The organism is Zobellella iuensis, assembly GCF_016746085.1.
Taxonomy (GTDB): Bacteria; Pseudomonadota; Gammaproteobacteria; order Enterobacterales; family Aeromonadaceae; genus Oceanimonas; species Oceanimonas iuensis.
The window spans coordinates 1-112,812 of the sequence record NZ_JAERTZ010000036.1 but is presented as its reverse complement, the minus strand read 5'-3'; the positions used below and the strand labels follow the sequence as shown (position 1 = coordinate 112,812).

The following is a 112,812-nucleotide window of genomic DNA, read 5'->3' as shown; positions in this document are numbered from 1 at the left end:
ACCCACCCGGTGCTGTTCCGCCGGCTGGAAGCCGCCAAGGCCGCCAACCCGCACCAGCAGTGGGTAGTGATAGATCCCCGCGCCACCGCCACCGCTCAGCAGGCGGATTTGCACCTGGCCATCACCCCGGGCTCGGATCTGATGCTGTTCAACGGCCTGGCCCGCCGCATCCTGGACAGCGACCGCCTGGATCGCCACTTCGTGGAGCGGCACGTCGCCGGTTTCGACGAGCTGCAGCGCCAGCTGTCGGCGCCCGAATACCGCCCCGAGCGGGTGGCCGAGGCCACCGGCCTGGCCATCGCCCAGCTCGAGCGCTTTTACCAGCTGTTCCTGGACCACCCCCAGACCCTGACCCTGTTCTGCATGGGCATCAACCAGTCGCTGCAGGGCACCCTCAACGCCGGCGCCATCATCAACTGCCACCTGCTCACCGGCCGCATCGGCAAGCCGGGCGCCGCCCCCTTCTCGCTCACCGGCCAGCCCAACGCCATGGGCGGACGCGAAGTGGGCGGCCTGGCCAACCAGCTGGCGGCCCACATGGACTTCGCCCCGGCCAACCGGGACAAGGTCGCCCGTTTCTGGAACACCGACCGCCTGGCCCAGGCTCCCGGCCACAAGGCCATGGACATGATAGCGGCGATAGAACGCGGCGAGATCAAGGCCCTGTGGGTGATGGGTACCAACCCGGCGGTATCGCTGCCGGACAGCGACCGGGCCCGCCGCGCCCTGGCCAGCTGTGAGCTGCTGATCGTCTCCGACATCAGCCCCAATACCGACACCGCCAAACTGGCCCAGGTGCTGCTGCCTGCCGCCGGCTGGGGCGAGAAGGACGGCACCGTGACCAACTCGGCGCGCATCCTCTCCCGCCAGCGTCCCTTCAAGCCGGCCCCCGGCGCCGCCCGGCCGGACTGGTGGGCCCTGTGCCAGGTGGCCAGGAGCATGGGCTTCGAGCAGGCCTTTGCCTTCGACTCGGCCGCCGATATCTTCCGCGAGCACGCCGCCCTCACCGGTTTCGAAAACGGCGGCGAGCGACTGTTCGATATCTCCGCCCTGAGCGAACTGAGCGACGCCGAGTACGATGCCATGACCCCGCGCAGCTGGCCCCTGGCCGGCCAGGATGGCGGCCCGGCCCGGCTGTTCGCCGATGGCCGTTTCGCCACCCCCGACGGCAAGGCGCGGCTGCGCTCGGCCGAGCCGTCCGCCGCCGTCGAGCCGGCCGGGCTGCTGCTCAATACCGGCCGGCTGCGGGATCAGTGGCACACCATGAGCCGCACCGGCCACGTGGCCCGGCTGATGGCGGCGGCCACCGAGCCCCAGGCCCAGCTCCACCCGGACACCCTGGCCGCGCTCGGCCTGGAACGGGCCGAGCTTATCGAACTGCACAACGAATACGGCCGCACCCTGGTCCGGCCGGTGGCCGACGACGGCATGGCGCCCGGCCAGGTATTCGTGCCCATGCACTGGAGCGAGGAATTCAGCGCCGGCGGCCGTATCAACGATCTGGTCGAGGCCCGTGGTTGCTCGCTCTCCGGCCAGCCCGCGTTCAAACAGAACCGGGTACAGGCCAGCCCCGTCGAACTCCAGTGGCAGGCCAGCTGGATAGCGACCGAGGTGCCGGCCCTGCTGCCGGCATGGTGGAGCCGCCGCCCCCTGGCCCAGGGCGAGTGCTGGAGCCTGGCCGGCACCGACACCTCCGCCGAGCAGTTCAGGGCCAGCCTGACCGCCGAAGGCAGCTGGCTGGACTGGCCCCTGCCCCAGGGCAGGCTGCTGGTGGCGCTGGAACAGGGCAAGATCGCCGGCCTGTTGCTGCTGGGGCTGTCGCCCTGGCATATCAACCCGGATCCGCTGGCGGCCCTGATCGGCACCGCCCTGCAGCCCAGCCTGCTGCTCGGCCAGCTGAGCCAGGCCCTGGCCGGCAACAGCAAGCTGGTGTGCAGCTGCTGGAGCGTGAGCGAGGACCAGATCCGTCGCGCCATAGCGCAAAATGACATCACCGAGCTGCCCCAGTTGCAACAGCTGCTCAAGTGCGGCACCCGCTGCGGCTCCTGCGTACCGGAGCTGAAACAGATCCTGGCGGTGTGCCACCCCCAACTTCAGGGAGAAAACATCTGACCGGGCACAGGCCCGGCTCCCCGTACCGATGTTCTCGTTATCTCGGGCCCGTCCCGAGCCGTTTCCTCCAGACTGTGCCATTTGGCTGGCTCCCCTGTTCGCATGGGAGCTTTTTTTTATCAATAAATTAATATATGGCGCGCTTTTTGAATCTCCAATGGAAGGTCCGGCCGACTCCCGCCTTCTCCAGGAGAATCGAACATGAAAATCACTCCCCCCGCCCGCCTCGCTCCCCGTTGGTGCCTGCCCGCGGCCCTGCTCGCCCTGGTGCTGTGGCAAGGGCTGGCCAGCCTGCCGCCCCATCTCCCCGGTCCCCTGCAACTGGGCGGGCAACTGGTGCAACTGCTGAAGGAGCACAAAGCCGAGCAGGACAGGGAGCGCACCTTCTACCAGGCCGAGCTGCAGCAACGGCTGGAGCAGGATGCAGACGCCGATCCCCTGCCCCTGCTCCCCGCCTTCGAGCGTACGCCCACCTTCTTCGATCAGCTCCTGCTCAGCCTGCAGCGGGTGCTGGCCGGTTTCGCCCTGACAGCCCTGCTGGCGGTGCCTGCCGGCCTGCTGCTGGTACGGGGTCATCGCCGGATCGGGGCCAGGCCGGGAATGTTGCTGTCCTGGCTGTTGCCGCTTCCCCCGGTACTGGCCGCCCTGCTGCTGAGTCCCCTGCCCGGCGGCACCAGCATGCTGCTGGGCTGCATACTGCTGGGCTGCCTGGCGCCGGCCCTGTATGGCGTGGCCAGGGCCGCACGGGGCCGGGCCAGCGCCGGCAACCTGGCCCAGGCCCTGCTCCAGGGCTTGCGCCTGCCCCTGGCCCTGGCCTGGCTGGTACTGCTCCTGGCCGAAATGGCGCTCCAGTCCCAGGGGCTGGGCCACTTTATTCTGACCGAGCTGGGCCAGGACGACCAGGATGCCCGGGCGAGGGCCCTGCTGGGCCTGGGCGGCGCCCTCCTGGCCGCGCTGCTGCTGGATCGGCTGCTGCTGGGCCTGGGCCAGGTGGCTCCCCGCCCTTAGTGCAGCATTTGCACCAGCTTGAGGCCAACGCCTTGTCATGGTGCAAGGCCAGCGCCCAGCCGGGCGCAAGGCGCTGATTTATCCCACAATTCAAAGTGGCACCGCTTTTGCTTAATCCTGTGCAGCACCACCCCGTCGGGGCGGAAACAGGATAACAGCCTCCGCGGCAAAGGAGAGAAGCAATGAGCCAAAGCATGAATGTCACCCTGGTCGGCGCCGGCCCCGGCGATCCCGAGCTGCTCACCCTCAAGGCCCTGCGCGCCATCGAGCAGGCCGAAGTGGTGGTGTACGACAGCCTGGTCAGCCCCGACATACTGGCGCTGATCCCGGCCGGCGTGAAACGCATCGAGATGGGCAAGCGCTGCGGCAAGGCCAGCGCCCGCCAGGAAGACATCTGTGCCGTGCTGGTGCGGCTGGCCAGAACAGGTAAGCGGGTGGTCAGGCTGAAAGGCGGCGATCCCTTCATCTTCGGCCGCGGCGGCGAAGAGGCGCTTTACCTCCGCCAGCACGGCATCCCCTTCAGCGTGGTGCCCGGCATCACCGCCGCCCTGGGCTGCGCCGCCTCCGGCCTGATCCCGCTCACCCATCGGGGCCTGTCCCGCGCCGTGACCCTGGTCACCGGCCACCTGCAGCAGGGTGGCGAGTTCCGGGGCTGGTCCGCCCTGGCCCAGGCCGGCCAGACCCTGGTGTTCTATATGGGGCTGGAGCAGGCCGCCGAGATCCAGCCCCGGCTGCTGGCCGAAGGCTGTCCGGCCCGGCTTCCTGTGGCACTGATTGAATCCGGAACCACCACCGCCCAGCAGATCACCACTACCGAACTGGGCCGGCTGACCGCCACCGCCGCCACCCTGAAACCGAGCGGCCCGGTGCTGATGATCATCGGGGAAGTGGTGGCACTGCGGGCCGAACTCACCGCCACCCTGGACTCCCTCGCCGTCGCCTGATCATCCGCCGCCGGGCCTCCGGGCCCGGCCGGCTGACAAGGCTGCGGGTTAGGCTGTTGGCCACTCCCGCTCCCGTCCTCCCGCAGGCGGGAGCCCATCCCCCACTGCACCTGGCTCCCTCCCCATCCTGCCCCGGCCCTGTGTGGGCCTGGCTTTCCATGGCCCCCAACGACCTGTCCGCCCTTCCCCCGCTCCGGCTGCCGCCGGATGAAAAAACGCTTGCACTCTGTTTTTGATAACCCTAAAGTGGTACCTCTAGCGAGTTATTCCTGTTTTATCTGCATCATCATGGTGAAGCCACTGCTCCCTAAACGGGCAGGGCTTTTTCGTGCCTGTTACAAAAACCCTTACTAATCAAACAAGTAAAATTTGGCACGCATCTTGATATTCCCTGTTTAAGCGCAAGTCGCACAACTAAACGGGGCCGCACCAAGGCCACCACAAACCATCAACCCGCAAGCAAGTCCTGGGTGGCTTAAGGATAGCAATGATGAAACAGAAACTGATTGTCATCGGCAACGGCATGGTAGGTCATCACCTGCTGCAACAGCTGGTAGACCAGAACGGCGTGGAGCAATACGACATCACGGTGTTCGGCGCCGAGAAGCATGCCGCCTACGACCGGGTGCACCTTTCCGAAGTGTTCGACGGCAAGGAGCCGGAAGCCCTGCTGATGGCCACCCCCGACTGGTACAGTGCAAGCGGTCTCGAACTGCGCCTGAACGAGGCGGTCACCGCCATCGACCGGGACGCCAGGACCCTGACCACCGCCGCCGGCGCCGTGCTCACCTACGACCGCCTGGTGCTGGCCACCGGCTCCACCCCCTTCGTGCCGCCCATCCCCGGCCGGGAGCGGGACAAGTGTTTCGTCTACCGTACCCTGGAAGATCTGGCCGACATCAAGGCCGCCTGCCAGGGCGCCAAGACCGGCGTGGTGATCGGCGGCGGCCTGCTCGGCCTGGAAGCCGCCAACGCCCTGCGCCTGCTCGGCCTGGAAACCCATGTGGTGGAATTCGCCCCCCGGCTGATGCCGGTGCAGCTGGACCCCCAGGGCGGCACCCTGCTCAGGGAGAAGATCGAGCGTCTGGGGCTGCAGGTGCACACCCAGAAGGCCACCCAGCACATCATCGACGGCGAAAACGCCACCCACCGCCTCGAATTCACCGATGGCGGCATGCTCGAAGCCGACGTGCTGGTGTTCAGCGCCGGCATCCGTCCCCAGGACGCCCTCGGCCGTGAAGCCGGCCTCACCCTGGGCGAGCGCGGCGGCATCTGCATCAACGATCTGTGCCAGACCTCGGATCCGGACATCTACGCCATCGGCGAATGCGCCCTGTGGGAAGGCAAGCTGTTCGGCCTGGTGGCCCCCGGTTACCAGATGGCCCGCGCCGTGGCCGCCCAGCTGCTGGGCAAGGACGGCGCCTTCAAGGGCGCCGACATGAGCACCAAGCTCAAGCTGCTGGGCGTGGACGTGGGCGCCATCGGCGATGCCCACGGCCAGACCCCCGGCAGCCAGGAAGTGCTGCTGCTGGATCGCAGCAAGGATCTGTACAAGAAACTGGTGCTGAACGAAGCCGGTGATCGCCTGCTGGGCGCCGTGCTGGTGGGCGATAACGGCGACTACGACACCCTGCTGCAGACCTACCTCAACGACATGCCGCTGCCGGATCACCCCCTGGCCCTGCTGGTGCCGGAAGACGCCGCCGGCGGTGCGCCCAAGGCGGCCCTGCCGGCCACCGCCACCGTCTGTTCCTGCCACAACGTGAGCAAGGGCGCCATCATAGAGGCGGTGCAGGGCGGCGCCTGCGACGTGGCGGCGATCAAGGCCTGCACCAAGGCCGGCACCGGTTGCGGCGGCTGCGCCGGCCTGCTCACCCAGGTGGTCAACCAGGCGCTGGAAGATCAGGGCATCACCGCCGACAAGAGCCTGTGCGAGCACTTCGCCTACAGCCGCCAGGAGCTGTTCCACCTGGTCAAGGTGGGCCAGATCAAGAGCTTCGACGAACTGCTGGCCAAGCACGGCACCGGCCTGGGCTGCGACAGTTGCAAGCCGGCGGCGGCCTCCATCTTCGCCTCCCTGTGGAACGAACACGTACTGGCGCCCAAGCACCAGCCACTGCAGGACACCAACGACACCTTCCTCGCCAACATGCAGAAGAACGGCACCTATTCGGTGGTGCCCCGGGTGCCGGGCGGCGAGATCACCCCGGAGCAACTGATCGTACTGGGCCAGGTGGCCAAGCGCTACGACCTCTACACCAAGGTCACCGGCGGCCAGCGCATCGACCTGTTCGGCGCCCGCCTCGAGCAGTTGCCGCTGATCTGGCAGGAACTGATCGACGCCGGCTTCGAGACCGGCCACGCCTACGGCAAGTCGCTGCGCACCGTCAAGTCCTGCGTCGGCTCCACCTGGTGTCGCTACGGGGTGCAGGACTCCCTGGATCTGGCGGTGGCCCTGGAGCACCGCTACAAGGGCCTGCGTTCGCCCCACAAGCTGAAGTTTGCGGTGTCCGGCTGCACCCGTGAGTGCGCCGAGGCCCAGGGCAAGGATGTGGGCGTGATCGCCACCGAGAAGGGCTGGAACCTGTACTTCGCCGGCAACGGCGGCATGCGCCCGCGCCACGCCGACCTGTTCGCCACCGATCTGGATACCGACACCCTGATCCGCTACATCGACCGGCTGCTGATGTTCTACGTGGCCACCGCCGACAAGCTGCAACGCACCTCGGTGTGGATGGAAAACCTGGAAGGCGGCCTGGACTACCTGCGCGAAGTCATCATCGATGACTCCTTAGGTCTGGCCGACGAACTGGAAGGGCGTATGGCCCACGTGATCGACACCTACGAATGCGAGTGGAAAGCCACTCTGGAAGATCCGGAAAAACTCAAGCGCTTCAAGAGCTTCGTCAATAGCGACGAGGCCGACGACAGCATCGTCTTCGAGCGCAAGCGCGGCCAGATCCGCCCGGTAGAACTGATTGAAATCAAGGAGGTATCATGAGTCTTGTTCGCCTTTGCCACGTCAACGACATTCCCGAGCACAGCGGTGTGGCCGCATTGGTGGAGGGCCGGCAACTGGCCCTGTTCAACCTGCCCGGGCTCGGTTTCTTCGCCCTCGACAACTGGGATCCCATGGGCAAGGCCCAGGTACTGGCCCGGGGCATAGTGGGCGACATCAAGGGCGAGCCCTGCGTGGCCTCACCCCTGTACAAGCACCATTATTCGTTGAAAGACGGCCGCTGCCTGGAGCAGGAGGACGTCAAGGTCAAGGTCTGGCCCCTGGTCGCCAAGGACGATCAGCTGTGGCTTGAGCAGTAATCCCTGACGGGATAAGGACGCGGGGTTGGGCCACCGGGACTGAGGGGAGCCGCAACCCGCCCCGCTTCCACCTTTATCATCAAACGGGGCCGAATGGCCCCGTTTTTACTGGCAGCTGTTTACGAGCTTGACGAAACTTGTCGGTGGAGTGGCCCCTTTGGCCGACCTCACCGACATGTTATCCGTCAGCGGGTGCGGATGGCCTGGATGATGGCGGTGGTGGAGCAGCCGTCCTCGAAGTTGAGCACCTTCACCTCGCCGCCGTTGGCGGTCACTTCCTCGAAGCCGGCAATCTGCTCGGGCTGGTAGTCGCCGCCCTTGACCAGGATGTCGGGCAGCACCTCGGCGATCAGCCGGCGCGGGGTGTCCTCACTGAAGGGCACCACCCAGTCCACCGCGCCCAGGCCGGCCAGCACCGCCATGCGCCGGTCCACCGAGTTCACCGGCCGGCCCTCGCCCTTGAGGGCGCGCACCGAGGCGTCGGTGTTCACCGCCACGATCAGCCGATCACCCAGCTTGCGGGCGTTGTTGAGGTAGGACACATGGCCGGCGTGGAGGATGTCGAAGCAGCCGTTGGTCATCACCACTTTTTCGCCCCGGCGGCGGGCGGCGTCCACCACGTACTTGAGCTGCTGCTCGGTGACCACCCCCATGCCCGACTCGGGACCGCCGTAGAGCACGTTGGCCAGCTCGATGGCGGAGACGGTGGAGGTCCCCAGTTTGCCGACCACTATGCCGGCGGCCACGTTGGCCAGGGCGCAGGCTTCGTCCAACGGCAGGCCGGCGGCCAGGGCCGAGGCCAGGGTGGCGATGACGGTGTCGCCGGCGCCGGTGACGTCGTACACCTCATGGGCCTGGGCCGGCAGGTGCAGTTCGTCCTCGCCCGGGCGGATCAGGGTCATGCCGTGCTCGGAGCGGGTCACCAGCAGGGCCTTGAACTCGAACCTTTCCACCAGCTCCAGGCCGCGGGCCACCAGCTCCCGCTCGTCCTTCACCTTGCCCACCACCGCCTCGAACTCGCTCATGTTGGGGGTGAGCAGGGTAGCGCCCCGGTATTTCTCGAAATCCGAACCCTTGGGGTCCACCAGCACCGGCACCCCGGCCTGGTTGGCGACGTGGATAAGCTGCTGCACCTGGGCCAGGGCGCCCTTGGCGTAGTCGGACAGCACCAGCACCCCGGCCTCGGCCAGGGCGGCCCGGGTCTTCTCGGTGAGGGGGGCGGCGTCCTCGGCCGCGAAGCCTTCCTCGAAGTCCAGCCGCAGCAGCTGCTGGTTGCGGCTCATCACCCTGAGCTTGGTGATGGTGGGGTGGCTTTGGTGACGCACGAAGTCGCACACCACCCCCACGCCCTTCATCTTGTCCTGCAGGGAATTGGCCGCCTCGTCGTCGCCGGTCAGGCCCAGCAGCCGGGCGCCGGCGCCCAGGGCGGCGGCGTTCAGGGCCACGTTGGCGGCGCCGCCGGGGCGTTCCTCGTTGTGCTCGACCTTGACCACAGGCACCGGAGCCTCGGGTGAAATGCGTCCGGTGGGGCCGGACCAGTAGCGGTCCAGCATCACATCCCCGACCACCAGTACCCTGGCGCTATCGAATTCCGGCAACTTGATCTTCATAGGTTCCGACCCTTGTGAACATGGGAAAGGGAAATATTATCACAGCCATCACCGATCGCACCCGTCGGCCGCCCTTTGGTGGTTATTACCGCCAGAGTTATTTAGAATTCAGCCATTCGACGACGATGGCGACTCCCTGATGCAAGACTCCCGGCTTCCTCCCTTCCGCGCGGCGCTACTGCACCCGCGCTACACCTTCCACTGGCTGGGCCTCGGCCTGCTGTGGCTGCTGGTCACCCTGCTGCCCTGGCGCATCCAGATGGCCCTGGGCCGCGGGCTGGGCCGGCTGTCGATGAAAGTGTTGAAGTCCCGGGTCCGGGTAGCCAGGCGCAACCTGGAGCTGGCCCTGCCGGAGCTGACCCTGGCCGAGCGCGAATACCTGCTCGAGGGCAACTTCGAGAGCGTGGGCTGCGCCCTGTTCGAAACCGGCATGGCCTGGTTCTGGCCCGACTGGCGCATGCGTGCCCTCACCCGCATGGAGGGCATGGAGCAGGTGGACGCCGCCGCAGCCCAGGGCCAGGGCATGCTGCTGCTGTCGGCCCACTTTCTCACCCTCGAGCTCAACGCCCGCCAGTTCGGCCTGTACCGGCCCGGGGTGGGCGTGTACCGGCCCAACACCAACCCGGTGCTGGAATACGCCCAGGTGCACGGCCGCTGCCGCTCCAACAAGTACCTGGTGGACCGGCTCGACATCAAGGGCATGCTCAAGGCGCTGCGGGCCGGCGATGCGCTCTGGTATGCGCCGGATCACGACTACGGCCGCCATGCCAGCGTGTTCGTGCCCTTCTTCGCGGTGGCCCAGGCCGCCACCATCACCGGCACCGCCACCCTGGCTCGGGTGAAAAATACCGTCACCCTGCCCTGCTTCACCCTGCGGGAGAGAGACGGCTACCGGCTGCTCGTCCAGCCGCCCCTGGCCGGTTTCCCCACCGGCGACGACGAAGCGGACGCCATCGCCGGCAACAAGGCGATCGAGGCCGCCATCCGCCAAGCGCCGGAGCAGTACATGTGGCTGCACCGGCGCTTCAAGACCACCCCGGAAGGGGTGCCTTACCGCTACTGAAGCGGGAAGCGATAGGCCGGAAGCCGGAAGCAGCCCGAGTGGTTTACGCTTCCGGCTTCTGTCTTCCAGCTTCTAGCTTCTAGCTTCTAGCTATCTTTAAGCCATTTGTTCCAGCTCTCCACCACCCAGCCGCGCTCCCGGGTGAGCTCGCTGTCCGGCACCCGGCCGGGCTGGTCGGACAGGCTCAGCCGGTGGCCCCGGTCGCGGATGGCGCAGTAGGCGGTTTTCAGCCGGCCGGCCTCCTCCTCTTCCAGCAGCCCCACTTCCACCGCCGCCTCCAGGATGCGGATATTGTCGGACCAGCGGGTCAGGGCCGGATGCTCATGGGCATGGGCCAGCACCAGGTACTGGGTGAGGAATTCGATATCGGCCAGGCCGCCCACCGACTGCTTGAGGTGGAACTCGCCGGGCCCGGCCTTGATCAGGTGGGCGCGCATCTTCTCGCGCATCTGCACCACCTCCAGCGCCAGCTCGCCGCGCTCCCGGGCCTTGCCCAGCACCTCCCGCCGGATGTCGTTGAAGGCCTCGAACAGCTCGGGGTCGCCCACTATGATGCGGCTGCGCACCAGGGCCTGGTGCTCCCAGGTCCAGGCTTCGTGGTGCAGGTAGGCCCGGTAGGCGTCGAGCGGGCTCACCATCAGGCCGGAGGCGCCACTCGGGCGCAGCCGCATGTCCACCTCGTAGAGCACGCCGCTGGGGGTGCGGGTGCTGAACAGGTGGATGACGCGCTGGGCCAGGCGCAGGTAGAACTGGCGGCAGTCCAGGGGTTTGTCGCCGTTGGTCTGGCCCTTGAGCCCGGCCTCCTGCACGAACACCAGGTCCAGATCCGAACTGTAGGCCAGCTCGATGCCGCCCAGCTTGCCGTAGGCCACCACCCCGAAGCCCTTGCGGCCGCTGTCCGCCAGTTGCTCGGGCACGCCGTGGCGAGCGCTCATCTGGGCCCAGGCCTGGTTGACCACCTCTTCCACCACGGCTTCCGCCAGCCAGGTGAGGTGATCGCTCACCTTCATCAGCGGCAGGGCGCCGGCGATGTCGGCGGCGGCGATGCGCAGCAGATGGATCTGCTTGAACTGGCGCAGGGCCTCCATCTGCTGCTCCACGTCCTCGTCCGGCACCCGCAGCAGGAACTGGCGCAGCTCGCCCCGGTAGGCGTCGAGGGGGATGGGGTTGTACAGCAGTTGGGGCACCAGCAGCTCGTCCAGCAGTATGGGGTAGCGCGCCAGCTGCTCGGCCACCAGGGAGCTGGCTTCGCACAGGCGGATCAGCTGGGTCAGGGCGCCGGCGTTTTCCACCAGCAGCTGCAGGTAGGCGGTGCGGGTGGCGATCTGCAGCAGCAGCTGCTGCAGCCGGGCGAACAGGATGCCGGGCAGCTCCGCCTGGCTGACCTTGTCGAGCAGCACCGGCATCAGCTTCTCCAGCGCCTGGCGCCCCTGGGGGCCCATGGCCCGGCGCGGGCATTCCTCCTTGAAGGCATTGAGGGCCAGGGCCAGGCGGCCGGCCTTGTCCTCGGCCATGCCCTGCTCCTGCAGCAGCCGGACCAGCTCTTCCTCTTCCCAGTCGGTCTGCCAGATATCGAACCAGATCTGGGCCGCCCCCTCCTCTTCCGCCTCGGTGCTGTCACCTATCAGCAATTCGAACTGACGGTGCACCAGGGCCATGGCCCCGTGCAGCGCCCGGTAGAAGGCATCCCAGTCCGGGTAGCCCGTCAGCCAGGCCAGGCGGGTGCAGTTGAGCTCGTCTTGCGGCAGGGTCTGGGTCTGCTGATCGGCGAAGGCCTGCAGGAAGTTTTCGACCTTGCGCAGGAAGCGGTAGCTTTGGTGCAGCTCCTCGGTCACCTCGGGGCTGAGCGCCCCCGCCTCCCGCGCCGCCGCCAGGGCCTGGGGCAGGTGGCGCACCTGCAGCGCCGGCTCCCGGCCGCCGCGGATCAGCTGGAACACCTGGGCGATGAATTCCACCTCGCGGATGCCGCCGGCGCCCAGCTTGATATTGTCCTTGAGTCCCTTGCGCCGCACCTCGGCGGCGATCATCGCCTTCATCTGGCGCAGGGAGTCGATCACCCCGAAGTCGATGTAGCGACGGAACACGAAGGGCTTGAGCATGGCCTTGAGCTCGGCGCTGTATTCGCCCTCATCGTTGAGGATGCGCGCCTTGACCATGGCGTAGCGCTCCCAGGTGCGGCCGTGGTGCTGGTAGTAGTCTTCCATGGCGGTAAAGCTCACCGCCAGGGGACCGGACTCGCCGAAGGGCCGCAACCGCATGTCCACCCGGTAGACCTGGCCGTCCACCGTGGTCTGGTGCAGGGCGTTGACCAGCTTCTGCCCCAGGCGGATAAAGAACTGCTGGTTGGCCAGCTCCCGCCGCCCGCCCCGGGTCACCCCGTTGTGGGGAAAGGTGAAGATAAGGTCGATGTCGGAGGAGAAGTTGAGCTCCCGCCCACCCAGCTTGCCCATGCCCAGGATCAGCATGGGCACCGGCTTGCCCTCGGCATCGCAGGGGGTGCCCAGCTCGGCGCACTGGCGCCGGTAGAGCCAGCGGTAGGCCTCCACGATCAGCGCATCGGCCAGGGCCGAGATATGCTCGAAGCTTTCCTCCACCTCGGCCCCCAGCAGCATTTCCCGCCAGGCGATCAGCAGCAGCTCGCGCCGGCGAAAACGGCGCAGGACGCGCAGCAGACCGGGCTCGTCGTGCACGGCCGCCAGTTGGGCGGCCAGCGCCGGCCGGTAGCCGCCGGCCCGGTCGCCGTTGTGCAAATCCTTTTCGTCGTCCAGCTCCTGTGCCAGCTCCGGCTGCTGGCACAGGCTGTCGGCGGCGAAATCGCTGCAGCCGAACAGCGCCTTCAGCCGCTCCTGGCGGGCCCGGTCAAGCGCCGGCAGCAAGGCGGCGGCGCGTTGTTCAAAGCGGGCCCAGTGTTTGTCGGCCTGGGCCCCGAGCAGGGCGGGCATCTCTCCCATCTACTTTTCCTTGTTGGCGGATTCTGGCACCAGACTACCATTGTTGCCGTCCCTGAACAGAGAGCCGGCGCAGATTGTCGCGCCGGTCGGCGGCGCCAAAGAGCGGGCTTGCACTGAAGGCGACGGCTGATTAGTCTGTAGCGGACTTATTATGTCAGGACCTGTTGATGGATCTCTCAGTTATCGGCCGGCATCTCGAAGGGCTCGGCGACCAGTCGAGCACCGGCTTCGGTTTTCAGTGCTTCCCCATCCCCGGCGAGGTGGAGGTGCTCAAGGTAACGGTGGAGGGGCGCGAAGAACTGCCCCTGTTCATCTCCGTTTCCGACGATCAGATTTTGTGCATCAGCTACCTGTGGGACGAAAGCCAGGTCGCGCCGGCCCGGCGCCAGGCCATGCTGGAGGCCATGCTCGACATGAACATCCCCATGCCGCTGTCGGCCTTTGCCCGGCTCGACGACTGGTACGTGGTGTTCGGCGCCCTGTCGCTCAACGCCGATCTGGCCGATATCGAGCATGAACTGGCGGTGCTGAGCGACAACTGCCTGGAAGTGATCGAGGACATGGCGGAGTTTCTGTTATGAGGGCGGGTCTATGAGCGTATTGGGTCAGGTTCTGCGCAGCCTGCAGGACCCGCAAGACGGCAGCCTGGATCCGGACAGGGTCTGCGTCCAGCTGGTGCGCGCCTGCCGCCACGCCGAACAGCACATGCAGGGGCTGGAACGCCAGTGCCGGCAACTGAAAACCGATATCGACCGGCTCACCGGCCAGGGGGCGCCGCTGTCACAACGGCTGGCCGGGCTGGAACAAGCCACCCTGGCGGCCCTGGTCCGGGGCGAGGGGCAGGAAGCCCGGCGACTCGCCACCGAGGTGGCCGCCGCCGAGGACGAGCAGGACGCCGGCCGGCTCAGGCTCGAGCGCCTGCGCCGGCGGCTGCGCTACTACCAGGATCGCTGGCTCGGTGCCGAGCGCCATTACCACGATCTGTGCCGCCAGCTGGCCATGGCCAAGACTACCGCCTGCGTGCGCAAGACCATGGCCACCATTCGTCGCCATCCGGCGGTGACCCTGGTCAACGCCAAACAGGCCCTGGCCGATATCCGGGCCCGGGAGCAACGCCAGGATCAGGCCCCCGAGCCCGACGAGCCCCCGGCCGCCCTGTGCCCCCACAGCGTCGAGCAGGTGCTGGCCCGGCTGCAACAACAACTGGGGGGCCGCCCGTGAGCCAGCGCAAAATCCCGGAAAAATGGCAGAGCTCGGTGCGCGCCGCCAAGGCGGTGCAGGTGGCCTTCGACATGGACGAGGCGCTGCAGTACCAGATCCGGCGTGAGGCGCTGGACAACGGCCTTAGCCCCTCGGATCAAATTCGCCATATCCTGACCCTGCCCACCGCCGCCAAGCCCAAGCGCCCCCGGCTGACGGTCTCGCTCAGCCCCGAAGATTACGTTCACCTGGCCGAGCGTTACGGCCTGAGCCCCGAGCAACAGCTGGAAATCAAACACAGGGTGATGGACGAGCTGCTGGCCTACAGCCGCCAGCAGCTCGATGAAGGCTAGGCCTCAGCGCCAATAGGGTTCCAGCTGCAGGGCCTGCCCCCGGGACTGCTCCAGGGCCTCCAGCAGGAAACCCCGCTTGCGCCCCAGCCAGTCGTCCAGCTCCTCGCGATCTTCCGCCGTCAGCCGTTCGCGCACGTCCTCCAGCGGCGACAGCATGTCCAGATCCTCGATACCGCGCAGTATGTCGAGCCAGGGCATGCGAAAGGCCAGGCGCTCCTCTTCCGGATAAAGGCCGCTGAAGCACAGCCCCACCAGCAGGTTGCGCCTGAGCTTGCCCTTCTGCTGGATGTATTGCTCGCCGCCGAGCACGGACTCGCCCAGGGTACTCTGGCGCAGGGTCCGCCAGCTGTCTTCAAGCAGCTCCCGGGCCAAGCCATTGATCGGCGCGGCCAGCAGGCTGCCCTGGCTCGGCTCCAGCCCGGCCCGCCAGTCCTGGCGATAAAGCCAGTGGGTGAGCCGGAGCAGCAGCCGGCCGTAGCGGGGCCCGTAGAACAGCTCCCGCAGTTGCTGCTCGTCGGGCAGTTGCGCCTGTTGTTCCGCCAGTTCCGCCAGCAGCGCTTTCTGGCAATCCAGCCGGCGCAGGTAATGGCCCCTGTCGGCGGTGAGATGGGCCAGCATCTGGGCCCTGTCCAGCCAGGACAGTTGCTGCTGCAGCCACAGCAGATCGTCTATCCAGCCGCTGTTGACCCGGTGCGACACCCGTTCGCCGAACATCAGCAGGGTCTGGTGCACCAGGGCGGCGCCCTCGCGCAGCTGCACCAGCCAGTCGATGCCGGGCGCGCTCATCCAGCCGTCTTCATGGTGCTGCCAGTGGCGCAACCCCTGATGGAGCAAGGCCATCATCACCTGTTCACAAGACTCCTGCGGCTGCAGCGGCAAGGGCTCCAGCACGCGCAAGCGAGGCATGGGACTCAGACCAGCCAGCCGATAACCGCGCTGGGCCTTGGATACCGCCCCCAACCGCAGGCCACCCTGCCTGACCAGGGTTTCGGCCAGCTCGAACAGCCGGGAAGCATCGCCCTTGACCAGTTCCAGCTCCAGTTCGCAGATGGGCTCGCGCCGCTCGCCCGCCTGCACATGGCCCTCGTCCAGGGCCAGTTCGATTTCGGAGCCATCACAGGCCAGCAACCAGCGCCGGCGCATGAAGTCGGTACAGAACAGGGGTTGCAGCGCCTGCTGCAACGACTCAGGGTCAACCCCGGAAGGCCAGATGCGGGCGGGAAACAGAGATAAATCCGGCTGGTTCAGCGATAATGCCACATTATATTCCGGCCGCTGATGCAGCCCGCCGACCTGGCTGCCCGCCAGCTTGATGGTCTGCTCCAGGGTGCCGTCTTGGCTGCGGATGCGCAGTCCGGCATCCATCCGGCGCAAAGCCAGATCGGCGGTGTCGTAGTAGGTGTTGGCCAGGTGCCGCCGATCGTGCTTGCGGATTTGGTAAGATTGCAACAGCTCGGGCAGGGCGTCGGTGATATCGCGTGAGACGAGAAACTTGATCTCGATTTCTGTGTCCATAAGGGTGTCCGGAAAACCAACCTTCTGATTTAAAAGTAAAAGCAGAATCCACCATCAGAATAACATGACAGTTTTATGAAAAATGCTGTTTTCTTGCCTTTGTAGTTAAGTTACCATTCGCGCCACATTGATGTATCGAGTGTTTTTTCACCGACACAGGGTTGGCTATGCCAGTAAATACTATTTTGGGACTCTTTGCCAAGTCCCCGATCAAACCCCTGCAGAAGCATGTGATGAAAGTCCATGAAGCTGCGCAGCAATTGGTTCCCTTCTTCGACGCCATGTGGGAGCAGGACTGGGAAAAGGCCGAACAGATCCAGGGCCATATTTCCCAGCTGGAACGGGAAGCCGATGCCCTCAAGCGGGAAATCCGCCTCAAACTCCCCCGCGGCCTCTTTATGCCGGTCGCCCGCACCGACATGCTGGAGCTGTTGACCCAGCAGGACAAGATTGCCAACAAGGCGAAAGACATCTCCGGCCGCATCGTGGGCCGCCAGATGGAAATTCCGCTGCAACTGAAAACGTCTTTTATGGCCTACCTAGGTCGGTGTATCGACGCCACCGCCCAGGCCGCCAAGGCCATAGACGAGCTCGACGAACTGCTGGAAACCGGCTTCAAGGGCCGGGAGATGGACCTGGTTACCGACATGATCCACCAACTGGATCTGATCGAGGACGATACCGACGTGATGCAGGCCAAGCTGCGCAAGCAGTTGCAAGCCATCGAAGACGGTTACAACCCCATCGATGTCATCTTCCTGTACAAGATCCTTGAGTGGGTCGGTGACCTGGCAGATCAGGCCGAACGGGTGGGTGCCCGTCTCGAGCTGATGCTGTCCCGTTCCTGAGCGAATCAACAAGGTATATAAATGGATATCATCGCTAACTACGGCACCACGCTGATCCTGGTGGCGGCCGTCTTCGGCTTCTTCATGGCCTGGGGCATAGGTGCCAACGACGTGGCCAATGCCATGGGTACCTCGGTGGGTACCCGCTCGCTGACCATCAAACAGGCGATCATCATCGCCATGATCTTCGAATTTGCCGGCGCCTACCTGGCCGGCGGCGAGGTCACCTCCACCATCCGCAGCGGTATCATCGACTCCGACGCCTTCGTCGACACTCCCGACCAGCTGGTGTTCGGTATGATAGCCTCGCTGCTGGCCGCCGGCACCTGGCTGCTGCTGGCCTCCTACTTCGGCTGGCCGGTGTCCACCACCCACTCCATCATCGGCGCCATCGTCGGCTTCGCACTGGTTTCCCTCGGTTCCGAGGCGGTGTACTGGGGTAAACTCGGCGGCGTGGTCGGCTCCTGGATCGTCACCCCGGCCCTGTCCGGCCTGCTTGCCTACTTTACCTTTATGAGCGTGCAGCGGTTGATCTTCAACGCCGACAGCCCGCTGGCGGCGGCCAAGAAGTATGTGCCCGTCTATATCTTCCTCACCATCATGGTGATCTGCCTGGTGACCCTGAAGAAGGGCCTGAGCCACGTGGGCCTGGATATGAGCAACATCCAGAGCTGGGGCCTGTCGGTGGCGGTGTCGCTGCTCGGGGCCCTGATCTGCGCTGCCTATATCCGTCGCCAGCAGTACAATCCCCTAGACGACAAGGACATGCATTTCTCCAACGTAGAGAAGGTGTTCGGCATCCTGATGGTGGTCACCGCCTGCGCCATGGCCTTCGCCCACGGCTCCAACGACGTGGCCAACGCCATAGGCCCGCTGTCGGCCGTGGTGAGCGTGGTGGAAAGCGCCGGCCAAATCGCGGCCCGCTCCACCATCGCCTGGTGGATACTGCCGCTCGGCGGCATCGGCATCGTCATCGGCCTGGCCTCCCTCGGCCACAAGGTGATGGCGACCGTGGGCACCGGCATCACCCACCTGACGCCGAGCCGCGGCTTCGCCGCCCAGCTGGCCACCGCTGCGACAGTGGTGATCGCATCCGGCACCGGCCTGCCCATCTCCACCACCCAGACCCTGGTGGGCGCGGTGATGGGGGTCGGCCTGGCCCGGGGTATCGCCGCCCTCAACCTTAACGTATTGCGTAATATAGTGGTGTCCTGGATAGTGACCCTGCCCGCCGGCGCCATCCTGGCCATCGTCTTCTTCTACATCATCCAGTGGATGTTCACCTGAACCAGGGGGGCCGCAGGCCCCCTTGTTCTTGTTCTTGCCTGCATCGCCGATTACCATGACATCATCGTTGAGAGTGAAGGAACCCCAGGTGAGATCAAAATTCCTGTTGGCACTGCTGTGCAGCCTGCCCTGGCTCGGCCATGCCGAAGCCGCAACCCGTTATATTTCCGACAACGTCTACGCCTTTCTGCATAGCGGACCCGGCAACCAGTACCGTATCCTCGGCTCCATCAATGCCGGCGAGCCGGTGGAGTACCTGAGCCGCAACGCCGACAGCAAGTACGTGCAGATCCGCGACGGCGAAGGCCGTACCGGCTGGGTCGACGGCCAGTATATACAGACCGGGGAAAGCTTCCGCTCCCGGCTGCCCGCCCTGGAGCAGGAGTTGGCAACCACCAAACAGCAACTGGCCAGCGCCGATGAACGTCACCGCCAGGATGTGATCGATAAGACCAGCCGACTGCAGCAGCAGGAGCAGGAGCTGAGCGAATTGCACAGCCAGCTTGCCGCGTTGCGCCAGACCGGTGACCAGCTGGCGGCGGACAATCGCCGGCTGAGCAGCCTGATGGACGACAGAGAGCACCAGATGCGGCTGGACTGGCTGCTGCGGGGCGGCCTGGTGGCCGGCGTCGGCGCCCTGATCGGCTTCCTGTTGCCGCTGATCCCCCTGCGCCGCAAGCGCAAGCAGGGTCGCTGGATGAACTGATGCCATCCGCCCCATTCCCGCAAGCGCCCTGGTGGCGCTTTTTTGTTGCTCCTTTCCCCCTGCCGCCCGTGCTCGGCTATCTTTAACAGGCAAACAGGGCGGACAATCGTAGCTATTGCGCCTCTCGGCACGCCCACTGTTACCGGCCCGCCGCCACGGCTCCCCAACCTCAGGAAGTGTCGTTATGTTTACTGCTGCCACCGTCTTCGCCCCCGGTTACACCCCCCGCGACCTGCCGGCCCTGCGCCAGGACATTACCCGAAATTATGTAATCGATGAGAACAGCTACCTGGCCAGCCTGCTGGAGCAGGTGCCGGCCGACGGCCAGACCCTGGCCCGCATCACCGAGCAGGCCCGTCGCCTGGTAACCCAGGTGCGGGCGGAAAGCGACGGCGGCGACGGCATCGACGCCTTCCTGCAGCAGTACAGCCTGGACACCCAGGAGGGCGTTATCCTGATGTGCCTGGCCGAGGCGCTGCTGCGCATCCCCGACAGCCATACCGCCGACGAACTGATCAAGGACAAGTTGTCCGGTGCCGATTGGGCCAAACACTTCCGCCAGAGCGACTCCACCCTGGTCAACGCCTCCACCTGGGGCCTGATGCTGACCGGCAAGATAGTGCGCATGGACAAAAAGCTGGACGGCAACCCGGCCAATGTGCTGGGCCGCATGATCAACCGCCTGGGCGAGCCGGTGGTACGCTCCGCCATGTACGCGGCCATGAAGATCATGGGCAAGCAGTTCGTGCTGGGGCGGGACATCAAGGAGGCGCTCAAGACCAGCCGCAAGTCCCGCGAGCTCGGCTACAGCCATTCCTACGACATGCTGGGCGAGGCGGCCATGACCGCCGCCGACGCCGACAAGTACCGCGCCGACTACGCCAAGGCCATCGCCGCCGTCGGTGCCGAGCAGCTCAACAACCCGGCGGTGCCGCGCCCCTCCGTCTCCATCAAGCTGTCCGCCCTGCATCCCCGCTACGAGGAAGCCAACCGGGCGCGGGTGCTGAGCGAGCTCCATGCCACCGTGCTGGGGTTGCTGGCAGAGGCGCGCCGGCTGAACGTGTTCATCACCATAGATGCGGAGGAGATGGATCGGCTGGAGCTGTCGCTCGATCTGTTCGAATCCCTGTACCGTTCCGAGGTCAACCAGGGCTGGGGCGGGCTCGGCCTGGTGGTGCAGGCCTATTCCAAGCGGGCCCTGCCGGTGCTGTGCTGGCTGACCGCCCTGGCCCGGGAGCAGGGCGACGAGATCCCGGTGCGGCTGGTGAAGGGCGCCTACTGGGACAGCGAGATCAAGCACTGCCAGCAGGCCGGCATCGACGGCTACCCGGTCTATACCCGCAAGGCCGGCACCGATGTGTCGTACCTCGCCTGTGCCCGCTACCTGCTGAGCGAGGCGACCCGGGGCGCCATCTATCCCCAGTTCGCCACCCACAATGCCCACACAGTGGTGTCGGTGCTGGCCATGGCGGGGGAGCGCCGCTTCGAGTTCCAGCGCCTGCACGGCATGGGCGAGGAGCTGTACAACAGGGTGCTGAAGGAGAACCCCGGCCTGGTGTGCCGCATCTACGCCCCGGTGGGGGCCCACAAGGATCTGCTGCCCTACCTGGTGCGCCGGCTGCTGGAAAACGGCGCCAACACCTCCTTCGTGCACAAGCTGGTGGATCCCAACACCCCCGTCGACAGCCTGATCACCCATCCGCTGGCGAGCCTGGCTGACTGTTCCACCCTGGCCAACGACAAAATCCCGCTGCCGCTGGCCATCTTCCCGGACAGGGTCAACTCCCGGGGCCTGAACCTGAATATCGAAGCTCTGCGCACCCCCTTCTTCGATGAACTGGCCAGGCTGGCCGACAAGCAGTGGCAGGCCGGCCCGGTGGTCGGCGGCAAGACCCTGACCCAGGGCACCGCCAGCGCCGTGCTGAGCCCCCAGGATCAGGGCCGGCAGCTGGGGCAGGTGTGGTTCGCCGATCAGGCGACGGTAGCGCAGGCGGTGGGCCGGGCCCAGGCCGCCTTCAAGGGCTGGCGCGACACCCCGGTGGAGCAACGCGCCCGGGCGCTGGAACAGCTGGCCGAGCTGCTGGAGGCGCACAGCGCCGAGTTCGTCTCGCTCTGTACCCGGGAGGCGGGCAAGCTGTTGCAGGACGGCATCGACGAGGTGCGCGAGGCGGTGGACTTCTGCCGCTACTACGCCGTTGAAGCCCGCCGCCTGATGGCCGAGCCCACCCGCCTGCCCGGCTACACCGGCGAGCTGAACCTGCTCCATGCCCAGGGCCGGGGACCCTTCGTCTGCATCAGCCCCTGGAACTTCCCGCTGGCCATCTTCCTCGGCCAGGTGGCGGCGGCCCTGGTCACCGGCAATACGGTGCTGGCCAAGCCGGCGGAGCAGACCTCGCTGGTGGCCCACCTGGCGGTGAAGCTGGCGCACCAGGCCGGCATTCCCGCCGAGGTGCTGCAGTTGCTGCCCGGCGACGGCGCCAGCGTGGGCGCGGCCCTCACCCAGGATCCGCGCATCGCCGGGGTCTGCTTCACCGGCTCCACCGACACCGCCCAGCTGATCAACCTGACCCTGGCCAAACGCCAGGGCGCCATAGTGCCGCTCATCGCCGAAACCGGCGGCCAGAACGCCATGATAGTGGACTCCACCGCCCTGCCCGAGCAGGTGGTGCGCGACGTGCTGCGCGCCGCCTTCCAGAGCGCCGGCCAGCGCTGCTCCGCCCTGCGGGTACTCTACCTGCAGGAAGACATCGCCGAGCGGGTGCTGGAGATCCTCAAGGGCGCCATGAAGGAGCTGAGCGTGGCCGATCCGGCACTCTGGTCCACCGACGTGGGCCCGGTGATCGACCAGGGCGCCAGGGCCGGGCTGGAAGCACACCTGGCGCGGATGCAGGCCGAAGGCAAGCGGATCATCGCCGAGGCCCCCATGGGCAAGGGCTGCGACCAGGGCTTCTATGTGCGGCCCACGGCGCTGGAAATCGGCAGCATCAAGGAGCTGGAAAAGGAGCAGTTCGGCCCCATACTGCATGTGGTGCGGTTCAAGGCGAAGGACATCGACAAGGTGATCGCTGACATCAACGGCACCGGCTACGGCCTGACCCTGGGCATCCACAGCCGCAACGAGTCCTTCGCCGACCAGGTGGCCAGGTCCGTGGATGCGGGCAACGTCTATATCAACCGGGATCAGATCGGCGCCATGGTGGGCGTGCAGCCCTTCGGCGGCCAGGGCCTGTCCGGCACCGGCCCCAAGGCCGGCGGCCCCCACTACCTGAGCCGCTTTATCACCGAGAAGACCATCACCAACAACACCACCGCCATCGGCGGCAACGCCACCCTGCTGTCCCTGGGGGAAGGCTGAGGCCGGAAGCCGGAAGCCGGAAGCCGGAAGCCGGAAGCCGGAAGCCGGAAGCCGGAAGCCGGAAGCCGGAAGCCGGAGATAATAACAAAAGCAAACTGCTGGCAAACCTTCGGATTTACCTATACGGGCAGCACCCATGCCAAAACAGGCGGACAAAGGGAACGGCTCCGCCGACCGTCACATGCCAGGGGGCGCGAAGCGCCTTGCACCGGAGGTATTGCCGCGACCGAGTTGCCAGTGGCAAGTCGCAGCGCGGCGATACCGACGGTTTCCGCGACATTCGGCATGTGCGAGCCTACATGGATGTACTTGCGGCGTGTCGGCGGAGCTGGCCCTTTGGCCGACTTATGTGGTCATGACAACGGCTTTGACTCCAGGCCGAAAGGCGCCTCGGCGCCTTTGGTTTAGGGTATCAGGGCGCCAGCCGCAGGGTGCCGCTCAGGCGGATTCGTTCGAAGTCGCTGACCAGCACCTCCACCGTCACCGACCAATCCCCTGGCGCCGGCAACAGCAGCTCCTCCAGCAACCAGTGCCCCGGCGCCAGTGGCAGCGCCTGACGGCGGAACGGTGCTATATCCGCCTGCGCATGGGATAACAACAGGGCGAGCTCCCGGGCCTCCCGCACCCGCCCCTGGGCATCCTGCAGCAGTATGTCGGCCCGTACCGGTCCGGCCTTGCCCGGAGACAGGGTCAGCACCGCCTGCAGCCCGGCGTCGGCCACGACCGCCTGTACCTGCCCCGGCGGCAACAGCGTCCTGGGCGGCGGGGTAAAACGCCAGGCCGCCACCAGCCCCAGCACCACCAGCAGCAGCCCCAGCTCAAGCCGGATCAGCCGCCGCAGGGCCAGGTGAGCGGCGGCCTCTCCCCGCTGCACCCGGGCGGTCAGGCGCCAGCGATTCCAGGCGGCCAGCACCAGCACCAGGGCCACCAGCGCCAGCTTCAGCAGCAGAATACGGCTGTAGCCGGGCCAGGTCAGGGCGCGCCAGTGTCCCAGCTGTATCACCCCCAGGACGCCGCCGGACAACACCAGGCCGGCCAGCATCCAGGGCGCCCAGCGGGAGAACAGTCCCAGCACCCGCCGGGCGTCCGCGCCCGGCCTGGCCAGGGCAGCAAAGAGCGGCGGCAGGGCGCCCAGCCACAGCATCACCATCAGCACATGCAGCCCCAGCGCCGGGCGGCTTAGCCAGCGGGGCTCGGCCGAGGCGGCATGGCCGCTGACCGTAAACGCCAGCCCGAGCAGGAGCACGACCGCAGCCGACAGCAGCCAGGCCAGCGGGTAGGAATAACGCCGCAGCCACAGGGTGCCGCCGGCACCGGCCAGGGCCAGCAGAGCCAATCCGACGCTGTGGCCATAACTGGTGGCCATGGCGGCCTGCCAGCCGGGCGAGGCCAGCAGCCCGGACATGGGCAGGCCCAGGGCATCCACCCCCTGCAGGCCGAGCGACAGCGGCAGGGCCCCGGCCCCCAGCCAGAGCGCGGCAATGACCGGGCGCGAGGGCCCGGTGCCGAGCCAGAGGGAGGCGCAGGCACCGCCGACGCCCAATATCAGCCCCAGATAGACCGCCACCCGGGCGCTCCAGATGGCGAGATAATGGCTGCCGGCCGCCGGCGGCATCACCTCCGTTTCGGTTTGCACACCGACGGCAAACGCCAGCGCCCCCGCTATGGGATGGCCGTCGGCGGACACCACCCGCCAACTGAGCAGCCAGTTACCCGGGGCCAGGGCAGCCGGCACCTCGATCCGCAGCTGCTGCGCGGATTGCACGCCTTCCAGCCGCTGCGGCTCGCCATCCGGCCCGATCAGGGTCAACACCAGCGGGCTAACCCTTTCATTAAACTGCAATACCAGCCAGGCTGGTGATTCGTTAAGTAAACTGCCCTCCGCCGGCACGCTGTGCAACAGCACGGCGTGGGCACGGGCGCCACCGCTGCCAAGCAGGATCAGCAGCAGCCCCAGCCAGGGCAGAACGACACGCGATTTCACCGACATGGGTATCCCCGCAAGCAGATAACAACAGGGGCGGCCATGCCGCCCCCGGGAGTTCAGGCCAATAGCCGGCTCCGGTTAATGATGGTGGCCCGCTTTCAGGGTCAGGCCGGGCGCCGGCTCATCACTCCCCTCGTCACCCGCGGTGTCTATCCAGCGGGCCACCCCATTGGCACATTCCTGCACCGTGGGGAAATAGAAGCGGCTGTCGGCAGGCAGGCTGTCGGCGAAGCGCCCGCGAAACACGAACTCGTCGTAGAAGTCATCGGGCAGGTTGCCACCGGACCAGATGATTTCGGTCACCCCCCGGGTCACGGCCGTGCCGTGATTATCATAGGCCTGGGCATAGTCACCGGTGACGGTTTCCAGCGTCCAGCCCGCCTTGGGCATGGGCTTGACCCCATAAAACCCCTCCGGGATCCTGACCCTCAGGGTATGGGTGGCTTCCTCCTCGCAACCGTGGGGCACCCGCAGCACCGCCTTGTAGCTGGCTCCCGGCTGGGCCGTGGGCTGCTCCAGGGTCACATGGGCAGAAGCGGCCGGCAGCCACAGGCAGGACAGGGCCGCCGCCAGGGCGGTGTTTCTTGCGATAATGGTCATGGTTTTTCCTCGATATCAATACAGACGGTAGACAGGCACGCGCGCCGGGCGCGCTCACATCAGGCGAAGGCGAGGAAAGCGGGAGGGGCGCGGGAAGCGAGACCGGGCCAGCGCGGTGGCGCCCGGGCAGGAGGAGTGTAGCCGCCGGGCAGCCCGACAAAGAAGGCCTGCCTGGCGGGCAAGTCAAGGCCATGTCCGGGTTCGCCCGAATAGAGCATTTGGGTCCAGCAGGGGCACTGATCGCAGTGCTCCGCCATGGGGTGCGGAGGGGCATCGTCCGAGACCGGCTCGCCCTGCCACTCGGCCAGGGACACCCACTTCAGGGTACCGCCGCTGCAGATAAGCACCCGCTCGTCGGCGCTCCCCGCCCTAGCCCAGGCCGGGGCCGCAAAGGCCGGCAGCAGGGCGCCCGCCAGCAGGCTCAGCAGCAAAAGTGGCAAGATAGGAAGTGACATCCTTTTCATCACTGGGGACAATAGCCTCGACACATCCTGTAAAAGTTCTTTTGAATCCCTTTGGGGACGACGATTGATATTAAGGCAAGGGGAAAAAAGTGCAAACATATCTGGTGGGGGGCGCGGTCAGGGATGCCTTGCTGGGCCTGGAGGTCAGCGAGCGTGACTATATGGTGGTGGGCGCCACCCCGGAGCACCTGCTCCGCCTCGGTTACACCCAGGTGGGCAGGGACTTCCCGGTATTTCTACATCCGCACAGCAAAGAGGAATATGCCCTGGCCCGCACCGAGCGTAAGGCGGGCAGCGGTTATACCGGCTTTATCTGCGACTTCGGCCCCGAGGTCACCCTGGAGGAGGATCTGCGCCGCCGGGATCTCACCATCAACGCCATCGCCCAGGACCAGCAGGGCCGGTTGCACGACCCCTACGGCGGCCGCACCGATATCGAGCACCGGGTGCTGCGCCATGTGTCCGCGGCCTTCGCCGAAGATCCGTTGCGGGTGTTGCGGGTGGCCCGTTTCGCCGCCCGCTTCCACGACCTCGGCTTTACCCTGGCCGACGAAACCCAGGCCTTGATGCGAGAGATGGCCGCCAGCGGCGAGCTCAACGCCCTGACGCCAGAGCGGGTCTGGAAGGAAACGGAAAAGGCCCTGGCCACCGCCAACCCCCAGGTCTATTTCGAGGTGCTGCGCCAGGCCGGTGCCCTGGGCCCGCTCTTTCCCGAACTGGAGGCCCTGTTCGGGGTGCCGGGCCCGGAACAATGGCATCCGGAGATCGACACCGGCATTCATACCCTGATGGTGCTCAAGCGGGCGGCGGAGCTGGGCGGAAACCTGCCCTGCCGCTTTGCCGCCCTCTGCCATGACTTCGGCAAGGCGCTGACGCCCCGGGAAAAATGGCCCAGCCATCATCACCATGGCGAACTGGGAGTCACGCCGATAGAAGCCTTGTGCGCCCGTTTCAAGGTGCCCACCGAGCATAAAGAACTGGCCATACTCATGAGCCGCTGGCATATCCTGTTCCACCGGCTGGCTGAGCCGGGTCCCGAGCAGGCCACCACCATTCTGGAGCTGTTCAACCGTACCGACGCCTGGCGCAAGCCGGAGCGGTTCGCCCAGCTGCTGATCTGTGCCCAGGCTGACCTGCAGGGCCGCGAGGGGTTCGAGCACAGGCCCTATCCCCAGCGGGAACGGCTATGGCAATGGCTGGAGGAACTCAGGCAGATCACCGCCGCCCCCTTCGTCATCCAGGGGTTGAAGGGGCCCGACATCGGCGAGGCCATCGCCGCCGCCCGGTTACAGCAGTTGGAACAGTGGCTGGCTCACCCCTGAGCCGCCATCACCCACAACAGCACCGCTCCCAGGCCCAGCCGGTAGAGCACGAAAGGCAGCACCCCGATGCGATTGAGCAGGGCCAGGAAGACATGGATGCAGGCCAGAGCGCTGGCAAAAGAGGCCAGCACGCCCACCCCCACCGCGGACCAGGACATCATCGCCTGGCTGCCGATCAGGTCGGACGCCTGATGGCTGCCGGCCAGGAAGATAATGGGGATGGACATCAGGAAGGAAAAGCGGGCCGCCGCCTGCCGGGTGAGGCCCAGCATCAGACCGGCGGTCAGGGTGATGCCGCTGCGAGAAGTCCCCGGGATCAACGCCAGGGCCTGGGCACAGCCCAGCATCAGGGCCCCGCGCCAGCCGGCCTGGTATTCGTTTTTCTGCAGCCTGGCCATATGGTCGGCCCACCACAGCAACAAACCGAAGACGATGGTCGCCAGTGCAATCACCCAGCCGGAGCGCAGGTGATCTCCTATCCAGTCGCCGAACAGCAACCCCACCACACAGGCAGGAATGGTCGCCAGGATAATGCACCAGGCCAGCCGCGATTCGGCATTGTGCCCACCGCCACGGATGGACTTCAGCCAGGCCGCCGCCAGGGCGCGAACTTCCTTGCGAAAGTAATAGATCACCGCCAGCAAGCTGCCCAGGTGCACGGCCACATCGAACGCCATGCCCTGGTCGCGCCAGCCCAATAACACCGACGGTAAAATCAGGTGGGCCGAGCTGGAAATGGGAAGAAATTCGGTAAAGCCCTGGATCAGGGCGAGCAGTACAGCCTGCACTTCCATGATGCTATTCCTGTGTTCGGATACGTCGGCAGACTACCAATAGCGAATGACGCTTTAATGACGGCTCAGCTTACACCATTGGCACGGGCAAAGCGCTCGATTTCCACGCCCACGCCGGCGGCATTGGGCACGGCGCCCGGCTTGGTGAGCCGCACCCGCACCGACTTGACCGGAAACTCGGCCAAAATCAGCTGGGCAATATGCTCTGCCATGGTTTCGACCAGCTCCACATGGTTTTGTTCAGCATAGGCACAGACTTTTCTGGACAGCGCCGCATAATCCAGCGCCTGCCCGATATCATCCCCCAGGGCCGCCGGCTTGGTGTCGTAGCCCATCTCCAGGTCGAAGCGGATTTTTTGCCGAATGCCTTTTTCCCACTCATAAACGCCTATGGTGGTAAGCACTTCCAGGCCTTGCACAAACACTTTATCCATCATCTCTATCTTCTGTTAAGCTGTGGCTATCTTCGGCGGCCGGGCCGCGCTGGTCCGGTTTTAAGGGCGCAATAATAACGGATTGAACCCGGGGTATAAACCGCGATATGACGGCCCTCACCTTGTTTATGATCATACTGGCTTACCTGGGGGGCTCGGTCTCCAGCGCCGTACTGATCTCGAGGCTCTACCGGCTGCCGGACCCCAGGGCCCACGGCTCGGGCAACCCCGGGGCCACCAATGTACTGCGCACCGGCCACCGCAGCGCCGCGGTATGGGTGCTGCTGCTCGATATCCTCAAGGGCACCGTGCCTGTGTATCTGGGCTGGTTTATGGGGATCCCCCCCCTGTACCTGGCCCTGATCGGCATGGCCGCCTGCCTGGGCCACATGTTTCCGCTGTTTTTTCACTTCCGTGGCGGCAAGGGCGTCGCCACCGCCCTGGGTACCCTGCTGCCGCTGGGCATGGACATGGCCGGGCTGCTGCTGCTGACCTGGCTGCTCAGCCTGGGGCTGTTCGGCTATTCTTCGCTGGCCTCTATCATTACCGCCCTGGCGGCGCCGCTGTATATCTATTTCATCAAGCCGGAATACACCCTGGCGGTAGCGCTGCTGTCCTGCCTTATTATTTTGCGCCACCACCGCAATATCAGCCGGCTCTATCACCACCAGGAAAAGCCCATTATCGACAAGTTCAAGCGAAACCGGGAGTGAGGGGTGAGGCAAGTGTTGCTCCTCACGCCTTACGATTCACTCCGCATACCTTCCCCTCACTCGACCGGGGCCAGCTCATCCAGCGGCCAGCGCGGCCGGGCCTTGACCGACAGGGGCTCGAACTCGCCCGCCCTGAGCCGCTGCAGCCCGGCGAAGGCGATCATGGCACCGTTGTCGGTGCAATATTCGTTGCGTGGATAGAACACCTCCCCCTTGAGACCCGCCATCAGCGCGGCCAGTTGGCTGCGCAGCGACAGGTTGGCGCTGACCCCGCCGGCCACCACCAGACGGTTGAGCCCGGTCTGCTGCAGGGCCCGCTTGCACTTGATGGCCAGGGTATCCACCACCGCCTGCTGGAAGGCGTGGGCGATGTCGGCCCGGGTCTGGTCGTCGTTGCCCTGTGCCGCTATGGTGTTGGCGGCAAAGGTCTTGAGGCCGGAAAAGCTGAAGTCCAGGCCGGGCCTGTCGGTCATGGGCCGGGGAAAGTGGAAACGGCCGGGAACCCCCTGCTCGGCCAGCCTGGCCAGGCGCGGACCGCCGGGATACTCCAGCCCCATCAGCTTGGCGGTCTTGTCGAAGGCTTCGCCGGCGGCGTCGTCGATGGACTCACCGAGGATCTCATAGCGGCCGATGCCGCCCACCCGTACCAGCAGGGTATGGCCACCGGACACCAGCAAGGCCACGAAGGGAAAGGCCGGTACCCGCTCTTCCAGCATGGGTGCCAGCAGGTGGCCTTCCATATGGTGCACCGCCACCGCCGGTTTGTTCCAGGCGAAGGCCAGGCTGCGGCCTATGGTGGCGCCCACCAGCAGGGCGCCCATCAGGCCCGGGCCGGCGGTGTAGGCCACGCCGTCGATGTCCTCCCGGGTACACCCGGCCTGGGCCAGGGCCGCCTCGATCAGCGGTATGGTCTTGCGGATATGATCCCGGCTGGCCAGCTCCGGCACCACGCCGCCGTAGTCCGCGTGCAGCTTGACCTGGCTGTAGAGCTGGTGGGCCAGGATGCCGAGCTTGTCGTCATAGATGGCGATGCCGGTTTCATCGCAGGAAGTCTCGATACCTAGTACGCGCATGGAATCAATAACACTGTCGGAAAGATGGTGGCTATGTTACCCTGCCCGCGATTTTTTAACCAGCGAAGGGCTGCCGGTCTTTACAGCCGGGGCCGGTTCAGAGTAGAATTTCGCACCATTTTTTATAGTCATACTGGTCGGTGACAGGCCAGTTAACCGAGGTGAGAGGCACATGCCAGTAATTAAAGTACGTGAAAACGAGCCCTTCGACGTAGCCCTGCGTCGCTTCAAGCGTTCCTGCGAGAAAGCCGGTATCCTGTCTGAAGTGCGTCGCCGCGAGCACTACGAGAAGCCGACTACCGAGCGCAAGCGTGCCAAGGCTGCCGCCGTTAAGCGTCACGCCAAGAAGCTGGCTCGCGAAAACGCACGTCGCACTCGTCTGTACTAAGCAGTTATTGATCTCATGTCTTTAAAGGACCAGCTGTCGGAGCAGCAGAAGAACGCCATGCGTGCCAGAGACAAGGCTCGCCTGGGTACCCTGCGCATGCTGATGGCCGAGATCAAGCAAAGAGAGATAGACAGCCGCGAAACCCTGGATGACGACGGCATCATAGCGGTGATCACCAAGATGGTGAAACAGCGCAAAGACGCCGGCAGCCAGTTTGAGCAGGCTGGTCGCCAGGATCTGGCCGACAACGAGCGCCAGGAAATAGCGGTGCTGCAGGAGTTCCTGCCGCAACCTCTGACAGAAGACGAACTGGATGCTTTGCTGGTGCAAGCCATCGCCGATACCGGCGCCTCTGGCATGCAGGATATGGGCAAAGTGATGGCGGTGCTCAAGCCGCAAATCCAGGGACGTGCAGATATGGGCAAGGTCAGCGCCATTATCAAAGCCAAACTGGCTTAATCCGGTTGCTTTCCTGCCAACGGGCCGTGCTTCGTCTGATGCACGGCTTTGTTTTTTCGCATTCCCGGTGAACCATGGCAGGCAGAATTCCCCAATCCTTCATTGACGATCTGTTGGCCCGCACCGACATAGTCGACCTGATCGATCAGCGGGTAAAACTCAAGAAAGCCGGCAAGAACTACCAGGCCTGCTGCCCCTTTCATAACGAAAAAAGCCCCTCTTTTACCGTCAGCCCCGATAAACAGTTCTACCATTGTTTTGGCTGTGGCGCCCACGGCACCGCGCTCGGCTTCCTGATGGAATACGACGGCCTGGAATTTCTCGACGCCATCGATGAACTGGCCGCCCGCCATGGCGTGAGCGTGCCCCGCGAAAGCAGCGCTGGCTCCTCCCCCGAACAACAGGCGGCGGCCAAGGCGGTACGCCAGGACCTCTATGGCCAGTTGAACGACATCAGCCGTTTCTACCAGACCCAGCTCAAACAGTCCCAGGCCGCCATCGGCTATCTTAAAGGCCGGGGCCTGAGCGGCGAGGTGGTCAAGCAGTTCGCCATCGGTTATGTGCCGGATCAGTGGGACAGCGTCAAGCGCCAGTTCGCCCGCAACAGGGAAACGGAGCGGCAATTGATCGAAGGCGGCATGCTGCTGCAAAACAACAATGGCCGGATTTACGATCGCTTCCGCGACCGCATCATGTTTCCCATCCGCGACCGGCGTGGCCGGGTGATCGGCTTCGGCGGCCGGGTACTGGGCCAGGGGACGCCCAAATACCTGAACTCGCCGGAAACCCCGGTGTTCCACAAGGGGCGGGAGCTGTACGGCCTGTATGAGGTCCGCCAGGCGCACCGTAATCCGGAGCGCATCCTGGTGGTGGAGGGCTACATGGACGTGGTGGCCCTGGCCCAGTTCGGCATCGACTATGCGGTGGCCAGCCTGGGTACCTCCACCACACCCGATCACCTGCAACTGCTGTTCCGCACCACCCGCGAGGTCGTCTGCTGCTACGACGGGGACAGGGCCGGGCGCGAAGCCGCCTGGCGGGCGCTGGAAAACGCCCTGCCGCTGATGCAGGACGGCCGCAGCCTGAAATTCGTGTTCCTGCCCGACGGCGAGGATCCGGATACCCTGGTGCGTAAGCTGGGCGCCGCGGCCTTCGAACAGATGCTGGCTCAAGCCCAGGATTTCGGTGATTTCCTGTTCGAACGCCTCGGCCAGGACACCATGGCGGGGGATGCGGGCCAGCGCGAGCTGGCGCACAAGGCGGCGGAAGCCATCAGCCGGGTGCCGGAAGGCTTTACCCGCGAGGGATTGATCACCCGCCTTTCGCGCCAGTTGAACTGGGGCGAGAACGAACGACGGGTCAAGGAGCTGTTCGAGCGCCTGCAACAGGGTACCGCCGAGCCCGCCACCACGCCGAAGCGGGAATCGAAAAAGATAAAGCTGACCCCCCTTCGCCGGGCCATAGCGCTTGTGCTACAATATCCGGCTGCCGCGGCCAGGCTGCCGGCCATGCCCGAGCTGGAAGAATTGCCGCTGCCGGGCATGGAGCTGCTGCTGGAGCTGCTGGCCCAGGTGCAACGCCAACCCGAGATGACCACAGCCCAATTGCTGGAACACTGGCGCGGCCACGGCTCCGAGCCGGCGCTGGCGCGCCTGGCCATGGCGGAGGAGCTGTTTGCCGGTGAACACATCGAACAGGAACTGCAGGATATTTTTGTGGTACTGATCAACGAGTTCCTGGCCAGGCGCATCGAAACGCTGCAACGGAAGATAGGAAGCCCCCTGGGGCTGACCCCGGCGGAAAAGCAGGAATTGCTGCTGCTATTGAGCGAAAGCAAGGGCTGCGGCGGCTGAACATTGAAAAGCGGGCGCACCGCCCCAAGATTGTAAAACAGGCCCGGTTCACGGGTAATGATGAAACCATTGAGCGCGGCAGCACTCTCACCGTAAAGAAGGCGAGGCGTGTTGGCAAGCACAGACCGGCATAGCGACGCTGGTCAAATTTTGTTATAATCGGCTACTTGCGCGCCATAAAAGAGTGCCTAATGCCTACACCCTCTTGCAACATCTAACCGGACGAGTTCTATGGAGCAAACCCCGCAGTCACAGCTTAAGCTTCTCGTAGCCAAAGGTAAAGAACAGGGTTACCTGACTTATGCCGAGGTGAACGATCATCTTCCCCAGGATATTGTCGACTCCGATCAGATCGAAGACATCATCCAGATGATCAACGACATGGGCATCCAGGTGGTTGAAAGTGCCCCCGATGCCGATGATTTGATGATGTCGGAAACCACCGCCGACGAAGACGCCGCCGAAGCCGCCGCCCAGGCACTAGCTTCTGTTGAGTCTGAAATTGGCCGCACCACGGATCCGGTGCGCATGTACATGCGTGAAATGGGCACGGTAGAGCTGCTGACCCGCGAAGGCGAAATCGACATCGCCAAACGTATTGAAGACGGTATCAACCAGGTTCAGAGCTCGGTCGCCGAATACCCCGAGGCCATCACCTCCCTGCTGGACCAGTTCGATCGCTTCGAAGCCGGCGACATCAAACTGAGCGACATCATCTCCGGCTTTGTCGACCTGGATGAAGCCGACGAGCTCGCGCCCACCGCCACCCATATCGGCTCCGAACTGAGCGAAGAAGAGCTGGATGACGAAGACGACGACGAAGACGAAGATGAAGACGACGACGATTCCGACGGCGACACCGGCCCCGATCCGGAAGTAGCCCGCGAAAAGTTCGGCGAACTGCGCACCCAATACGAAAAAACCCGGACCACCATCCAGGCCCATGGCCGCACCTCCGACGCCGCCGCCGAGCAGATTACCATCCTGGCCGATGTATTCCGCCAGTTCCGCCTGGTACCCAAGCAGTTCGACCGTCTGGTCAACAGCATGCGCGACATGATGGAGCGGGTGCGGGTGCAGGAACGCATCATCATGAAACTGTGCGTCGAGCAGAGCAAAATGCCGAAGAAAACCTTCGTGCAGGCCTTTGCCCACCACGAAAGCGAGCAGGAATGGTTTAACAAACAGCGGGCCGCCGGCAAGGCCTGGTCGGTCAAGATGGAAGAGGTGGCCGAAGACGTGCTGCGCGCCATCGGCAAGCTCAAGCTGGTAGAAGAAGAAACCGGCCTGACCATTTCGCAGATCAAGGACATCAACCGCCGCATGAGCATCGGCGAGGCCAAGGCCCGCCGCGCCAAGAAAGAGATGGTGGAAGCCAACCTGCGTCTGGTGATCTCCATCGCCAAGAAGTACACCAACCGCGGCCTGCAATTCCTGGACCTGATCCAGGAAGGCAACATCGGCCTGATGAAGGCGGTGGACAAGTTCGAATACCGTCGCGGCTACAAGTTCTCGACCTACGCCACCTGGTGGATCCGCCAGGCCATTACCCGCTCCATCGCGGATCAGGCCCGCACCATCCGCATCCCGGTGCACATGATCGAGACCATCAACAAGCTCAACCGGATTTCCCGCCAGATGCTGCAGGAAATGGGCCGCGAACCCACCCCGGAAGAGCTGGCCCATCGCATGGCCATGCCGGAAGACAAAATTCGCAAGGTGCTGAAGATCGCCAAAGAGCCCATCTCGATGGAAACCCCCATCGGCGATGACGAAGATTCGCACCTGGGCGACTTTATCGAGGACACCACCCTGTCCTTGCCGGCCGACTCCGCCACCAGCGAAAGCCTGCGCGCCGCCACCCGCGACGTGCTGTCCGGGCTGACCGCGCGGGAAGCCAAGGTACTGCGCATGCGTTTCGGTATCGACATGAACACCGACCATACCCTGGAAGAGGTGGGCAAGCAGTTCGACGTAACCCGCGAGCGTATCCGCCAGATCGAAGCCAAGGCCTTGCGCAAACTGCGCCATCCCAGCCGCTCCGAAGTGCTGCGCAGCTTCCTCGACGAGTAAGCCAGCGGCAGTAAAAAGGGCGCTTCGGCGCCCTTTTCCATCACCGCCGGCCGTCGCGCCAACCGCTTAAAAATCAAGCTGATATACGCCCGCCGCGACTGGACAGCCAAGGCCGCTTTCCCTATAATCAGCACCACTTTTGGCCCCTTAGCTCAGTTGGTTAGAGCGCTCGACTCATAATCGATCGGTCGCTGGTTCAAGTCCAGCAGGGGCCACCATACACAGCAAGGGTTAGCAGCTTAACAGCCGCTAACCCTTTTTTGTGTCGCTCCGGTACCCGAAGCCAGGGCGCTCAGCTCTCCGGCCCTTTCTCCCCGTTTTCCTTGATGTCCGCATCCAATTGCCGGATCTGGCTGATGATGGCCACCAGCTTGTAGCCGTTGGCGGTGAGCCGGTATTCGGTTCGGGGAGGGACTTCCGGGTAGCTCTGCTTGTGCAGCAGGCCGTAGCGGGTCAGCTTGCGCAGCCGCTCCGACAACACCTTGGTGGAGATACCCGCGATATGGCGTTCCAGGGCGCCGGGCCGGTTGATGCTGGCGGCGATGGCCTGCAGCACCGACACCGACCATTTGCACCCCACCACTTCCTCGAGCTGGCGGTAGCTGGACTGGGTTGGGGACATTATTTTTTGCCTTATGTTTCGCCAAATTACACCAAAAAGTGCCCGGGTTACCCAAAAGTACCCGCTGTTCGGCGGGGTAAACCGGGCCTACCCTTGGGGTGTGCCCATGCACCCAGTGTAAGCCATCGCAGGAGAGCAGCCATGACCAGCAAAGCCATTTTCTACCACGCCGGCTGTCCGGTGTGCGTCGCCGCCGAGCAGAACCTTGCCCGGGCCCTGGACCCGGGTCGTTACCAAGTGGAAGTCGTCCATCTGGGCGAACAAAAACACCGCCTGGCGGAAGCCGAGGCCGCCGGCGTCAAGTCGGTGCCCGCTCTGGTGCTGGACGGTGCCGCCTTTCATATCAACTTCGGCGCCGACCTGGCGGCGCTGAAATAACCCGGGTGCCGGCCATGCCGGCCATGCCGCCGCCCTGCCCGTTCAATCCCGCAGTTGCAGCAGGCCGTAGGCCAGGCGGGTGGCCGGCACCTCCAGCCCCAGTTGTTCCGCCCGGCGCAGCACGGCGCCGCTGATGGCGTCCAGCTCCAGCTCCCGCCCCTTCTCCTTGTCCACCAGCATGGAGGTCTTGATGGCGTCGAAGTTGCGGATCAGGGCATACATCTCGTCCACGTCGGTCTTGCCCAGGCTGACGCCGTCGGCCTCGGCCACGGCGGCGGTTTCCGCCATCATCTGGTAGACGCTGCGGCCCAGTTGCGGATGGTGGCTGAGGCGGCGGGTGTCCAGCCCGGAGAGGGCCGAGAGCGGGTTGACGCCGTTGTTGATAATCAGTTTGCGCCACAGCTCGCGGCGGATGTCCACCGCCACCTGGGTCGGAATGCCCGCCAGCTCGAAACACTGGCGCAATTGCTCCAGCCAGTCGGCCTGGGCCGGCCGTTGCCGGGGCCAGGCGCCCATGATCACCTGGGCCGGACCGTCCGCCTGCACCAGGCCCGGCGCCACTATATGGCCGCCGATGCGCACCGCCAGTCCGCCCAGGGTCCACGCCTCCCCCACCACCTCGCTGATAAGGAGTTCGTTGTCCACCCCGTTCTGCAGCGACAGCACCGGCACCGCGCTGGTGACCAGCCAGTCCGCCAGCTCCGCCATCAGGGGGCCGGTGGCCTGGGACTTCATCGTCAGCACGATCAGGTCGAAGTCGCCGCTGGCGCAGGTCTCGCGCAGGGTGGCCAGATCCAGCGCCCGCACCGGCTGCGCGAAACGAAAGTCCTGGTGCTCCACCCTAAGTCCCTGCCGCTGCATGGCGGCCAGGTGCTCTCCCCGGGCCACCAGTACCACCTCATGCCCCGCCTGCTGCAGCCGGGCGCCGTAATAGCCGCCGATGCCGCCGGCACCGATGATCAGAAACCGCTTCACTCCCTTTCTCCTTGCTTCTGGTTCACGCTGTGGCCGATGAACAAGTTACTCGTCTCGCCCCATTTCACCTTATTTTCTTATCCGTTACAGCCAGTTATGGCTCGCCCCGATATCGCTGGAACTGCGGGCTCTCCTCGATGGTCCTGGCCAGGCGGGCCGTGGCCTCGTTTGCCCGTTCGGCCACGAACAGGGTGGTGTCCGCCCGGGGCAGCGGCGGCAGCCCTTCCTCCACCACCACCAGGCCCGGCTCCAGGGTCTGGCGCGGTATCACCCCGACGCCGATCCCGGCCCGCACCGCCGCCAGTACGCCCGCCCGGCTCTGGCTGGTAAAGGCGATACGGTAGGCGGTGTCGGTGTGCTCCAGCGCCTGGCAGGCCGACTCCCGGTGATAGCAGCCTTCGACGAACACCGCCAGCGGCAAGGGTTCCCGCCGATGGGTCGCATGGGCCTCAGAGCATACCCAGACCAGTTCGTCCCGGCACAGCCGCAGGCCACCGTCGGACAGGGCCGGCATCTCCACCAGGGCGATGTCCAGCTTGCCCTCCTGGACCAGGGCCGCCAGGTAATGGGGCCGGTGATCGCAGAGCACTTCCAGCCGGGCCTCCGGATAATTGAGCACAAAGGCTTCCAGCAGGGGAGTCAGGCTGCGGGTGGCGTATTGATCATGGGTACCGAAGCGGACCTTGCCCACCACCTCCGCATTCTGGAAAGCCCCCAGGATCCGGTCGTGCAGGTTCAGCAGCTGATGAGCGTGCGTCCTGAGCTGCTCCCCCGCCGGGGTCAGCCTGACCCCATACTGCCCCCGCTCCAGCAACTCGGCCGCCACCAGCCCCTCCAGCCGGCTCAACTGCATGCTGATGGTGGACGGCGCCCGGTGCAGCCGCCCTGCCGCCGCGGTCAGGTTGCGGGTTTCCGCCACCACCGCGAAGGTGCGCAGCAGGGTAATGGGTAAATCACGCATCGGCAGACTTCATCCTTATTGAAGGCAGACCTCAATATTTATCGATTTACCGAATACTGGCAAGAAGAGAAGATGGCTCGCGGCCAATAGGCGCCGTTACCGGATCAGGGAGATCACCCCATGCGCATGGCCGCTATTTTCGGAATGAACCAGGTTGTCAGCCACGGTTTCGGCATGTTTCTGTTTGCCGCCCTCGTGCCCATGATGCGGGACAGCATTGCGCTGAGCCACTGGCATCTCGCCACCATCGGGGCCTTGACCCAGTTGGCCTACCTCGGGGGCGCCCTGTTGCTGGGCCTGGTTGGCCACCGCCTGGGCACCGCCCGTCTGGCGCTGGCCACCGGCGGCATCACCAGCCTGTTGCTGTTTACCCTGTCGCAGTTGCAGGAGCCGCGGCTGATCATCCTGGCCCTCACCTGCCTGGCGGCCAGTGCCGCCATCAGCTGGGGCAGCATAGTGGAGATCGTCAGCCGCCATACCGGCCCCGAACAGCGCTCGGGCTGCCTGTCGACCATCTCCAGCGGCACCGCCTGGGGATACGGCCTCAACGGCCTGCTGATCCTGCTGGTGGTCCCGGCCCTGGGCTGGCAACGGGGCTGGCAGCTGGCCGGATTGATGGGCCTGCTGGTCATGGGGCTCACCTGGCATATGCTGCGGACCTTAAAGCGCCAGCCGGCGACGCCAGGCGGGGGGCCGGTTGCCGCCATACCGGTGGCCCGGCTGCTGGCGACCATCTGTGGTGAGCGCACCGCCCTGTGCGCCTGCCTGATCTGCTTTCTGGTCGGCTTTACCACAATGCCGTTTTCCACCTGGCTCAATACCTACCTGGCTCAGCTGGGCCTGCCCGCCACCCTCGGTGGCTATACCTGGACCACGGTCGGGTTGACCGGCATGGTCGCCGGCCTGCTCACCGGCAAGCTGGCCGACCACAAGGGGCCGGAGCTGGCACTGCTGGTGATCTTCGGCGGCTTTGCCCTGGGCTTGCTGGCCTTCGTCCAGGATCCCGCGCGCTTCGCGCTGGTGGCCGGCTTCGGCTACGGCCTGATGTATTTTCCCATGTGGGGGATACTGGCCGGTTGGGTCGGCCAGCGCTATTCGTCGACCGCCACCATGCAGATCAGCGGCATCTGCATGGTCACGTTCGGCCTCGGCGGCACCCTGGGCAACCTGCTGGCCGGCTATCTGCGCGAGGCCACCGGCGCGCTGGACAGCCTCTACCTGGTGCTCGCCTCGGCTTCGGTGGTACTGGCCTTGCTGGGACTCTGGCTATACCGGGCCGGCCCCCGTCCCGACCCGGCCTGCCCAACCGCCTGACGGCTCCGCCGGCCGGCATCCCTCAGCCCAGGCTCACTTCATAGCCGGTGAACTTGCGCAGGTTGATCACCCCGCTGTCGAAGATCAGGTACTGGCCCTTGATGCCGAGCAGGGTGCCGGACACCACCGGGTTCTTGTCGAAGTTGTGGCTGGCGATCTTCTTCGGGTACTCCAGCACCGGGTAGCTGAGCCCGACCACCGGCTCGTCCAGCGGGGTGATGGCCTCTTCGCCGTAGTTCAGCACCAGTTCGGCCAGCTTTTCCTTAATTTCCGGCAGCAGCCGGGCGGCCTCGGCCTTGAGGTCGAGCGGAGCCTCGTCGCCCTTGAGCATGGCGCGCCAGTTGGTCTTGTCGGCCACCAGCTCGGCAAGGGCCACTTCCACCAGGCCGGAAAGCTGGCGGCTGGCCACCCGCAGGATGGGCAGCGCCTGGGTGGCGCCCTGATCGATCCAGCGGGTGGGCACCTGGCTGGCCCGGGTGATGCCCACCTTGAGGCCGGAGGTATTCGCCAGGTAGACGATATGGGGCACCATGCAGTGGCGCTCGCCCCACTCGGGCTCGCGGCAGGTGCCCTCGAAATAGTGGCAGGTTTCCGGCTTCATCACGCACATGTCGCAGCGGGCCAGTTTCTTCATGCAGGGAAAGCAGTGCCCCTGGGCGAAGCTCTTGCTGGTTTTGCGGCCGCAGGCGTCGCAGTAGATGTTGCCGGTGTAGCCGAGGGTGAGCGGCTGGCCGAGCAGGGCGTTCAGTTCCACCCTGTGCTCGCCCAGGGCCAGCTGGTAGGCCACGGGCTCGGCCAGGCTGGCCGGCATCTTGACCAGGGTTCCGGTGATCTTGCTCATGCTTCTTTCGTTATCGGTTGTGGGTTGCCCGGCTACTTTAACAGCAGCCGCCGGTTCGCGCACCCGCCGGCCCTTTGGCGGGAGCGCGAACCGGCGGCCATACTCAGCAGGGTAGGCACCCGGCAGGAGGAACCCGAGATGAACGTCGCCCCCCATTACCCCCGTCTGACCCATATCGCCCTGCATGTGCGGGATATCGAGGCCTGCATCCGCTTTTATTGCGGCTTCTGCGGCATGGTGGAAACCCACAGGCGCGAGAGCGGCCACCAGACCATCGTCTGGCTGGCCGAGCCGGAGCGGGAGCAGGACTTCATCTTCGTGCTGATGAACGGCGGCGAAGATCTGCAGCTGTCGCCCCACGACTATCGCCACTTCGGCTTCGCCCTGCCCAGCCGCGAGGCGGTGGACGCCCTCGCCGCCCGGGCCAGGGCCGCGGGCTGCCTGATCTGGCCGCCCCGGGACGAGCCCTATCCGGTGGGCTATTACTGCGGGGTCAGGGATCCCAACGGCAACCATGTGGAGTTCAGCCACGGTCAGCCCCTGGGGCCGGGCTGACCATCCCGAAGGGGTCAGAAGCGGGCGTTCAGCCCCAGCCAGAAATAGCGGCCGCCGCTTTCCACCTCGGTTTCACCGCTGGACTTGTACTTGACCCTGTCCTCATCGGTCAGGTTCTTGGCCAGCAGGTACACCGACAGATCCTTGGTGATGGCTTGGGTCAGCCTGGCGTCCACAAACGTTTCACCGGCGATGCGATCATCCCCTTCGCCCTTGTCGATGGAAGACACGTACTTGGCGGCGACGGACGCAGTGGTGCCGGTTGCCGGCAGGTGCCAGTCCAGGATCAGGTTGCCGATAAAGTCCGGCTGATCCTTGAAGCTGGCCTTGCTGCCGTCGGCATTCTCCAGCTGGGACTTGATGAAACTCTGGTTGGCCGTCAGGGTGAAAGGCGCCAGCCAGGACAGCCCCAGGGAGGAAAGCGCCCAGCGCTGCTCCAGTTCCAGCCCGCGCAGGTAGCCGTCCCCCACGTTCTGCACCTGGAACACCGGCTTGCCGTCCAGGGTCTCGCCGCTATCCCGGGATTCGATCACCCCCTTGATGTCGCGCTGGAACAAGTTGGCCCCGAGGAACAGCGGCCCGGTGACATAATCCAGGCCGATATCGAAGGCGTGCGCCTTGGCCACTTCCAGCTCCGGGTTGCCGATCACGAACTTGTCGTTGTTTTCCTGGGCATAGGGTGACAACTCGTCAAACTTGGGGCGGTTCAGCACCCGGGAGTAGGCCGCGTGCAGGCTGAGCTGTTCGTCCAGTCGGTACCGGGCCGAGAGGGAAGGCAGCCAGTCGGTGCCGCTGTTGCCGCCCTGGTTGCCCGCGCCGTCCTGGCTGCTCAGATCCACGTGCTCCAGGCGCAGGCCGGGCAAGAGGCTGAAGCGCTCGTTGAGGTGGGTTTCATTCTGGAGGAAGGCGGCGTAGTAGTCCTCTTCCAGGCGATAGTCGAACTTGGCATCCGCCGCCTGGGCGACACCGTTCTTCACCACCGTCTTGGTTCTGTCCCTCTCCCGCAGCCGGACCTGGGCACCGGTTTTCAGCTTGTGCCGGTAGGTACCGCTCCAGTCGTGGGTCAGCCTGGTTTCGCCCTGCCAGAAGGCGTCGGTCTTGTCCTCGAACTCCAGCTCGCGCTTGGTCAGGTTTTCCACCAGCTCGGCGTCGAGCTTCTGCTTGATCCTGTCCTTGTCCTCGGTGGTGCGGTAGTAGCCCAGGGCGCTGTCCAGCCGGGTGCGGGCATCGAACTTGTGCTGATGATCCAGCCCCAGTCCCTTGGTCAGCTTGACCTTGTCTTCCAGCTCCCGCTCTGCGTCCTTCAGGCTGGCGTCATCCTTGAACTTGCTCTTCAGCTTGGTCTTGTCTTCGCCATCCCGGATATAGAGCGGTTTGAGGTGGATTTCCCCCTGGTCATAGAAGTAGGCGCCGTCCAGCATCAGGGTCAGGTTCTCGGCCGGCTTGTCCTCCTGCTCCCGCTCCTGCAGCAGGCCACCGCTGCTCCGTTTTTCCTTGTCCTTCAGCAAGGGATCCTCGATATAGCTCAGCACGCCCTGGACGCCGATCCTGTCGTTGAAACGCTGGCCATGGCTGATGGACAGCTGCTTGCCGTCGGTGCCCAGGCTGTCCCGCCCCGCTCCGGCCAGGGTGACTTCGGTCAGCGGCGCCAGCGGGATCTCCCGGCGCTCGATATGCACCCGGCCGGCCAGGCCGTCGGCCTCGTATTCGGCACCCGGGTTGCGTAGCAGGGTGACCTCTCCCACCAGGGCGTTGGGGATGCGATCGAGGTTGAGTTCCCGCTTCTCGCCGCCATCGGGCAGTTGCACCCCGTCGAACTGCACCCGGCTGTAGTCCTTGTCCAGCCCCCGCAGCCGCAGATCCTTGTCCTCACCGGGAGCCCCGCCGGTATAGACCCCGGGCAGGCGCTTGATCACGTCCTTGACCAGGTGCCCACTGGGCTGCTCCTCGAAGGTTTCCCGGTGGATCTTGACCTTGGGGAAGCCTTCCTTGAGGCGATGCGCCTCCGGTGCCCGCTGGCCCAGCACTTCAACTTCGGGCAGTTCGGTCAACACTTCGGCCTGGCCCTGGGCCGCCATCAGGGCCAGTAGCAGGGGGGAAAGAGCGAACAGGGGACGGCGCGCCGGCTGAGCCGGCAGGTATGGTACGGCAAGGTGGTGCATGATGTCGGGTTCCCTACGACAAACAACAAGGGGTGAGAATCGTCACAGCGAAGAGGGTCGCAATGACTCCAGAAAAAGTTTGAAAATGATATTTGATCTCATTATCATGCGCAACACTTCTTGCATTTTCCATCTTGGTCTAGGGTCATGGAAGCTTCAGTGGACAATCATCAGGCCATCAAACCGATCGGCAGCGGGGCCGCCGCAGTCCCCCGCCTGTGGTATCGCCAGTTGCGGGAAATGCTGACCATCATGCTGCGTCATCCCTGGCTGCTGGCCGCCGCCGTGCTGCCCAATGTGATCACCCCGGCGCTGGCGCCCATCCAGGCCTGGCTGGCGAAGGAAGTGCTGGGCCAGGTCGCCCAGGGTGAGCAGCTGTTCCAGGTGGATGAACTGCTGGCCTATGCCCCCTACGCCATCGCCATCTTCTTCGGCATCGGCCTGCTGACCCTGGCGGAGAAGCTGACCAACCGCATGTTCGATGATCGGCTGCTGATCGAGCTGCAGCGTACCTGGTTCGAACGCCGCGGCCGGGGCTGCGTCGGCGAGCAGGTGGCCTGCTCCATCAACGACTGCGAAAATGCGCGCAAGATCCTGGATCTGTTCCAGAAGGAGTTGTGGATGGTACTGGTGGGGTTACCGGCGGTGATCCTCTGGCAACTGTCCCTGGCGCCGGAGCTGCTGCCGGCACTGCTGATGGCCAGCCTGCTGCCTTTCCTGGCCGCCCTGTTGTTCGGCGGTCTGCTCCAGCGCTACAGCCTGAACAGCCTGCGGCTGGTGGCCGGGGTCGGCTCGGCGGTGGCCAGGGGCGACCGGCAGCGACTCTATCGCTGCCAGGAGCTGTTTTACATTAATCGTATCAAGTTCGAGTTGTCCAAACAGGGCAGCGAGGTGATGGCCGATTTCGCCTACTGGCTGAGCCTGGTGCTGTTGCTGGTGCTGACCGTCTCCGGCATCTGGCCGCTGCTGCCCCAGGAACTCTCGGCCGCCGCTATCGGTGTCTTTCTGATCAACCTCAAGCTTATCAACAAGCCGCTGTCCCAGATCACCAAGGTGTACAACAAGGTCAGGGAAGGCTGGCCAGCGGTGGGCCGGGTGCTGAATCCGGAACAACAGACAGGAGTCCATCATGACTGAACGCACCCATTGCACCTGCCACGATCTCGATATCGAGGCCTTTCGCGGCGCCTGCGGTGCCGGCGCCCACAATGTCAAAACCTGTTTCAAGCACCTGGGCTGCCTGCCCAAGTGCGCGAATTGCGTGCCCATGGTGCGCAAGGTGCTCGGCGAACATGCCGCCGGGCAACCACCACAGGGAGCCCCAACCGGTTCCCTTTTCCATCAATCATCTTGAATGAGGATAAGAAGATGATGCAAAGCTTTAAAACCAAGGTCGCCCACCTGCTGGACAACGGCGACAAACTCGAGCTCGAAGCCTTTGTCGAGGCCGACAGCCACGACCACGCCTTCACCCTGGCCCAGGCCCGGCTGAAGGAAGTGGTGTCCCAACTGGCGGCGGCGCCGGCCATCGACATCGACAAGAGCAAGATAGAGCAGGGTGCCCACAAGCACTGATCCGGGGAGCTTCAATGTCTGCACATGAACAAAAACAGTTGATCGCCTCGTTCTGGGATCTGCCCATCGAGGCCCAGCAGGCCACCGCCCGTTTCCTGGTCGGTGCCAAGCTGGGCGAGATCGTCGAAGCCCACGCCCACGGTGTGGTGGAAGTCGAGGTGGAATATTTCCGTCACGGCAAGTGCCACAAACTGGTGTGGGACGCCAGCCACGGCAAGCTGCTGGGCGGCACCGAGCAAATCGTCATCGACGAGGTGCTCACGCACCTGCCCGCAAGCGGGCGGGCAGCGGCGCTCGCCGGCGGCCAACGGATACGCCACATCAAGGTCAAGCACGCCAAACCCGACGATCGGGAATACCTGCACGTACACTACCTGAGCGAGCAGGGTGCCATCAGCAACCAGAAACTGGAACTGGACGGCAGCCCCTTCTGCAACTAAGGCCGGCCCGGATCTTCTGCAAGCGCGCCCCTGGGCGCGCTTTTTGTTTGTTCGGCTCAGCGCTGCACGGGCCGCCCGGGCAGGAGCTCGTCCGCCGGCGCAGGCGGCGGCTCGCTCAGGAAATCCACCACCCCCTCGGCGGTGATCTGCTGTACCAGCACCGGCTCGCCCCGCTCGTTGAAGCGTACATGGCCGATGCCGGCCCGGTTCAGCAGCCGCTCGCCACCGGCGGCGCAAGCCGGTGGGTGGGGGCTTATTTCCAGCCGCCGCCGGCGGGTGAACCAGTTGAGCGGCGAACGGGGCGAATACAGCCAGCGGTTGAGCCGGTCCAGCACGTCCAGCAGCCGGGGCGGGAATTCGTTCTTGATACCGCTGCTGGTGATCTGCCAGATATGGGGATCGCCGCGGCGGTGGCGCAGCCGGATGTCGTACATAAAGGAGTAGTGCACGTCGCCGGACAGGATCACGTAGTTGGCCGGGGTGCGGACATGGCGGAAGATATTGAGGATGACGTTGGCGGTGCCCCGGTGCGCCATCCAGTTTTCCGCGTCCACCAGCAGCGGCTTGCCGAACCAGGTGAAGATCTTCTGGATCACCTCGATCAGCTTGACCCCGAACACCGGCGTGGGCGAGACGATCACCACGGCGTCCTGGTGCAGCAGCTCCCCCTGCAGCTCGGTCAGCGCCTCCCAGTCCATCAGCCCCGACGGGCTGCCGAAGTTGGACTCGGCCCGCCAGCGGCGGGTGCGGGTATCCAGCACCAGCAGCCTGGGGCTGGTGTCCAGGCGGTAGTGCCAGCGCTCGAAGCGCAGCAGATGATCGATAAGGGCATCCTGCCGCCCGGCATCCGGTCGCTCGCACCAGGCTTTGAGCAGGGCCATGGGCTCGCCCGCAAAGGCGTCCGGATCGTTGCCCCAGCCCTGGCAGATAAAGTAGCCCACCAGGGCGTTGCCGATGATGCGCCGGGAAAAGGGATGGCCGTAGGCGCTCTCCTCCCAGGCGGCGGTCAGGTTCCAGTCGTCGGTGACGTCGTGATCGTCGAAGATCATCAGGGTCGGCAGGTGCGCCAGCAACCGGCGCACCGCCGGCAGGCCCTCGACAAAGGCCGCCAGCCGCTCCCGCTCCCCCTGGTAGCGCTGCGCCAGCTCCCCTGCCAGTTCTGGCCGGGTCGCGGGCAACAGGCGCCAGGGCTCCGGCGACCAGACCAGCAGGTACATGGCCAGCACCTCGGCCAGGGTGATCAGGTGGTTGTCGGCGCTGCTGGTGGTAAAGATGGGCTTGCGCGCGCCCTCGAAGAAGCGCTCGCGCAGCGGCAGGTTGGCCCTGCTGTCGGGCAGCAGTTCATGGCGCCGGTAGTAGTTTTGCGGGCTGGCGAACAGCCCGGCACTGTCGGCCACCAGGGCGCCCTCCAGGGTTTCCGGGTAAAGCCCCAGTTCCCCGATCAACTGGTGGATGGCGGTGAGCATGGGGCCGGCCACGTCGTCCGCATACACCTGATCCCCGCTCAGCATCAGCACCGCCGGCCGCTCCCGGCATTGGCGCAGCCAGGCGTCGGCGGCCACCAGGCCGTCGGGCGCCGCGTGGTGCGGCTTGCGACAGGAGCCGTGCAGGATGCCGTCCAGCCGGCCGCGCACCACCAGGCTGGGCAGCTCGCCCTCGCCGTAACCGAGATCCGGCGCCCAGTCGGCCAGGCCGTGCCAGTCGTTTTCTCCTTCCCGCCGCCACTGCAGATCGTAGGGGATCAGGGTATCCGCCGGCAGCGGCTGTTCCAGGGCCAGGTCCAGCAACTGGATAAAGCAGTGCTCCCCCACCCGCAGTTGCTGTTGCCGCTCGCCGTCCAGGGTCAGGGGGGCACGCCCGTCCAGCAACAGCCGGAACCGCACCGGTTCACGGCTGGCCAGCCAGAATACCAGCCGTTCGGTGCTGACCCGGCGCAATACCGGCCCGGCAAGGATGGTCGAAGCCATGTCATGCTCTGTTGATAAGGTCATGGCCGCATCATAACGGCACCGGCAAGCCGTTGAACAGCCGGCATCGGCCGGCGGTCACCGGGAAGGCATGCTCGGGCGTTTTTATTGGACATTTATGTATCAACTAAAATGACAATCAAAACACAAGATGATAAAAATATGTAAACAAATAATAATACAGAGAGATCAAGGATGAACCGACTTTCCATCAGGCAAAAAATACTGTTGCTGGCCCTGCTGCCTTTGGCCCTGCTGGCCGCCGTCAGCACCTGGGTCAATGTGGATCAGTCCCTGCGCCTCAAGACGCTGAGCGGCGACAGCCTGCACCGCTCCCTGTTCGAGGCGCGCAAGGATCAATTGGCCAACTACATGGAGCTGGCCATCAGCGGCATGACGCCCCTGCTGCAACGGGGCGAAATCGAGACTGCCAAGGATCAGCTGCGCCGGCTGCGCTTCGATGACGGCAGCGGCTATTTCTTCGTGTACGACCACCAGGGCCTCCAGGTGGTCAGCGCCGACAACCCGGCCCGGGAAGGCAACAACTACCTCAACGCCACCAGCCCCGACGGCCGCCATCTGGTGCAGGAGTACGTGGCCCTGGGCCGCCAGGGCGGCGGCTATGTGGAATACAGCTGGCCCAGGCCCGACACCCAGCAGGGCGCCCCCAAGCTGGCCTATATCGCCCCGGTGCCGGGCACCGACTGGCTGCTGGGCACCGGTTTCTATGTCGATGACCTGCAGGCCACCGTGGCCGGGCTGGAGCAGGAGCTGTCCCGCTCGGTGCGCCAGGGCCTGATCAATTCCGCCCTGTCCGCCACCCTGCTGCTGGCGCTGATCGCCGCCGTCGGCCTGGTGCTGGCGCGCAGCATTCACGCCCCCATCCGCCAGGCGGTGTCCACCATGCAGGACATCGCCCAGGGGGAAGGCGATCTGACCCGCCGGCTCGATGCCGACCATGGCCACGAGCTGGGCACCCTGGCCCGCTCCTTCAACCAGTTCGCCGGCCAGATCAGCGAACTGGTGCACAGCACCCGGCAGTCGGCGGATACCCTGCAGCAGGCCAGCGCCGAGCTGCAACGCTTTATGGACGAGACCGAAACCGGCATCGGCCGCCAGCACCACGAAAGCGACCAGCTCGCCACCGCCATGAACCAGATGTCGGCCACCGCCCAGGAAGTGGCGGCCAGCGCCGCCCGCGCCGCCGACGCGGCCCAGCAGGCGGAAGCCCAGGTCACGGACGCCCAGCGGCTGCTGCAGGGGGCCATCACGGTGATCGACGGCCTGGAGCACCAGGTGGCCGGCGGGGTGGACATCATCCAGCGGCTGGGGCAGGAATCGGAGCAGATAGGCTCGGTGCTGGACGTGATCCGCGGTATCGCCGAGCAGACCAACCTGCTGGCGCTCAACGCCGCCATCGAGGCGGCCCGGGCCGGGGAGCAGGGTCGCGGCTTCGCGGTGGTGGCGGACGAGGTGCGCACCCTGGCCGGCCGCACCCAGAGCAGCACCGAGGAGATCCACGCCATGATCACCCGGCTGCAGCAGGGCGCCCGGGAGGCGGTGCAGGCCATCGAGAGCATCCGCGACCGCAGCAGCCATACGGTGACCGAGGCCCGCCGCATCGACAGCGCCCTGCTCGACATCGGCACGGCGGTGAACACCATCAACACCATGAACGCCCAAATCGCCAGCGCCGCCGAAGAGCAGACCCAGGTGTCGGAGAGCATCAACGGCAACGTGCACCAGATAGTGGCCATCGCCGAGCAGACCAATGCCGGCTCCCAGGCCGCCAGCCAGACCAGCCGGGAAGTGGGCGAGCTGGCCGCCCGGCTGCAGCAGCTGGTGGGCCGCTACCGTACTTCCTGACGGCGCCGCAGGTAACCGGCCAGCTGCACCCCGACGAAGGTCAGCACGAAGCCCAGTATCGCCAGGCTGGTCAGCTGGGCGCTGAGCCTAGGCCAGTCGTGGCGGGCCAGCAGCCCCAGCTGCAGCAGCGCCAGGGGCAGGTACAGCAGCCAGTGGTAATGGCACCCTATGTTCAGCAGCGCCGGTGCTATCACCGGCGCATGGCCGAACACCATGGCCATCACGAAGCCCAGCATGACCCCGTGCAGCGCCATGTCGCCCCCTCCCCCCAGCCACAGCAGGCCGCTCAGGCCCAGCCAGCCGTAGCCGGCCAGCAGGCAGGCGGCCACATAGCGCGGCAGGCCGCGGCTGTTGATGGTCTTGCGGGCGATGTCGAAGCGCAGCAGCCAGAGCGCCAGCCCCACCAGGGCCGCCCCCAGACAGAGATGGCCGAGCGGCAGCCAGGGCGCGGCCAGCAGGCCCAGCGCCAGTCCCATAAAGACCCGTTTGGACCACATCGGTTTGGGCAGCAGCCGGGACAGCTCCAGCCGCTCGGCGGCGATGGTGAGCACCAGGAACACCAGCCAGCCCCGCTCGGTGGCCGCGCCGACGGCGCCCTGCCGCCACCAGTCCAGGTTGGCCAGCAGCAGGGCGCCGCAGGCCAGCACTAGCAGCAGGGTGAAATCATGGGGCTGGCGCCGCCACAGCCGCCAGGACAGCGCCGTCATCCCCGCCGCCAGCAGGCCGTACAGGGCCGGGGCCAGCTCCGGCCGCCACCACAGGCTGGCGCTGGCCAGAAGGCCGCTGGCGGGCACCAGCCAGGCCCAGCCCCGGCCATGGGCCACGCAGCGCTCACAGCTTATCAGGGTGGCGAAGAAGCCGTTGACCATAAGGGCGCCGTGGTACACCAGCCCGGTGTGGGTCAGCGGCAGCCAGTCCGCCCCCAGGCGCCAGGCGCCGCCCGCCACCCCCAGCAGCAACAGCGCCATCATCGGCAGCAACAATATCGGCATGCGTCCTCCTCCTCGGTGAGCGGCCATGATGCCAGCCGGCGATGGGGACCGCCTTGCGCCGGCGCAATAAATCCGCCGCCGGTAAGCACTGGTGCCGGCGGCCGGGCTTCTTTACTATGATGGCACTGTCTCATCGGGAACCACCTCGCCATGCGCGAAAAACTGGAACAACGCTCCTTTCTGTTTATGCTGCTGCTGGTCAGCCTGCTGTTCGGGCTGGTGCTCAAGCCCTTCTGGGGCGCCATCTTCTGGGCCTGCGCCATCGGCGTCATCTTCTATCCGCTGCAGCAGCGCATCCTGGCCCGGATCGGCCCCAAACCCAACCGGGCCGCCCTGCTCACCCTGCTGATCTGCGTGGTGATAGTGGTGCTGCCGGTGCTGCTGATCGCCACCTCCTTCGTGCAGGAAGGCCTGAGCCTCTACCAGCGCATCGACCGGGGCGAGATCAGCCCGGCCCGGGTGCTGGAGCAGATCCGCAACGCCTTTCCGCTGCTGCCCGAGCTGCTGGAGCGGCTCGGCATCGACATGGACAACCTGCGCCAGCGGCTGTCGGAGGCGGCGGTGGCCGGCAGCCGGCTGCTGGCGGAGAAGGCCCTGGTGGCGGGCCAGAACACCTTTATCTTTATCGTCAACGTGGCGCTGATGCTCTACCTCTCCTTCTTCCTGCTGCGCGACGGCCACCAGTTGACCGAGCTGCTGATCAAGGCCCTGCCCCTGGGGGACGAGCGCGAGCGCAAGCTGTTCGCCAAGTTCTCGGAGGTGACCCGGGCCACGGTGAAGGGCAATATCCTGGTGGCCATGGTGCAGGGCGCCCTGGGCGGCTTTATCTTCTGGGCGCTGGATATTTCCGGCCCCTTGCTGTGGGGGGTGGTGATGGCTTTCCTGTCGCTGATCCCGGCGGTGGGCGCCGGCCTGGTGTGGCTGCCGGTGGCCGTCTACCTCTACGCCACCGGCGCCTGGATGGCCGGCACCGTGCTGGTGGCCTTCGGCGCCCTGGTGATCGGCCTGGCGGACAACGTGCTGCGCCCGCTGCTGGTGGGCCGGGATACCAAGCTGCCCGACTATGTGGTGCTGTTCTCCACCCTGGGCGGCATCAGCCTGATGGGCATCAACGGCTTCGTGATAGGCCCCCTGGTGGCGGCCCTGTTCCTGGTGTTCTGGGACATCTTTATGCGGGAGTTCAACGACCACCCGCTCTGACGCCGCTCATTGCCACCCCAGCCGGGCCCGCAGGGCCGGGCTCATCCGCTCCGGGCCCCAGGCCGGCTGCCAGACCAGTTCGACCTCGGCCCGCTGGCCGTCCCGGCACAGGGTTTTGATCTCGGCTTCCACCTGCTGGCGGATCCAGTCGCCCATGGGGCAGGAAGGCGAGGTCATGGTCATGGTCACCGCCAGCCGCCGTTGGTCGATCTCGATGCCGTATACCAGCCCCAGCTCGATGATGTTCTCGCCCACTTCCGGATCCAGCACCCGGCACAGGGCGTCTCTTACCTGCTGTTCGGTCACCATGACTCGCCTCCAAAAGATGCATTATGAAAGCCGATTATGGCCGCCCGCCCCGGCGGACGCAAGGGGGCTCAGGCCCGCACCCGGGCCATGTTGGCCGCCAGCTGTTCGGCTATCTCATGCACATGGCCCCGGTCCCGGCTCAGGGTGTCTAGCCGGCGGCGCGAGCGTTCCGCCTGGCCCAGCAGTTGTTCCAGGCTCAGATCCAGCTCGGCCATGGCCTGCTCCTGCTCCGATACGGCACCGGCGATGTCCCGGTTCATCCGGCCAAGCTCGGCCATCCGCGCCAGTATGTTCTCCAGGCTTTGCATGCCGGCCCGCACCCCGCCGGCGGCATCGGCGCTGGCCTCGGCGTTGCGCGACATCATGGCGATGCTGCGGCTGACCCGCTCGTCGAGGGTTTCTATCATTTGCTGGATGTCCCGGGTGGCGTGCTGGGTGCGCCCCGCCAGGGTGCGCACCTCGTCCGCCACCACCGCGAAGCCGCGACCCTGCTCGCCGGCCCGGGCCGCCTCGATGGCGGCGTTGAGCGCCAGCAGGTTGGTCTGCTCGGAGATGGCCTTGATGGTTTCCACCACAGTGCCCACCCGTGCCAGGGTATCGCCCAGCACGCGGGAGTCGGACCTGGCCTCCTCGGTGTCGGCCACCAGCCGCTCCATGCCCTGCATGGCATCGCCCATGTGGCTGCCCGCCGCCTGGGCGGCATCCTGGGTCTGGGTGGTGAGTTCGTCCGCCAGGCGGGAGTGGGCGGCCACCTGCTGCACCGCCTGGTTGAGCTCGGCCACCGTCTGCCGGCACTGGGCCACCTGCCGGTGCTGGGTGCCCACCTCCTGCCCGGCCTGGCTTACCGCCTCGCCGATGTTGCCCACGGCGCCGTGCAGCCCTCCGGCGGAGCGTTCCACCAGTTCGAAGGTGACCGACAGATGCTGCAGGGTGGCATCGATGGCCGAGCCTATCTTGCCGAATTCGTCCTCGCCGGAAAAACCGACCCGCTGCTCGAGCCGGCCGGCCGCCACCCGGGCCATGACCCCCTCGATATGGCCGAGCAGCGGCAGCAGGTTGTCGCTCACCGCCCGGGCCAGCAGCCAGAGCAGGACCACCAGCCCCGCCACCGTGGCCAGTACCCCATTCGGGCCAGGGCCGGACGCCCCGCCCAACGCCGCCAGCTCGCGCCACAGCTGCCAGTAGCCGTAGAGCAACCCCAGCAGGCCGAGGGTGGCCAGGTAGCAGGTGAGCATCAGTTTCTGGCGGAGGGAAATGTTCATCAGCAGGCGATCGCGCCAGCCTATCTTGAGTGCATCCATGCAGTCACCTTTATGTTAAGTATTTTCATATAGAGATAACATGGAGTACCGGCTGGAACAAGGCTCCGGTGCGGGTTAAATCGTCGCGGCCGCCGGCCGATGTTTGTTATGCTGGCCAGAGTCTGCTCACGGAGAAGCCCCATGACCTATCTCGTCGATACCCACAGCCATACGGTGGCCAGCACCCACGCCTACAGCACGGTGCACGACTACCTGCCCATCGCCCGCGCCCGCGGCATCAAGCTGTTCGCCCTCACCGATCACGGCCCGGACATGGCCGACGCCCCCCACTACTGGCATTTCGTCAACATGCGGGTGCTGCCCAGGGTGGTGGACGGGGTGGGCATACTGCGCGGCATCGAGGCCAACATCAAGAACGAGGCGGGGGAGATAGACTTTCCCGAGCGCTACTTCGACTGCCTGGACCTGGTGGTGGCCGGCTTCCACGAGCCGGTGTTCCCGCCGGCGGACCGGGCCCGCCATACCACCGCCATGATCAACGCCATCAGGAGCGGTAAGGTGGACATCATCAGCCACCCGGGCAACCCGGCCTATCCCATCGACATAGCGGCGGTGGCGGCGGCCGCGGCCGAACACCGGGTGGCGCTGGAGATCAACAACTCCTCGTTCAACCACTCGCGCCAGGGCAGCGAGGCCAACTGCCGGGCCATAGTGGCGGCGGCGCGCGACAGCGGCGCCTGGCTCGCCTTCGGCTCCGACTCCCACGTGGCCTTCACCCTGGGCCGGTTCGAGCACTGCCACCGGCTGGTGACCGAGCTGGACTTTCCCCGGGAGCGGATACTGGCGACGGATCCGGACAAACTGCTGAGCTTTCTGGAGCGGCGGGGACATCCGCGCATCGCGGAATTTGATGAGCTGCGTTGAGATAGGAGCCCAAGAGGCTGCCTAAGAGCCTGTTTTATGATCTTTGCAAGGCTGCCTGTTACCACCCAGCAAAGGGACAACAGGGCCACCTCCACCGACACGCTTCAAGCACATCCCTGTGATGCTCGGCACATGCCATCCCTGGCATGTGACGGTCGGCGGAGGCCATCCCTGTTGCCTCTTTCAAGCCCCGACGCTGTCTGAGGGAATGCCAGCAGGCAGCATCGGGCCGATAGGGAGAACAAAGGGAGCCGGCAAAGGGAAACTCAGCCCAGTTCCAGGCTCAGCTGGACGGACTCGTCGAAAAAGAATTCGTCGCAGTTGTTGCCGGGGCCGCTGCGATCCACCACCAGGAACTCGTCGTCGTCGCGCAGCGCCAGTATCGGGTGGTGCCACACGCCCCTGTGGTAGTTCACGCCCTGGCGGCCGCTGGCACGGAAGGCGCGCACGGTGGACGGGTCTATGTTCATGCTGCCGTCGCCAACCGGGGCGACCACCAGCAGGAAGTCGTGGCCGAACAGGGGAATGAAAGACTGGGAGCCGAAGGGGTGGCGCTCCAGCATCTTGATCGCCAGCGGATACGCCAGGGTCTTGGCCCGGAAGATGCTGATGATGCCCTGGCCCTGCTCGTCCAGCTGCACCTCGCCCAGCTTGTGGTAACGGCGGGTGGAGCCGTTGTTGATCATGAAGTAGTCGCGGCCTTCGGACTCGATCACGTCGCCGAAGGGCGCGAAGGCTTCCCTGGTCAGCGGCTCTATCTTGAGGGTCTTGATCATCTCGGTCTCCGAAAACGGATAAAAAAACGGGGGCCTAGGCCCCCTCGCCTCGTTACATCTCGTTCAAACGGAACAGGGCTATCTTGTTGATTTCCTTGACGGCACGATCGAACTCGGTGTCGTAGTCGTTGTGGATGCGCTCTTCGAACGCCGCCAGGATCTGGTGCCGGTTCGAACCTTTCACCGCCATGATAAAGGGAAAAGCGAACTTTTCTTTATAGGCGTTGTTCAGCTCGGTGAAGCGGGCGAATTCTTCCGCGGTGCACTGGTTGATGCCGGCGCCGGCCTGCTCGTTGGTGGAGGCTTCGGTCAGTTCGCCCCGCTGGGCGGCCTTGCCGGCCAGATCCGGGTGAGCATTGATCAGCGCCAGCTGGGCGTCCTTGTCGGCGGCCAGCAGCACGCCGGCCATGCGGCCGTGCAGCTGTGCAATCTCGTCGTCCTCGGCGCTCAGGCCCTGGTCGAAGGCCTGCTCCGCCACCCAGGCGGAGTGCTCGTAGATGTCGGCAAAAGCCGCCACGAAGTCGACGCGGCTCATGGTGCTGGGAGTACAGGTAGTAAAGCGGCTCATTACTTGGTTCCTTTGTAAGGGTGCTGCTCGTGCCAGTGCTTGGCAATGTCGATACGGCGGCTAAACCAGACCCGGTCATGACTGCGGGCATACTTGACGAAACGCTCCAGCGCGGCCATGCGGGCAGGGCGGCCCAGCAGGCGGCAGTGCATGCCGATGGACAGCATCTTGGGCGCCTCGGCCCCTTCTTCGTACAGCACGTCGAAGGCGTCTTTCAGGTACTGGTAGAACTGCTCACCGCTGTTGAAACCCTGCGGGGTGGCGAAGCGCATGTCGTTGGTGTCCAGGGTATAGGGGATCACCAGATGGCCCTTGCCGTTGTTGTCGACCCAGTAGGGCAGATCGTCGGCATAGGAGTCGGAGTCATACATAAAGCCGCCCTCTTCCATCACCAGCTTGCGGGTATTGGGGCTGTCGCGGCCGGTATACCAGCCCAGCGGACGCTGGCCGCAGACCCGTTCGATGGTCTCTATGGCCTTGTGCAGCTGCTCGCGTTCTTCCTGCTCGTCCATCCACTGATAAGTGATCCACTTGTAGGCATGGGAGCAGATCTCGTGACCTTCATCCACAAAGGCCTTGGCGATCTCGGGATAACGCTCGATGGCGCTGGCCACGGCGAAGATGGTGAGCGGAATGTCGTACTTCTTGAACAGGCGCAGCAGACGCCAGACCCCGGCCCGGCTGCCATACTCATAGACCGACTCCATGCTCATATGGCGTACGCCTTCCCAGGCAACCGCCCCGGGCAGCTCGGACAAAAAGGCCTCGGACTCGCCGTCCCCGTGCAGGACGTTGCGCTCGCCACCCTCTTCATAGTTCAGCACGAAGGAAATGGCGACACGCGCATCACCGGGCCACTGTGGGTGAGGAGGGTTGGCTCCATACCCGATGAGGTCACGGGGATAGTCTTTGTTTTGGCTCATCGGAAAACTCCTTGAAACGCAGGTTTAGAAACCGGCCGAGACAAGCATGCAGGGGGCTTGCCGGTCATTGTAATAATCTTATTGTATACAATAAAATCAATATATGTAAATAACAGGTTTAGTTTTTGTATCGGATCTTGTCTTGAATTCTTGCTTTGAGGAACCAAAGCAAAGACAATCTTCCTTTATCAAGGTAGAGGGGAGCTTTGTAGCACACATCACCGAGCTCATTGTACACATTTTTGTTAATTAAATGTAGACGAGAGAATTTATCTTGATGTAAAATTAATTCTATCGGCGCACTGTGTCGATAGTACCTTGGACCAACAGAGACGCGTAATACGCGCAAGGTAACTAAAAATGGGAAAAGTAACTACACACGTATTGGATACCGCCAAGGGCCTGCCGGGCTCTGAGATCAAAGTTGAACTGTACCGGGTTGAGGGCGAGCAAACCTCGCTGATCAACACCGTCTACACCAACCACGACGGCCGTACCGATGCGCCCATCCTGGCAGGTGACGACTACGTAGCCGGTAAATACCAGCTGGTGTTCCACACCTCCAGTTACTTTAAGAAACAAGGTATTGAGCTGCTCGAACCGGCCTTCCTGGACGACGTTGTCATCCGCTTCGGGATCGCCGCCGGTGAAGAGCATTACCACGTACCCCTGCTGATCGCGCCCTACAGCTACTCTACCTACAGAGGCAGCTGACGGGTCGCAGACGGCTCCTGCCAATGCCGTGGACGAAGGAAAATCGTGCGGCATTGGCAGTCTGCAACTCAACCTACTCGAGGACTTCAGGTCATGGAACACATCAAGAATGAGCCAACCCCTCAAACCCTCCCGGCCTCCGGAGGCCTGCTGGACAGGTGGTTCAAGTTAAGTGCCCACGGCACCACGGTCAAAACCGAGCTGATCGCCGGCCTGACCACCTTTATCACCATGGCATACATTATTTTTGTTAACCCGAATATCATGTCCGCCTCGGGTATGGATGCGGGCGCCGTGTTCGTCGCCACCTGCATCGGTGCCGCCATCGCCACCCTGTTTATGGGGCTGTACGCCAACTGGCCGGTCGGCCTGGCTCCCGGCATGGGCCTGAACGCCTTCTTCGCCTTCACCGTGGTCGGGGAAATGGGGTACAGCTGGGAAGTGGCGCTGGGCGCCGTATTCTGGTCCGGCGTGATCTTCACCGCCATGAGTTTCTGGAAAATCCGCGAGTGGGTGCTGGACTCCATTCCCGAATCCCTGCGCTACGCCATGACCGCAGGCGTGGGCCTGTTCCTCGGCCTGATCGGCCTGAAAACCGCCGGCATAGTGGTGGAAAGTCCGGCCACCCTGGTGACCCTGGGCGACTTCACCAAACCCAGCGCCCTGCTGGCCGCCGTCTGCTTCCTGATCATCTCCATCCTGGTGCATCGCAAGGTGTTCGGCGCCGTGCTGATCGGGGTGCTGAGCGTGACCCTGATCGGTCTGTTCATGGGCATCGTCGAATACAACGGCATCTTCGCCATGCCGCCCAGCATAGAGCCCACGTTCTTGAAGCTGGACATCATGGGCGCGCTGGACATCGGCATGATCACCGTGATCCTGGCCTTCCTGTTCGTCAACATGTTCGACACCGCCGGCACCCTGATGGGCGTGGCCGAGCGCGCCAACCTGCGCCGCCCGGACGGCAGCATCGAAGGCCTGAAGAAATCCCTGAAGGCCGACAGCGCCTCCTCCGTGGTCGGCACCTTCGTCGGCTGCCCGCCGGTGACCAGCTATGTGGAAAGCGCCGCCGGTGTCGCCGCCGGGGGCCGTACCGGCCTGACCGCCGTGACCATAGCCGCGCTGTTCCTGCTGTCCATGTTTCTGGCGCCCCTGGCCGGCATGATACCGCCCTACGCCACCGCCGGCGCCCTGATCTTCGTGGCCTTCGCCATGATGAGCAGCATGGCGAAAATCAACTGGGACGACTTCACCGAAATGGCCCCGGCCGCGGTGACCGCGCTGATGATGCCGCTGACCTTCTCCATCGCCAACGGCATCGCCATGGGCTTCGTCACCTATACGGTGCTGAAGATGGCCACCGGCCACCCGCGCGATGTGTCCATCAGCGTCTACATCCTGAGCGCCATCTTTATCGCCAAGTTCGTGTTTATGTAAGACGCGGTTTCCCGCACAACAAAAAACCACCGGCTCGCACCGGTGGTTTTTTTATGCCCGGCGGGCGCTTCAGGCCGGCAGTTTCGCCAGCCGGCGCTTAATCTCCGCCATCTTGGCTTCCATCACCCGTTCGAACTGCTCCAGGCCGTGCAGTATGGCCGCCCGGGGATCGGTGTTGCCCTGCCCCAGGATCTGCTCGAGTTCGTCCGTCGCCTTGTGCAGGGCGGCCGGCACCTCGGGATTGTTGCCGTGAGGAAAGCGGAACTTGAGGCTGGCCGGCAGGCAGGAGTCGGCGGGACGCTGGAAATAGACCTTGAGTTCATCGTGATCGCCCCGCGCCGTCACCTTGAAACGGCTGATCTGGTCGACGTCCTCGATGCCCATGGCGGTCAGGGTGGTAAAAGCTGGCATAACGGTTACCTCTTGATGGCCGGATGGCGGGGCCGCTCCGGCGGCAAAGTGCGATTTACATATCGTTAACATGGAGGTTAATACCACGGCCGCCGGAGCATTAGAGCCAGTCGGGCTCCCTGGCTGAGTCCAGCTGGTCCCATCCCCGCCCCGCTGCTGGTGCTAGCCAGCGCCGGCCAGGGATCCTAGATTGGTGAGCCATCACGACTCCATTTCTAGAGGGACAGGGTTATGTCGAAGCAAAAGGAAGTGACCATCAGGCTGGATGAGGCCACCAGCGCGCTGTTTGCCGAATACCAGGCCTATACCCGGGTCAGCCCCGAGCACTATCTGCAGCAGTTGCTGGAAAAGACCCTGCCCACCCTGGAAGCCATGGTCGGCGCCCTACGCGAAGCCGGGGGGGATGAACAGGCGGTGATGGAGCTGTTCGGCAAGAAGATGGCGGAGTCGCTGCTCCGGCAGCAGGCGGCCAGCTCCTGAGCAGGCCAAAAGCCACAGACGGCTGACAACGCTTCGTGTTTCTCTGCGGTCACTCCCGCGAAGGCGGGAGTCCAGTGCAATATGCCATGGATCTCCGCCTGCGCGGAGATGACGACAGTTGAACAGCGGTGATCTCCGCCCCAGTGTTATTTCAGCGCCGCTATCTGCCGGCGCAGCTCTTCCAGCTTGGCCTTCATCACCCGCTCCATATGCTCCAGATCCTGCAGCAGTTGCTGCTTGCTGTCCCGGGTGGCGTCGTCTTCGGCCGGCTCGGCGGGTTTGAGCAACTGGTGCAGCTCCACCAGCGCCTGGCGCAGTACCGGGCTGGTGTCTTCCAGCTGGTGCCACTGGGCGGTTTTCTGGAACTCGACCGGCACCCCGGACTGGGGGCGGGCGAAGGTGAATTTCTTGCTGCGCGACAGCAGGGAGCCCCGCGGCCGGTGGTAATAGACCTTGAGCACGTCGGCCCGGGCCTCGCGGCGCAGGCGGTATGTGCTGATATTGTCGAAAGAGGTGATCCCCATCTGTTCCAGGGTCGGATACTGTGCTGTCATCTGTGTTCGCCCAAAAAGCTGATACTGCGTTAACCATGGGCCGGCCGCAGGCCGGCTATTGCGCTAGGGGCGTCAGATCCCTGACCGTCGAGATACCACTCCGGGCAAACCAGGCAATGAGTGGGCGGATTATAATCAGCCCCCGCCGGGACCAGACAGGGCCAGATTTAACCACGCGCTAGAACCAGTTCCTATACCGAAATCAGCAGTGACTTCATCCGGCAGAACGCCTTGATGTTGAAATGACCGTCCACCGCCGCTCCCGGCGGATAGGCCCGGCCCGGAGCCTGGTTCACCAGGCAGCGGCCGAAGGGCAGCCGGCGCGCCAGCTGCTCGCCCAGGACCAGGTCCCGGGTCCAGATGCGGGCCCCGCCGTGCGCCCCCAGCCCCCGGCACAGGCTGCCCATTTGCTCGGCATCCCGTACCCGCACCACGGCGGCCAGGGGGCCGCTCGGCAGGCCGCGAAACAGCGCCATGGCCGGAGTGACCCCGTCCAGCAGCGAGGCGGGGTAATACCAGCCGTCGCTCTCCGGCAGCACGCCGCCCGCCACCAGACGGGCGCCCTCGTCCACCGCCGCCGTCAGTTGCCGATGCAGCTCTTCCCGCAGTGGCCGGGTAGCCAAGGGGGCCAGACGGCTATCAAGATCTTCGGGATGCCCGGGCTGGCAGGCCGCCAGCCGGGTCGCCAGCAGCGCCACGAAGTCGTCGGCAATGGCCGGCGTCACCATAAAGCTCCCCGCCCCCACGCCATGCTGGCCGGCGTTGCTGAAGCGCAAATGCAGTGCCGCCTCCACCGCCAGCTCCAGATCCGCGTCATCCAGCACCAGCTGCCATTCGGCTTGGTCCAGCTCCAGAGCCACCGGCTTCAGTTGCTGCGCGGCCAGGGCCGACAGCCGGGCACCGTCCGCCCGGTTTCCGCTGAAGCCCAGGGCCTGAACCCGGGGATCCCGGATCAGTTCGGCCACCCGCGCCTTGTCGACAGCCAAGCTCGCCACCAGCCCCTCCGGCACCTCCGCCTCCCGCACCAGGGCCTCGATTTCACGGGCACAGAGGGGCAGGTTCTCGGCCAGCTTCAGCAGCACGGCATTGCCGGCCATCAGGGTCGGCGCCAGCATGCGGAACAGCTGCCACAGGGGAAAGCGCCATGAGCCGAGCAGCAGCACTGTGCCCAGGGGTTCGAAGGTGGTCAGGCTGCGCGCCAGCGGCAGCATGGCCTGGCCATGGGCGGCGAAATAGGCACATTCCCGGGCGCAGCAGTCCACCTCGGCCAGGGACTCGCTCAGCAGCTTGCCCATCTCCCGGGTGACGCACAGGGCCAGCCGCTCCCGGTTGGCCGATAACAGCGCGGCCAGCCGGTTGAGCAGGGCGGCACGCTCGGCGAAGGAGCTCTGCCGCCAGCGCTCGGCCGCCTCGCCGCTCTGCTGCAGGCAACCTTCCAGCCGGCTGGCGGACAACGTCTCGAACACCCCGTTCTGCTGGCCGGTGGCCGGATTGAAGGATATAAATGTCATGGTGCCGTCCTCTTCTGCTGGCCCGACGGGCGCTCTGGTCCTGGCCCGACGTTAACCAGCCCGGGCCGGGCCGGCAAAGGCCAGTTACCGGCCCGGGATGGAGCCAGCCATACTAAAGGGGGCAGATGGCACCACAGAGGGAGAAACGGCATGAACAACCCGGGAAGGGACGAGACGGCCTGGAAACGGCGCCTTCCTTTTCTGCAATGGGCCCCCATGGTCAAGGGCGCCGTGCTGCGGGGCGATGCCCTGGCCGGCCTGACCAACGCCATCCTGGTGCTGCCCCAGGGCGTGGCCTATGCGCTGATCGCGGGTCTGCCCCCCGAGTTCGGCCTTTACGCCGCCATCATACCGGCCATGGTCGCCGCCCTGTTCGGTTCCTCCTGGCACCTGATCTCCGGCCCCACCGCCGCCCTGTCCATCGTCGTCTTCACCACCATCAGCCCCCTGGCCGAGCCCGGTTCGGCCGAATTCATCCGCCTGGCGCTGACCCTGACCCTGCTGGCCGGGCTGTTCCAGCTGGCCCTGGCCACCGCCCGGCTGGGGGTGCTGGTCAACTTCGTGTCCCATTCGGTGGTGCTCGGCTTTACCGCCGGCGCCGCCCTGGTGATCGGCTCCAGCCAGCTGCAGAATGTTTTCGGGCTGAGGGTGCCGACCGACGGCTCTGTGGCCGACCAGTGGTGGCAACTGCTGCACCACCTGCCCGAGACCCACCTGCCCAGCCTGGCGGTGGCCCTGGTCAGCCTGCTCGGCTGCGTGCTGATCAAGCGCTTCCGCCCCCGCTGGCCCAATATGCTGCTGGCGCTGGTGCTGGCCAGCCTGCTGGCCCGGGTGCTGGACCCCGGCGGAGAGCGGATCGCCCTGGTGGGCGCCATCCCCGCCGCCCTGCCCCCCTTCAGCCTGCCCGATCTCAGTTTCGGCGCCCTCAGCGCCCTGGGGCCGGGGGCGCTGGCCATCGGCCTGCTCGGCCTGGTGGAGGCGGTGTCCATCGCCCGGGCCGTGGCCAGCCGCTCCCACCAGCGGCTGGACGGCAACCAGGAGTTCATCGGCCAGGGGCTGTCGAATGTGGTGGGCGCTTTTTTCTCCTGCTATGTGTCGTCCGGCTCCTTCACCCGCACCGGGGTCAACTACACTTCCGGCGCCCGCACCCCGCTGGCGGCCATCTTCGCCGGACTCTGGCTGTTGCTGATCCTGCTGCTGTTTTCCGAGCTCACCGCCTGGCTGCCCATGCCGGCCATGGCCGGCCTGCTGCTGGTGGTGGCCTGGAACCTGATCGACTTCCACCATATCCGGCTGATCGTGCGGGCCGGCAAGTCGGAGGCGGCGGTGCTGCTGACCACCTTCTTCGCCACCCTCTTCGTCGCCATGGAGTTCGCCATCTACGCCGGCGTGCTGCTGTCGCTGGTGTTCTACCTCAAGCGCACCTCCACCCCCCGCATCGTCGCCATACTGCCGGATCCGGACGCCAAGCATCCCGTCTTCGTCAGCGCCGAGCAACGCCGCCTGCCCTATTGCCCCCAGCTGCGCATCGTCCGTATCGAAGGCTCGCTGTTCTTCGGGGCGGTCAACCATGTGCAGCAATACCTGCAGAACATCCGCGAACCCCGGCTGCTGATCGTGGGCAGCGGCATCAACTTCGTGGACATCGTCGGCGCCGAGATGCTGGTGCAGGAGGCCCAGCGCCGCCGGGCCGAGGGCGGTGATCTGTACCTTTGCAACCTCAAGGAGGGGGTCAGCCGCTTCCTGGCCCGCAACAACCTGCTCGAGGAGATCGGCGGGGATCATGTCTTCGCCAACAAGGGCCGTGCCATCCACCGCATCTACGATCGGCTGGATCCGGCGGTGTGCAAGACCTGCACCGCCCGTATCTTCCGGGAATGCCATATAGCCCCGCCCGGCGAGGCGCCCGCCGCCGATGAGGTCATTGCCCGGCAGCCGGCCTAGCCCCTGGCCGCATCCTCCGGGGGCAACTGGCCCTGTGCGGGCGAGGACCGCCGGTTACACTGGTTACATCCTGTTTACCACCCAGTTTCAGCCAGCGAGGCCAAGCCCCATGACAGATTTGATCCACGAGCATCCCAGCCGGCGGGTGTCGGTGCGCGAGCTGTTCCATCTCGATGCCGATCTTGAAGTGCCGGTGTTCGAGCACAGGGACGAGCATGTGCCCGAGGCGGATCCCGCCTACTGCTTCAACCCGGACGTGACCCTGGCCATTCTCGCCGGCTTCACCCGCAACCGGCGGGTGCTGATCCAGGGGCTGCACGGCACCGGCAAGTCCACCCATATCGAGCAGGTGGCCGCCCGCCTCAACTGGCCCTGCGTGCGCATCAACCTGGACGGCCACATCAGCCGGCTGGATCTGGTGGGCAAGGACACCATAGTGCTGGAGGACGGCAAGCAGATCACCCGCTTCCAGGAAGGCATAGTGCCCTGGGCCCTGCGCCGGCCGGTGGCGCTGATCTTCGACGAGTTCGACGCCGGCCGCCCGGACGTGATGTTCGTGATCCAGCGGATCCTGGAGCAGGACGGCAAGTTCACCCTGCTCGACCAGAACCAGGTGATCAGCCCCCATCCCTTCTTCCGCCTGTTCGCCACCGCCAACACCGTGGGCCTGGGCAACGCCAACGGCCTCTACCACGGCACCCAGCATGTCAACCAGGCCCAGATGGATCGCTGGAACATCGTCGCCAGCCTGGACTACCTGCCCCGGGAAGACGAGATCCGCATCGTGCAGGGCAAGGTGCCCCGTTATGCGGATGAACGTGGCCACCAGTTGATCAGCACCATGGTGGCGGTGGCCGAGCTGACCCGGGCCGGCTTCGCCGCCGGGGATCTGTCCACCCTGATGTCGCCGCGCACCCTGATCGCCTGGGCGGAAAACACCGAGATCTTCGGCGATCCGGCGCTGGCTTTCCGGCTTTCCTTCCTCAACAAGTGCGACGAGGCGGAGCGCGGGCTGGTGGCGGAATATTACCAGCGCTGCTTCGATCAGGAACTGGCCGAATCCCAGTCCCTGCGGCTGGCGATGATGTAAGCGCCTGTTTGAAGACTGTAGTCATTCAGCGATGAGGCAACAGGGCCACCTCCGCCGACACGCTGTGAATACATCCCTGTACGCTCGCACATGCCGTCCCTGGCATGTGACGGTCGGCGGAGGTGGCCCTGTTGCCTCTTGCAAGCCCCGACGCCGTCTGATGGTGGTGCCAGCAGGCGGCACTGAGGCGATGGGAGGACAAAGGACACAGCGAAGCCGGCCCTCCGTGCCAGGGAGGGCGCGGCGGAGCCTCCAGGGGGCGAGCTTGCTCGCCGTGACGAGCAGTTTCGGCCTGACCGAACATCCAGTGAATGTTCGCAGCAGGTCGAAACTGCGAGTGTCCTGTCTTTACGGCGTGCCGGAGGAGTAGTGCCCTTTGGCCTCTAACACCACAGGCCGGCACCTGGGCCACCCAGCCCCGAGCCCAGCCGCATCATCAACGGGATGGAAACCATGACCACCACCTCCAATTCACCCCAGGATCCGGCCGCCGCCGCCCGTCGCCAGCAGCGGCTGGAAGAACTCTGCGCCGCCCTGATCCGCGCCCAGTCGGCCCAGCCGGCGGTGCGCTACCGGGGCCACCAGCTGGAATGGCGGGGCCGCCCCTATCCCCTGCGCGCGCCCCATCTGCACCCGGAGCCGGGCCTGGACGACCTGGGCTCTTTCCGCGGCGTCGCCGACGCCATCGCCCTGCGCCTGCGCCACCAGGATCCCGCCCTGCACTTGCACTGGCTGCCGGCGCCGCCGGTCGCCCGGCTGGTGTTCGAATTGCTGGAGCAGCTCCGGGTGGAATCCCTGGTCGAGGACCATCACCCGGGCAGCCGCCGCAACCTGCACCACCGCTTCAGCGCCTGGAGCAACCAGTTCCTGGCCTCGGGCCAGACCGAAAGTCATGTGGGCCTGCTGCTGTTCACCCTGGCCATGATGAGCTGGGTCCAGCTCGGCGGCGGCCCGCTGGATGAGCCGACCGAGATGCTGATCGAGTCCACCCGCATGTTCCTGCTGCGGGAAATCGGCCCCGCCTTTGGCCTGCTGCGCCGCCATCGCCAGGACCAGGGCGCCTTCGCCGAGCCCGCCCTGAGTATCGCTCTCTGCCTGCACGAGCTGGTGGAAGGGTTGCAACAGCAGTTGGCGGCGGACGGCAAGGCCGAGCCCTTGAGCGAAGACACCAAGAAGGCCTTCGGCCTCTTGCTGGAGCTGGAGGGAGAGGGCGACCAGGGGCCGGGCAGCAGCCCGGCGGAGCAGCAGGCCCGCCTGCGCCAGGCGGCCGAACGCCTCGCCTACCGCATCTACAGCGACCGTTTCGACCGGGAGTGGCCGGCCCACCGGCGGGTGCGACCCGAGCTGCTCGGCCGGCTGCGCGACAGCCTGGACGAGCGCATCCGCGAGCAGGGCCTCAACCTCAACCTGCTCGCCAAGAAGCTGCGTCGGCTGCTGGCCCGTCCCCTCGAGCAGGGCTGGCGTTTCGGCGAGGAAGAAGGCCGGCTCGACGGCCGGCGGTTGCCGACCCTGGTCACCTCGGTGGCCGATCGGCGAGTGTTCAAGCAGGAGCGGCAGCAGCCCCGGGCGGAGGCGGTAGTGACCTTCCTGATCGACAATTCCGGCTCCATGCGCCCGCACATGGAGAGCATCGCCATGCTGGTGGACAGCCTGAGCCAGGCCCTGGAGCGGATCGGGGCCAGGGTGGAGATACTGGGGTTCACCACCGGCCACTGGAATGGCGGCCAGCCGCTGCGCCAATGGCAGCGCGACGGTCGCCCGGCCAACCCGGGCCGGCTCAACGAACGTTGCCATATCGTCTACAAGTCGGCCGATAGCCGCTGGCGCCGAGCCAGGAAGGACATCGCCGCCCTGCTCAAGGGCGATCTGTTCCGCGAGGGGCTGGACGGCGAAGCCCTGCTGTGGGCCGAGCAACGGCTGCTGGCGCTGCCGGCACGGGATCGCCTGTTGCTGGTGATTTCCGACGGCTGCCCCATGGATACCGCCACCCGCCAGGCCAACGAGCAGGACCTCCTCGACCTGCACCTGCGCCAGGTCGCCAGCCGGCTGGAACGGGAGGGCCGGCTGGCGCTCTGCGCCCTGGGGGTGGGGCTGGATCTGAGCGGCTATTACCGCCACAGCCAACTGCTGGAGCTCGGCCAGTCGCTCGATAACAGGGTGTTCGATGAAGTGCTGTCGCTGATGGCCCGAGCCCTGCGCCAAAACGCCGGCGGGAGTTAACAATAAATTTACAATCCCGTTTTATAATTCATTGATTTTAAGTTACTTTTTACCTGGCCCCAGCACCAAAGGGGAAGTGGTCCTAACCATTTTACCGGCCACATTTAAAGATTACTGACAAGCCCGGACCACCGGGCCCGAATCAACAAGATGCCATCTTGGTAGCACCCGCAAGGGTCGAGATAGCAGACATTGAGCCAGTAGTGGGCAACCATCACGTTGCCCGACATCACGGAAGGTCACCGCCCCGCCCTCGGCCGGGCCATTGCAACTGGAGCAAGTAGCTATGATATTCAAGCAACGTTTTGTGAAATCCCTGTCCTTCGCCCTCTGCCTGGGGGCCGCGGCGGCCACCAGCAGCCTGGCCCAGGCCAAAACCTTCAGGGTGGCGGTGGGCGACGGGGCCGGTGGCACCCAGCATGAGCTGGGGCTGAAGTTCTCCGAGGCGTTCAAGGAAAAAACCGGCGGCCGGCACGATACCCAGCTGTTCCTCAACGGTCAGCTCGGCGACGAGCAGGCCACGGTCAACGATGCCGCCATGGGACTGCTCGACTTCTCCATCCTGGCCATCAACAACGTCACCCCCTTCTCGCCCTCGGTGGGCGTGCTCACCCTGCCCTATATGGTACAGAGCCTGGACGACGCCGTGGCCCTGACCCAGGGCGAGGTGGGTCAGCAACTGGTGGACAACACCATCCGTGACGCCGGCGTGCGTATCGTCGGCTGGGCCTACTCCGGTTTCCGGGTGCTGACCAACTCCAAGCAGCCGGTGCAAAGCCTGAGCGACCTCAAGGCGCTCAAGGTACGAGTGCCCAACAACGAGATCATGATCGACACCTACCGCGCCTGGGGCATCAACCCCACCCCCATGGCCTGGTCCGAAACCTTTACCGGCCTGCAGCTGGGCGTGGTCGACGGTCAGGACAACCCCTACATCACCGTCTATGCCATGAAGTTCGACGAGGTGCAGAAATACATCACCAATATCCGCTACCTGTTCTCCATCGAGCCGCTGATCATGTCCGAGGCGGTGTTCCAGTCCCAGCCGGACGAGGTGCAGCAGGCCATACTGGCGGCGGGCAAGGCGGCCACCGAGCACAGCGCCCGCTGGCTGGTGGAGCAGGAAGACAAGATCAAGGCCGAACTGACCAGCCGCGGCATGGTCATCTCCGAGCCCGCCAACAACGAGCAGGAGTGGATGGACAACGCCATCAGCAAGGTCTGGCCCAAGTACTATGACAAGCTGGGTGGCAAGGACCATCTGAACAAGATCCTGCAATCCCTGGGCCGCGACGCCATCTAAGCCGTCAGCTCAGCCAAAATGCACCTGGGCGCAAGCCGGGTGCATTTTTCTCAGGGAGGAAACGCCATGACCATCGGCAAACTGATATTCAAGATTCTCGATAATATAGAACGTGTGATTTGCAGCACCCTGCTCGCCACCTTTGTGGTGATCCTCTTTGTGCAGATTGTATCGCGGCAGCTGTTCAACCACTCCCTGTCCTGGAGTGAGGAATTGTCCACCTACATGTTCGTCTGGTTCGTCTATTTCGGCGCCAGCTACGCCACCAAACTGGCGGCCCACAACAGGGTGACCTTTCAGTTCAAATTCTTCCCGCCCAAAGTGGCGGTGATCTCGGAAGCCCTGGCGGATCTGATCTGGGTCTGTTTCAACGGCTATTTCGTCTGGCTGAGCTACGATTTCGTGTTCAACAAGATGAACCTGTTCTGGAAATCCCAGACCCTGGGCTTTCCGATGAAATACGTCTACATGATCTTGCCCATCGCCTTCGCGCTGATGACGCTGCGCATTTTACAGGTCAATTATTACAAGTTGATCAAGGGGATCGACATCCGGGATCCCGAATCCCTGGAAGTCGAGAAATTGATCGAATCCGCTGATCAACAACACAAGTCGAGTTAAGGCAGGAGCACACCCATGGTTGAATCATCCGTCGTCATGATACTGTTCGGGAGCTTCCTGCTGTTGCTGCTTATCGGGGCTCCCATCAGTGTCTCACTGGGGGTCTCGGCGCTGGCTTCCTTCCTTTACCTGGGCGAAAACCCGATCAAGTTCGTGCAGATCGCCTTTACCTCGGTCGGTTCCTTTCCGCTGATGGCCCTGCCCGCCTTTATCCTGGCCGGCGCCCTGATGGAAGCCGCCGGCATTTCCAAGCGGCTGGTCGACCTGGCCGAAAGCTTCGCCGGCCCCTTTACCGGCGGCATGTCCGCCGCCACCGTCATGGCCTGCATGTTCTTCGGCGCCATCTCCGGCTCGGGCCCGGCCACCACCGCCGCCGTGGGCATGCTGATGATCCCGGCCATGGTGCAACGGGGCTACAGCAAAGGCTATGCCTCCGCCATCACCGCTTCCTCCGGCGGCCTGGGGGTGGTGATACCGCCCTCCATCCCCATGGTTATCTTCGGTATTTCCGCCATGGGGCTGATGGCGCCGCCCGAGGCCATTGCCCAGCACGGCCAGTTCCAGTCGGTGTCCATTCCCAAGCTGTTTATCGCCGGCTTCCTGCCCGGCGTGGTACTGTCCTGCGGCCTGCTGATCATGAACTATTTCCTGTGTCGCAAGCACGGTTACAAGGGCACCACCGAGGGCTGGTCAGGCGCCACTACCCTGGCCGCCCTGCGCCGGGGCATCTGGTCGGTGCTGGCGCCCATCGTCATCCTGGGCGGCATCTACAGCGGCCTGTTCACGCCCACCGAATCCGCCATCGTCGCCATCTTCTACACCCTGGTGATCGGCTTTTTCGTGCACAAGGAGCTGAAGTTCAAGGACGTGCTACGCTCGCTGGAAACCACCACCTGGCTGACCGGGCGGGTGCTGCTGATCCTGTTCACCGCCACCGTGTTCGGCCGCCTGCTGGTGGAAAACCAGATCCCGGCCATCGTCGCCGCCTCCATGCTGGAGATGACCACCAACATCTACATCATCTGGGCGCTGATCATCTTCTTCCTGCTGTTCGTCGGCATGTTTATGGAGACCCTGGCCGCCATCATGATACTGACGCCGGTGCTGCTGCCGGTGGCCTACAACCTGGGCATAGATCCCATCCACTTCGGCATAGTGGTGGTGTGCTGCCTGTCCATCGGCTTCCAGACGCCGCCGCTCGGCGAGAACCTGTTCATCGCCTCCGGGGTATCGGGCACCTCCATCGAGGAAATTTCGGTACGGGCCCTGCCCTTCGCCTTCATGTCGGTGATCGCCGTCTTTATCATCGCCTATGTGCCGCAGATCACCCTGTTCCTGCCCGGTTTACTGGGCTATTAGCGCACGCCGCCGCCGGGCTGACCCAGGTCAAGGACAAGCCCCGGCGGCGGCCACATACTGTTATCCAGAGGCCGCCATGCCGAAGCCCGCCCACCGAAAAGGAGTGCCCAGATGCTGCCCCGAGTGAACAAGATCCTCTACTGCACCGATCTGTCCAAGAATGCTTCCTACGCCTTCCAGTACGCCGTTTACCTGGCCAAGCAGACCGGCGCCGACATCCATGTGCTCAACGTGGTGGAGCAGCTGTCCGGCGACGAGAAGCTGACCCTGCAGTCCTACATTCTCAACCAGAGCAGCCGGGAGGAGTTCCTGCACCAGCGGCTCAACCACGCCAGGGCCCAGTTGCAGCAGCGGCAGGACTACTTCTGGGAGGTGATCGCCCCCGCCGAGAAGGCGCTGCGCCCCAAGATCGTCGGCTGCGAAGTGGTGGAGGGCTACCCGGTGCAGACCATACTCCGCCGCTCCCGGGAGCTGGGTTGCGATCTTATCGTGATGGGCGCCCACGAAAAGGGCTGGCTGCACACCCTGCTCGGCAGTGTGGCCAAGAACGTGCTGCGCGAGTCGCGCATCCCCACCCTGATCGTGCCCCGGCCGGAGAAAAAGAGCGCCGGCTGAATGATGCCATTCTGCCGGGAGCCTGTTTAGGATATTCGCAGAGCTTATCTGTCATGACCCAGCGAAGAGGCAACAGGGATTGCCTCTTTCAAGCCCTTACGCCGTCCGAGGGGGGGTGCCAGCAGTCGGCTGCGGTGCGATAGGGAGGAGCCGCCTGAATTTTAAACTATATGATGCTCCAGAAAGTGACTCCGGATTCCCCATCCCGGCGCTTGCGGTTACCATCAAGGGTCTCCTTTTTCATCGGCGCAGCGCATGGAACTGATCTTTCTCGGCACCTCCTCCGGTACCCCCACCAAGAGCCGCAACGTCTCCGGCCTGGCCCTGCGCAGGGCCGGCGCCCGCGCCTGGTGCCTGATCGACTGTGGCGAAGGCACCCAGCACCGGCTGCTGCATACCCGGCTGTCGCCGATGCAGCTCGACACCCTGCTGATCACCCATGTGCACGGCGACCACTGCTACGGCCTGCCCGGGCTGCTGGCCAGCGCCGCCCTGGCCGGGCGCACGGCGCCGCTGCGCATCATCGCCCCCGCGCCCATCGCGGCTTTTATCGAGTGCGTGGCCCGGCTGAGCGATCTCCGGCTCGACTTCCCCATCGACTTCGTGCCGGTCGAATCGCTGCAGGCCCCCCTGGCGGTGCAGGATTTCACGCTGGAAGCGGTGGCCCTGTCCCACCGGGTGCCGAGTTATGCCTATGTGTTCACCGAAGCCCGGGTGGAGGCCAAGCTGGATGTGGCCCGGCTGACCGCCGAGGGCATTCCCGCCGGCCCGCTGTGGGGCCGGCTGCACCGGGGGGAGGAGCTGGAATTCGAGGGCCGGCGCCTCAGGGGAGAGGACTACCGGCTGCCGGAGCGGGCGCCGCGCAAGGTGATCATCGCCGGCGACAACGACAGCCCCGCCCTGCTGGCGGAGGCCGCCCGGGACGCCTGCCTGCTGGTGCACGAGGCCACCTACACCCGGGAAGTGGCCGAGCGCCTGGGGCCGGCGCCCCAGCACAGCGACGCCGAGCGGGTGGCCCGCTTCGCCGAACAGGCCGGCCTGTCCAACCTGATCCTCACCCACTTCAGCCCCCGCTACCAGGACGGTGCCGGCTCGCCCCATATCGACGAGATAGCGGCGGAAGCCCGCGCCCATTACGGGGGCAGGCTGGTGCTGGCACGGGATCTGGACCCCTACCGGCTGAGCCGGCAGGGGAAGCTGGAAACGGCCGGCCCTCGCCGGACCGGCCGTCAGCCATAAAGCGGCCTCGAGGGGTTCAGGGCCAGTCGACCCGCCCCTGGTCTTCGGGCCGGTAGCTTACCCGCCCCAGGGGCACATGATCCTGGATAGCCTCGCGGATCTGCGCTTCCTCCTCGGCGCTGAAGCCGCCGCACAGCTCGATAAGCTCGATGCGCCGGGTCAGCATCTCCTGGGCGGCCATGACCGCCTCCTCCAGGGTACGCACCCCGGCCACGGCGATGTCGAAGCCGTCGCTCTTGATGCGGCCGTGGTGCTTGAACAGCTCCAGATCCGGCCCCTTGACGATAAAACCATAACGACTGAGTGACATGGGCAGCTCCTTTCGGGTCGAGGCTCAGGCCACCGCGGCGCGGCTGGCCTGGTGGGCACAATGGAGGGCGGCCAGGGCGCAGGACGCCAGCCGGGCCTCGGGCGGATCGGCGCGGGAGGTGAGGATGATGGGCACCCTGGCACCCAGCACCAGGCCGGCGGCGGTGGCGCCCATAAAGTACACCATCTGCTTGAACAGGAAGTTGCCCGACTCCAGGTTGGGCACCAGCAGGATATCCGCCTGCCCCGGCACCCGGCCGCGGATGCCCTTGATGGCCGCCGCCTCCGCCGAGACCGCATTGTCGAAGGCCAGGGGGCCTTCCACCAGGGCGCCGGGCAGGGCGCCCATGGCCGCCAGCTTGACCAGTTCGGCGGCGTCCAGGCTGGAAGGCATGCTCTTGCTCACCTCCTCGGTGCCCGACAGCACCGCCACCTTGGGCTCGGGGTTGCCCAGGGCGTGCATCAGGCCGATGGCGTTGCGGGCGATGTGCAGCTTGTCGAGCACCGTCGGCTGGACGTTGATCACCGCGTCGGTGATGCACAGGGCCTTGCAGCTGCCCGGCACCGTCATATGGAACAGGTGGCTCAGCCGGCTGTCGGTGCGCAGCCCGGCGGACTTGTTCAGCACCGCCCGCAGCAGGATATCCGTATGCACATGGCCCTTCATGATGGCGTCGGCCTCGCCCTGGCCGACCAGGGCGACGCCCAGCCGGGCGGCCTCGGTTTCGTCGGCGGCCGGCACCAGACGCAGGCCGTCCAGCGTCCAGCCCATGGCCTGGGCCTGCTGCCGCATGACGGCCACATCCCCCACCAGTATCGGCTCGATCAGCCCCTGCTCCCGGGCCAGCCGGGCGCTGGCCAGGGACACGGCGTTGACCGGGTTGATCACCACAGTGGTGACCCTGGGGTGCTGGCGGGCCTGGGCCAGCAAGCGGGGCGGGCATTCCTTGGGCGCGGTATTGAGCATGATTCCCTTCCTGTTCGACAGAAGACCACCGGAGGCCACTGACACAATGGCATCGGGTTGTGTTCCGGTATCGGCAGACTGGCATAAACAGGCGACACCCATGTCAGAAGAGACGGACAAAGGGAACCGCTCCGCCGACCGTCACATGCCAGGGATGGCATGTGCGAGCCTACATGGACGTACTTGCGGCGTGTCGGAGGAGTGGGCCCTTTGGCCGGCTCATGCCAGTAAAACAGACGGCTTGATGATAAAGCCGAGCTGCCCGCCGTGGCGGGCAGCTTCCTTTATCAGCAATAGTCCTTGTACTTGTCCAGGTGACGCACCGGCTTGGACAGGGCGTCGCGGCGGAAGGGGTCGCCCAGCTCGCGGGTGCACATGATCTCGATGACGGTGGTCTTGCCCTCCTCCATCTGGCGCGCGATGGCGGCCTTCAGGGCCGGGCCCACGTCTTCCAGCTTGTCCACCGTCACCCCTTCGGCCCCCATGGCGCGGGCGATGTCGGCGAAGCTGGGGTTCTCCAGATCGCCGGCCACGAAGCGGCGGTTGTAGAAGTCGACCTGGTTCTTCTTCTCCGCGCCCCACTGGCGGTTGTGGAACACGATGGAGGTCACCGGAATGTGTTCGCGTACGCAGGTCATGATCTCCATCATCGACATGCCCCAGGCGCCGTCACCGGCGTAGGAGATGGCCGGGCGATGGGGCGCGGCGGTCTTGGCGCCGATGATGGTCGGCAGGGCGTAACCGCAGTTGCCGAAGCTCATGGCGGCGAAGAAGGAGCGCGGCTTCTCGAAGCGCAGGTAGCTGTTGGCCACCGAGTTGATGTTGCCGATGTCGGTGGACACCATCACGTCCTCGGGCATGGCCTTTTCCAGCTCGCGCAGCACCTGGCGCGGATGCAGGTAGCTGCCCTGCTCTTCCGCCTGCTCGGCGATCATGTCCAGGGAATAGTCGTCCTTTTCGTGGATCCACTGATCCAGCTCCGCCTCCCAGGCCGCTTTTTCGGCGGCGATCTCACCGGCGCGGGCGCCCTTGTTTTCCAGGCAGGACACGTTGAGGTTCTGCAGCCGTTCCAGGATGGAGACGGCGGCGGCCTTGGCGTCACCACACACGCCGACGGAGATCTTCTTCACCAGGCCCAGCATCTTGGCGTCGCAGTCCACCTGGATGATCTTGGCCTGCTTCGGCCAGTAGTCCAGGCCGTGCTGGGGCAGGGTGCCGAAGGGCCCCAGGCGAGTACCCAGCGCCAGCACCACGTCGGCGCGGGAGAGCAGCTTCATGCCGGCCTTGGAGCCCTGGTAGCCCAGCGGACCGCACCACAGCGGGTGGCTGGCCGGGAAAGAGTCGTTGTGCAGGTAGCTGTTGACCACGGGGGCGCCCAGGAACTCGGCCAGCGCCTTGCACTCCTCCACCGCGTCGGCCATCACCACGCCGCCGCCGGAAATGATCACCGGATTCCTGGCTTCGGCCAGCAGGGCGGCCGCCTGCTGCAGGCTCTGTTCGCCGCCGGCGCCGCGCTCGATGCGGATCGGCTGGGGGATCTCCACGTTGATGTCGCCGTAGAAGAAATCCCGCGGAATGTTGAGCTGGGTGGGGCCGTTTTCCAGCATGGCCCGGTCGAAGCAGCGGGCGGTGAACTCGGCCATCCGCGCCGGGTTGGCCACGTGGCCCTGGTACTTGGTGATGGTTTCGAAGAAGGGCAGTTGCTGCGCCTCCTGGAAGCCGCCCAGGCCCTGGGTCATGGAGCCGGTTTCCGGGGTGATGCACACCACCGGGCTGTGGGCCCAGTAGGCGGCGGCGATGGCGGTCACGAAGTTGGTGATGCCGGGGCCGTTCTGGGCGATACAGACGCCGTGCCGGCCGCTGACCCGGGCGTAGCCGTCGGCCATGTGGCCGGCGCCCTGCTCGTGCACCGTGGGGATCAGGCGGATGCCCGCCGGGGCGAAGATGTCCATGGCGTCCATGAAGGCGGAGCCCATGATGCCGAAGATATCGGTTACACCGTTGGCCGCCAGGGTTTCGACCATGGCTTCACTGGGAGTCATACGTGGCATAGCTGTCTTCCTTTTTGCTGGTTCCTGTCGGTGACGGTGGTGGCCGCCACCCCGGAGGGTTCAATCCAATGTTTCGGTTCAAGCAGGTTTTCATTTGTTTGTTATTGGTTCTGTGGTGAATCGGCCACCGCCGGCCGCCTCGGTCCGGGCTTCCCCTCCCGGATGTCGGCGGGGCGAATGGCGCCTGCTGGCTGCGATGTGATTCACTGGAGCTAGATTAGGAAGTGGGGAGACAAGAGAGTAGGACCAGTTTCGTAACAATGGTTACGCCAGAAATAAAATATTTATTAATCAATCAATTAGAGAGCAAAAAGGGCGCCTGTCGGCGCCCCTTGATAACAAATTAAAAACATTCCGTCGCCGTGGGCTCAGACCATATCCTGGATAAGCTCCACCAGCGCCTTGATGCCGGGGCGGATCTTGCTGGCCGCGATGGAAGAATAGCCCAGGCGGAAGTAGTTGAGCGGCACCGGCTCGGCCAGGAAATGGATATCGCCGGGCTCGATCAGGATGCCCCTGTCCGCCGCTTCCTTGCGCAGCAGGCGGCTGTCCAGCCCCTCGGGGCCGCGCACCCAGTAGCAGGAGCCGCCGAAGCTGGGCTGGCGGCTGGAAGACGGCAGGTATTCATCCAGCGCCGCGCCCATCTCCTGCCAGCGCTCCTCGTAGGCCTTGGCGATGTTCATGATCAGGGCGTCGTGGTAGCCCCGCTCCAGGAACAGCGCCACCGAACGCTGGTTGTTGGCCGCCGGATGGCGCAGGATCAGCCGACGCAGGGCGCGGGCTTCACGGATCAGCGCCGCCGGTCCCACCAGGTACCCCAGGCGCAGGCCCGGCGCCAGGGTCTTGGACAGGCTGCCCACGTAGAGCACCCGGTCGTTCTTGTCCAGGCTTTTGAGGGCCGGTATCGGATTGGTCCTGAAGTTGCTCTCGCTCTCGTAGTCGTCCTCGATGATCAAAAAGTCCTGTTCACTGGCCTTGTCCAGCAGCGCGTAGCGTCGCTCCAGCGGCATGGTCACCGTGGTGGGGCACTGATGGCTGGGGGTGGTATAGACGAGATCACAGCCCTCGAGCCGTTCGTCGACGATCAACCCTTGTTCGTCCACCGGCAGGGCACGCACCTTGGCCGGGTTCATGGTGGCGATATTGCGGATATCCACATAGCCCGGATCCTCGAGGCCGATGGTGCTGTCCTTGTCCAGCAGCAGCCGGGCCAGCATGTACAGCGCCTGCTGAGCCCCCACCGTCACCAGGATCTGGTCCGCCGAGGCCCAGACTCCGCGCCGGGGCAACAGCCGGGTGCGGATCTGCTCGATCAACAAGGGATCGTCGTTGTCGAAACGGTCCGAGGCCCAGTCCCGGATCGCCGGCACGCTCACCGCGTCCCGGCAGCATTCCCGCCAGTTGTTGCTGGGAAACAGGCTGGGGTCGAACTGGCCATAGATAAAGGGATAAGGGTACTTCTGCCAGTCCTTGGGCTTGGTGATATTGTGCTGGCGGCTCGGATGGATCTTCAGTTTGTGCACCCAGTCGGGCGGGTGGCCGCCCTCGAGCGGGTTTTCCTTGGCCGGCATCTCGGGCTGGCGCGACAGTATCTCGGGATTGACGAAATAACCGCTGCGCTCGCGGGCGATGAGATAGCCGTCGTCCAGCAGGTGTTCATAGGCCAGCACCACCGTATTGCGGGCGATGCACAGCTGCTTGGCCAGCTTGCGGCTGGAGGGCAGCGGGCTGTCCTGGGGGATATTGCCGTTGAGGATGGCGGCGGCGATCTGCTCCCGCAACTGCTGCTGCAGGCTGGTGCTTTTTTCCGTGGAGAGATGAAACAGCTGGAACATGGTGACTCAACTTACCTGTCGATGCATGGCCCGCGGGCCGGAACAACCCAGTTTGACCCTTTTGACCGCCACTTGTAAACCTCATAGCAACATATTGAAAACAAAATGGAAACGCCGGGACATCGACTCCCGGCGTGGTTCAGGCGGATTCGGCTCCTACAGGTGTTCGTCGCGCAGGTGGTACCAGTGGTAGAGCATGCGCTGTCCCAAGCGGCGGAAGGGCGCGAACAGGTGCCCCGGCAGCGGCGAGTTGTAGATGGGCAGCTCGAAGCCCTGCTTGATGCCCGCGATGCGCTGGGCCATGCGCCGGCCGGCGTGGGCCGAAAACATGACGCCGTTGCCGCCGTAGCCCAGGGCATAGAAGATCTGTTCCTTTTCATCCGGCTGGGCGATACGCGGCATCATGTCGTGGCTGACGTCGACCCAGCCCCACCAGGAGTAATCGATCTTGATGCCCTTGAGCGCCGGAAACTTGCGGTTCATGCCGTCGATCAGCACCTGCAGGTGTTTGGGGTTGGCCGCGTCGCCGCCGGTGATGGAACTGCGGCTGCCGATCTGCAACCGGTTGTCGGGCAGCTTGCGGTAGTAGTAACGCAGGGTGCGGGTATCGGTGATCACCTCGTTGGTGATGAAGTTGCACTCGGCGATCTCCTGCTCTGTCATCGGCCGGGTCACCAGGGAGTTGGACAGTATCGGCATGATCTTGCTGCGCAACTGGTGGTGCAACCCCTGGGAAGTATAGCCGCCGGTGGCCACCCCCACCGCCCGGGCCCGCACCACCCCGCCCGGGGTCTGCAGGTAGTGGATACCGTTCCTGGTCTCCCAGCCCAGCACCGGGCTGGAAGGATGTATGGTCGCGCCCAACTCCCGCGCCATGCGGTGATAGCCCTGGGCCAGCTTGAGCGGATGCACGCCTATGCCGTCCGGCTCATGCATGGCGCCCACCGCCTCGGCCTCGTTCACGTAATTGCGGCTGAGGGTGGCCTTGTCCAGCAGTTCGGTCTGGTAGTTGAACTGCTCACGCAGCACCCTGGCCTCGGCCTCCAGCTTGCGCATGGCCTTGTCCCGGTGGGCGATATACAGATGGCCGCCATCCTGGGGGTTACAGTCGATATTGCCGTCCCGGATCAGGCCCTTGAAGGTATCGAAGCCTTCACGTACTTCCTCGTGCATGCGCCGGGCGGTGTCCAGGCCCCAGCGCTGGATCCACTGGGAGCGGCTGAGCCGGCCCGAGGCATTCTGGGCCTGGCCGCCGTTACGGCTGGTACAGCCCCAGCTGACCTGGTTGGCCTCCAGCACCGTGGCCTTGATGCCGTGCTCCTTCGCCAGGAAGACGGCGCAGGACAGGCCGGTGAAACCGCTGCCGATGATGGCCACGTCCACATCCATGTCGGCGGTGACCGGGCCGTCGTCTTCCGGCGGGGTGCCGGCGGTGGCCACCCAGTAGGTGGGCGCATACTGCTGGCCCCGCCCCGGGGTGGCGGCCACCAGGGGATCATAGGTGGGATCGTAACGGTCCAGCACGGTTTTGGCCTGGGACGGCTGGCGGAGTTCCGCCTGGGTTTTGTTGGCAATATCCATATTCGTGTTCCCCGAGATCAGGTGGTGGGTTACTGGGGATCCAGCAGGGGGCGGTCCTTGCGGAATGCCTGCTTCAGGGCCAGCCTGCCGCCTTTGAGGGTGAAGAGATCGACGCCGTCGGCTTCGATGCGGCGGCCGTCCGGACAGGTGGCGCAGAAGGTCCACTGGGACACGGCCCTGTCACCGGCGGCGAAATGGCTGGTGCCTTGCCAGCTGACGTCGGGGTAGGTGGTCCAGACCTTGACGAAGGCGGCCGCCACGGCGTCGGCACCGCTGAAACGGGTACCGAAGGCCTCGCTGCCGGCGGCGCCCTCGAACACGCAGTCGTCGGTCATGCACGCCATGACACCTTCGATATCGTGGCGGTTAAAGGCGGCGAACAGGGCGTCGAGCAAGGCGACGGTTTTCTGGTTTTCGGCTGACATGAGATTCTCCCTTGGCCACCGGAGGTGGCGGTGAACGGACACCGGCAGCAGAACTGCCGTTTACATGTTCACAACATTAGGAGGCCGGCGGAGATGCCGGTAGCGCCAGTTGGGAGCATTGACTTGGACCACGCTATAAGTCTTTGTCAATCAATAGGATAGATTTTAACCTGAGGGAGAAGAGAAAGGCGCGGGACAACCATAGTCACCCCGCGCGGCCAGGGCATCAGCGACGGCGGCCGCTCTGTTTTTTCACCACACCGGAAAACACCACGTGCAGATCGGTGGAGGCGGACTCGTTGTCCAGGTTCAGCTTGGCTTCGATATGATCCAGGTGCTCCTTCATCATGGTCACGGCCTTGCCCTTATCACCCGATTCTATGGCCTTGAGCAGTTCTTCGTGCTCGTTGAAGGAACAGTGGGCCTTGTGGCCGACCTCGTACTGGGCGATGATCAGCGAAGTCTGGGACACCACGCTGCGCTGGAAATTGAGCAGCGGCGTGTTGTTGGCCATATGGGCCAATTCCAGGTGGAACTCACCGGACAGGCGGATGCCGGTGCCGCGATCGCCGCGGGCGAAGGCGTCCTGCTCTTCCTGCACCATGGCGCGCATGCGGGCCAGGCTCTCGGGCGTGGCGTGTTCCACCGCCAGCTCAGTCACCGCCAGCTCCACCACCCGACGGGCGGCGAAGATCTGCCGGGCCTCTTCCACGCTGGGGGCCGCCACCACGGCACCGCGGTTGGGCCTGATGCTGACCACCTGCTCGTGGGACAGCCGCAGCAGGGCGCGGCGGATAATGGTCCGGCTGACGCCGAAGATTTCGCCCAGGGCTTCCTCGCTGAGCTTGGTGCCGGGCGCCAGCCGCTGTTCGAGGATGGCGTCGAAGATATGTTCGTAAACGATATCGTCCTGGGTGTTTGAGCTCGACTTGACAGGTCTTGGCTCCAGTTGACTGAGTGAACTCATGTTTAGGTTTCCAGTTACGGCCTGCATGTACGGCGGTGCACCGCAATCCTTGCCGGTTAATAAATTGTTATTGATCTCGTATACAATCTTACTGGGTTTTTGCCGTTACGACAGCCGGAATATCAAAGTCTGTGACTGAACACAAAAAACGCCCTTGACGGGCGTTTATCGGATATTCCGCTATGCAGGTCGTCGCCGGCTAGTGATCTCGCCGATAGCGACACTCGCCGTAAATATACGTTTGTGCGATGGCCCTGTCATCTCCGAGCATCATCAATACGAATAATTGCTCGAACAGATTGTGTGCATTGTTCATCCGCGCCTGCATCAGCGGGGTGGCGTGCAGATCCAGCACCAGGAAGTCCGCCTCCTTACCCACCGCCAGGTTGCCTACCTTGTCTTCCAGCCGCAGCGACCGGGCGCCGCCCAGGGTGGCGAGGTAGAGCGCTTTCAACGGATGCAGCTTGTGCTGCTGCAACTGCTGGATCTTGTAGGCTTCGGCAATGGTCTGCAGCATGGAAAAACTGGTACCGCCACCGACATCGGTACCCAGGCCGACCCGGACCTGGTGTTCTTCCATCCGCGGCAGGTCGAACAACCCCGATCCCAAGAACAGGTTTGAAGTGGGGCAAAAGGAAATGACCGAATCGGACTCGCCCATGCGTTCGCATTCTTCCTGCTCCAGGTGCACCGCATGGGCAAACACCGAACGCTCCCCCAGCAGGCCGAAATGATCGTACACGTCCAGATAGCCTTTCCGCTCCGGGAACAGGGACTTGACCCACTCGATCTCCTGCTTGTTTTCGGACAGGTGAGTCTGCATATAGACGTCGTCGTATTCCGCCAGCAGGCGGCCGGCCGCGCTCAGCTGCTCGGCGGTGCTGGTGGGCGCGAAGCGGGGCGTCACCGCGTAGAGCTGACGGCCCTTGTTATGCCAGCGCTCGATCAGCGCCTTGCTGTCCGCATAACCGGATTCCGGCGTATCGAGCAGGTAGTCGGGAGCGTGCCGGTCCATCATCACCTTGCCGGCGATCATGCGCATATTGCGCTTGTCGGATTCGGTAAAGAAGGCGTCGACCGAGGCCTTGTGCACCGTGCCGAACACCATGGCGGTGGTGGTGCCGTTGCGCAGCAGCTCGTCCAGGAACAGGGTCGCCACCCGGGCCGCGTGGGCGGTGTCGACGAACTTGCGTTCTTCCGGGAAGGTATAGTTGTTGAGCCAGTCGAGCAGCTGTTCGCCATAGGAGGCGATCATCTCGGTCTGGGGGAAATGAATATGGGTATCGATAAAGCCCGAAGTGATCAGCTTGTTCTCGAAACGGATCACCTCAAGACCCGCTGGCTGGCGCGCCAGCACCGCCTCGGCCGGACCTATGTCCCGTACGTGGCCGTCGGCCACCACCAGCACGCCGTCTTCATAATAGGCATAACTGGCATCGAGGCCGACCTTGGCCGGATCGGCCAGGCTGTGCAAAATAGCGGCACGATACGCGATAGCATGCGTCATGGTCGTGCTTCTCCTTCAAATGAATGCTTAAATTCGTTGTTCGACGACGACATCCGCCGATGATTCACGACCGGCCTCCGCGGCCACCGCCGGCGCCTGATAGGCAGCAATCAGCTGACCCGCCACCGACACCGCGATTTCCGCCGGATGCTTGCCGGCCACGTCGGCCAGGCCGATGGGGCAGATCATCCGGGCCAGGGCCGCCTCATCGAAGCCCCGTTCCCGCAGCCGGTAATCGAAGCGCTTGCGCTTGGTGCGCGAGCCGATCACCCCGAAGTAGCGGGCGTCGTTGCGTTTGAGAATACGGGCGCACAACTCCAGATCGAGCTGGTGGTTGTGGGTCATCACCAGATAGAAGCTGCCGGCAGGCTGGTCGTCGACCTCGTCCACCGGATCCTCGCTCACCACCCGGGTGACGCCGGCGGGCAGCTCGGCGGGAAACTCGCTTTCCCGCTCGTCAATCCAGGTGATGCGAAACGGCAGGGTCACCAGTATCGAGACCAGCGCCTTGGCCACATGGCCGGCACCGAACAGCACCAGGTGATGGCGCGGCTGCACCACCGGCTCCAGCATGATGGTGGCCATGCCGCCGCAGCACTGGCCCAGGCTGGCGCCCAGGTTGAAACGTTCCACCTTCATCTGCTGCTCGCCCCGGGCCAGCATGTCCCGGGCCAGCTCCAGCGCCTTGTATTCGAGGTGGCCGCCACCTATGGTGGCATAGCAGCCCTGTTCGGTCACCAGCATCTTGGTGCCGCTGTCCCGCGGGGTCGAGCCCTTGTGCTCCACCACCGTCACCAGCACGCAGGGTTCCCCCTTCTGTTCCAGCTCGGCCAGCACCTGAATCCAGTTATCCTTGAACATAGCTTACTCCTCGAAGACGATGGTTCCGTCTCAAACACCGGGGCTCCTGACGTGTCGGCCATACCGATGGCCGCCCCTACCCTTACTTGATCAACACATCCTCGGCCTGGGTGGCAATCTCGTCCTGCTCCACCAGCGCCTGCATCTGCTCCACGCCCCACAGCACCCGCTCCGGGGTGGCCGGCGCGTCGATGTGCGGGTAGCGGCGGTAGCCGGATACGCTGGCCACGGCGTCTTTCAGCGCACACCACACCGACATGCCGAGCATAAAGGGCGGCTCGCCCACGGCCTTGGAGTGGAACACGGTGTCTTCCGGGTTCTTGCGGTTTTCCACCAGCTTGACCCGGAAGTCGATGGGCATGTCCGCCACCGCCGGGATCTTGTAGCCCGCCGGACCGTTGGTCATCAGCCGGCCCTGGTCGTTCCACACCAGCTCCTCGGTGGTCAGCCAGCCCACGCCCTGGATAAAGGCGCCTTCCACCTGGCCGATGTCGATGGCCGGGTTGAGGGAGTCACCCACGTCGTGCAGTATGTCGGCACGCAGTATCTTGTACTCGCCGGTCAGGGTGTCTACCACCACTTCGGCACAGGCGGCGCCGTAGGCGAAGTAGTAGAAGGGACGGCCGGAGCCGGTGGCGTGATCGTAGTAAATCTTCGGCGTCTTGTAGAAACCGGTGCTGGAAAGCGACACCTGGTTGAAATAGGCCAGCTGCACGAACTCCTGGAACGACAGGATATTGTGGCGGATCTGCACGAAATTGTTCTTGAACACCACCTCTTCCCGGCTGACCTTGAAGTGGCCCGCCGCCCAGTCGACCAGCCGCTGCTTGATGATCTGGGCCGCATTCTGGGCCGCCTTGCCGTTCAGGTCGGTACCGCTGGACGCCGCCGTGGGCGAGGTGTTGGGCACCTTGTCGGTGTTGGTGGCGGTGATCTGGATACGATCTATGTCCACCTGGAACTCTTCCGCGACTATCTGGGCCACCTTGATGTTAAGGCCCTGCCCCATCTCGGTGCCACCGTGGTTGAGGTGGATGCTGCCGTCGGTGTAGATATGCACCAAGGCACCGGCCTGGTTGAGGAAGGTGGCGGTAAAGGAAATACCGAACTTCACCGGGGTGATGGCGATGCCCTTCTTGAGGATGGGGCTCCTGGCGTTGAACGCCTTGATCTCCTCGCGCCGGCTGGCGTATTCGGACGACTGCTCCAGCTCCGCCACCATCTCGTTGATGATGTTGTGCTCCACCGGCTGGTGGTAGTGGGTGACGTTGCGATCATCCTTGCCGTAGAAGTTGACCTTTCGGATCTCCAGCGGATCCTTGCCAAGCTTGGAGGCAATCTCGTCCATCACGTGCTCTATGGTCATCATGCCCTGGGGGCCACCGAAACCGCGGTAGGCGGTATTGGAAGCGGTGTTGGTCTTGCAGCGATGACCGATAACGGTGGCGTCACCCAGGTAGTAGGCGTTGTCCGAGTGGAACATGGCCCTGTCCACGATGGAGGAGGACAGATCCGGTGAATAACCGCAGTTGCCGGCCACCACGATCTCCGCCGCCTGGATTCGGCCACTGTCGTCGAAACCGATTTTGTACTGGTTGAAGAAGGGATGCCGCTTGCCGGTCATCATCATGTCTTCCACCCGCGGCAGCCGCATCTTGGCCGGGCGCCCGGTCAACCGGGCCACCACCGCCGCCATGCAGGCGGGGCCCGCGGCCTGGGTTTCCTTGCCGCCGAAGCCGCCGCCCATGCGACGCATGTCGATCACGACCTTGTGCATGGCGACGCCGAGCACGCTGGCCACCAGCTTCTGCACCTCGGTCGGGTTCTGGCTGGAGGTGAACACCAGCATGCCGCCGTCTTCGGTGGGCACCACCGAGCTGATTTGGGTTTCCAGGTAGAAGTGTTCCTGGCCACCGATATGCAGGCTGCCCTCGATCACATGTTTGGCCTGCTTGAGTCCGGCGGCGGAGTCGCCGCGCTGCTGCTTGTGGCTCTCGGTCACGAACAGCTCTTTTGCCAGCGCCTCTTCCACCGACAGTACCGCCGGCAGCTCTTCATATTCCACTATGGCGGCCATGGCCGCCTTGCGGGCGGTGTCGAGATCGTTGGCGGCCACCGCCAGCACCGGCTGGCCGTAGTATTCCACCTTGCCGTCGGCCAGCAGGGGATCGCCGGCCAGCACCGGGCCTATGTCCAGCTCGCCGGGCACGTCCTGGGCGGTGATGGCGATAGCCACGCCGGGAAACTGGTAGCAGGGGCTCACATCCAGTTTGGTGATGCGGGCATGGGCCTTGTCGGACAGCCGGGCATACACGTGCAACTGATTGGGGAACTCCAGCCGATCGTCGATGTACTGGGCCTCGCCGGCCACCTGCATGGCGGCGCTGTCGTGGGGCACGCTCTTGCCCACGCCGGTTTGCAGCTCCTGTTTGATCCTTTCCATCATTTCGTCGATGGTGAGCGTGTTCAGCGGTTTGTTAGACATAAGACGTCACCCTGGTTTCCAGTTTCAGATCCTGTTGCTCGATAAAGAACTTGTAGAGCAGGTTGGCCGCGGTCTTGCTGCGGTATTCCTTGCTGGCGCGGAAATCGGACAGCGGCTGGAAGTCGCCTTCCAGGGCCTTCATCGCCGCCTTGACGGTGGCGTGGTTCCAGTCCTGGCCCACCAGCGCCTGCTCGCAGGCCGCAGCCCGTTTGGGGGTGGCCGCCATGCCGCCGAAGCCGATGCGGGCTTCCATCACCTTGCCGTTCGCTATGGTCAGGTTGAAGGCGCCGCACACCGCGGAAATATCGTCGTCTATCCGTTTGGACAGCTTGTACACCCTGAAGTGCTGGTTGGCCGCGGGTTTGGGCACTATCACCTTCTCGATGAACTCTCCTTCCTCCTGGGCGGTTACCTTGTAGCTCAGGAAATAGTCCGCGATGGGCAGTTCGCGTACCCGTTCGCCCTTGCGCAGCACCAGGCGGGCATCGAGCGCGATCAGCACCGGCGGCGCGTCGCCGATGGGCGAGGCATTACCGATATTGCCGCCCAGGGTGCCCTGGTTGCGGATCTGCAGGGAAGCGAAGCGATGCAGCAGTTCGCCGAAGTCGGGATAACTGCGGCTCAGGGCCTCATAGCTGTCACTCAAGGAGCGGGCGGCGCCGATCACCAGTTGCTCGTCGGTTTCGTCCAGCTGCTTCATGTCGGCCACGTTGCCCACGTAAATCATCTTGGGCAATTCGCGATTGAACTGAGTCACTTCCAGCGCCAGATCGGTGCCACCGGCCAGCAGCCGGGCATCCGGATGCTGTTCCAGCAAGGTCGCCAGCTCGGCGCTGGAGGTGGGCGAGAAGCACACCTTGTCGTCCCCTTCCAGGGTGACCAGGGTATCGGTCTCGATCTGCGCCAGCCTGGCCAGCACCTCGGCCTCGTAGCGGGAAAAGTCGTCGGCCAGCTGCGGCTGCTCGGCGATGGCCTTGGCGGCATCGACGATGGGGCGGTAACCGGTGCAGCGGCACAGGTTGCCGGCCAGGGCCTCGAGGATGTCGTGCTTGTCGGCCGAAGGCTTGTTCTTGCTCAGGGCAAACATCGACATGATGAAGCCCGGGGTGCAGAAGCCGCACTGGGAACCATGAAAGTCCACCATGCTCTGCTGCACCGGGTGCAGACGGCCGTCCTTCGACTTGAGGTCCTCCACCGTAATCAGCTGCTTGCCGTGCAGTGCCGACACAAAGGTCAGGCAGGAGTTGACCGAACGATAACGGATATGATCGCCCTCGGGCTCCCCCAGTACCACGGTACAGGCACCGCAGTCTCCGGACGCACATCCTTCCTTGGTGCCGGTCTTAGCTGCGCGGGTACGCAGATAATTCAACACCGTCATATTTGGCGAAAGGTCCTTCTCCTCCCGCAACTCCTGGTTAAGTAGGAACTTAATCAAGGCTTGCCTCCTTCAGCGAATACACTGCACACATTGCCGACCAACAGAATGGTAGTATCTTTAAGTGTAATTAAAATAAAAAACTGACCCATGAGTCAACAAATATTTCACAGCCAGGTAACCATCTTGTTGCCACTTTTGTTGCCACTGGGTGTTAAGTGGTTGCCGGGACAAGCAATTAATTAAATAGTTGTATACGTTAGCGACAGCAATTTTTTTGGCCTTTTGTGTTAAGTGTAGCGGGAGCGGAACAGAACATGATTCAAGCAACGGCGCCAACCGAACGACGTCAGGTACAGCGGGTGTTTATGGGGGTGGCCCTGGCCATCATGCTGGGAGCACTGGAAATCACCCTGCTGATGCCTGCGCTCTCCACCCTGGGGCGGGCTTTCGCGGCACCGGAGCTGGCCCCGCTGCTGGTGAGCAGCTACCTCTTTGCCATGACCCTCAGCATGCCCATCTACGGCCGGCTGAGCGACCGCTTCGGCCGCCGTCCCTGCCAGGCCATCGCCATTTTGCTCTTTACCCTGGGCTCGCTCGCCAGCAGCCTGGTCGATACCCTGCCCGCCCTGCTGGCCACCCGGCTGCTGACCGGAGCCGGCGGCGGCGGCCTGATCGCCCTCTCCTTCGCGGTGATCGCCGATGTGATACCGCCCCGCCAGGTAGGCCGTTACCAGGGCTATATTTCCGCCATCTTCGCCATCTCCAGCGTGGCCGGCCCCTTGCTGGGCGCCTTTATCATCGGCCTGTTCGACTGGCGCTGGTTGTTCGTGTTCAAGGTGCCCCTGGGCCTGCTGGCGTTCTGGCTCAACCACTGGGCACTGAAAGACCTGGGTCATAAGGGGGCCCGAAGCCGGCAAGATGCCGTCGGTATCCTGTTGCTGCTGCTCACCGGTCTCGGTTGGGGACTGTCGACCAATATCGGCCTGATTGCCCCGGGGCTGGCCATTGACCAATCACTGTTGCTGGGGCTGGCAACGCTGCTGAGCCTGGGTTTGCTGTGGCAACAGTGGCGCCATCCCGACCCGGTGCTGCCACTGCGCTTTCTGCAGGAAAAGTTATTTCGTACCGCCGTCTTGCTGCTGGCCCTGTCGGAGGCCATACGCCTGGCGCTGCTGGTCTATGTGCCCCTCGGGCTGGAACGACAGCTGGGACTGACCCCCTCCCAAACCAGCCTGGTGCTGCTGTGGTTTATCCTGAGCGTGACCCTCGGCACCTTTGTCAGCGGCAAGCGCATCGCCCGCCAAGGATTTTGCCAACCGTTTCCCTGGCTGGGCGGGTTGGCTCTGGGCATGGGATGCGTCGGCCTGTGGTGGGTGTTCCACCAGGATAAACCGGGACTCTGGCTTTATCCGGCCCTGATCGCGGCCGGGGTCGGTATCGGATTTTTGATCGTCGCCTGCTCCATCGCGGTACAGAATGCCCTACCGCCCAGGCAGTTGGGCTCGGGGCTGGCACTGATGAACTTTATCCGCTCCCTGGGAGGAACTCTGGGGGTGGTCCTGCTCGGCTGGCAATACCAGAGCAGCGCCGACTGGATCATGCCGGTATTTGTATCCATGTCGGGCTATGCCCTGTGTTGCCTGATACTGGGGGTGCTGATGCCGGATGCTAGCCTCGGGGAGACGGCCAAAAACGACCCGGCGCCACGCTAACCCCCATTCAGTGACTTCACCCGGCAACCATCGATCACCAGCCGGGTGATCACCTCGGCGGCCTGCTCGAAGTCGTCGTCATCCAGTTCTTCTTTGCCCAGCGCCATGGTGATCTGCCAGTTGAAGTCGGCGTAGGTCTGGGTTGAAGCCCATATGGCAAACAGCAGATGACGGGTATCGACGGAAACCATCAGGCCCTGTTCCATCCAGTCCGCCAGCTTGGCGCTCAGGGTGCGGGTCTGCTCGCTCAGGCGGGCGATGATATCTTCCGGCAGGTGGGGTGCGCCGTGCATGATTTCATTGGCAAACACCTTGGATGCATAAGGATAATCTCTGGAGATCAGCAACTTGGCCTTGATATAGGCGGTGAGTGCCGTTACCGGATCCCGATATTCGATAAAAGGGGCAGAGGCCGCCAGCAAGGGTTCGGTCACGCTTTCCAGTACCGCCCGGTACAGTTTTTCCTTGCTGCCGAAGTAGTAATAAATATTGGGCTTGGGTAACTCGGCCAACTCGGCAATATCGGCGGTTTTAGTGGCGGCATAGCCGTTTTCTGCAAAAATCCGGCTGGCGGCACGGATGATTATTTCTTCGTTCTTTACTCTTATCCGGGACATACTGATGTTCAGGCTCCAGGCCACAAAATGAGAATTTATTTTTGCTAACCATACCGGAATCCAGTAAAAAAGAGTAAAAAAAAGCGCCCACATCGGTGGGCGCAGAAAAATGAGTAACCAAGGTTACCCCTCGACCAAAACAACAAGTTTACTGCCCTGTCCGCCAGGCTAGCTGCAATCTGCAACCAGCTCGGCCAATTTGATACCTGCGACCGCACAGGCTTCATCCACATCCGACTGATCACCGGTAATGCCCACGGCACCCAGCAGCCGTTGCTGGTCATCACGGATCAGCACCCCTCCCGGTACCGGCACTATATTGCCCTGAGCCAGTACGTTGACCGCCGACATAAAAGCCGGCCGGGCTGCGGCCATGTCCGCCAGGCCGCGCGAACTGCGTCCCAGGGCGATGGCCCCCCAGGCCTTGCCGATGGCGATATCCGGCCGCAGCAGGCTGGAACCATCCTGACGCTGCAGCGATACCAGCCGACCGGCATTATCCAGCACCGCAACGGTAAGCGGTGCCGCGGCCACCTCCAGCGCATGTTGCAAGGCGCCGCGCGTGATCGTCAGTGCCTGTTCAAGTGTAACTGTACTCATTACCTGGACTCCCTGTCTGCCGTAACAATGGCGATAAATTGAGTACCAATAAAACACAAAAAAGGCACAATGTTAAGATTATTTGTATACATTTTATCTGAAGGTAATTTTTTGCTTACGTCCCGGATACAATAATCACATCTGGAACAAGGGGCCTTACCATCGGGAAAGCCAGCCATGGCATGGTCTTTGCTGTATTCTATGGCAGTTCGAACGGGCATCTGGGATGGGGAAGAGAGGTATGCTGGACTTACGACAGGTTTCGCCGGTTAACTGGTTTATTTGCTGGTTGCTGCTGAGCTGCACCCTGGTTACCTTGCTGCCGGACAGCCTTTTTACCGGCGCCTTCGGTCTCTGGCTGGCCGATTTTCAGATGCTGTTCATACTGGGCATGGTCGCGTCCGCTTCCTATTTTCTATCTCATGCCGCCATCATGCTGTTTCAGCATGTATTTTACCGCAAGCAACGGCTGGTGCGGCAGAAGCTGCTGAAGGAACTACTGGACTATCTGGATGCCGGTGAAAAGGCGGTACTGCGGGAGTTCGTGATCCAACGCAAGAGCGTCATAAAATTGCCGGTAACCGAGCCTGCCGTCAAAAATCTGTTGGAGCAAGGTATTCTGACCTACGCCTATGGCGAGCCCAACGAGCCCGGGCTCAACGCCATCAAACCCTTGATGATCACCATCGAAGCCCGTCCGTTGCTGACCTTCAAGGTGCTGGGACTGAATCCGGCCAATATGACCGAAGAGCAGAAAAACATGATTCTCAATACCAGGCCCAAATACGCCTATAAACAGCTGGGCCGGAACTGAGCGGCCCCGGTCGCACCGGGACCTTGTCGCCAGCCGGTTTTGTTAGCCGGCGGTTCTCTCCTTCAGGTAGCCTTCATAATCCGGGATGCGGATACTGAAATCCCGGCTCATCTGGGCGCTGTCCATCAACATGTCGGCGGTGGCGATATTGGTTGCCACCGGAATATTCCACACCGTGGCCAGGCGCAGCAGGGCCTTGACGTCCGGGTCGTGCGGTACCGCATTGAGTGGGTCCCAGAAAAAGATCAGCACATCGATTTTGCCTTCCGCAATCATGGCACCCAGCTGCTGATCCCCCCCCATGGGGCCGGACATCAGGCAGCGTACCGGTAGCCCGACCTTGCGGCTGAGCATGGTACCTGTGGTGCCAGTGGCATAGAGGTGGTGCAGTTTCAGCTCTTCGGCCCGGCTGGCCACCCATTCCAGCAGTTGCTCTTTCATATGGTCGTGGGCGACCAAGGCGACATTCTTGTGGGGAGGCAGGGTTCTGTGAGTATTTTTCATCGCTATCTACATCCTTGCTAAAGTCTGGCTCCATAGTATCCAAAGCCGGCACCGATGAGCAGCCCTAAACAATAAAAAGCCCCGCACAGGACTTTTGCTTGTGGTCCGGAAAACTGTTGCCAGATCAGAAAGGCTGATTGATGGCAACCGGTACGTTGCCCAGCACCTTGTTGAGGTGGGAAATGATCTTGGGATCCCCTTTCATCGAACCGGACTCCTGTCGGCGGAAAGTCCTCTACAGGCAGTTCAGGGGATAAAATTGATAACGCGGGATCAGGCGACTTCGTAGTAGAGCGGGGTCTTGGCGTTCTCTTCGGCCAGTATGGCCATGGCCACCGGGATACACTTGCCACACTGGGAACCCACGCCCAGCTCACGCTTCAGCTGTTTGAACTCGCTGTTACCTTCGGCAATGGCCTGCTTAAGCTGACGCTCGGTAATGCCTTTGCACAGACACACATACATAAAAGAAATCCTCCGCCTCGACAGAACAAATCTAAATGATAGTGGTTATCAATGCAAGCCGTCCTTGCCAAAAAAAAACCGCTCAGATCACATATTCAGGCTGGGTCGTCAGCCCGTTCCAGGCCTGATACATGGTCAAGAACACTTGACCGTGCAGGCTGTCGAGCAAGCTGCTCTGCTGCAGTCGGTCCATCACAGGCCCCTTGACCTCGGCCAAGTGGAAGCCGATTCCGGCCAGTTGCAGCCGAGCGTTGATCATCAGCAGGCTATCCAACGCCGAGGCATCGATGCGGTTAATCGCGCTGCATTGCAGCACCAGGTGCCGCACTTCGGGTCTGACACTCACCAGGGTGGCGACGATGTCTTCCAACTGACCGGCGTTGGCGAAATACAGACTTTCATCCACCCGCAGGCAGAGCAGGCTCTTGTCCAGCTCCACCCGGTGACGCAGCCGGTTGCGGAAATGCTCGGTACCGGCGATAAGGCCGACCTCGGCCCAGTGCGGCTTGTAGCTGTGGTAGAGGTGCAGCAACAGGGAAGCGGCGATACCGGCCAGCAGCCCCAGCTCCACATTTACCACCAGGGTGACCAGGAAGGTCAGGGCGAGGGCGACAAAGTCGGTTCGGGAGTAACGCCAAGTGTGGTGGAACTGGCGCCAATCCAATAGCCCCAGCACGGCGACCACTATGGTGGCGGCCAGTACCGCCTTGGGCAAGGCACTGAGCCAGGGCGCGAACCAGAGCCCCGCCAGGCCGATGCCGACGGCGGTATAGATGCCGGCCGCCGGGGTCTGGGCGCCGGCGTCGAAGTTGACTACGGAACGAGCGAAGCCACCGGTAACCGGCATGCCACCGGACAGGCCTGCGGCGATGTTGGCGACGCCCAAGCCGATCAGTTCCTGGTTGGCGGAGATGCGCTGGCGCCGCTTGGCCGCCAGCGTCTGCCCCACCGAGACCGACTCCACAAAGCCCACCAGAGCCAACAGCAACGACGGCAGTAGCAGCGCCCGCCAGGGCAAGGCAGACCACCGCGGCCAGCTCCAGGCGGGCAACCCCGCCGGTACTTCCCCCACCAGAGCAACGCCCAGAGTCTCCAGATCGAGTGCCCGCGACAGCAGTATAGCGACAACCACCAACAGCGCCGGAGACAGCCGTACCAGCGCAGTGGACACCGCCTTGCCGACCCCCAGGCGCAACAGCATGGCCTGCAACCGGTAACGAGCCCAGAGCAGCATGAGCAGGCTGACGGCGGAAATCGCCAGGGTGGCCAGGGTGAGGGCATCCCGCTGCGTGAGCAGTGTTGCCAGGGCCATCAGCTGATGGCCCTCCAGCCTCACCCCCAGCAAAGGGCCGAGCTGGCTGAGGGTGATCAGCAGGGCCGAGGCACTGATAAAGCCCGACATCACCGGATGGCTGATAAAGTGCGCGACAAAGCCCAGCCGCAACAGGCCGAACAGCAACAGCCAGCCGCCGCTCATCAAGGCCAGTGCCAGGGCGCCATTCAGGTAGTGAACTCCTTCGAGTTGCAGTTGCCCCAGGGTAGAGGCCGTCATCAGCGACAGCACCGCCACCGGCCCGACCGAGAGGGTGCGGCTCGAGCCGAACAGGCCATAGGCTACCAGCGGCAGTATGCTGGCATAGAGCCCCACTTCCGGCGGTACCCCCGCCAACAGGGCATAAGCCAGGGACTGGGGGATCAGCATCAAGGTCACGATCAGCGCCGCCCCCACATCCTGGGCCAGGGTGGCCCTGTCGTAGTGACGGCACCAGTCGAGCAATGGCACGACTCAGCCCTTGAAGCGGGCGTCGAACAAGGGGGCCATAGGTGACAGGTCGTAACCGGCCCGGGCGGCGGCGGCGACCAGCTCTGCCGATGTCTGCCGGGTGGACTGAGCCAGGGCCCAGAGGGTGATGGAGCGGGTACCGCTGCGGCAGAAGGCCAACACCGGCTGCTCGGTCGCAGCCATGGCCAGGTCGAAGGCCATGACGGCCTCCGGGGTGAAGTTGCCGGAGCTGATGGGAATCCAGTGCCAGTCGAACCCCTGCTCCCGCGCCCTGGCCGCCAGCGTTTCGGCCCCGGGTTGCCCGTCCACTTCGCCGTCGGGCCTGTTGCAGATCAGGGTTCCGAATCCCTGGGCCTTCAGCAGGGGCAGATCGGCCTCGGTCAGCTGATCCGCAACGGCGAAGGAGGGGTTAACCTGCCTGATGTCCATATTGATCCTCGCTATAAAATGTCAATGGCGTTGAAAGATAGCCGAAGTCGAGGGATAACATTAAATTAGAATATTCTAATTATTTATTTTCATGCAAGCCCTAAAACGCAAAAAGGAGGCCGAAGCCTCCTTTTTAGCGCGGATCAGATCAATTACTTGACGATCTTGGCTACCACGCCGGCACCAACGGTGCGGCCGCCTTCACGGATGGCGAAGCGCAGGCCTTCTTCCATCGCGATGGGAGCAATCAGGCTGACTACCATCTTGATGTTGTCGCCAGGCATAACCATTTCAACGCCTTCCGGCAGTTCGATGGTACCGGTCACGTCAGTAGTACGGAAGTAGAACTGGGGACGGTAGCCTTTGAAGAACGGGGTGTGACGACCGCCTTCTTCCTTGGACAGCACGTATACTTCGGATTCGAAGTCGGTGTGCGGCTTGATGGAGCCGGGCTTGGCCAGCACCTGACCACGCTCAACGTCTTCACGCTTGGTGCCACGCAGCAGAACGCCCACGTTCTCACCGGCACGGCCTTCGTCCAGCAGTTTGCGGAACATTTCAACGCCGGTACAAGTGGTCTTGGTGGTGGTCTTGATACCCACGATTTCCACTTCTTCACCCACTTTCACGATACCGCGCTCAACACGGCCGGTGACCACGGTACCACGACCCTGGATGGAGAACACGTCTTCGATCGGCATCAGGAAGGCACCGTCGATGGCACGCTCGGGCTCGGGGATGTAGGTATCCAGAGCGTTGGCCAGTTCCAGGATTTTCTCTTCCCACTGAGCATCGCCTTCCAGGCCTTTCAGGGCAGAACCCTGAATAACCGGAATGTCGTCGCCCGGGAAGTCGTACTCGGACAGCAGCTCGCGCACTTCCATTTCGACCAGCTCGAGCAGCTCTTCATCGTCAACCATGTCGCACTTGTTCATGAACACAACGATGTAAGGTACGCCTACCTGGCGGGCCAGCAGGATGTGCTCACGGGTTTGCGGCATGGGGCCGTCGGTGGCGGCAACAACCAGGATGGCACCATCCATCTGGGCGGCACCGGTGATCATGTTTTTCACATAGTCGGCGTGGCCAGGGCAGTCAACGTGAGCGTAGTGACGGATTTCGGTGTCGTACTCAACGTGAGAGGCGGCGATGGTGATACCGCGGGCTTTTTCTTCCGGAGCGTTGTCGATCTGATCGAACGCGCGGGCAGAACCGCCGAATTTCTTGGCCAGCACGTTGGTGATGGCAGCGGTCAGGGTGGTTTTACCGTGGTCAACGTGGCCGATGGTACCGACGTTTACGTGCGGTTTTTTACGTTCAAATTTTTCTTTAGACACGACCTAGTCCTTCCTAGTTTGATCCCACCCGCAACACGGGTGGGGAGTTAAAACGAAAATTAATTAACCTTTACGAGAAGCGATAACCGCTTCTGCCATGTTCGCAGGCACATCGGCGTACTTGGCAAACTCCATGGAGTAAGAAGCACGCCCCTGAGTCTGGGAACGCAGATCGGTGGCGTAGCCGAACATTTCGGACAACGGTACCAGGGCATTGATAATCTTGCCGGTAGGACCGTCTTCCATGCCTTCGATGATACCACGACGACGGTTAACGTCACCGATCACATCACCCATGTACTCTTCCGGCGTTTCTACTTCAACCTTCATCATCGGCTCAAGCAGCGCCGGGTTACACTTCATGAAACCGGCTTTGAACGCCATGGAGCCGGCGATCTTAAAGGCCATTTCAGAAGAGTCAACATCGTGGTAAGAACCGTCGTACAGCGTGATCTTGATGTCTTCAATCGGATAACCGGCCAGAACACCCTGCTTCATCTGCTCTTGAATGCCCTTGTCGACGGCGGGGATGTATTCCTTCGGAATCACACCACCGACCACGGCGTTCTCGAACTTGTAGCCGGTACCGGCTTCTTGCGGCTCGATCTTGATCCAGACGTGACCGAACTGACCACGACCACCGGACTGACGCACGAACTTGCCTTCCTGCTCCACGGAGCCACGAATGGTTTCACGGTAGGCTACCTGGGGCTTGCCCACGTTGGCTTCCACCTTGAACTCGCGGCGCATGCGGTCGACGATGATGTCCAGGTGCAGCTCACCCATACCGGCGATGATGGTCTGGCCGGATTCTTCGTCGGTCCATACGCGGAAAGAAGGATCTTCCTGCGCCAGGCGACCCAGGGCCATGCCCATTTTCTCCTGGTCGGCCTTGGTTCTCGGCTCCACGGCAACGGAGATAACCGGCTCGGGAAACTCCATCCGCTCGAGGATGATAGGCGCGTCCTGGGCACACAGGGTGTCACCGGTGGTCACGTCTTTCAGGCCGATGGCGGCGGCGATGTCACCGGCACGCACTTCCTTGATCTCTTCGCGCTTGTTGGCATGCATCTGTACGATACGACCAAAACGCTCGCGCTTGCCCTTGACGGAGTTCAGCACGGAGTCGCCGGAGTTGATCACACCGGAGTACACGCGGAAGAAGGTCAGGTTGCCCACGAAGGGGTCGGTCGCGATCTTGAACGCCAGTGCGGAGAAAGGCGCAGCATCGTCGGCCGGACGGGTATCCGGGGTCTCGCCGTCTTCTTTCACGCCGGCGATGGCATGAACTTCTACCGGTGAAGGCAGATATTCAACCACCACGTCCAGCATGGCCTGTACACCCTTGTTCTTGAACGCTGAGCCACAGGTCACCAGGATGACGTCGTTGTTCAGTACCCGTTGGCGCAGGGCTGACTTGATGTCTTCTTCCGTCAGCTCGCCCTCTTCCAGGTACTTGTCCATCAGCTCTTCGTTGGCTTCGGCAGCGGCTTCCACCAGATTCTGGCGCCACTCTTCGGCCAGCTCCTGCAACTCGGCGGGAATGTCTTCATAGACAAAGGTGGTACCGTTGTCTTCTTCACTCCAGTTAATGGCCTTCATCTTGATGAGGTCAATAACGCCTTTGAAGTTTTCTTCAGAACCGATCGGCAGCTGAACAGGCACGGCCACCCCTTTCAGGCGGCTCTTGATCTGTTCAACAACACGCAGGAAATTGGCACCGGTACGGTCCATCTTGTTGACGAACGCAATCCGCGGCACCTTGTACTTGTTGGCCTGGCGCCATACGGTTTCGGACTGAGGCTGAACACCACCCACCGCACAGTAAACCATGACGGCACCGTCGAGTACCCGCATGGAACGCTCAACTTCGATGGTGAAGTCCACGTGTCCAGGGGTGTCGATGATGTTGATACGATGCTGGGGAAACTGGTGCGCCATACCGTCCCAGAAACAGGTGGTAGCAGCGGAGGTAATGGTAATACCACGCTCTTGCTCCTGCTCCATCCAGTCCATGGTGGCGGCGCCATCATGAACTTCACCGATCTTATGGCTGACACCGGTATAGAACAGAACACGCTCGGTAGTAGTAGTTTTACCTGCGTCGATGTGAGCACTGATACCGATGTTACGATAGCGCTCAATTGGGGTTGTACGAGCCACAATAGTATCCTCTTGCTAAGGTCAGCTGTCCTTAGTCAGCAATCGAAGGGGCGCGGCCTTAACCGCGCCCACCCGATTACCAGCGATAGTGTGCGAACGCTTTGTTTGCTTCAGCCATACGGTGCACGTCTTCACGCTTCTTGACCGCAGAGCCTTTGTTTTCAGCGGCATCCAGCAACTCGCCGGCCAGACGCTGGGCCATAGATTTTTCACCACGCTTACGGGCGGCGTCTACCAACCAGCGCATGGCCAGGGCATTACGACGCACGGGGCGTACTTCAACCGGCACCTGGTAGGTAGAACCACCCACCCGGCGGGATTTAACTTCAACAGTAGGACGAACATTGTCCAGGGCCTCTTCGAACAGAGCCAGATGCTCTTTGCTGGTTTTGCCAGCAACGATGTCCAAAGCACCGTAAACAATCTTTTCAGAGGTAGATTTTTTACCGTCTACCATTACTACGTTTACGAATTTTGCCAGCAGTTCGGATCCGAACTTGGGATCCGGCAGGATTTTACGCTGGCCGATTACGCGACGTCTTGGCATTGCAAACTCTCCGTAACTTCAGGGATAACCCAAAACACAGGTTAAAAAATAAAATGTTTGGCCTTACTTAACGGAGAACCATTAAGCCTTGGGCTTCTTGGCGCCGTACTTGGAACGGCCTTGGCGACGGGCGGAAACACCAGAGGTGTCCAGTGCGCCACGCACGGTGTGATAACGCACACCAGGCAAATCTTTAACACGGCCACCGCGGATCAGCACCACGGAGTGCTCTTGCAGGTTGTGACCTTCACCACCGATGTAGGAGTTGACCTCGAAACCATTGGTCAGACGGACCCGGCACACCTTACGCAGTGCGGAGTTCGGCTTCTTCGGGGTGGTGGTGTATACGCGGGTACATACACCGCGTTTTTGCGGGCAAGCTTCCAGCGCCGGAACGTTGCTTTTGGCTACGTTCTGTTGGCGAGGCTTGCGTACCAGCTGGTTAATTGTTGCCATTAACAGCTCCTGAAAATGTCGTTCTACAGTTGTGAAAAATCTATCCCCGAAAGTGGGGACGCAAAATTCTATGTCCGCCTCGATTGTGAGTCAAGATTTATACAATTCTTGCCGGATGATTTCTGCCGGCGGCCTCACCAGGCCTGGGGGCTACCCCACTCCGCCACCAGTCCCACCAGTTCATCCATGGTGATCGACTCGCCCAGCACCGAGCTCAGCCCTCTTGCCTGCAGATCCTCCTGCAGCACATACAGGCAACCGCTATCGGACAACGCCTGTAACGGAGCCCGCCAGGCCGGCACCGCTGCGGCGATGACCGCATCCTGCCATAGCAATAACCGATCGCCCTCCTGCATATAGAACAGGGCCTGGGTTAAATCCCGGTGGCTGAAAGGGGAATGCTTTACCGTATGCAGCATGCTCACCTCAAAAGCTCAGGCGCACAGTGTAATCGGCAAGTCGCTGCTGCAACTCGGGCAATGACAACACCGTCGCCTCGATGGTTAGAGCCGCGTCGCTCAACCCGCGTTCCGCCAGCGACTCGGCACAGACGTATACCGCCTCGATATCATAAAGTTCGAGCAGACCGAAAGTCGGCGCGTAATGACGTCCCAGTACCACAGCGGGATCCTGCCCGTTCTGCAGCTGGTAGACGCCGTCACCGATAAAAAACACGGCGATGTCTTCACTCAGGGCCGAGGTAGCCAGCACCGCATCCAGCCCCTCCCGGCCAGAGGCCGAGCCGTGAGGCGGGGTACGAAACACAAAAGCAAGAGTGTTCATCAAAATTGCACCACCCGGTCGGCGCTTAAGGAAGCCTGAGCCAGCGCCCCCAGCCCGCTGAGGCGGAAAGGCGCCGCCACATTCCACTGTGCCAAGCCGGCCTGGAGCGAAGAGGTCTCGTCACTGAGCCCGCGCCGCAATGCCGCCGCCACGCAGAGATCCAGCGCCAGCCCCTGCTCCTCGGCCAGTTCGATCCAGGCCCGGTGCAGGTCGACTTCATCCCCCGCCGGCTGCACCAGCAGATTGCCGTTATGCACCCCGTCCTGATAGAAGAAAATGCTGTCGATAACATGCCCCTGCCGCAGCAGGGCCCGGGCGAAACGATAGGCGTCGGCGGCGGACTGGGTACCGTAGCAGGGCCCGGTGACCAGCAGGGCAAAATGGAGAGGGGTAAGGTTCATCTGTGCATCCGAAAGACGGGGCGATCGCGGACCGCCCCGGACAAGACTTATTCGACGTAGGCGACAGCCTCGACTTCGACCAGTACATCCTTGGGAAGACGGGCCACTTCCACGCAGGAGCGGGCCGGGGCACCGGCCACGAAGTAGCTGGCGTAGACTTCGTTGAAAGCCAGGAAGTTGTTCATGTCGGACAGGAAGCAGGTGGTCTTCAGCACGCTGGACGCATCGGCCCCGGCTTCGGCCAGCACGGCCATCAGGTTATCCATCACCTGCTTGGTCTGGGCTTCGATACCGCCCTCGACGATATCCATGGTCACCGGGTCGAGCGGGATCTGGCCGGAAGTGTAGACCATGTTGCCGATACGGGTGGCCTGAACATAGGGGCCGATGGCGGCAGGGGCTTTGTCGGTGGCGATTACGGTTTTAGTCATGGGTACTCCTGGTTAGGCGATGGGCTCTTCGTCATCGCGTTTTTTTTGCCGTATATAAAGATAGACGGTGTGTTTGGATATATTCAGTTTATCCGACACCATGGCGATGGCGTCCTTGATGTCGAAAATGCCTTTCTCATAAAGCGTGGTGACGATCTGCTTGTTCTTGGCGTTGTTGGCCACCTCCGGATCGGCATTGATTTCCTCTATGGTCCGTTCCACCGTCAGGGTTACCAGCTCTTCCACGTTGTTGCTGAAATTCTCCGGCGAGATTTCCGTCAACTCGGTCACCTTGGGCAAGAAATCGGCCATAAATTCATGAAAGGGCGCCCCCAGGTGCAGGTTGATGCACAGCAGGCCGATGATATCTCCCTGCAGGTTACGCAGTGCCAGCGTCGAGGATTTCATCGGCGAACCTTGCCGGCTTTGGGTAAAATACGCCGGGCTGTGGCTCAGTCCCTGCAGCTCCAGTTCAGGCAGCAGCCGCAGTGCCAGATCGGTGATAGGCGCGCCCTGGGTGCGGCCGGTATTGAAACCGTTGGCAATCTTGACCACCGAGCACTCCAAATCTTCCAGCGAGTGCAACACCACCTCACAGTGCTTGCCAAACATATCGGCCAGCCCATCCACCATGCCCGCATAACCGGCCAACAATTCTCGATCCTGCTGGCTGAATACTCGTTTGGTGGCACTTTTTTTGAGGGAACGCGCTGTCCCGGTTTCCGCTGGCATGTCTGGCTCCCTACCGGATGTCTCGCTCCGATTTTCAACCGATGATGCCAGATGTCAACTTTTTTTGAAGGACATAAAAAAACCGCCCGCAGGCGGTTTCCCTGTTTATCCTTCAGGCCCGCAGCGATTTTTCACCGCGGGACACGCCGCAAACGCCGCTACGCACCACTTCCACCACTTCGGTGGTGTCGCTCATATTGCGGATAAAGGCGTCCAGCTTGTCGCTGGTGCCCACCAGTTGCACCGTGTAGAGGTGAGGCGTCACATCGACGATCTGGCCGCGGAAGATATCGGCGGTACGCTTGACTTCGTCCCGATTGGCGCCGTCGGCCCGCACCTTGACCAGCACGATTTCCCGCTCGATATGATCGCCGTCGGTCAGGTCGCTCACCTTGAGCACATCCACCAGCTTGTTCAGCTGCTTGGTGATCTGCTCGATGACCCGATCGTCACCCATGGTGACTATGGTCATGCGTGACAGGGTGGGATCCTCGGTGGGCGCCACCGTCAGGGTCTCGATATTGTAAGCCCGCTGGGAGAACAACCCCACCACCCGGCTCAGGGCCCCGGATTCGTTCTCCAGCAACAAGGATATGATACGCCGCATCAGGTTCTCTCCGTTTTGCTTAACCACATTTCATCCATGGCGCCGGTCTTGATTTGCATGGGGTAGACATGCTCTTCCGGGTCGATCTGGATATCCATAAACACCAGCTTGTCGGTGAGGGAGAAGCATTGCTCCAGCGCCGCATCCAGCTCGGCCGGATCGGTCACCCGTATGCCCACATGGCCATAGGCCTCGGCCAGCTTGACGAAGTCGGGCAGGGAGTCCATGTAGGAGTGGCTCTGCCGCCCTTCATAGAACATCTTCTGCCATTGCTTCACCATGCCGAGGGCCTGGTTGTTCATGGAAATAATCTTCACCGGAATGTTGTACTGCATGCAGGTGGAGAGTTCCTGAATGTTCATCTGGATGGAGCCGTCACCGGTCACGCAGACGGAGATGGCATCCGGCCGCGCCATCTTGGCGCCCATGGCCGCCGGCAAGCCGAAGCCCATGGTGCCGAGGCCACCGGAGTTGATCCACTGGCGCGGCTTGTCGAAGGGATAGTAGAGGGCGGCGAACATCTGGTGCTGGCCCACGTCCGAACTGACCATGGCCTCGCCCTTGGTGATACGGTATACCGACTCGATCACCTGCTGGGGCTTGATGTACTTGTCGCTCTTTTCATAGCGCAAACACTGGCGGGCTCGCCATTGCTCGATCTGCGTCCACCAGTCGCTCATGGCCTGGCTGTCGGGCTTGAGTCCCAGCTCGCGGATGGCATCCAGCATCTGCGCCAGCACCGTATCGGCCGAGCCGACGATGGGGATATGGGCCTGAATGGTCTTGGAAATGGAAGTGGGATCCACGTCCACATGCACTATGGTGGCATGGGGGCAGAACTTGGCCACGTTGTTGGTCACCCGATCGTCGAAGCGGGCACCGATGGCCAGGATCAGATCCGAGTTATGCATGGTCTTGTTGGCTTCGTAAGTACCATGCATGCCGAGCATACCAACAAACTGCTTGTGGGTACCGGGCATGCTGCCGAGGCCCATCAGGGTATTGGTGACCGGCAGGTTGAACAGCTCGGCCAGCTGCACCACCAGGGCGCTGGCTTCGGCGGTGACGGCTCCACCGCCGACATACATGACCGGGCGCTTGGCTTCGGCCAGTGCCTTCATGGCCTTCTTGATCTGGCCTTTATGGCCGACTCCGGTCGGGTTGTAGGAGCGCATGTCCACCGAACTGGGGTAAGCGTAAGGATGCTTCTCCCTCGGATTCTGCACGTCTTTCGGCAGGTCGACCACCACCGGGCCGGGCCGGCCGGTCGCCGCTATGTAGTAGGCTTTCTTGATGGCCAACGGAATGTCGGTGGCCTTCTTGCACAGGAAGCTGTGTTTCACGATAGGCCGGGAAATACCTATCATGTCGGTTTCCTGGAAGGCATCATCACCGATGTAGTTGGTCGGCACCTGGCCGGACAGGATGACCATGGGGATGGAGTCCATGTAGGCGGTCGCAATGCCGGTGATGCAGTTGGTCGCTCCCGGGCCCGAGGTGACCAGCACGGTGCCGACCTTGCCGGTGGCGCGGGTATAACCATCGGCCATGTGCACGGCGGCCTGCTCATGGCGTACCAGCACGTGTTCAATTTTACTGTTTTCGAATAAGGCGTCATAGATATCAAGTACTGAGCCTCCGGGGTAACCGAAGATATGTTCGATCCCCTGGTCTTCCAGCGCTCGCACTACCATTTCCGCGCCTGATAACATCTCCATGATAAGCCCTCCAGGCTCTGCTCCGTTCACGTTACCGCTCTCCCCTATCGATATTTACAGCCTGGCCCGGCCGGGATATCACAATATGACAAAGCGAGCAGCTTTTTATCTTTATAAAACAATCACTTCTGCCAGATAGGCTACAAATAAGCAGAAAAGGGATGAAAAATCACCTTAACCTGCTTTAAATCGCTTGTCTACGGCTTTATACAAAGCTTGGGCCGAGCCGGCTGGCAGTACCTTTATAGCATATTCCGCACGGGTAAAAGGGGGCCAGTTTCGGCCTGACAGGCAGACCACCGCCGCTCCCGCCCCCCATACTTCCGGCACGCCTCCCGCTACTAGAATACAGCACCGGCACCACCCGCCAACGCCGGTGCTGCGATCATAAAGGTCACTACCATAAAAAAATCGACACAAGGCAATCATTGGTTTAGTCGAAACAACACCAAAAAAAAAGACTAAAAACTCAAAGTTAAATTAAAAAACAACATATACAACCACAAAAAACACTGTAGCAAGCCATTAAAACCACCAATACCCCACTGTGAAAGCACTTCAAAACATTGACACTGCGGCAGATTCCCGTTATTGATATAGCGTTGTTAACGGATTCTTCTTTCGGTGATGAGTGATATGCAAAAGCACATTCAGCTACTACTACTAACTCTAGAGGTGCACAAGCGCACGGGTTGGGCGTAGCTGGAATTCATCATCCACATATTTCAAGTTAAAACCCGTGCCATCCGCACGGGTTTTTTATATCTGTCGCGGGCGGCACGGATCAACAGAGGGGAAGCGACATGTCGAGCCAAGTCATTATATTCGATACCACCTTGCGGGACGGCGAACAGGCGCTTTCCGCCAGCCTGACGGTCAAGGAAAAACTGCAGATCGCCCTGGCCCTCGAGCGTCTCGGGGTGGACGTGATGGAAGTGGGCTTCCCCATATCCTCTCCCGGTGACTTCGAGTCGGTGCAGACCATCGCCCGCCATATCAAGAACAGCCGGGTCTGCGCCCTGTCCCGCGCCCTCAAGGCCGACATCGACGCCGCCGGTGAAGCCCTGCGGGTGGCGGATCAGTTCCGTATCCACACCTTTATCTCCACTTCCGACATCCATGTGCAGAGCAAGCTGCGCAAGGATTTCGACTCGGTGGTGGAAATGAGTGTCGCCGCGGTCAAGCACGCTCGTGGCTATACGGACGATGTAGAGTTTTCCTGTGAAGACGCCGGCCGCACCCCCATCGACAACCTGTGCCGCATGGTCGAGGCCGTCATCAAGGCCGGCGCCCGCACCGTCAATATTCCCGACACCGTGGGCTACACCGTACCCAGCGAGTTCGGCGGCATTATCAAAACCCTGTTTGAACGGGTGCCCAACATTCATCAGGCGGTGATTTCCGTGCACTGCCACGACGACCTCGGCATGTCGGTGGCCAACTCCATCGCCGCGGTGCAGCAGGGCGCGCGCCAGATCGAGTGCACCATCAACGGCATCGGCGAGCGGGCCGGCAACTGCTCGCTGGAAGAAGTGGCCATGGTCATGAAGACCCGGGGCGAACTGCTCGGGGTGCACACCAACATCAAGCACCAGGAGATCTACCGGACCAGCCAGCTGGTGCGCAACCTGTGCAACATGCCGGTACAGCCCAACAAGGCCATCGTCGGCGCCAACGCCTTCGCCCACTCCTCCGGCATCCATCAGGACGGGGTACTGAAGAACAAGAACACCTACGAGATCATCACCCCCGAGAGCATAGGTCTGCCCACCAACCACCTCAACCTGACTTCCCGCTCCGGCCGCCACGTGATCAAGCACCGCATGAGCGAGATGGGCTATACCGAGCAGGACTACGATCTCGACAGCCTGTACCAGAGCTTCCTCGCCCTGGCGGATCGCAAGGGCCGGGTGTTCGACTACGACCTCGAGGCGCTGGTGTTCTTCAGCCAGATCCACGAAGAGCCGGAGCAGTTCAAGCTCAAGTACCTGAGCGTGCAGTCCGGCAGCAACGTGATGTCCACCGCCAGCGTACGCATGCTGGTGGGTGGCGACACCGTCGACGAGGCCGCCGTCGGCAACGGCCCGGTGGACGCGGTGTACCAGTGCATCAATCGCGTCACCGGCTACGATATCCGCATCGACAAGTACGAGCTCAAGAGCAAGGGCGAAGGCAAAGACGCCCTCGGCCAGGTGGATATCGTCGCCGAATACAAGGGCCGCAAGTTCCACGGCATGGGCCTGGCCACCGATATCGTCGAGTCCTCCGCCCAGGCGCTGGTGCATGTGATCAACAGCATCTACCGGGCCGAGCAGGTGGCCGAGAAGAAAGAAGAAATCCAAAAGAAAATTCGTATGGAGACAGTGTGAGTATGAGTGCAAGCTACAAGGTCGCCGTCTTGCCGGGCGACGGCATCGGCCCCGAAGTGATGGCGCAAGCCCTCAAGGTGCTGGACAAGGTGCAGGCCGAGTTCGGCTTCAGCCTGGAACTGGCCCACCATGACGTGGGCGGCATCGCCATCGACAACCACGGCACTCCGCTGCCGGCGACGACCCTGGCCGGCTGTGAAACCGCCGACGCCATCCTGTTCGGCTCGGTCGGCGGCCCCAAGTGGGAAAAACTGCCCCCCAACGAGCAGCCCGAGCGTGGTGCCCTGCTGCCCCTGCGCGGCCACTTCAAGCTGTTCTGCAATATGCGTCCCGCCAAGATCTACCAGGGCCTGGAAGGCTTCTCCCCGCTGCGCGCCGACATCAGCGCCCGCGGCTTCGATATTCTCTGTATGCGCGAGCTGACCGGCGGTATCTACTTCGGCCAGCCCAAGGGCCGGGAAGGCTCTGGCCCCGAGGAGAAGGCGTTCGACACCGAGGTCTATCACCGCTATGAGATCGAGCGTATCGCCCGGCTGGCGTTCGAGGCGGCCCGCGGCCGTCGCGGCCTGGTCACCTCGGTAGACAAGGCCAACGTGTTGCAGGCCTCCATCCTGTGGCGGGAAGTGGTGATCGAAGTGGCCAAGGATTACCCGGACGTGGCCCTGAACCACATCTACATCGACAACGCCACCATGCAACTGATCAAGGATCCGTCCCAGTTCGACGTGCTGCTGTGCTCCAACCTGTTCGGCGACATCATCTCCGACGAGATGGCGATGATCACCGGCTCCATGGGCCTGCTGCCTTCTGTCAGCCTGAACGACAAGGGCTTTGGCCTGTACGAGCCGGCCGGCGGCACCGCCCCGGATATCGCCGGCAAGAATATCGCCAACCCCATCGCCCAGATCCTCTCGGCCGCCCTGATGCTGCGTTACAGCTTCAAACAGGAGGACGCCGCCCAGGCCATCGAGCGGGCCGTGAGCGAAACCCTGGCCACCGGCTACTTCACCGGTGATCTTTACAGTGCCGCTGCCGAACATCCGGTACAGAGCACCAGTCAAATGGGTGAGCAGATAGTCGCGCGCATCAGGAGAGCAAACTAATGGCCAAGACCCTCTATCAGAAAGTGTTCGACGCCCACCTGGTGCGCGATGAAGCCGGCGAAACCCCGCTGCTTTATATCGACCGCCACCTGGTGCACGAAGTTACCTCGCCCCAGGCCTTCGACGGCCTGCGCGAAAAGGGCCGCCAGCTGCGCCGCCCGGACCGCACCTGGGCGACCATGGATCACAACGTCTCCACCCAGACCAACGACATCGCCGCCTCCGGCGAGATGGCCCGCATTCAGATGGAAACCCTGGCCAAGAACTGCGAAGAGTTCGGCGTCCCCCTCTATGACCTGCACCACAAGTACCAGGGCATAGTGCACGTGATCGGCCCCGAACTGGGCCTGACCCTGCCCGGCACTACCATCGTCTGCGGCGACTCCCACACCGCCACCCACGGCGCCTTCGGTGCCCTGGCCTTCGGTATCGGCACCTCCGAGGTGGAGCACGTCATGGCCACCCAGACCCTGAAGCAGGGCCGGGCCAAAACCATGAAAATCCAGGTCAACGGCGCGCTCAAGCCGGGCATCAGCGCCAAGGACGTGGTGCTGGCCATCATCGGCAAGGTCGGCCACGCCGGCGGCACCGGCTATGTGGTGGAATTCTGCGGCTCCGTGATCGAATCCCTGTCGATGGAAGCGCGTATGACCATCTGCAACATGGCCATCGAGCTCGGCGCCAAGGCCGGCCTGGTGGCCCCGGACCAGACCACCTTCGACTACCTCAAGGGCAAGCCCTTCGCGCCCGAGGGCGAGCGGTGGGAAGCGGCGGTCGCCTACTGGCGGACGCTGAAATCCGACGCGGACGCCGTCTTCGACGCCGTGGTCGAGCTGGATGGCGCCGCCATCGCGCCCCAGGTGACCTGGGGCACCAACCCGGGCCAGGTGATGCCGGTGGATGGCACCATTCCCTCCCCGGACGATTTCGCGGATCCCATCGAACGCCAATCCGCCGCCAAGGCCCTGCAGTACATGGATATTCAGGCCGGTGGCAAGTTGACCGACGTACAAATCGACAAGGTGTTTATCGGCTCCTGCACCAACAGCCGCATCGAGGATCTGCGCGCCGCCGCCGCCGTGGCCCTTGGCCGCAAGGTGGCCGCCGGGGTACAGGCGCTGGTGGTCCCCGGCTCCCAGCAGGTGAAGGCCCAGGCCGAAGCGGAAGGGTTGGACCGGATCTTTATCGAAGCGGGCTTCGAGTGGCGCCTGCCCGGTTGCTCCATGTGCCTGGCCATGAACAACGACCGGCTGGAGCCGGGCGAGCGTTGTGCCGCCACCAGCAACCGCAACTTCGAAGGCCGCCAGGGCCGCGGTGGCCGCACCCATCTGGTGAGCCCGGCCATGGCCGCCGCCGCCGCCGTGTTCGGTCACTTCGTCGACATCCGGGATTTATAAGGGGAAAACCATGAGCGGATTCAAGCAATTAACCGGTATCGCCGCCCCCCTGGACGCGGCCAACGTAGACACCGACCAGATCATCCCCAAACAGTTCCTGCAGAAGGTGACCCGGTCCGGCTTCGGCAAGCACCTGTTCCACGACTCGCGGTTTCTGGATGACGCCGGCGAGCAGCCCAACCCCGAGTTCGTGCTCAACCAGACGCCCTACGACCAGGCGGTGATCCTGCTGGCCCGGGAAAACTTCGGTTGCGGCTCCAGCCGCGAGCACGCCCCCTGGGCCCTGGCCGACTTCGGCCTCAAGGCCATCATAGCGCCGAGCTTCGCCGACATCTTCTACGGCAACGCCATCAACAACGGTATGGTGCCGGTGCGGCTGAACGAAGAGCAGGTGGAAGCCCTGTTCCAGTACGTGAACAGCCGCAAGGGTGCCGAGATCACCGTGGATCTGGAAGCCCAGCAGGTGCGCGCCGGCGAACTCGCTTTTCCCTTCGAGATCGACGAGTTCCGCCGCTACTGCCTGCTCAACGGCCTGGACAATATCGGCCTGACCCTGCAACACGCGGATCAGATCGACACCTACGAGGCCAGGCAGCCGAACTGGCTGTAATCACCCCGACGCCGGCGCAAGCCGGCGTTGTCTTATCCCTCCAGCTGCAGCACCCGCTGCTTCAGCGCCTCGCCGAGCGGCGCCTTGCGCCCGGTCCCGAAATCCACCATCACCACCCGCGCCGTGCCTTCGGTGGTCACAGCCCCCTGGGCCTGGCTGACGAGCCGGTACTCCATGGTAAAGCCGTGCTCGTCCAGCTCGCTGACCCTAGCCTCGGCCTTCAGGGTGTCGGGAAAGGTCACCGGCCGGCGATAGCGGGCGGAGGTTTCCGCCAGCACCGGCCCCACGCCCGCCGTACTCAGCACATCCAGCATGCCGATACGGCGCAGGTACTCGATGCGCACCGTTTCGAAGTAACGGAAATAGACCACGTTGTTGACGTGGTTGAGCGCGTCCATTTCGCCCCAGGCGACGGGGATCTCGATGCTGACCGGAAAACGGGCTTCGTCCTTGGACATGATGATGTCTCCTGAATGAGTTTAGAGTTTTTAACCTAACCACAATTCAGGAAACATTCAACTAACATCCGGCGGTCAATGGACTTCGCTCAGCACCAGGGCCACCTGGTCCGTCTGCTCCCCCACGTCCACCCGGATCACCCTGGCGGTGGCGGTCAGGGGCGCCACGCCGGCGTCGGGCGAGGGCAGCACCAGCCGCCATTCCTGCCCGACCTGGCACTTGCCGGCGGCAACCTCCATCAAAAGCCCCTCGGCACTGAGGTTGCGGCAGATCCCTTCCACCCTTACCTGGGTGGTGGCCAGGATCACCCTGGCGTCCAGTTGCATACGGCTGTACAGCCGTTGTTCTTCATGGGCGGGTAGCATAGGCCTTCTTCCTTATAGCACTGGTTTAGCAAAACGAATGGTCCTACAATAGCGGCCATTCTCGAACGGGGTGCGGCCAGCCGCTGAGATCATACTCGTGCACCTGATCCGGGTCGTGCCGGCGTAGGGATTTGAGCACTCGGCCTTACCCTATCCACAAGGAGTGGCCCTGTGAAAAAAGCCCTGATTGCCCTGTCTCTGTTCGCCGCCGGCCAGGTCGTGGCGCAAACCCCGACCCTGACCATCTATACCTATAGCTCATTTGCGTCCGATTGGGGCCCTGGACCGGCCATCAAGCAATCTTTCGAGGCGGAATGCGGCTGCAATCTCGAGTTCGTGGCCCTGGACGATGGGGTGTCCATCCTCAACCGGCTGCGACTCGAAGGTGCCCACACCAAGGCCGACATCGTGCTGGGGCTGGACAACAACCTGCTGCAGGCCGCCAAGGACACCGGGTTGCTGGCCGAGCACGACCAGTCCCTCGAGGGGCTGAAGGTGCCCGGCGGCTGGAGCGACTCCGTCTTCCTGCCCTTCGACTACGGCTACTTCGCCTTTATCTACGATGCCGAGCGTCTCGCCAATCCCCCCACCAGCTTCGCCGAACTGCTGGAACGCCCCGAGCTGACCCTGCTGTACCAGGATCCGCGTACCAGCACCCCGGGCCAGGGCCTGATGCTGTGGGTACAGAAGATCTATGGCGACCAGGCCCCCGGGGTCTGGCAGAACCTGGCCCAACGCACCGTGTCCGTCACCAAAGGCTGGAGCGAGTCCTACGGCATGTTCCTCAAGGGCGAGGCGGATCTGGTGCTGTCCTATACCACTTCCCCCGCCTACCACATAGAAGCGGAGCAGAAGACCCAGTACCGGGCCGCCGGCTTCGAGGAAGGCCACTACCTGCAGGTGGAAGTGGCCGCCAGGCTCAATACCAGCCAGCAGCCCGAACTGGCCGGGCGCTTCCTGCAGTTTATGGTGGGACCCGGCTTCCAGCAGCACATCCCCGCTGGCAACTGGATGTACCCGGTGATCGATGTCGAGCTGCCCGCCGGCTTCAATTCCCTGATCACGCCCGCACAGGCACTCAGCTTCAGCGCCGAGTACGTCGCCGAGCAACGCCAGGGTTGGCTGCGCCAGTGGCTGGGCGCCGTGACCCGCTGATGCCGAACCGGTACTGGTGGCTGCCGGGCTGTCTCAGCCTGCTCGGCATACTGCTGCTGACCGCGGGGCCCATAGGGGCCCTGCTGCTGCAGAGTGGCCAGACGTCCCCGGGGCAGGTGTTCGCGGATCCTTATCTGCGCCATGTCATCTGGTTCAGCTTCTACCAGGCCTTGCTGTCCACCCTGCTCAGCCTGCTGCTGGCCATTCCCCTGGCCCAGACCCTGTCCCGCCGTCATTTCCCGGGGCGAACCCTGCTGTTGCGCCTGTTCGGGCTGTCGCTGGTGTTGCCGGTGATCCTGGTGGTGTTCGGCATCGTCGCCGTCCATGGCCGCCAGGGCTGGGTCAACCAGCTGCTCGGGCTGTTCGGGCTGGAGTCCGTCAGCTACCTCTACGGCCTGCCCGGCATACTGCTGGCTCATGTGTTCTTCAATATGCCCCTGGCGGCCCGGATCCTGCTGCAGGCCATCGACAGCATTCCCCAGAGCCAGTGGCGGATGGCCAGCCAGCTCGACTTCAACGGCTGGCAGCTGTTCCGTTGGCTGGAATGGCCGGTCATGCGCGGCGCCCTGCCCGCGCTGGCCAGCATGATCTTCATGCTCTGCTTCACCAGCTTTGCCACCGTGATGGCACTGGGTGGCGGGCCCAGGTCCACCACCCTGGAGGTGGCCATCTATCAGGCCCTGCGTTTCGACTTCGACCTGCCCCTGGCGGGCATGCTGGCTCTGCTGCAATTGTTGTTCTGCAGCGGCTTCCTGCTGCTGCAGTACTGGCTGACCAGGCCGGCACTCCATTCACCGGAACGGCACTTCCTCTCCGCCCGGCCGGACCGGAACAAGAGAGGCGTCTACTTCTGGGATCTGCTGGTACTGAGCCTCTGCCTCGGTCTCTTTCTGCCGCCCCTGCTGGCCATCATCGTCAGCGGCCTCAACCCCAGCCTGTGGACGGCTCTGAGTTCTTCACTGCTGTGGCGGGCCACGGCCAGTTCCCTGCTTATCGCCGGTGGCGCCGGCCTGCTGTCGGTGTTGCTCACCCTGGGCCTGCTGAGCAGCAGCCGTCATCTCAGGCTGAGACGGCATAACAAGATGGGAGCGGCGCTGATGGAAGCCACCGGCTCGGTGATACTGGTGCTGCCGGCGGTGGTGCTCTCCACCGGACTCTTTATCCTGCTGCGGGGCCTGGCCGATGTCTTTACCCTGGGCCCCTTGTTGGTGTTGCTGGTCAATGCCCTGATGGCGCTGCCCTATGGGCTGCGTGCCCTGCAGCAGCCCATGGAGCGGAATGCCCGCCAGTACGACCGTCTCTGTGCCAGCCTCGATATAGGGGGGCTGAACCGGCTCCGACAGCTGGAGTGGCCCCTGCTGCGCAAACCGGCCGCTCTGGCCCTGGCACTGGCGATAATGCTGTCGCTGGGCGATCTCAGTGCCATCGCCATGTTCGGCAGCCAGCACCTGCAAACCCTGCCTTGGCTGCTGTACCAGCAGTTGGGCAATTACCAGATGACGGAAGCGGCGGCCACCTCGCTGATCCTGCTGTTGCTGAGCCTGGGACTTTTCATCCTGATCGAAGGTGTGCTGGGAGGCAAAGATGCTGGAACTCGATGAGCTACGCTCCCGCTATCCGGAGCAGGAGCTGTGTTTTTCTCTCCGGGCCGAGGCGGGTGAAATCACCGCCCTGATCGGACCCAGTGGCGCCGGCAAGTCGACCCTGCTGGCCATGGTGGCCGGCTTTGCCCGGGTCGACTCGGGGCAACTGCACCTCGACAATCGGGATCTGCTGCCCCTGGCGCCGGCCCAAAGGCCCATGACTACCCTGTTCCAGGACAACAACCTGTTCTGGCATATGACGGTCTACCAGAATATCGCCATCGGCCTGTCCCCCGCTCTGCGACTGACGGCGGCACAACGGGCGGAAGTAGAACAAGTTGCCCGGCAAGTGGGCATAGCGGCCCTGCTTCAGCGCAAGCCGGCGAGCCTGTCGGGGGGACAACAGCAGAGGGTGGGACTGGCAAGGTGCCTGGTGCGCCAGACCCCGGTACTCTTGCTGGATGAACCCTTTTCCGCCCTGGACCCGGCCCTGCGTTTCGAGCTGCTGGCTCTGTTGCGGGAACAGACCGACCGGCTCGGACTGACGGTGTTGCTGGTCACCCACCATCCGGATGAAGCGGCCAGGGTCGCCAATCGCATCGCTTTCGTTTACGACGGTCGTATCATAGAGCAGGGCGACAGGGGGCTGTTGTCAGCCCCCCATACCCAGGCGTTGCGGGATTATCTGGGTCGTTAGAGGTTTTCTTCGGCGAAGGAAGCCAACCGGCTACGGACCACGCCGTTGAGATAAATGTTGGCGCTGCCTTCAAAGTCCTTGAAGCGCTCCACTATGTAGGTGAGTCCGGAGGTCACCGGGGTAAGATAACTGGAATCGATCTGTGCCAGGTTGCCCGAGCACACCAGCTTAGTGCCCTCACCACAGCGGGTGATAATGGTCTTGAGCTGGGAAGCGGTCAGGTTCTGGCACTCGTCCAGCAGCACGAAAGTATTCTGGATACTGCGTCCGCGCATGAAGTTGACCGATTTGAACTGGATATTGGCCTTGCCCATGATGTAGCTGAGCGAGCCGTCCATGCATTCGTCCTGCTTGTGCAGTACCTCCAGGGTATCGGTGATGGCTCCCAGCCAGGGTGCCATTTTTTCCTCTTCGGTACCGGGGAGAAAACCGATGCTCTCGGCGATTTCAGGGGTATTGCGAGTGACTATGACCCTGTCGTAAATACCCTTCTCGATGGTCATCTCCAGGGCCGTGGCCATAGCCAACAGGGTCTTGCCGCAGCCGGCGGGGCCGGTCAGGATCACCAGATCGATCTGGGGATCCAGAAGGGCGTCCAGTGCCATCGCCTGATAGATGTTCTTGGGATGTATGCCCCAGGCCTTGCGACCCATCATCCGTTCACGCCCCAGATCGATAAACCTGACCTTGCCATCCGCCTTGGTAAGCACCCGGCCGGCAAAATCCTCGGTATCGTCGATCAGGTACTGGTTGATATGAGCCGAGGGCAAAAGCTCATCGGCAATGGTGTGGATCACTTCCCGCCCATGGGTCTCACTTTCACACTCGCCCACCTTGTCCCAGAAACTGTCTTCCACATGGTAAAAGCCCTTGGACAGCAGACGGATATCGTCAACCAGTTGATCAGAACGATAATCCTCCACATGTTGCAGCCCGGCCCCCTTGGCCTTGAGCCGCATATTGATGTCTTTAGTCACCAGCACCGCCATGCCCTCGGTGTGATGTTTCTGCAGATAGAGTGCGGTATTGATGATACGGTTGTCGGCCTCATCATCAGTAAACACCGCATAACCTTCCGGCAGGTGTCGGTCCGAAATAATGGCTATGGTGCCTGAGGCCTCGTCATCCTTCAGCCCCAGAGGCACACCGGCCAGGATTTGCTCCGGGGTCGCATCGTGGAAGATATCTTCCAAGGCTCGAATCGCTACCCGGGCATCACGGCTGACATCTTTTTGCCGGTCCTTGATGCGATCCAGCTCTTCGAGCACCGTCATGGGAATAACGACGTTGTGTTCCTTGAAGGAATAGATGGAGAGAGGTTCGTGCAGGAGTACGTTGGTATCCAGAATAAAGCGTTTACGGTCGTTGCCGTCCATAGGCATGCTCCTCGGGCCTGGCCCTTGTCGTGATCATTGCTCAGTTAAACCACCGCGTAATGACAGCTTTATTACACTTTAACGCTATGACGTTTTATAACTCTCGGCAAGTGATGGTTTATGATGACTATCATCGGTGAGGGTTAACTCACTAAATCATAAGGGCTACGACTAGGCCAGCATTTTTTTGTGATCTGAGACACAGCAAAGATCCATGAGGGAAGATGTGCTCAGACCGTCAAGATGGAATCCAAATGAAGCCAAATCATATCCGAAGCCGGAGCCAGCACTGGCTGCTGGAGAGCGGGGCGAATCAGCCCGGAACTGAAAAGCAAAAACCCCGATACACAGGTATCGGGGTTTTTAATTGGGTGCCTGGCAGTGACCTACTTTCACATGGCAGCTGCCACACTATCATCGGCGCGGGTGCGTTTCACTTCTGAGTTCGGCATGGAGTCAGGTGGGACCACAACGCTATCGCCGCCAGGCATAAACTTGAATCCGGAAAAGCTGACCGCCAGGGAGGGCGGGCATGCAGAAAATGCAGGAGCAATTTTCTGCCTGATGAATATCTCGTTCTCGACCTGCAAGCGCTCACACTTCTTGGGTGTTGTATGGTTAAGCCGCACGGGTCATTAGTACAGGTTAGCTCAACGCGTCACCGCGCTTACACACCCTGCCTATCTACGTCT

103 protein-coding genes, 1 tRNA gene, 1 rRNA gene, 2 pseudogenes and 1 riboswitch (1 of these 108 only partly in view) are annotated in these 112,812 nt (G+C 63.4%); of the genes and pseudogenes, 50 read left to right on the top strand and 57 right to left on the bottom strand.

Annotated features, from left to right (window positions below; translation table 11 throughout):
* From JKV55_RS19735 to nirD, 5 genes are all read left to right on the top strand, one after another.
* Positions 1 to 2,112, top strand: partial view of a nitrate reductase gene (locus JKV55_RS19735; RefSeq protein ID WP_237333017.1) — the 3' portion only. The gene continues 498 nt to the left of window position 1, outside the view; only the last 2,112 of its 2,610 coding nucleotides appear in the window; its start codon lies off the left edge, out of view; the stop codon is at positions 2,110 to 2,112.
* Positions 2,113 to 2,313: 201 nt separating this feature from the next.
* Complete coding sequence (locus JKV55_RS19730; protein ID WP_202088905.1) at positions 2,314 to 3,120, top strand: hypothetical protein; 807 nt, start codon at positions 2,314 to 2,316, stop codon at positions 3,118 to 3,120.
* Positions 3,121 to 3,302: 182 nt separating this feature from the next.
* A complete protein-coding gene (gene cobA, locus JKV55_RS19725; RefSeq protein WP_202088903.1) occupies positions 3,303 to 4,064 on the top strand; it encodes a uroporphyrinogen-III C-methyltransferase in 762 nt (253 codons plus the stop codon).
* A 487-nt stretch (positions 4,065 to 4,551) separates the two neighbouring features.
* Complete coding sequence (gene nirB / locus JKV55_RS19720; protein ID WP_202088901.1) at positions 4,552 to 7,065, top strand: nitrite reductase large subunit NirB; 2,514 nt, start codon at positions 4,552 to 4,554, stop codon at positions 7,063 to 7,065.
* Positions 7,062 to 7,382 carry a nitrite reductase small subunit NirD gene (gene nirD / locus JKV55_RS19715; protein WP_202088898.1) on the top strand — a complete coding sequence of 107 codons (321 nt, stop codon included), beginning with the start codon at positions 7,062 to 7,064 and terminating at the stop codon, positions 7,380 to 7,382. The genes nirB and nirD overlap by 4 nt, the downstream gene beginning before the upstream one ends.
* A 185-nt stretch (positions 7,383 to 7,567) precedes the next feature.
* Here nirD and hldE read toward each other — a convergent pair whose 3' ends face one another.
* Positions 7,568 to 8,992 (bottom strand): bifunctional D-glycero-beta-D-manno-heptose-7-phosphate kinase/D-glycero-beta-D-manno-heptose 1-phosphate adenylyltransferase HldE, encoded by a 1,425-nt coding sequence (hldE, locus tag JKV55_RS19710; RefSeq protein ID WP_202088896.1) that lies wholly within the window; start codon positions 8,990 to 8,992, stop codon positions 7,568 to 7,570.
* Positions 8,993 to 9,131: 139 nt separating this feature from the next.
* Between hldE and lpxL the strand changes: the two genes are divergently transcribed.
* Entirely contained in the window at positions 9,132 to 10,055 is a 924-nt protein-coding gene (gene lpxL, locus JKV55_RS19705; protein WP_202088894.1) for an LpxL/LpxP family Kdo(2)-lipid IV(A) lauroyl/palmitoleoyl acyltransferase, read from the top strand.
* Positions 10,056 to 10,141: 86 nt separating this feature from the next.
* Here lpxL and glnE read toward each other — a convergent pair whose 3' ends face one another.
* Positions 10,142 to 13,006 carry a bifunctional [glutamate--ammonia ligase]-adenylyl-L-tyrosine phosphorylase/[glutamate--ammonia-ligase] adenylyltransferase gene (gene glnE / locus JKV55_RS19700; protein ID WP_202088891.1) on the bottom strand — a complete coding sequence of 955 codons (2,865 nt, stop codon included), beginning with the start codon at positions 13,004 to 13,006 and terminating at the stop codon, positions 10,142 to 10,144.
* Positions 13,007 to 13,173: 167 nt separating this feature from the next.
* Between glnE and JKV55_RS19695 the strand changes: the two genes are divergently transcribed.
* The 3 genes from JKV55_RS19695 to JKV55_RS19685 are packed head-to-tail and all read left to right on the top strand — an operon-like array spanning position 13,174 to position 14,559.
* Positions 13,174 to 13,587, top strand: a complete 414-nt coding sequence (locus tag JKV55_RS19695) for a YjfI family protein (RefSeq protein WP_202088889.1) — start codon at positions 13,174 to 13,176, stop codon at positions 13,585 to 13,587.
* 10 nt (positions 13,588 to 13,597) lie between these two features.
* Positions 13,598 to 14,227, top strand: a complete 630-nt coding sequence (locus JKV55_RS19690; RefSeq protein WP_202088888.1) for a hypothetical protein — start codon at positions 13,598 to 13,600, stop codon at positions 14,225 to 14,227.
* On the top strand, positions 14,224 to 14,559 hold the full coding sequence (locus JKV55_RS19685; protein WP_202088887.1) for a hypothetical protein: 336 nt from the start codon (positions 14,224 to 14,226) through the stop codon (positions 14,557 to 14,559). Before JKV55_RS19690 ends, JKV55_RS19685 begins: the two co-directional genes overlap by 4 nt.
* A gap of 3 nt (positions 14,560 to 14,562) precedes the next feature.
* Here the strand turns inward: JKV55_RS19685 and JKV55_RS19680 are convergent, their stop codons facing one another.
* On the bottom strand, positions 14,563 to 16,074 hold the full coding sequence (locus tag JKV55_RS19680; protein WP_202088886.1) for a CYTH and CHAD domain-containing protein: 1,512 nt from the start codon (positions 16,072 to 16,074) through the stop codon (positions 14,563 to 14,565).
* Between the two features lie 167 nt (positions 16,075 to 16,241).
* Here JKV55_RS19680 and JKV55_RS19675 point away from each other — a divergent pair, with 167 nt between their 5' ends.
* The 4 genes from JKV55_RS19675 (at position 16,242) to putA (ending at position 22,270) form a co-directional block, all read left to right on the top strand.
* Complete coding sequence (locus JKV55_RS19675) at positions 16,242 to 16,922, top strand: TIGR00153 family protein (RefSeq protein ID WP_202088885.1); 681 nt, start codon at positions 16,242 to 16,244, stop codon at positions 16,920 to 16,922.
* 21 nt (positions 16,923 to 16,943) lie between these two features.
* On the top strand, positions 16,944 to 18,209 hold the full coding sequence (locus tag JKV55_RS19670; RefSeq protein ID WP_202088884.1) for an inorganic phosphate transporter: 1,266 nt from the start codon (positions 16,944 to 16,946) through the stop codon (positions 18,207 to 18,209).
* 88 nt (positions 18,210 to 18,297) lie between these two features.
* Positions 18,298 to 18,915 carry a TIGR04211 family SH3 domain-containing protein gene (locus JKV55_RS19665; protein WP_202088883.1) on the top strand — a complete coding sequence of 206 codons (618 nt, stop codon included), beginning with the start codon at positions 18,298 to 18,300 and terminating at the stop codon, positions 18,913 to 18,915.
* Between the two features lie 184 nt (positions 18,916 to 19,099).
* Positions 19,100 to 22,270 (top strand): bifunctional proline dehydrogenase/L-glutamate gamma-semialdehyde dehydrogenase PutA, encoded by a 3,171-nt coding sequence (gene putA / locus JKV55_RS19660; RefSeq protein WP_202088881.1) that lies wholly within the window; start codon positions 19,100 to 19,102, stop codon positions 22,268 to 22,270.
* A 412-nt stretch (positions 22,271 to 22,682) separates the two neighbouring features.
* On the opposite strand, the gene JKV55_RS19655 is transcribed toward putA, so the two are convergent.
* The 3 genes from JKV55_RS19655 to JKV55_RS19645 all read right to left on the bottom strand — a co-directional run bounded on the left by JKV55_RS19655 (position 22,683) and on the right by JKV55_RS19645 (position 25,297).
* A complete protein-coding gene (locus JKV55_RS19655; RefSeq protein WP_202088879.1) occupies positions 22,683 to 24,260 on the bottom strand; it encodes a copper resistance CopC/CopD family protein in 1,578 nt (525 codons plus the stop codon).
* Between the two features lie 75 nt (positions 24,261 to 24,335).
* Complete coding sequence (locus JKV55_RS19650; RefSeq protein WP_202088877.1) at positions 24,336 to 24,857, bottom strand: YcnI family copper-binding membrane protein; 522 nt, start codon at positions 24,855 to 24,857, stop codon at positions 24,336 to 24,338.
* A 59-nt stretch (positions 24,858 to 24,916) separates the two neighbouring features.
* The gene (locus JKV55_RS19645; protein ID WP_202088876.1) at positions 24,917 to 25,297 is read right to left on the bottom strand and encodes a hypothetical protein; all 381 of its coding nucleotides are present in this window, start codon (positions 25,295 to 25,297) and stop codon (positions 24,917 to 24,919) included.
* 113 nt (positions 25,298 to 25,410) lie between these two features.
* Between JKV55_RS19645 and JKV55_RS19640 the strand changes: the two genes are divergently transcribed.
* Complete coding sequence (locus tag JKV55_RS19640) at positions 25,411 to 26,643, top strand: multifunctional CCA addition/repair protein (RefSeq protein ID WP_202088874.1); 1,233 nt, start codon at positions 25,411 to 25,413, stop codon at positions 26,641 to 26,643.
* Here the strand turns inward: JKV55_RS19640 and JKV55_RS19635 are convergent.
* Together JKV55_RS19635 and folB are read right to left on the bottom strand one after the other, a co-directional pair.
* Entirely contained in the window at positions 26,634 to 27,437 is an 804-nt protein-coding gene (locus tag JKV55_RS19635; RefSeq protein ID WP_202088872.1) for an undecaprenyl-diphosphate phosphatase, read from the bottom strand. The two genes, JKV55_RS19640 and JKV55_RS19635, sit on opposite strands and share 10 nt — an antisense overlap.
* Positions 27,438 to 27,502: 65 nt before the next feature.
* On the bottom strand, positions 27,503 to 27,871 hold the full coding sequence (gene folB, locus JKV55_RS19630) for a dihydroneopterin aldolase (RefSeq protein ID WP_202088953.1): 369 nt from the start codon (positions 27,869 to 27,871) through the stop codon (positions 27,503 to 27,505).
* A 107-nt stretch (positions 27,872 to 27,978) separates the two neighbouring features.
* Here folB and plsY point away from each other — a divergent pair, with 107 nt between their 5' ends.
* Complete coding sequence (gene plsY, locus JKV55_RS19625) at positions 27,979 to 28,584, top strand: glycerol-3-phosphate 1-O-acyltransferase PlsY (RefSeq protein ID WP_202088869.1); 606 nt, start codon at positions 27,979 to 27,981, stop codon at positions 28,582 to 28,584.
* 56 nt (positions 28,585 to 28,640) lie between these two features.
* Here the strand turns inward: plsY and tsaD are convergent, their stop codons facing one another.
* Positions 28,641 to 29,657 (bottom strand): tRNA (adenosine(37)-N6)-threonylcarbamoyltransferase complex transferase subunit TsaD, encoded by a 1,017-nt coding sequence (gene tsaD, locus JKV55_RS19620; protein ID WP_202088867.1) that lies wholly within the window; start codon positions 29,655 to 29,657, stop codon positions 28,641 to 28,643.
* A 172-nt stretch (positions 29,658 to 29,829) separates the two neighbouring features.
* Here tsaD and rpsU point away from each other — a divergent pair, with 172 nt between their 5' ends.
* The 5 genes and pseudogenes from rpsU to JKV55_RS19595 all read left to right on the top strand — a co-directional run bounded on the left by rpsU (position 29,830) and on the right by JKV55_RS19595 (position 34,648).
* Complete coding sequence (rpsU, locus tag JKV55_RS19615; RefSeq protein WP_014293599.1) at positions 29,830 to 30,045, top strand: 30S ribosomal protein S21; 216 nt, start codon at positions 29,830 to 29,832, stop codon at positions 30,043 to 30,045.
* A 15-nt stretch (positions 30,046 to 30,060) separates the two neighbouring features.
* Complete coding sequence (locus JKV55_RS19610; RefSeq protein ID WP_202088865.1) at positions 30,061 to 30,504, top strand: GatB/YqeY domain-containing protein; 444 nt, start codon at positions 30,061 to 30,063, stop codon at positions 30,502 to 30,504.
* A gap of 74 nt (positions 30,505 to 30,578) precedes the next feature.
* The gene (gene dnaG / locus JKV55_RS19605) at positions 30,579 to 32,357 is read left to right on the top strand and encodes a DNA primase (protein ID WP_202088863.1); all 1,779 of its coding nucleotides are present in this window, start codon (positions 30,579 to 30,581) and stop codon (positions 32,355 to 32,357) included.
* Positions 32,358 to 32,582: 225 nt separating this feature from the next.
* Positions 32,583 to 34,430 (top strand): annotated as a pseudogene (rpoD, locus tag JKV55_RS19600) (RNA polymerase sigma factor RpoD); the annotation flags it as partial.
* 141 nt (positions 34,431 to 34,571) lie between these two features.
* Positions 34,572 to 34,648: transfer RNA gene (locus JKV55_RS19595), tRNA-Ile, on the top strand.
* A 74-nt stretch (positions 34,649 to 34,722) separates the two neighbouring features.
* Here JKV55_RS19595 and JKV55_RS19590 read toward each other — a convergent pair.
* Positions 34,723 to 35,052, bottom strand: a complete 330-nt coding sequence (locus JKV55_RS19590; protein WP_202088859.1) for a winged helix-turn-helix transcriptional regulator — start codon at positions 35,050 to 35,052, stop codon at positions 34,723 to 34,725.
* 141 nt (positions 35,053 to 35,193) lie between these two features.
* Between JKV55_RS19590 and JKV55_RS19585 the strand changes: the two genes are divergently transcribed.
* Positions 35,194 to 35,430, top strand: a complete 237-nt coding sequence (locus JKV55_RS19585) for a thioredoxin family protein (protein ID WP_202088858.1) — start codon at positions 35,194 to 35,196, stop codon at positions 35,428 to 35,430.
* A gap of 42 nt (positions 35,431 to 35,472) precedes the next feature.
* On the opposite strand, the gene JKV55_RS19580 is transcribed toward JKV55_RS19585, so the two are convergent.
* Together JKV55_RS19580 and JKV55_RS19575 are read right to left on the bottom strand one after the other, a co-directional pair.
* A complete protein-coding gene (locus JKV55_RS19580) occupies positions 35,473 to 36,405 on the bottom strand; it encodes a ketopantoate reductase family protein (RefSeq protein WP_202088857.1) in 933 nt (310 codons plus the stop codon).
* A 94-nt stretch (positions 36,406 to 36,499) separates the two neighbouring features.
* Positions 36,500 to 37,366, bottom strand: coding sequence for a LysR family transcriptional regulator (locus JKV55_RS19575; RefSeq protein WP_202088856.1), 867 nt, complete (start codon positions 37,364 to 37,366; stop codon positions 36,500 to 36,502).
* 120 nt (positions 37,367 to 37,486) lie between these two features.
* Between JKV55_RS19575 and JKV55_RS19570 the strand changes: the two genes are divergently transcribed.
* Entirely contained in the window at positions 37,487 to 38,680 is a 1,194-nt protein-coding gene (locus JKV55_RS19570) for an MFS transporter (protein WP_237333015.1), read from the top strand.
* A 22-nt stretch (positions 38,681 to 38,702) separates the two neighbouring features.
* Here JKV55_RS19570 and JKV55_RS19565 read toward each other — a convergent pair whose 3' ends face one another.
* Positions 38,703 to 39,521: a DUF2797 domain-containing protein gene (locus tag JKV55_RS19565; protein WP_202088855.1), complete on the bottom strand. Its 819-nt coding sequence runs from the start codon at positions 39,519 to 39,521 to the stop codon at positions 38,703 to 38,705.
* Between the two features lie 138 nt (positions 39,522 to 39,659).
* On the opposite strand from JKV55_RS19565, the gene JKV55_RS19560 reads away from it, so the two are divergent.
* On the top strand, positions 39,660 to 40,076 hold the full coding sequence (locus JKV55_RS19560; RefSeq protein ID WP_202088854.1) for a VOC family protein: 417 nt from the start codon (positions 39,660 to 39,662) through the stop codon (positions 40,074 to 40,076).
* Positions 40,077 to 40,090: 14 nt separating this feature from the next.
* Here JKV55_RS19560 and JKV55_RS19555 read toward each other — a convergent pair whose 3' ends face one another.
* Positions 40,091 to 42,238 (bottom strand): TonB-dependent receptor, encoded by a 2,148-nt coding sequence (locus JKV55_RS19555; RefSeq protein WP_202088853.1) that lies wholly within the window; start codon positions 42,236 to 42,238, stop codon positions 40,091 to 40,093.
* A gap of 159 nt (positions 42,239 to 42,397) precedes the next feature.
* Here JKV55_RS19555 and JKV55_RS19550 point away from each other — a divergent pair, with 159 nt between their 5' ends.
* The 4 genes from JKV55_RS19550 to JKV55_RS19535 are packed head-to-tail and all read left to right on the top strand — an operon-like array spanning position 42,398 to position 44,253.
* Positions 42,398 to 43,375 (top strand): hypothetical protein, encoded by a 978-nt coding sequence (locus JKV55_RS19550; protein WP_202088851.1) that lies wholly within the window; start codon positions 42,398 to 42,400, stop codon positions 43,373 to 43,375.
* A complete protein-coding gene (locus JKV55_RS19545) occupies positions 43,368 to 43,592 on the top strand; it encodes a (2Fe-2S)-binding protein (protein WP_202088849.1) in 225 nt (74 codons plus the stop codon). Before JKV55_RS19550 ends, JKV55_RS19545 begins: the two co-directional genes overlap by 8 nt.
* Before the next feature lie 14 nt (positions 43,593 to 43,606).
* Positions 43,607 to 43,813 (top strand): hypothetical protein, encoded by a 207-nt coding sequence (locus tag JKV55_RS19540; protein ID WP_202088847.1) that lies wholly within the window; start codon positions 43,607 to 43,609, stop codon positions 43,811 to 43,813.
* Positions 43,814 to 43,827: 14 nt separating this feature from the next.
* Positions 43,828 to 44,253: a hypothetical protein gene (locus tag JKV55_RS19535; RefSeq protein ID WP_202088845.1), complete on the top strand. Its 426-nt coding sequence runs from the start codon at positions 43,828 to 43,830 to the stop codon at positions 44,251 to 44,253.
* Between the two features lie 56 nt (positions 44,254 to 44,309).
* On the opposite strand, the gene JKV55_RS19530 is transcribed toward JKV55_RS19535, so the two are convergent.
* A complete protein-coding gene (locus tag JKV55_RS19530; RefSeq protein ID WP_202088843.1) occupies positions 44,310 to 46,220 on the bottom strand; it encodes an alkaline phosphatase D family protein in 1,911 nt (636 codons plus the stop codon).
* A 195-nt stretch (positions 46,221 to 46,415) separates the two neighbouring features.
* Between JKV55_RS19530 and JKV55_RS19525 the strand changes: the two genes are divergently transcribed.
* Positions 46,416 to 48,086 carry a methyl-accepting chemotaxis protein gene (locus tag JKV55_RS19525; protein WP_202088841.1) on the top strand — a complete coding sequence of 557 codons (1,671 nt, stop codon included), beginning with the start codon at positions 46,416 to 46,418 and terminating at the stop codon, positions 48,084 to 48,086.
* Here the strand turns inward: JKV55_RS19525 and JKV55_RS19520 are convergent.
* Positions 48,071 to 49,078, bottom strand: coding sequence for a DUF8744 domain-containing protein (locus JKV55_RS19520; protein ID WP_202088839.1), 1,008 nt, complete (start codon positions 49,076 to 49,078; stop codon positions 48,071 to 48,073). The two genes, JKV55_RS19525 and JKV55_RS19520, sit on opposite strands and share 16 nt — an antisense overlap.
* Before the next feature lie 150 nt (positions 49,079 to 49,228).
* Between JKV55_RS19520 and JKV55_RS19515 the strand changes: the two genes are divergently transcribed.
* Complete coding sequence (locus tag JKV55_RS19515) at positions 49,229 to 50,278, top strand: AI-2E family transporter (protein ID WP_202088837.1); 1,050 nt, start codon at positions 49,229 to 49,231, stop codon at positions 50,276 to 50,278.
* A gap of 6 nt (positions 50,279 to 50,284) precedes the next feature.
* On the opposite strand, the gene JKV55_RS19510 is transcribed toward JKV55_RS19515, so the two are convergent.
* Both JKV55_RS19510 and JKV55_RS19505 read right to left on the bottom strand, forming a co-directional pair.
* Positions 50,285 to 50,587, bottom strand: a complete 303-nt coding sequence (locus tag JKV55_RS19510; RefSeq protein WP_202088835.1) for a metal-sulfur cluster assembly factor — start codon at positions 50,585 to 50,587, stop codon at positions 50,285 to 50,287.
* A gap of 68 nt (positions 50,588 to 50,655) precedes the next feature.
* Positions 50,656 to 51,888 (bottom strand): methyl-accepting chemotaxis protein, encoded by a 1,233-nt coding sequence (locus JKV55_RS19505; RefSeq protein WP_202088833.1) that lies wholly within the window; start codon positions 51,886 to 51,888, stop codon positions 50,656 to 50,658.
* Positions 51,889 to 52,029: 141 nt separating this feature from the next.
* Here JKV55_RS19505 and JKV55_RS19500 point away from each other — a divergent pair, with 141 nt between their 5' ends.
* On the top strand, positions 52,030 to 52,773 hold the full coding sequence (locus JKV55_RS19500) for a phosphatase (RefSeq protein ID WP_202088831.1): 744 nt from the start codon (positions 52,030 to 52,032) through the stop codon (positions 52,771 to 52,773).
* A 266-nt stretch (positions 52,774 to 53,039) separates the two neighbouring features.
* On the opposite strand, the gene JKV55_RS19495 is transcribed toward JKV55_RS19500, so the two are convergent.
* Genes JKV55_RS19495 through puuE form a run of 3 tightly spaced genes read right to left on the bottom strand, consistent with a single transcriptional unit; the run spans position 53,040 to position 55,040 of the window.
* The gene (locus JKV55_RS19495; protein ID WP_237333014.1) at positions 53,040 to 53,549 is read right to left on the bottom strand and encodes an ureidoglycolate lyase; all 510 of its coding nucleotides are present in this window, start codon (positions 53,547 to 53,549) and stop codon (positions 53,040 to 53,042) included.
* A gap of 52 nt (positions 53,550 to 53,601) precedes the next feature.
* Positions 53,602 to 54,117 carry a 2-oxo-4-hydroxy-4-carboxy-5-ureidoimidazoline decarboxylase gene (uraD, locus tag JKV55_RS19490; protein ID WP_202088829.1) on the bottom strand — a complete coding sequence of 172 codons (516 nt, stop codon included), beginning with the start codon at positions 54,115 to 54,117 and terminating at the stop codon, positions 53,602 to 53,604.
* The gene (gene puuE / locus JKV55_RS19485) at positions 54,117 to 55,040 is read right to left on the bottom strand and encodes an allantoinase PuuE (RefSeq protein WP_202088827.1); all 924 of its coding nucleotides are present in this window, start codon (positions 55,038 to 55,040) and stop codon (positions 54,117 to 54,119) included. Before puuE ends, uraD begins: the two co-directional genes overlap by 1 nt.
* A 360-nt stretch (positions 55,041 to 55,400) precedes the next feature.
* On the opposite strand from puuE, the gene uraH reads away from it, so the two are divergent.
* Together uraH and JKV55_RS19475 are read left to right on the top strand one after the other, a co-directional pair.
* A complete protein-coding gene (uraH, locus tag JKV55_RS19480; protein ID WP_202088825.1) occupies positions 55,401 to 55,754 on the top strand; it encodes a hydroxyisourate hydrolase in 354 nt (117 codons plus the stop codon).
* Positions 55,755 to 55,847: 93 nt separating this feature from the next.
* Entirely contained in the window at positions 55,848 to 57,191 is a 1,344-nt protein-coding gene (locus tag JKV55_RS19475) for an NCS2 family permease (protein WP_202088822.1), read from the top strand.
* 69 nt (positions 57,192 to 57,260) lie between these two features.
* Here the strand turns inward: JKV55_RS19475 and JKV55_RS19470 are convergent, their stop codons facing one another.
* Positions 57,261 to 57,602, bottom strand: a complete 342-nt coding sequence (locus JKV55_RS19470) for a DUF3461 family protein (protein WP_237333013.1) — start codon at positions 57,600 to 57,602, stop codon at positions 57,261 to 57,263.
* 231 nt (positions 57,603 to 57,833) lie between these two features.
* Between JKV55_RS19470 and JKV55_RS19465 the strand changes: the two genes are divergently transcribed.
* The gene (locus JKV55_RS19465) at positions 57,834 to 58,082 is read left to right on the top strand and encodes a hypothetical protein (RefSeq protein WP_202088818.1); all 249 of its coding nucleotides are present in this window, start codon (positions 57,834 to 57,836) and stop codon (positions 58,080 to 58,082) included.
* A 146-nt stretch (positions 58,083 to 58,228) separates the two neighbouring features.
* Here JKV55_RS19465 and JKV55_RS19460 read toward each other — a convergent pair whose 3' ends face one another.
* The gene (locus tag JKV55_RS19460; protein ID WP_202088816.1) at positions 58,229 to 58,636 is read right to left on the bottom strand and encodes a DUF3461 family protein; all 408 of its coding nucleotides are present in this window, start codon (positions 58,634 to 58,636) and stop codon (positions 58,229 to 58,231) included.
* Positions 58,637 to 58,827: 191 nt separating this feature from the next.
* Positions 58,828 to 60,147, bottom strand: coding sequence for an aldehyde dehydrogenase family protein (locus JKV55_RS19455; protein WP_202088814.1), 1,320 nt, complete (start codon positions 60,145 to 60,147; stop codon positions 58,828 to 58,830).
* Positions 60,148 to 60,297: 150 nt separating this feature from the next.
* On the opposite strand from JKV55_RS19455, the gene JKV55_RS19450 reads away from it, so the two are divergent.
* From JKV55_RS19450 to JKV55_RS19415, 8 genes are all read left to right on the top strand, one after another.
* Entirely contained in the window at positions 60,298 to 62,091 is a 1,794-nt protein-coding gene (locus JKV55_RS19450) for a SulP family inorganic anion transporter (RefSeq protein ID WP_202088812.1), read from the top strand.
* A gap of 109 nt (positions 62,092 to 62,200) precedes the next feature.
* The gene (locus JKV55_RS19445; RefSeq protein WP_202088810.1) at positions 62,201 to 63,181 is read left to right on the top strand and encodes an AAA family ATPase; all 981 of its coding nucleotides are present in this window, start codon (positions 62,201 to 62,203) and stop codon (positions 63,179 to 63,181) included.
* Positions 63,182 to 63,634: 453 nt separating this feature from the next.
* On the top strand, positions 63,635 to 65,401 hold the full coding sequence (locus JKV55_RS19440; protein WP_202088808.1) for a cobaltochelatase CobT-related protein: 1,767 nt from the start codon (positions 63,635 to 63,637) through the stop codon (positions 65,399 to 65,401).
* Positions 65,402 to 65,687: 286 nt separating this feature from the next.
* Positions 65,688 to 66,704 carry a TRAP transporter substrate-binding protein gene (locus tag JKV55_RS19435; RefSeq protein ID WP_202088806.1) on the top strand — a complete coding sequence of 339 codons (1,017 nt, stop codon included), beginning with the start codon at positions 65,688 to 65,690 and terminating at the stop codon, positions 66,702 to 66,704.
* 66 nt (positions 66,705 to 66,770) lie between these two features.
* Complete coding sequence (locus tag JKV55_RS19430) at positions 66,771 to 67,325, top strand: TRAP transporter small permease (RefSeq protein WP_202088805.1); 555 nt, start codon at positions 66,771 to 66,773, stop codon at positions 67,323 to 67,325.
* A 15-nt stretch (positions 67,326 to 67,340) separates the two neighbouring features.
* Positions 67,341 to 68,684: a TRAP transporter large permease gene (locus tag JKV55_RS19425; RefSeq protein ID WP_202088803.1), complete on the top strand. Its 1,344-nt coding sequence runs from the start codon at positions 67,341 to 67,343 to the stop codon at positions 68,682 to 68,684.
* Positions 68,685 to 68,795: 111 nt separating this feature from the next.
* Entirely contained in the window at positions 68,796 to 69,299 is a 504-nt protein-coding gene (locus JKV55_RS19420; protein WP_202088800.1) for a universal stress protein, read from the top strand.
* 255 nt (positions 69,300 to 69,554) lie between these two features.
* A complete protein-coding gene (locus JKV55_RS19415) occupies positions 69,555 to 70,538 on the top strand; it encodes a ribonuclease Z (RefSeq protein ID WP_202088798.1) in 984 nt (327 codons plus the stop codon).
* A 16-nt stretch (positions 70,539 to 70,554) separates the two neighbouring features.
* Here JKV55_RS19415 and JKV55_RS19410 read toward each other — a convergent pair whose 3' ends face one another.
* The 11 genes from JKV55_RS19410 to xdhA form a co-directional block, all read right to left on the bottom strand.
* Complete coding sequence (locus tag JKV55_RS19410; protein ID WP_202088796.1) at positions 70,555 to 70,848, bottom strand: DUF6506 family protein; 294 nt, start codon at positions 70,846 to 70,848, stop codon at positions 70,555 to 70,557.
* Between the two features lie 24 nt (positions 70,849 to 70,872).
* Positions 70,873 to 71,814, bottom strand: a complete 942-nt coding sequence (locus JKV55_RS19405) for a bifunctional enoyl-CoA hydratase/phosphate acetyltransferase (protein ID WP_202088795.1) — start codon at positions 71,812 to 71,814, stop codon at positions 70,873 to 70,875.
* A 287-nt stretch (positions 71,815 to 72,101) separates the two neighbouring features.
* Complete coding sequence (gene xsc, locus JKV55_RS19400; protein ID WP_202088794.1) at positions 72,102 to 73,865, bottom strand: sulfoacetaldehyde acetyltransferase; 1,764 nt, start codon at positions 73,863 to 73,865, stop codon at positions 72,102 to 72,104.
* Positions 73,866 to 74,233: 368 nt separating this feature from the next.
* Positions 74,234 to 75,700: a MocR-like pyridoxine biosynthesis transcription factor PdxR gene (pdxR, locus tag JKV55_RS19395; RefSeq protein WP_202088793.1), complete on the bottom strand. Its 1,467-nt coding sequence runs from the start codon at positions 75,698 to 75,700 to the stop codon at positions 74,234 to 74,236.
* A gap of 156 nt (positions 75,701 to 75,856) precedes the next feature.
* Positions 75,857 to 77,281, bottom strand: coding sequence for an NAD(P)/FAD-dependent oxidoreductase (locus JKV55_RS19390; RefSeq protein ID WP_202088792.1), 1,425 nt, complete (start codon positions 77,279 to 77,281; stop codon positions 75,857 to 75,859).
* Positions 77,282 to 77,310: 29 nt separating this feature from the next.
* Complete coding sequence (locus tag JKV55_RS19385) at positions 77,311 to 77,706, bottom strand: nuclear transport factor 2 family protein (protein WP_202088791.1); 396 nt, start codon at positions 77,704 to 77,706, stop codon at positions 77,311 to 77,313.
* Positions 77,707 to 77,932: 226 nt separating this feature from the next.
* A complete protein-coding gene (locus JKV55_RS19380) occupies positions 77,933 to 78,673 on the bottom strand; it encodes a GntR family transcriptional regulator (RefSeq protein ID WP_202088790.1) in 741 nt (246 codons plus the stop codon).
* A 199-nt stretch (positions 78,674 to 78,872) separates the two neighbouring features.
* Positions 78,873 to 80,180: a guanine deaminase gene (gene guaD, locus JKV55_RS19375; RefSeq protein WP_202088789.1), complete on the bottom strand. Its 1,308-nt coding sequence runs from the start codon at positions 80,178 to 80,180 to the stop codon at positions 78,873 to 78,875.
* Positions 80,181 to 80,207: 27 nt separating this feature from the next.
* The gene (gene xdhC / locus JKV55_RS19370; RefSeq protein ID WP_202088787.1) at positions 80,208 to 81,041 is read right to left on the bottom strand and encodes a xanthine dehydrogenase accessory protein XdhC; all 834 of its coding nucleotides are present in this window, start codon (positions 81,039 to 81,041) and stop codon (positions 80,208 to 80,210) included.
* A gap of 82 nt (positions 81,042 to 81,123) precedes the next feature.
* Positions 81,124 to 83,526 (bottom strand): xanthine dehydrogenase molybdopterin binding subunit, encoded by a 2,403-nt coding sequence (gene xdhB / locus JKV55_RS19365; protein WP_202088786.1) that lies wholly within the window; start codon positions 83,524 to 83,526, stop codon positions 81,124 to 81,126.
* Entirely contained in the window at positions 83,519 to 84,964 is a 1,446-nt protein-coding gene (gene xdhA / locus JKV55_RS19360) for a xanthine dehydrogenase small subunit (RefSeq protein WP_202088784.1), read from the bottom strand. Before xdhA ends, xdhB begins: the two co-directional genes overlap by 8 nt.
* Before the next feature lie 257 nt (positions 84,965 to 85,221).
* Between xdhA and JKV55_RS19355 the strand changes: the two genes are divergently transcribed.
* Positions 85,222 to 86,619 (top strand): MFS transporter, encoded by a 1,398-nt coding sequence (locus tag JKV55_RS19355; protein WP_202088783.1) that lies wholly within the window; start codon positions 85,222 to 85,224, stop codon positions 86,617 to 86,619.
* Here JKV55_RS19355 and JKV55_RS19350 read toward each other — a convergent pair.
* The gene (locus tag JKV55_RS19350; RefSeq protein WP_202088782.1) at positions 86,616 to 87,236 is read right to left on the bottom strand and encodes a TetR/AcrR family transcriptional regulator; all 621 of its coding nucleotides are present in this window, start codon (positions 87,234 to 87,236) and stop codon (positions 86,616 to 86,618) included. The two genes, JKV55_RS19355 and JKV55_RS19350, sit on opposite strands and share 4 nt — an antisense overlap.
* 168 nt (positions 87,237 to 87,404) lie before the next feature.
* Positions 87,405 to 87,836 carry a GlcG/HbpS family heme-binding protein gene (locus JKV55_RS19345; RefSeq protein ID WP_202088781.1) on the bottom strand — a complete coding sequence of 144 codons (432 nt, stop codon included), beginning with the start codon at positions 87,834 to 87,836 and terminating at the stop codon, positions 87,405 to 87,407.
* Between the two features lie 241 nt (positions 87,837 to 88,077).
* Between JKV55_RS19345 and JKV55_RS19340 the strand changes: the two genes are divergently transcribed.
* Entirely contained in the window at positions 88,078 to 88,650 is a 573-nt protein-coding gene (locus JKV55_RS19340) for a superinfection exclusion B family protein (protein WP_202088780.1), read from the top strand.
* A 42-nt stretch (positions 88,651 to 88,692) separates the two neighbouring features.
* Here JKV55_RS19340 and JKV55_RS19335 read toward each other — a convergent pair whose 3' ends face one another.
* From JKV55_RS19335 to JKV55_RS19265, 16 genes and pseudogenes are all read right to left on the bottom strand, one after another.
* Positions 88,693 to 89,154, bottom strand: a complete 462-nt coding sequence (locus JKV55_RS19335) for a methylglyoxal synthase (protein ID WP_202088779.1) — start codon at positions 89,152 to 89,154, stop codon at positions 88,693 to 88,695.
* Positions 89,155 to 89,281: 127 nt separating this feature from the next.
* A pseudogene (locus JKV55_RS20045) lies at positions 89,282 to 89,359 on the bottom strand (bacterioferritin); the annotation flags it as partial.
* Between the two features lie 68 nt (positions 89,360 to 89,427).
* Positions 89,428 to 89,619 carry a bacterioferritin-associated ferredoxin gene (locus tag JKV55_RS19330; protein ID WP_202088777.1) on the bottom strand — a complete coding sequence of 64 codons (192 nt, stop codon included), beginning with the start codon at positions 89,617 to 89,619 and terminating at the stop codon, positions 89,428 to 89,430.
* 82 nt (positions 89,620 to 89,701) lie between these two features.
* The gene (locus JKV55_RS19325; RefSeq protein WP_202088775.1) at positions 89,702 to 91,402 is read right to left on the bottom strand and encodes a SulP family inorganic anion transporter; all 1,701 of its coding nucleotides are present in this window, start codon (positions 91,400 to 91,402) and stop codon (positions 89,702 to 89,704) included.
* A gap of 3 nt (positions 91,403 to 91,405) precedes the next feature.
* Entirely contained in the window at positions 91,406 to 91,831 is a 426-nt protein-coding gene (locus tag JKV55_RS19320) for a protein tyrosine phosphatase family protein (RefSeq protein ID WP_202088773.1), read from the bottom strand.
* A 152-nt stretch (positions 91,832 to 91,983) separates the two neighbouring features.
* Entirely contained in the window at positions 91,984 to 93,168 is a 1,185-nt protein-coding gene (gene tuf / locus JKV55_RS19315) for an elongation factor Tu (RefSeq protein WP_202088771.1), read from the bottom strand.
* 63 nt (positions 93,169 to 93,231) lie between these two features.
* Positions 93,232 to 95,331 carry an elongation factor G gene (gene fusA, locus JKV55_RS19310; RefSeq protein WP_202088769.1) on the bottom strand — a complete coding sequence of 700 codons (2,100 nt, stop codon included), beginning with the start codon at positions 95,329 to 95,331 and terminating at the stop codon, positions 93,232 to 93,234.
* Between the two features lie 76 nt (positions 95,332 to 95,407).
* Complete coding sequence (rpsG, locus tag JKV55_RS19305; RefSeq protein ID WP_106731075.1) at positions 95,408 to 95,878, bottom strand: 30S ribosomal protein S7; 471 nt, start codon at positions 95,876 to 95,878, stop codon at positions 95,408 to 95,410.
* An 81-nt stretch (positions 95,879 to 95,959) separates the two neighbouring features.
* Positions 95,960 to 96,334, bottom strand: a complete 375-nt coding sequence (gene rpsL / locus JKV55_RS19300) for a 30S ribosomal protein S12 (protein ID WP_202088767.1) — start codon at positions 96,332 to 96,334, stop codon at positions 95,960 to 95,962.
* Positions 96,335 to 96,468: 134 nt separating this feature from the next.
* On the bottom strand, positions 96,469 to 96,753 hold the full coding sequence (gene tusB / locus JKV55_RS19295; RefSeq protein ID WP_202088765.1) for a sulfurtransferase complex subunit TusB: 285 nt from the start codon (positions 96,751 to 96,753) through the stop codon (positions 96,469 to 96,471).
* A gap of 7 nt (positions 96,754 to 96,760) precedes the next feature.
* Positions 96,761 to 97,117 (bottom strand): sulfurtransferase complex subunit TusC, encoded by a 357-nt coding sequence (gene tusC, locus JKV55_RS19290; protein WP_202088763.1) that lies wholly within the window; start codon positions 97,115 to 97,117, stop codon positions 96,761 to 96,763.
* Positions 97,117 to 97,518 carry a sulfurtransferase complex subunit TusD gene (gene tusD / locus JKV55_RS19285; protein WP_202088761.1) on the bottom strand — a complete coding sequence of 134 codons (402 nt, stop codon included), beginning with the start codon at positions 97,516 to 97,518 and terminating at the stop codon, positions 97,117 to 97,119. Before tusD ends, tusC begins: the two co-directional genes overlap by 1 nt.
* A 47-nt stretch (positions 97,519 to 97,565) precedes the next feature.
* Positions 97,566 to 97,949, bottom strand: a complete 384-nt coding sequence (locus JKV55_RS19280) for a RidA family protein (protein ID WP_202088759.1) — start codon at positions 97,947 to 97,949, stop codon at positions 97,566 to 97,568.
* Positions 97,950 to 97,961: 12 nt separating this feature from the next.
* Positions 97,962 to 98,681 (bottom strand): helix-turn-helix transcriptional regulator, encoded by a 720-nt coding sequence (locus JKV55_RS19275; protein ID WP_202088757.1) that lies wholly within the window; start codon positions 98,679 to 98,681, stop codon positions 97,962 to 97,964.
* A gap of 112 nt (positions 98,682 to 98,793) precedes the next feature.
* Positions 98,794 to 99,288 carry an acetolactate synthase small subunit gene (gene ilvN, locus JKV55_RS19270; RefSeq protein WP_202088755.1) on the bottom strand — a complete coding sequence of 165 codons (495 nt, stop codon included), beginning with the start codon at positions 99,286 to 99,288 and terminating at the stop codon, positions 98,794 to 98,796.
* Positions 99,288 to 101,006 carry an acetolactate synthase 3 large subunit gene (locus JKV55_RS19265; RefSeq protein ID WP_202088753.1) on the bottom strand — a complete coding sequence of 573 codons (1,719 nt, stop codon included), beginning with the start codon at positions 101,004 to 101,006 and terminating at the stop codon, positions 99,288 to 99,290. Before JKV55_RS19265 ends, ilvN begins: the two co-directional genes overlap by 1 nt.
* A gap of 803 nt (positions 101,007 to 101,809) precedes the next feature.
* On the opposite strand from JKV55_RS19265, the gene leuA reads away from it, so the two are divergent.
* From leuA to leuD, 4 genes are read left to right on the top strand one after another with little or no spacing between them, the layout of a single operon-like run.
* Positions 101,810 to 103,375, top strand: coding sequence for a 2-isopropylmalate synthase (leuA, locus tag JKV55_RS19260; protein WP_202088750.1), 1,566 nt, complete (start codon positions 101,810 to 101,812; stop codon positions 103,373 to 103,375).
* Positions 103,376 to 103,377: 2 nt separating this feature from the next.
* The gene (leuB, locus tag JKV55_RS19255; protein WP_202088947.1) at positions 103,378 to 104,478 is read left to right on the top strand and encodes a 3-isopropylmalate dehydrogenase; all 1,101 of its coding nucleotides are present in this window, start codon (positions 103,378 to 103,380) and stop codon (positions 104,476 to 104,478) included.
* A complete protein-coding gene (gene leuC, locus JKV55_RS19250) occupies positions 104,478 to 105,875 on the top strand; it encodes a 3-isopropylmalate dehydratase large subunit (RefSeq protein ID WP_202088748.1) in 1,398 nt (465 codons plus the stop codon). The genes leuB and leuC overlap by 1 nt, the downstream gene beginning before the upstream one ends.
* Before the next feature lie 10 nt (positions 105,876 to 105,885).
* Positions 105,886 to 106,485, top strand: coding sequence for a 3-isopropylmalate dehydratase small subunit (gene leuD / locus JKV55_RS19245; protein WP_202088746.1), 600 nt, complete (start codon positions 105,886 to 105,888; stop codon positions 106,483 to 106,485).
* Between the two features lie 32 nt (positions 106,486 to 106,517).
* On the opposite strand, the gene JKV55_RS19240 is transcribed toward leuD, so the two are convergent.
* Both JKV55_RS19240 and JKV55_RS19235 read right to left on the bottom strand, forming a co-directional pair.
* Positions 106,518 to 106,943, bottom strand: a complete 426-nt coding sequence (locus JKV55_RS19240) for an acyl-CoA thioesterase (RefSeq protein WP_202088745.1) — start codon at positions 106,941 to 106,943, stop codon at positions 106,518 to 106,520.
* Positions 106,944 to 107,018: 75 nt separating this feature from the next.
* A complete protein-coding gene (locus tag JKV55_RS19235) occupies positions 107,019 to 107,309 on the bottom strand; it encodes a PilZ domain-containing protein (protein WP_202088742.1) in 291 nt (96 codons plus the stop codon).
* 56 nt (positions 107,310 to 107,365) lie between these two features.
* A riboswitch (TPP riboswitch) is annotated at positions 107,366 to 107,456 on the top strand.
* Between the two features lie 24 nt (positions 107,457 to 107,480).
* Between JKV55_RS19235 and thiB the strand changes: the two genes are divergently transcribed.
* Genes thiB through thiQ form a run of 3 tightly spaced genes read left to right on the top strand, consistent with a single transcriptional unit; the run spans position 107,481 to position 110,744 of the window.
* Positions 107,481 to 108,464, top strand: a complete 984-nt coding sequence (gene thiB / locus JKV55_RS19230) for a thiamine ABC transporter substrate binding subunit (protein WP_202088740.1) — start codon at positions 107,481 to 107,483, stop codon at positions 108,462 to 108,464.
* On the top strand, positions 108,464 to 110,065 hold the full coding sequence (thiP, locus tag JKV55_RS19225; protein WP_202088738.1) for a thiamine/thiamine pyrophosphate ABC transporter permease: 1,602 nt from the start codon (positions 108,464 to 108,466) through the stop codon (positions 110,063 to 110,065). The genes thiB and thiP overlap by 1 nt, the downstream gene beginning before the upstream one ends.
* On the top strand, positions 110,049 to 110,744 hold the full coding sequence (gene thiQ, locus JKV55_RS19220; protein WP_202088736.1) for a thiamine ABC transporter ATP-binding protein: 696 nt from the start codon (positions 110,049 to 110,051) through the stop codon (positions 110,742 to 110,744). The genes thiP and thiQ overlap by 17 nt, the downstream gene beginning before the upstream one ends.
* On the opposite strand, the gene JKV55_RS19215 is transcribed toward thiQ, so the two are convergent.
* Both JKV55_RS19215 and rrf read right to left on the bottom strand, forming a co-directional pair.
* Positions 110,741 to 112,120 carry a PhoH family protein gene (locus tag JKV55_RS19215; RefSeq protein WP_202088734.1) on the bottom strand — a complete coding sequence of 460 codons (1,380 nt, stop codon included), beginning with the start codon at positions 112,118 to 112,120 and terminating at the stop codon, positions 110,741 to 110,743. The two genes, thiQ and JKV55_RS19215, sit on opposite strands and share 4 nt — an antisense overlap.
* Before the next feature lie 373 nt (positions 112,121 to 112,493).
* A 5S ribosomal RNA gene (gene rrf / locus JKV55_RS19210) occupies positions 112,494 to 112,608 on the bottom strand.
* Positions 112,609 to 112,812: the final 204 nt, after the last annotated feature.

Bases quoted from the DNA above. Each gene is read 5' to 3' on its own strand.
- xsc (WP_202088794.1), bottom strand. From the start codon at position 73,865: ATGCCACGTATGACTCCCAGTGAAGCCATGGTCGAAACCCTGGCGGCC.
- puuE (WP_202088827.1), bottom strand. From the start codon at position 55,040: ATGAGCCAAAACAAAGACTATCCCCGTGACCTCATCGGGTATGGAGCC.
- JKV55_RS19655 (WP_202088879.1), bottom strand. From the start codon at position 24,260: ATGTCGGTGAAATCGCGTGTCGTTCTGCCCTGGCTGGGGCTGCTGCTG.
- guaD (WP_202088789.1), bottom strand. From the start codon at position 80,180: ATGACGCATGCTATCGCGTATCGTGCCGCTATTTTGCACAGCCTGGCC.
- JKV55_RS19675 (WP_202088885.1), top strand. From the start codon at position 16,242: ATGCCAGTAAATACTATTTTGGGACTCTTTGCCAAGTCCCCGATCAAA.
- rpsU (WP_014293599.1), top strand. From the start codon at position 29,830: ATGCCAGTAATTAAAGTACGTGAAAACGAGCCCTTCGACGTAGCCCTG.
- JKV55_RS19385 (WP_202088791.1), bottom strand. From the start codon at position 77,706: ATGTCAGCCGAAAACCAGAAAACCGTCGCCTTGCTCGACGCCCTGTTC.
- xdhC (WP_202088787.1), bottom strand. From the start codon at position 81,041: ATGTTCAAGGATAACTGGATTCAGGTGCTGGCCGAGCTGGAACAGAAG.
- JKV55_RS19505 (WP_202088833.1), bottom strand. From the start codon at position 51,888: ATGGATGCACTCAAGATAGGCTGGCGCGATCGCCTGCTGATGAACATT.
- lpxL (WP_202088894.1), top strand. From the start codon at position 9,132: ATGCAAGACTCCCGGCTTCCTCCCTTCCGCGCGGCGCTACTGCACCCG.
- JKV55_RS19420 (WP_202088800.1), top strand. From the start codon at position 68,796: ATGCTGCCCCGAGTGAACAAGATCCTCTACTGCACCGATCTGTCCAAG.
- JKV55_RS19275 (WP_202088757.1), bottom strand. From the start codon at position 98,681: ATGCCAGCGGAAACCGGGACAGCGCGTTCCCTCAAAAAAAGTGCCACC.
- JKV55_RS19380 (WP_202088790.1), bottom strand. From the start codon at position 78,673: ATGAGTTCACTCAGTCAACTGGAGCCAAGACCTGTCAAGTCGAGCTCA.
- JKV55_RS19355 (WP_202088783.1), top strand. From the start codon at position 85,222: ATGATTCAAGCAACGGCGCCAACCGAACGACGTCAGGTACAGCGGGTG.
- cobA (WP_202088903.1), top strand. From the start codon at position 3,303: ATGAGCCAAAGCATGAATGTCACCCTGGTCGGCGCCGGCCCCGGCGAT.
- JKV55_RS19350 (WP_202088782.1), bottom strand. From the start codon at position 87,236: ATGTCCCGGATAAGAGTAAAGAACGAAGAAATAATCATCCGTGCCGCC.
- folB (WP_202088953.1), bottom strand. From the start codon at position 27,871: ATGGATAAAGTGTTTGTGCAAGGCCTGGAAGTGCTTACCACCATAGGC.
- JKV55_RS19415 (WP_202088798.1), top strand. From the start codon at position 69,555: ATGGAACTGATCTTTCTCGGCACCTCCTCCGGTACCCCCACCAAGAGC.
- JKV55_RS19470 (WP_237333013.1), bottom strand. From the start codon at position 57,602: ATGCCAGCTTTTACCACCCTGACCGCCATGGGCATCGAGGACGTCGAC.
- tusB (WP_202088765.1), bottom strand. From the start codon at position 96,753: ATGCTGCATACGGTAAAGCATTCCCCTTTCAGCCACCGGGATTTAACC.
- JKV55_RS19450 (WP_202088812.1), top strand. From the start codon at position 60,298: ATGAACAACCCGGGAAGGGACGAGACGGCCTGGAAACGGCGCCTTCCT.
- uraH (WP_202088825.1), top strand. From the start codon at position 55,401: ATGGGAAAAGTAACTACACACGTATTGGATACCGCCAAGGGCCTGCCG.
- ilvN (WP_202088755.1), bottom strand. From the start codon at position 99,288: ATGCGGCGTATCATATCCTTGTTGCTGGAGAACGAATCCGGGGCCCTG.
- JKV55_RS19410 (WP_202088796.1), bottom strand. From the start codon at position 70,848: ATGTCACTCAGTCGTTATGGTTTTATCGTCAAGGGGCCGGATCTGGAG.
- leuC (WP_202088748.1), top strand. From the start codon at position 104,478: ATGGCCAAGACCCTCTATCAGAAAGTGTTCGACGCCCACCTGGTGCGC.
- JKV55_RS19500 (WP_202088831.1), top strand. From the start codon at position 52,030: ATGACCTATCTCGTCGATACCCACAGCCATACGGTGGCCAGCACCCAC.
- JKV55_RS19535 (WP_202088845.1), top strand. From the start codon at position 43,828: ATGTCTGCACATGAACAAAAACAGTTGATCGCCTCGTTCTGGGATCTG.
- JKV55_RS19575 (WP_202088856.1), bottom strand. From the start codon at position 37,366: ATGCGTGATTTACCCATTACCCTGCTGCGCACCTTCGCGGTGGTGGCG.
- JKV55_RS19545 (WP_202088849.1), top strand. From the start codon at position 43,368: ATGACTGAACGCACCCATTGCACCTGCCACGATCTCGATATCGAGGCC.
- JKV55_RS19235 (WP_202088742.1), bottom strand. From the start codon at position 107,309: ATGCTACCCGCCCATGAAGAACAACGGCTGTACAGCCGTATGCAACTG.
- nirD (WP_202088898.1), top strand. From the start codon at position 7,062: ATGAGTCTTGTTCGCCTTTGCCACGTCAACGACATTCCCGAGCACAGC.
- hldE (WP_202088896.1), bottom strand. From the start codon at position 8,992: ATGAAGATCAAGTTGCCGGAATTCGATAGCGCCAGGGTACTGGTGGTC.
- thiP (WP_202088738.1), top strand. From the start codon at position 108,464: ATGCCGAACCGGTACTGGTGGCTGCCGGGCTGTCTCAGCCTGCTCGGC.
- JKV55_RS19565 (WP_202088855.1), bottom strand. From the start codon at position 39,521: ATGAGCAAGATCACCGGAACCCTGGTCAAGATGCCGGCCAGCCTGGCC.
- JKV55_RS19330 (WP_202088777.1), bottom strand. From the start codon at position 89,619: ATGTATGTGTGTCTGTGCAAAGGCATTACCGAGCGTCAGCTTAAGCAG.
- JKV55_RS19405 (WP_202088795.1), bottom strand. From the start codon at position 71,814: ATGCTCAATACCGCGCCCAAGGAATGCCCGCCCCGCTTGCTGGCCCAG.
- JKV55_RS19570 (WP_237333015.1), top strand. From the start codon at position 37,487: ATGCGCATGGCCGCTATTTTCGGAATGAACCAGGTTGTCAGCCACGGT.
- glnE (WP_202088891.1), bottom strand. From the start codon at position 13,006: ATGGGAGAGATGCCCGCCCTGCTCGGGGCCCAGGCCGACAAACACTGG.
- JKV55_RS19430 (WP_202088805.1), top strand. From the start codon at position 66,771: ATGACCATCGGCAAACTGATATTCAAGATTCTCGATAATATAGAACGT.
- JKV55_RS19345 (WP_202088781.1), bottom strand. From the start codon at position 87,836: ATGAGTACAGTTACACTTGAACAGGCACTGACGATCACGCGCGGCGCC.
- JKV55_RS19440 (WP_202088808.1), top strand. From the start codon at position 63,635: ATGACCACCACCTCCAATTCACCCCAGGATCCGGCCGCCGCCGCCCGT.
- JKV55_RS19690 (WP_202088888.1), top strand. From the start codon at position 13,598: ATGAGCGTATTGGGTCAGGTTCTGCGCAGCCTGCAGGACCCGCAAGAC.
- JKV55_RS19525 (WP_202088841.1), top strand. From the start codon at position 46,416: ATGAACCGACTTTCCATCAGGCAAAAAATACTGTTGCTGGCCCTGCTG.
- rpsL (WP_202088767.1), bottom strand. From the start codon at position 96,334: ATGGCAACAATTAACCAGCTGGTACGCAAGCCTCGCCAACAGAACGTA.
- JKV55_RS19280 (WP_202088759.1), bottom strand. From the start codon at position 97,949: ATGACTAAAACCGTAATCGCCACCGACAAAGCCCCTGCCGCCATCGGC.
- leuA (WP_202088750.1), top strand. From the start codon at position 101,810: ATGTCGAGCCAAGTCATTATATTCGATACCACCTTGCGGGACGGCGAA.
- nirB (WP_202088901.1), top strand. From the start codon at position 4,552: ATGATGAAACAGAAACTGATTGTCATCGGCAACGGCATGGTAGGTCAT.
- JKV55_RS19540 (WP_202088847.1), top strand. From the start codon at position 43,607: ATGATGCAAAGCTTTAAAACCAAGGTCGCCCACCTGCTGGACAACGGC.
- JKV55_RS19730 (WP_202088905.1), top strand. From the start codon at position 2,314: ATGAAAATCACTCCCCCCGCCCGCCTCGCTCCCCGTTGGTGCCTGCCC.
- JKV55_RS19515 (WP_202088837.1), top strand. From the start codon at position 49,229: ATGCGCGAAAAACTGGAACAACGCTCCTTTCTGTTTATGCTGCTGCTG.
- JKV55_RS19475 (WP_202088822.1), top strand. From the start codon at position 55,848: ATGGAACACATCAAGAATGAGCCAACCCCTCAAACCCTCCCGGCCTCC.
- JKV55_RS19670 (WP_202088884.1), top strand. From the start codon at position 16,944: ATGGATATCATCGCTAACTACGGCACCACGCTGATCCTGGTGGCGGCC.
- uraD (WP_202088829.1), bottom strand. From the start codon at position 54,117: ATGAGCCGCTTTACTACCTGTACTCCCAGCACCATGAGCCGCGTCGAC.
- putA (WP_202088881.1), top strand. From the start codon at position 19,100: ATGTTTACTGCTGCCACCGTCTTCGCCCCCGGTTACACCCCCCGCGAC.
- JKV55_RS19520 (WP_202088839.1), bottom strand. From the start codon at position 49,078: ATGCCGATATTGTTGCTGCCGATGATGGCGCTGTTGCTGCTGGGGGTG.
- JKV55_RS19495 (WP_237333014.1), bottom strand. From the start codon at position 53,549: ATGATCAAGACCCTCAAGATAGAGCCGCTGACCAGGGAAGCCTTCGCG.
- JKV55_RS19265 (WP_202088753.1), bottom strand. From the start codon at position 101,006: ATGGAGATGTTATCAGGCGCGGAAATGGTAGTGCGAGCGCTGGAAGAC.
- thiQ (WP_202088736.1), top strand. From the start codon at position 110,049: ATGCTGGAACTCGATGAGCTACGCTCCCGCTATCCGGAGCAGGAGCTG.
- JKV55_RS19695 (WP_202088889.1), top strand. From the start codon at position 13,174: ATGGATCTCTCAGTTATCGGCCGGCATCTCGAAGGGCTCGGCGACCAG.
- leuB (WP_202088947.1), top strand. From the start codon at position 103,378: ATGAGTGCAAGCTACAAGGTCGCCGTCTTGCCGGGCGACGGCATCGGC.
- JKV55_RS19650 (WP_202088877.1), bottom strand. From the start codon at position 24,857: ATGACCATTATCGCAAGAAACACCGCCCTGGCGGCGGCCCTGTCCTGC.
- JKV55_RS19530 (WP_202088843.1), bottom strand. From the start codon at position 46,220: ATGGCTTCGACCATCCTTGCCGGGCCGGTATTGCGCCGGGTCAGCACC.
- JKV55_RS19680 (WP_202088886.1), bottom strand. From the start codon at position 16,074: ATGGACACAGAAATCGAGATCAAGTTTCTCGTCTCACGCGATATCACC.
- rpsG (WP_106731075.1), bottom strand. From the start codon at position 95,878: ATGCCAAGACGTCGCGTAATCGGCCAGCGTAAAATCCTGCCGGATCCC.
- xdhB (WP_202088786.1), bottom strand. From the start codon at position 83,526: ATGTCTAACAAACCGCTGAACACGCTCACCATCGACGAAATGATGGAA.
- leuD (WP_202088746.1), top strand. From the start codon at position 105,886: ATGAGCGGATTCAAGCAATTAACCGGTATCGCCGCCCCCCTGGACGCG.
- JKV55_RS19390 (WP_202088792.1), bottom strand. From the start codon at position 77,281: ATGGATATTGCCAACAAAACCCAGGCGGAACTCCGCCAGCCGTCCCAG.
- JKV55_RS19445 (WP_202088810.1), top strand. From the start codon at position 62,201: ATGACAGATTTGATCCACGAGCATCCCAGCCGGCGGGTGTCGGTGCGC.
- JKV55_RS19335 (WP_202088779.1), bottom strand. From the start codon at position 89,154: ATGAAAAATACTCACAGAACCCTGCCTCCCCACAAGAATGTCGCCTTG.
- JKV55_RS19465 (WP_202088818.1), top strand. From the start codon at position 57,834: ATGTCGAAGCAAAAGGAAGTGACCATCAGGCTGGATGAGGCCACCAGC.
- JKV55_RS19240 (WP_202088745.1), bottom strand. From the start codon at position 106,943: ATGTCCAAGGACGAAGCCCGTTTTCCGGTCAGCATCGAGATCCCCGTC.
- JKV55_RS19560 (WP_202088854.1), top strand. From the start codon at position 39,660: ATGAACGTCGCCCCCCATTACCCCCGTCTGACCCATATCGCCCTGCAT.
- JKV55_RS19320 (WP_202088773.1), bottom strand. From the start codon at position 91,831: ATGGACATCAGGCAGGTTAACCCCTCCTTCGCCGTTGCGGATCAGCTG.
- tsaD (WP_202088867.1), bottom strand. From the start codon at position 29,657: ATGCGCGTACTAGGTATCGAGACTTCCTGCGATGAAACCGGCATCGCC.
- JKV55_RS19590 (WP_202088859.1), bottom strand. From the start codon at position 35,052: ATGTCCCCAACCCAGTCCAGCTACCGCCAGCTCGAGGAAGTGGTGGGG.
- tusC (WP_202088763.1), bottom strand. From the start codon at position 97,117: ATGAACACTCTTGCTTTTGTGTTTCGTACCCCGCCTCACGGCTCGGCC.
- JKV55_RS19610 (WP_202088865.1), top strand. From the start codon at position 30,061: ATGTCTTTAAAGGACCAGCTGTCGGAGCAGCAGAAGAACGCCATGCGT.
- JKV55_RS19435 (WP_202088806.1), top strand. From the start codon at position 65,688: ATGATATTCAAGCAACGTTTTGTGAAATCCCTGTCCTTCGCCCTCTGC.
- JKV55_RS19585 (WP_202088858.1), top strand. From the start codon at position 35,194: ATGACCAGCAAAGCCATTTTCTACCACGCCGGCTGTCCGGTGTGCGTC.
- JKV55_RS19635 (WP_202088872.1), bottom strand. From the start codon at position 27,437: ATGGAAGTGCAGGCTGTACTGCTCGCCCTGATCCAGGGCTTTACCGAA.
- pdxR (WP_202088793.1), bottom strand. From the start codon at position 75,700: ATGTTCCAGCTGTTTCATCTCTCCACGGAAAAAAGCACCAGCCTGCAG.
- dnaG (WP_202088863.1), top strand. From the start codon at position 30,579: ATGGCAGGCAGAATTCCCCAATCCTTCATTGACGATCTGTTGGCCCGC.
- JKV55_RS19425 (WP_202088803.1), top strand. From the start codon at position 67,341: ATGGTTGAATCATCCGTCGTCATGATACTGTTCGGGAGCTTCCTGCTG.
- tusD (WP_202088761.1), bottom strand. From the start codon at position 97,518: ATGAACCTTACCCCTCTCCATTTTGCCCTGCTGGTCACCGGGCCCTGC.
- JKV55_RS19455 (WP_202088814.1), bottom strand. From the start codon at position 60,147: ATGACATTTATATCCTTCAATCCGGCCACCGGCCAGCAGAACGGGGTG.
- JKV55_RS19460 (WP_202088816.1), bottom strand. From the start codon at position 58,636: ATGACAGCACAGTATCCGACCCTGGAACAGATGGGGATCACCTCTTTC.
- JKV55_RS19215 (WP_202088734.1), bottom strand. From the start codon at position 112,120: ATGGACGGCAACGACCGTAAACGCTTTATTCTGGATACCAACGTACTC.
- plsY (WP_202088869.1), top strand. From the start codon at position 27,979: ATGACGGCCCTCACCTTGTTTATGATCATACTGGCTTACCTGGGGGGC.
- JKV55_RS19510 (WP_202088835.1), bottom strand. From the start codon at position 50,587: ATGGTGACCGAACAGCAGGTAAGAGACGCCCTGTGCCGGGTGCTGGAT.
- JKV55_RS19555 (WP_202088853.1), bottom strand. From the start codon at position 42,238: ATGCACCACCTTGCCGTACCATACCTGCCGGCTCAGCCGGCGCGCCGT.
- JKV55_RS19340 (WP_202088780.1), top strand. From the start codon at position 88,078: ATGCTGGACTTACGACAGGTTTCGCCGGTTAACTGGTTTATTTGCTGG.